Consider the following 114768-nt stretch of genomic DNA (forward strand, 5'->3'; position numbering starts at 1 on the left):
TTGAGGTATTTCACCCGGTTCACGTGGCCCTCGACCATGCCGCTAGAGTAGGGCTGGGTGAGGCCGTCGGTGACGGCGTCGAGGTCCTTGCTGAGGTTGCGGGCGAAACCGCACAGGGGTGGCAGCTCGCTGCCCTTGGCCGCCTTCATCCAGCGAGGCAGCAGACGGCCGTCGAGTTTCTTCATCATCGCGGCGAACGCCGCGATGTGCCGTATCGGGTGAACCGATCTGGCCCGGGAGGGCATCGCCGTGAGCAACGGTCAGGAACCCTGCTCGTCCCGGGCGGCCGGACTCGGATACTCCGGCGTCTCCACTCCGGTCCGGGCCCAGACCAGCAGGTTCCGGCCGCCGTCGGCATTACGGGCCAGGTGGGTCAGCACGTACGTTCACGGCCCGCCACCGCTCACCGCTCCCGCGCGGACTCTACGAGTCTGACGACCATGGTCAGGGCGGCGACGCTGGGCGACCGACTTCCCGGGCTCACGGACGTTCCGGACCGACCCGGCCCGGAACTCCGCGAAGCGAGCTGCAGATTCGGCTACGCCGAGAACACGGACGGCTGAGCCGGCTCGGGGAGCCGCTGTGCGAGCTGCTTGGCCGCATGGAGAACTGTGCGGTCGGCGAGATAGGGGCCGATGATCTGGACGGCGAGTGGGAGCCCGTCGCTGGTCGTGCCGGCGGGCAGGACGATGGCCGGCAGTCCGACCGGGCTGGCCAGGTTGAGCCAGCTGGTCTGGTCGAAGAACGGGCGCTTCGTGCCGTCAACCGTGATGTACCGCTGCGGGAGGGGAGTGCTGCTCTGGTCGGGGACGGCGGCAGTCGGCGTGGCGGGGGTGATCAGGATGTCGTGGTCCGTGAAGTAGGCGTCCCAGGCGCCGCGCAGCTTCTGCCGTGCTTCGTCGGCTACGCACCAGTCGCGGTGACGCATGGTGCGGGATCGGAGGAAGAACCCGCTGGGGTCGTCGGCGGTGATCTTCTCGGCAGCCGCGACGTCGGCTGCGAACGCGGTGTCGGTGGCGGTGGCCGAGCCGGTGGCGTACATGAGGCGCTGGAACAGCTTGTCGCTCTCGGCGAAGTCGACGGGCTTGGTGGAGTCGTCGACAGTGGCACCCAGTCCCCTGACGAGCTCGGCGACCTGGGCGAGGAGTGCGCGGCTGTCGGCGTCGATGCGGCAGTACGCGTCGTCCGCCCAGATGCCGACGCGGTAGTCGCCCAGCTCGGTCTTGGCCGGGGTCGGCAGGTCGATCTTCCATCCGCCGCGGTCGGCGGGTGCGGGCGCGGCGATGACGTCCAGGAGGAGACCGAGGTCCTCGACGGTCCGGGCGATCGGGCCGAGCGTGATCATGTCGCTGCTGGTGGCCCAGCCGGGCAGGCGGGGGATGTGACCGCGGGTGGGCACGATCGGGCTGGCTCCGCGCGAGGTCCGCAGCGCGTAGACACCGCAGTACGCGGCCGGCAGGCGCAGCGAGCCGGCGAGGTCGGAGCCGACCTCCAGGCTGGTGAAGCCCGCGGCGACCGCGGCGGCCGGGCCACCGGAGGAGCCGCCGGCGGTCTTCTCGGAGTCGAAGGGGTTCAGGGTCCTGCCGAAGATCGGGTTCGACGTCTGGATGTCCTGGCACATGTTCGGGACGTTGGTGTGGCCGATGATGACGGCGCCGGCGGCGCGCAGGAGGGCGACCGCGTCGGCGTCGCTGTCGGGGACATGGCCCGAGAGGCTGGGCGTCCCGCATGTGGTGCGCATGCCCTCGACCTCGAGGGCGTCCTTCACCGTCATCGGCAGGCCGTGGAGCGGGCCGAGTACGTTCCCGGTCTCGGCGAGGTGCCGGTCGGCCTTGTCGGCGGCCGCTCGGGCACCTTCCAGGTCGAGCGTGATGACGGCGTTCAGCTCGGGGTTCGCTCGCTCGATGTGTTCCAGGTGCTGTTCCAGCAGGTCACGACTTGTGATCTTGCCCTCGCGCAGGGCGGTGAGCTGGTCGCCGGCGGACGCGAGGCGCAGCGGGGCAGCGCGGCGCCGGCTCGTGCCGGTGTGGGGCCCCGCACTGGCGGAGGCGCTCAGGGCGGTGACGGTGGCGAGGGCAGGCGTGGTGGCGAGCACGGTGCGGCGGAGGATCACGAATGGGCTCCTGATGCGGTGCTGGGGAGATCGGTGGTGGGTGTCGCTGGGTCGGGCGGAGTGAAGAAGCGGGCGACGCGTTCGAGGTGAAGCTGTTCGTCCTCGGCTGTCGGCAGGGGCAGGTGGGCGTCCACGTACTCGACTGGCGCCTCGACGGGGGCGTCCGTGTGGAAACGGGTGAGGGCCGCATGGATCTGGTCGGCGGTCACGGCCGCGACCAGTTCGGCGCCGGTCAGCCCTTCGGCCGCGCGCCGTGCCTCGGCCTCGGTGCGTACAGCGGGGTCGAGGTAGCGACGCAGCAGCTTCTGGCCGTGGCGGATCTCCGTGCGGCGTCGCAGAAGGGGAAAGTGCGCGCTGCGGCCGTGAAGGATGGAACCGCGCTGCGGGTCCGGTCGGAGCAGGGTGATTCCGGGGTGTGCCTGGGCCAGGGCGGCCCACAGAGGCCGCAGGCGCCGGTAGCCGACGTGCGCGGATGCCCAGTTCCTGCCGTCTTCCACGCGGCGGACGAGTGTGGGGAGGAAGTAGCCGATCTGGGTGAGGGTGGCGCCCACATCGCCGCAGATCCACGCGTAGGGGTCGAGACCCTTGACGCTGAATCCGAAGACCGCGCCGAGGACGGCCCCGATGCGGATGGCGCTGTAGCCGAGGGTGATGGCCGCGCCGACGGCCACGAGGCGCAGGCCGACGGCGATCGACCGGTTGGCGGTCGCGAGGGCGTACTTCCAGCACGACCGGGCGAGGTAGATCTGGGCCGGCGTGTAGGCGCCGATGTAGAGCCACAGGTACGCCTGGAAGTACGGATTGCCTGCGTAGTAGAGCGAGAAATCGAAGGGCCGCTCGACGGTGGGGGCCAGGAGCGCGAAGAGCGAGGCCATGCCCGCGATGACGCAGCCGGCTGTGATGAGCAACTGGCGGCCGCGGCGCCGGGCCGCGTCGAGGGGCCTGGACCAGTAGGCCAGGACCGTGGCCTGGAGGGCGAAGACGAGGACGACGCAGCTCTGGGCCAGCGGCACAGCGATGTTTGGCACGCCGAGGATGCCGTCGATGCGCACCCACACCCAGGTGAGTGCGATGAAGTAGCTGAGCGCGGAGAACCCGAACGTGAAGGCGAGGACCACCAGGGCGGGGTCGCGTCTCCGCTTGCCCAGGTCGCGGAGCAGGAGGAGGAACCCTGTGCCGGCGATCGCAAGACACAGGGGGTGGAGTATGTCTTTCACGGTGGTCTGTTCCGGTCAGCGCAGCAGCGTGCGGGCTATGGGGTCGTCGGCCTGGGAGCCTCGGGCGGAGGCCGCCCGAGCCTTGGACACGTGCTCCTGCAGGAGGGAGCCGATCATCTCCGCTTCGAACTCGTCGGGTTCGTCGTACTGGGTCCGGCCGAGGACCAGCTGAGCGGTGGCAGGGTCGATGTCCGTGATGAGACCGCCGAGGCCGGCGACGTCCAAGGACTCCTTCTTGTGGCGGTGCTTGAGCATGTGGGCGAACTCGTGGCCGGCGACGATCTCGGTGTATGCCGCACTGACCCCTTCGTCGTAGAAGAGGTAGTCCGTGTCGACGGTGGCAAGCCACAGACCGCACGGCGTCGAGGGGTCCAAGGAGGCCGGGTCCGAGAGGTCCGGCATGAACGGCATCAAGCGGATCTCTCGGTTGAGCTTCCGCTCGATGAACGGACGCAACTCCAGGACGCTGTTGACGGCGGGAAGCTCAAGTTCCTCGACGAACGCTCTGCTGCGCCGCTCGACTTCTTCGGTTCGGTCGACGGGCCGGCGCGCACGGCGGCGGTGCCACATGCGTGTTCCTCTCAAGAGCCCCGTGGGAGTTGAGCGTAGTGGCTGGTCAGGAAAGGTCGTCTTCGGGGGAGGGGGGCAGGCCCTCCTTCTCCCGCACGGAATCAATCTTCTGCATGACCTCGTTGAGGCTGTGCGGGGACAGTCCGATGGCGCGAAGTGCGATCTGTTTCACACCCGCCTGGCTGAGCTTGCGCAGCAGCTCGAACTGTTCGGCGACCTTGCGGGTCACCTCGTCCTCGACGAAGAAGCCGGCCTCTACGCCGAAGAACCGGCCGAACAGCGGGACGAGTTTGACGGTGGGCGTCTTGCTGCCCTTGCGGAGCTGGCCGATGTACGCGCCGGTGATGCTCTCCTGGCCGTACGAGGAGATCGTCCGCGCCACGTGGGCGTTGCTGAACTCGTCCGCGCCTGGCGCCCGGACCCTGTCGAACAGGTAGTTCAGACGGTCGGCGAAGGACGCGCCGGGACCGGGTACGGGAACCGGGGGCGCCGGCAACGGCGTCTCACGGTCCGCTGTCTCGCCTGCATGGGGCACGATGCGCTGCTCTCTCTTGACGTGGCTAAACTATAGTTGACGCTGTGGCTGACGGGAAGCTACCTTCACCTGCGCAAGCAGCGGGATTCTTCCTGGGCCACAGGGGAGCCCAGGAAGATGACCGTCATCGGTGCACCTGCGACGAGTGAGTCGCTGGACGAGCGGGAACACCCGCCCCGGCTGCGTGTGGGCGGGACCAGTACCGGGGCGTCGGCCCCGGCTGGTCCTCCCGATTCGCGGGTTCAGGTACCTCGGGACTGCCGAGCCTCGCCAGGGCGACGTGTACACGGATGCCCCGTTCGCGCATGGGTGGCTGCTCATGACCCCACCAGGCTAAGCGGTCGGCTCCGGAAGACCTTCGGGGGGTTGGGATCTGCAGCTTCAAGGGGAGCCCGGCTGCGAGGAGGGTTTCGGCGACGGTGGTGCGGGCGCAGAGGACGGAGCGGCCGGCGCGGTGGGCACTCACCAGACCTGCGTTGCGTAGCGCGGTGAGGCGAGATCGTCAACTTGTTGGGGTTGGCGGGTTGTTGAGGGTGTAGCGGGTCGTGGTGAGACTGGACGGCGGCTCTGATCAACATTTCGGGATGACCGTACGTAACTGATCTCCAACCCCCTTGTTGACCAGGTGTGTTAGGAGATCACATAGCCAAGACGCTGCTGCCGCACCTGGCCAGCGTCGCGATCGAGGACCTGCGAGCTGATGGTGGACGTATCTGTATCACCGCCTCGGCGGCTGCTCGCTCAGGCCAGTGCCCAGGCTGCGGGACGCACTCACAGCGAGTCCACGACCGATATCGTCGGCGGCTCGCTGACGTCGCGATCGGTGGACAGGCGACGACGATACGTCTGACGGTTCGCCGGTTCCGGTGCGAGCAGTCGTCGTGCCCGCGCAGAACCTTCGTCGAGCGGGTCGACGGGCTCACCTTCCGCCACGGCCGCCACGGCCGCCGCAGCCAACTGCAGCAGGCGATGCTGATATCGATCGCACGCTGCCTGGCCGGTCGGGCCGGTGTCCGGCTCGCCGCTCTGCTGCACTGCACGATCAGCCCGAACACCCTGCTTAACCGTGTGCGGAGGCTGCCTGCCGAGCCGCCGAAGCAGAGCCCGCGGGTACTGGGCGTCGACGACTTCGCACTCAAGCGCGGTCACGTCTACGGCACGGTCCTCATCGACATCGAGACCGGCCGCGTCGTCGACGTCCTGCCCGACCACACCGCCGAGACCTTCACCGCCTGGCTCGAAGAACATCCCGGCGCCGAGATCGTGTGCCGTGACCGCGCGAGCGCGTACGCGGAGGCGATCCGCAGGCCGCGCCGGATGCGGTCCAGACCGCAGATCGCTTTCACCCCTGGCGGAACCTGTGCAAGGCGGTCGAGAAGTGCGTCGTCGCCCACCGCTCCTGCCTCACTCCGGCCGAGGAAGCGAACCAGGACGCCCTGGCGGGACGGCCTGCCGAGCCGCCGGCGATCGAGGGCAAGCGGGCCGCGAACACGCGCCGCAACTTCGCGGCGGTGCACGAGATGTACGACAAGGGCGTCGCCATCGAGGTGATCGCCAAGTCCCTGCGGATGGACCGCAAGACGGTCCGCAAGTACGCCCACGCGACAGTCGTCGCGGACCTGCTCTCGCCGCCGCGGCAGAGCCGACGGATGCTGCAGCCCTGGGCCGAGTACCTCAATATGCGCTGGCAGGAGGGGTGCACTGACAGCGGGCGCCTGTTCCGCGAGATTCAGGAACGCGGCTATCGCGGCAGCAGCCGCAGTGTCCGGCGCTGGCTCGAGCCGTTGCGCTCCGCCGAGTCGCCGACCCCGAAGAGGTCGGAGGCGCCCACGGTCCGGCAGGTGACCGGCTGGCTCACCCGTCACCCCGACAACCTCAGCTCCGGTCAGCAGCTCCGCCTCAAGCGCATCCTGGCCGATTGCCCTGAACTCGCCGATCTACGACGGCACATCGCGGCGTTCGCCGCGATGATGAAGAAACTCGACGGCCGTCTGCTGCCTCGCTGGATGAAGGCGGCCCAGGGCAGCGAGCTGCCACCCCTGCGCGGTTTCGCCCGCAACCTCAGCAAGGACCTCGACGCCGTCACCGACGGCCTCACCCAGCCCTACTCCAGCGGCATGGTCGAGGGCCACGTGAACCGGGTGAAATACCTCAAACGTCAAGGGTATGGACGGGCCAACTTCGATCTCCTGCGGCGCCGCATTCTGCTCACACCGTGAACCGATCACGCACGGTCATCCCGAAATGTTGATCAGAGCCCATCTCGATGGCCGCCAGCGGGGCGAACTCCTGGCCGCCTACGGGGAGAACGACATGGCCGTTGACACCCTCGCGCAGTACAGCAGTACAAGACCCGGGAAGGGAACCTGACGGTTCCCAGGGGCACGTAGAGACCGTTGTGGTCGACGGCCAGGAGCACTTTGTGAAGCTGGGGTCTTCTTATCGAACACCAAGACCAGGCGCGCCAAGCGGACCGCCGACAGACTTGCCGCACTCATGCCCGCAGCCGGGCGTAGGCCGGAGGAGGTCTACGCCCGGTACGAGGCACCGGCGTGGCCGCTGTACGCGGGGACCATGGCCGCGACGCCCTCAGCGGGGACACCGCCGAACCCGGGCCAAACCGGGGCCGAGCAGAGCTGCCGGACCGTCCGCCACAGCACGCGTGAACCGCTCGCCCGAAGCCGAGGCAGGCGGGCTATTCCCAGATCCACTCCAGCAGCCCGGCGTCACGGCGTATTCACGGCCCGGTCCCTGCGCCGCCATTCCCACCGGGCCATCAGGGAGAACGCGACCGTGGCACACAGCGCGAAGACGGCGATGAACGCCTCGAGCGCACCGCTGCCCTGGTCGGGGTCAACGCCGAGGAGCGCTTCGATCCAGCCGGGCCGCACCAGCAACAGGACGAAGGCCAAGGCACTGAGGAACGCCGCGGCCGTCTCCACCCTTCCCCGCACACCCATCACCGGCCTCGCCTCTCGGCCCTCCGCGGTGACCACACCCCCCTCTCCCTCTATCGACTGCGGGGCAGCCGCGGCGCCCCCTCCGCCGTGACGCAACCTGATCCGAGCCATGGGAATCCTCCTCCTGGATGTCCAGTACCGGCTGGTGGCTGACCAGTCAGCGGTTGACGACTGATTCGCAAGAGCATCGTTGCCTGCCGGCGCGAGTCCGGTCCGTGTGGCCGCCACAGCGCCCGGCCCCGCCCCGGTCCGGCCACCCACCACGTGACCGGTCGACAGGCAACCGGCCCCGGTCACCCACCACGGTGGCGCCGGCGTGAGACACCGAGACAGAGCGCGAGGAGGGGCGCTCGAAGCACTCGCCTGAAGCCCGCAACCCCACGCGAAAAAGCGGGTGCCGGTGAGACTTCCGAAGCGTTCGACCACTGCGTTTTCCGCAACGCCGTTCCGTGCCCCCGCCGCTGACAGCATGTCCACGCCCGGCACCGGTGCGAGCAGCACAGCACCGACCTCGACCGCTCGACACCCACCAGCGCCTGAAGGCCCCACACCGCTCCACAAGACTTCTCAACGGTGTCAAGGAATTTCAGATAGACCGAGGCGCTGCAGCCCAAGCCTCAACATTCCACGGCCAAAAATGCGCATACCGTAACATACGCAACTCACCAGACGGAATATCAATTATCACCGAAACAAGACCAATCTCACCCACCAACAGGGTTCCAAGCTGACCAACAAACAACCGACCTCATTCTTCCGTGTCTTGCTCAAGTGAACCCCGGCAATGCCTGCCCCAGGCAGCGGTGTGATGCCATGTCAGGTCTCAGGCCGACCAAGAGGGGCCAAAAGAAGGAGGTCTGGTTCGAATTCAGGACGGAATCGTTGTGTACCGGCAATGCGTGGGTAAACCGAGCATGGACGGCGGGCGCGGTGACAGGCACCATGCCTGACGCCAGGCGTGGGAGCGGAACCCGGAGTGCGGAGATGGTAGCAGCCCCTGACTGTCCGTCACGCCAGGCGCCCCGACGGAACCTTTCCTTGGTATGGCGGGAACACATCGCCATACTCGTCCCCTTTTCGCATGGACACGTCCGGTCCGTGCGGGGCAGGCGTCCCCATCTCCGTCATCCCTCCGGCCCCGGCCCGTCCAGTGGGCGGGGCGACCCCCAATGGAGGCTTCACATGGCGCAACGCCGAACAACTCTCACCACCCGTGCGCTCACCGGAGCGAGCGCCGTAGTCCTCACGGCCGGCGCGGCCCTGCTCCCCAGCGCCGGATCGGCCACGGCCGCACCCGCCACCACCGCACCCAAGCCGGACGCGACCCAGGCCGCATCCACCGCGGCCCTCGTCGCACGACTGGGCAACCGCGCCGCCGGCTCCTACTACGATGCCGCGGCCCACCGCTTCGTCGTGAACATCACCGACTCGTCCGCGGCCGACCAGGTTCGCGGCTCCGGCGCCGCCCCCAGAACCGTTCGCTACTCCACCACCCAACTTCGCGCCGCCCTGGGTACGTTGACCCAGCGAGCCCGGATCGCGGGCACCGCCTGGTCGATCGACCCCCGCCAGGACAAGGTGGTCGTGACCGTCGACCCGACGGTCACCGGAGCCAAGCGCACCCAACTCAACACCGTGGTCCACTCCCTCGGCGACAAGGTCGTCGTACGTCGGGCCGCCACCGCGTTCAAGCCGTACATCGCGGGCGGCGACGCCATCTGGGGCAGCAGCGTCCGCTGCTCCCTCGGCTTCAACGTGTCGGCGAACGGCACACCGGCCTTCCTGACTGCCGGACACTGCGGCAACGCTTCCTCGACCTGGTCCGACTCCCAGGGCGGCGGCGAGGTCGCCCAGACCGTCGACTCGCGCTTCCCCGGCACCGACTACGCCCTGGTCCGGTACGACGACGCGAACAGTGACCACGCCAGTGTCGTCGACCTCCACAATGGCAGCAGCCAGCAGATCACCCACGCCGCCGACGCCTACGTGGGTGAATCGGTCCAGCGCAGCGGCAGCACCTCCGGTCTCCACGGCGGGTCGGTCACCGGCCTCGACGCGACGGTGAACTATCAGGAGGGCTCGGTCTCCGGGCTCATCGACACCAATGTGTGCGCCGAACCCGGCGACAGCGGCGGCGCGCTCTTCGACGGCGACGCGGCCATCGGCCTGGCCTCGGGAGGCAGCGGCGACTGCACGTCCGGCGGCGAGACCTTCTTCCAGCCGGTGCCGGCGGCACTGAACGCGGAGGGAGCCACCCTGTCGTAACCGGAGGCCGGCCGGTCTTCCGCAACCGACACCGCATGCCAGGCCGAACAGGCCTCGGCGCCCTGCCGGGGCCGCCTGGCGCGGGTCGTACTGCTATCTGTTCGCGACCTCAAAATCGTGCCTACTGAGTTCTTCGGGTTGTTGTCGGGGATGATGTGTCGTGATCCCTGCGGTAGGCCGATGGCATGCGGTATGCGCAGGGTGGTGGGCTGACCGCGGAGCGGCGGCACTTTCGCGAGCGGATCCGGTACGAGGCCGGTGAGCGGTTCACGCACGGTGAGAGAACCGCAGTGATCGCGAAGGATCTGCGGGTCAGTGAGCGGTCGGTGGAACGCTGGCGCCGTGCCTGGCGGGAGGGCGGGATGGGCGCGCTCGCCTCCGCGGGGCCGCCGAAACTGCCCAAGCTGCCCGATAGCCAGTTCGCCGAGCTGGAGAAGGAGTTGGCGCGGGGGCGGCCGCGCACGGTCGGGAGGACCAGCGGTGGACCCTCGCCCGGAGCAGAACGTTGATCGCCTGGAAGTTCTCGCTGGATTGCTCGTCGGCGGCGGTGTGGCGGCTGCTGCACCGGCACGGCTGGTCCTGGCAGTGTCCCGCCCGCCGGGCGCTGGAGCGCTGCGAGCAGGCGGTGGGCCTGTGGAAGAAGAATGTGTGGCCGCAGGCGGAACGACCGCGGCGGCGCCGGGGGCGTACGTCGTCTTCGAGGACGAACCCGGGTTCTCGATGACGTCGCCGCGCGCCCGCACCTGGGCCTGGCGTGGGCACACGCCGGTGGTGCGGGTGCGGGGCCGTTCCTGACGCCGCTGGTCGATCGCGGCGATGTGCTGTTACAGGGCGGGCGAGACGTCCCGGCTGATCTACCGGCCGCGCCGCCACCGCAAGCATCGAGGCAAAGGACGCGACACCGTCGCGTGGAGTGATTACCGCGACCTGGTCGTGCGTGCCCACATCCAACTCCAGGCACCCATCGTGCTGATCTGGGATGATCTCAACACCCGCCGGGCTGCCGGGATGCGCGAGTACGCCGCCGCACACGACTGGCTCACCATCGTGCAACTGCCCTCTTATGCACCCGGCTTGAACCCGGTCGAGGGCATCTGGTCGCTGTTGCGGCGCGGCCCGCTGGCCAACACCGCCTTCACCGACGACAGCGAGTGATTAACGAAACTGGAGTCCTTTTAGGGGGTTTGAGGATGCGGATCCGAGGACCGTCCGTCCTGGAGGGCGCACGGCGCGGGTTGCGGGCGTCGGTGCTGCAAGCGGCTGGGGACGCCTTGACGGAGCATGGCTTTGCCCACCTGGACCTCGCCGACATCGCGCGCAGTGCCGAGGTGGGCAAGACCACCGTCTACCGCCGCTGTGGAACGGTGACCGGCCTGGTGCCCGATTTGCTGCTGGACGTGACTCCTCCCTCGGCTGAAGCCGGGGCTTCTCGCTAACCCTGGCGGGCGTCGCGACGGACCAGCCCGGCCCGTAGAACGTTGAGAGCGCCCACCGTGTCCGCGTGCGCGCTGTGGCCGCACGAGACGCAGTGGAACTTCTCCTGGGTGGGCCGGTTCTCCGCTGAGGCGTGCCCGCATTCGGGGCAGGTCCGGGAGGTGTTACGGGGGTCCACGGCGATCACGTCTCGTCCGGCGCTTTCAGCCTTGGCGTGCAGGACCGTCAGGAACACCCCCCATCCGGCATCCGAGATCGAGTGGTTGAGTCCGGCCTTCGCTGCCGCGCCGTTGGGCAGGAAGGTGCTCGGCTGGTCAGGGTCGGGCTTCGGTGCGGGGGTCTTGACCATGTTGCGGATCTTGAGGTCTTCGTGCGCGATGAAGTCGTGTTCGCGGACGAGGGCAAGGGCGGTCTTGTGGGCGTGGTCGAGGCGCCGACGCCTCACCTTGCGGTGGAGGTCGGCAACGCGCTGGACGGCCCGCTGGTGGTTCTTGGTGCGCTTGTCGCGCCGGACGCGGGGGAAGCGGGCGAGGGCCTGCTGTGCGGCTTCGAGCTTGGCGGCGGCCTTGCGGCCGTGGCGGGGGTTGGGTACGAACTCGCCGCCTGAGCCGGCGAGGAAGTTGGCTATGCCCATGTCGATGCCGACCACCGAGCCGGTGGCGGGCAGGGGTTCGGGCTCGGCCTGGTCGGTGGTCAGGATGACGTACCAGCGTTTGCCTTCACGCTTGACGCTGACGGTCTTGACCTTTCCGACCACCGGCCGGTGCAGGTTGACCTTGACGTGCCCCACGCCTTGCAGGCGGACGCGGGTGACGGGGTCGTGCGGGGTGGAGTCCCAACGGCAGCCGTCGCCGTCCTTGGGGAATTCCACGGTGTCGAACCACATCGCACCCCGGAAGCGGGGATAGCCCGGCTTGTCCCCGGCCTTCACGCGCCGGAAGAAGGCTTTAAACGCCTTGTCCAGGCGGCGCAAGGTGGCCTGCTGTGACGAGAACGACCAGCGGCCTTGCCGCTCAGGGTCGAAGGCGCGGATCTCCTTGAGCTGGGCGGACTGCTGCCCGTACTTGATCGAGGTCTTGGAGGCGTGCCGGTAGGCGTCACGACGCTCCTGCAATGCCCCGTTGTAGAGGGAGCAGTGATCACGCAGCATCTCGCCGAGCGCTGCCGTCTGGCCCACGGTGGGCCGCATGAGGAACTTGTACGCACGGATCATCCGGCCCACCCCCCTTCCCGGCCAGCTTGCAAGATCATACTAGCCTTGGTATATGTCACCACGCTGGGAACCAAACCCAGATATCCGCACCGGCCGTCACGTCGCCTACAACCTCCACGCTCACTTGGTGTTCGTCACGAAGTACCGCAAGGGCGTCTTCGATGACGCGATGCTGAAGCGATGCGAGGAGATCATGCGGGAAGTGTGCGGCAGCTTCGAGACGGNNTGGGCTCCGTCTTCTGGTCCCGCTCCTACTTCGCCGGATCGTGCAGCGGTGCACCGGTCAGCATCGTCCGTCAGTACATCGAGAGCCAGAAACGGCCTATCTGACCCTCACCCCAGACACGGAGCGAACTCCGGCGCTGCGCGCCCCCGGTCCGAGGATGCGTTTCCCTCCCCGGCTGAAGCCGGGGATACCCACACAAGATCTGGGATGGGCCGAGCAGTCACCGCCGCGCACCGAGACCGGCTCGCTGCTCGGTGACCTCAAAGCCAACGCCCGGCTCGTGCAGCGCACCTTGGCCGACCCGCGGCAAGGAGCGCTGTTCAAGGCAATGATCGCCGCCACCACCTGTGAGGCGAAGACCGCCGAGGCCCTGCACCGGTTCTACGACATCCGCATCAGGGAGTGGGCACCCTGCGTCCAGCAGGCCATCGACCAGGGCGAGGTGCCCGAGGGCACCGATGTCCACAAGGTGATCCGTGCTGTCTCCGCCCCCTCTACTACCGCCTGCTGACCAGCAACGACCGCCTCGACGAAGCCGCCGCAGACCAGGCCGCCGAGGCTGCAGCGCGTGCGGGAGCCTACCTGCGGGACGACGAAGCCCGTGTGTGACTCGCTCCCGCGGCCTGGTCGTCGGCGGGATCATGGCCTACCGCAACAACCGTGTGGCCCGCACGGTCTGCCGACATCGTCAGGCGGCCTGCATCCGCTGACTGTTGACCAGGTCGCGGTAGGGAGAGCAGCGGTCCATCAGCGTCTGGTGGGGCCCGGCGTCGGTGAGGGTGCCGTTGGTCAGCATCACCACGTGGTCGGCGTGCTGCACGGTGGACAGTCGGTGGGCCACGACGATGACGGATCGGGTGGTCGCCAGGTCGTCGACGACCCGCCGGAACCACTTCTCGTTGATGCGGTCCATCTGCGAGGTGGGCTCGTCCGGCAGCACGATGTCGGCGTCCGTGAGCAGGGCCCGTGCCAGAGCCAGGCGTTGGCGCTGCGCACCGGACAGAGCGTTGTCCCGTCCCAGCGTGGTGCCCAGCCCCTCGGGCAAGGAGGTGAGGTCCTTGCAGCAGCCCGACCGCTTCCAGGACGGTGGCCAGCTCCTCTTCGGAGGCCGGTTCGGCACAGCCGAGCTGCAGGTTGTCCCGGAACGGTCCCCTCCAGCAGGGTGCACTGCTGATCGACGCAGGCGACGCGGCTGCGGAGCTCGTCGAGCGGCTAGTGCGGCAGGCCAGTGCCACCGAGCCGGCCGACGAGGAGCCGCCGCCCATTGCCAGCCCGAGCCTGACCATCGACAGGCCGCCCGCCGACACCGTGCGTGCCACCGCCGGCCGCTTTGCTGAAGTTCTTGGGGGTGTAGAAGTCGCAGCGGGCGCAGGCCATCCCGTGCTGGCGCTGTTCGAAGAACGAGTAGGTGCACCAGCCGTGGCTCAGGTCGTAGTACTGCCAGGGTCGCCGGTGCCCGCCGCCCCGGAATCGATAGCGTCTCGGTCGACGAGGATCTCGATGGTGAGCACGTTCCGGGCGAAGTAGCCCGCTTCGCTGTACGCCTTGGCCAGCCTCTTGGGGGAGATCGCATAGAACTGGGTGGAGCTGGGAGACCGGTGTCCGAGCCATGCCTGCAGCTCTAACACGGCCCCGGACTGGATCTGCCCTTGGCGCCGGGGATGGACCGGGTGGCTCGCTGCTGTACGACGCGGCGGGCACCCGGAATGCGATCGCGGGGCGCCCGCCGCTGTGCAGGGCCCCTCTCCTACTCCGAGGCCGCCCATTCCACTCCGTGGCTGGCAGGCGCTGCAGATGCTCGGCGTTCAGTTTCGCCCTGTTGGACAGGCCACTACTGGGCACGGCGGCCCTGAGCCATTCCCAACTCGCTACACTGCGCGCCATCGTGTCGCGGCGTCTCGGAGCTGGTGGGGAGCGGCTGCGCTTGGTAGGGACTACGGGCGGAAGAGGAATACCATGCGGCGCGCTGTTGCTCTGACGCTCTGTTCAGGGATGTTGGCTGCCACTACGGCGTGCGCGGAGTCCTCGCTGGGGAACTCGGCGGCGCCGCAGACACCGTCTGCCAGCACTACGTCCGTGTCCTCGGCCGGCAGCAGGAGTCCGAGCGGCGGGGTGACCGCGACCGCCTCCTGTCCGGATGGCGTGCGGGGCCAGGGCGCGGCCTCACCCGCTGCGGGCAGTGGCACTTCCGACGACACCGGGCGGGCACAGGCACTTGCACAGGCTGTCGGCGACGAGGAGTTCAACGCCGCGTACTCGGATATTTTCGGCACGATGATCGACGGCTACACCCCGGGGCGGGTGGCGCTGTGTGTCACGGACGTGGCGCGCGGGAGGCTGCTGGCGCAGGCGGCCAAGCGTGCCCACCCGGCCGTCGACCTCAACCGGCTCGACATCCTTGCCTGCCGCTACTCCGAGCGGGCACTGCAGGCGGCCGTCCGTGGGCTCATGGCGCACAGGGCCCCGACGATTGCCGGGTTCCCCGTCTACCAGATCGGCCCGGCCACGGACCATTCCTGCATCGAACTGCAGACCAGCCAGGCAGGCAGCGCCTCAACGGCCTTGCGCCGCTACCTCACCTCGCAGCTGGGCGGTATCGCCTTCACCGTCGTCAAGGGTGAGCAGCCGGTCGGATGAGGCCGCCGTTCCGCCGCCCACCGACAGAGTCGTCCCATGCCTGCCATACGGTCCAAGGGGCCAGCGGGGCGAACCCGGCGGCGTCGTTGGAGAGCGGGCTCACCATCGCAGGGATTCCTCAAGGGGGTCGTAGACCGCGACCTGGGGTGGCCGGCCGCGAGCAGGCGCGCCGGTCCTCCAGTGCAGCGGGTGAGGAGCCACTCAGCTGTGCGTGTTTGGACGACCAGAAGTCCAAGGCGCGCGGACGGATCGGAGCCGCGACCAGCCGCACATGCGCGGCGGTCAGCTCACCACGTCCGTCCAGCTCCAGCGGGCGGTGTACCGCCGAGGCCCGCCCCTGTGCGTGCCGACAATCCCGTCATCCTATGAGACCTGTGCGTACTCGTGGATGAGGCCGCCAAGGCGATCGCGCCGGATGACACGCGATGGGACGCCGGCGGCGGGTGGTTCGGGCGCGTCGACACCATCGGGACATCGCTGTCCGAGTGACCGGTGACGCCGATGTTCGCTGTGTCGGCACCCACAAGGCCAGCGGAAGCCAACATGCCGGGGCCGATGAACGAAGTCACAGCCATCTGCGGCTGCCGCTTCGCAACCTTCCCCGAAAGACCGATCATCGTTTTGTCGGATGGACCCGTCATATAAGAACATGTCCGCGTCACCCTGGCTCCAGCAGAAAGACACCGGCATATGAGACACGCTGCAGGTCACAGATGGATGGCATTCATCCTGCCAGCCGCGGCCCTAGCCGCCGCGGTGCCGTTCGTCATCCCGCCTTTCGCGGGCGCCTCCTCCGCGCCGACCACACAGGCAGCCTCGCGGGCAGGCACACGGATCGACGAACGCCAGCAGGTCCTTGATGCCGTTGCCGGCAGGATCACTCAAGGGCTCTCCGAGGCCGACCGGGCGCGCATACCCGGCTTCGCTGAGGTCGAGGTCGACCCCAACCACAACCACCTGCGCCTGTACTGGAAAGGCGCCCCGCCCCAGCGGGTTGCGCACATCCTCGCCCATCTCCCCCACGGGGTGACCGCCGAGGTCGACCCCGCCCGCTATTCAAAGACCGAACTCCACGCAGCCCGCGCGAAGTTGCTGAGCAGCCTGGCCTCGATGAACCTACGGGTCGCGGGCACCGCGGCTACTGTCCGCATCACCAGCATCGGTCCGGCGGTTGACGGCAGCGGCCTGGAGGTCGGCTACGACAGCGCAACCCGTGCGGCCAGCGGCCTCCTGGCGGGCGGGCAGGGCAAGATGTCGCGGCAGGTAGCCGCGGCAGCCGGACAGCGGGCGGGCGTGCACGTCGCCGCGATCCACCGGCTGCGGAGCGTGGATCTGGCTTCCCGTCAGCATGACCGCTCCCCCTGGACCGGAGCCTCGGCGCTGAGCAACCCCACCGGCGGCATCTGCTCCGGCTCGTTCGGCGTGAAGAACGCCCAGGGCCAGTACATGCTGACGACGGCTTACCACTGCGGCCCGGCTGCCGTCGGCCGGTGGACCACCTGGTGGGGCGGCGACCTCGTCGGCACCACCGACGCCACCCAGCGCTCCGCACAGGATGACGTGGTCGGCATCAAGCTGCCCTCACAGCGGTTGCGCGGCTGGCTCTACGACGGCCCTGCAAGCCGCACCGACGGCTACGCCAAACCCCTCATAGGCTGGGGGCACAACAACGTCGGCGACTACGTGTGCACCGACGGCGCGAACGGCGGCGTGCACTGCGGTGTGCGGATAGCCCAGACCGACATCGGCGTCACCGGACCCAACCACATCTACCGCCCCGACGTCGACCTCGCCTACGCCACCTCCGCCACTCCCGGCGGTGTCGCAGCCATCAACGGCGACAGCGGCGGCCCGGTCTTCACCAGCGTCCGCAACCACACAGCTGATGAAGCACGGGGAATCATCACCGCCCTCGACCGGACCATCTCCTGCCCGCCCGCATACAATTCCGACACCGTCCTCGACGGTCATCGCAGGACGCCCTGGTGCCTAGCCGGCGTCTATTACGTACCGATCGGACAGACCCTCCACGACATGCACTGGACCCTGGTCACCGGATAACCGTTGAGCCGAGATGATCGATGGTGTGACGGATCTAGATGATCGATTCCAAGGGGTTCAGTGGTCGTAGATGGTCAGTGCGCGCATGACCGGCTGGCCGCGCATGAACCTGGCTCCACTCATCAGGCCCTTGGATCGATCATCTAGGCTGGCGGGGTGACTGATGAGCAGGAGCGGGTGCAGCCGTCGGGAGTGTGGGCCACGGCGGTGGGGGTGGCCAGGGTGCGGGCGCTGGAGACGGAGCGGGAGAACGCGCTGTTCCGCGACCCACTGGCACAGGCCTTCGCCGCCGCCGGCGGCCTGTGGCCCTCCTCGCCGCCGCCCGATGACGAGGCCGCGCGACGCCGTCGGCTGGCCGTGTCGTTCTCCATCGTCATCAGGACGAAGTTCCTCGACGACCTGTTGCAGCAGGCCTCCGCGTCCGGGATCCGGCAGGTCGTGCTGCTCGGCGCCGGCATGGACAGCCGGGCCTTCCGGATGGACTGGCCCGAGGGCACCCGGCTGTTCGAGGTCGACACCGCCGCGCCACTGGAGTTCAAGGCTTCGGTGCTGCGCCAGGAGCGGGCCGTCCCACGCTGCGAGCGGATCACCGTCGCGGTGGATCTGCGTGAGGACTGGCCGGGCGCGCTGGCCGCCGCAGGGCACGACCCGGCGGTGCCGACCGTGTGGATCGCCGAAGGACTGCTGATCTATCTGCCCGAGGACGCGGTGGAGTTGCTGCTGACCCGGATCAGTGCGCAGTCGGCGGCAGGCAGTCGGATGGGGCTGACGTTGGGCTCGCGCGGCGTGATCGAGCGCTTCGCCGCGGACGCCGTGCCGGGGTCGGCGGCGTCCATGTGGGTCTCGGAGATGCCCGACGACCCGGTGGACTGGCTGGCCGGACACGGCTGGGAGGCCAGCGGCCACACCCTGCGCGAGCGCGCCGCCGCCTACGGCCGCCCGATCAGCACCCCGCCGCAGCGCGAGGAGCAACCCGGCGGACTGATCTCAGCAGTCCGCCAGTAGAGCGCCTCCCGGCTGCCTAGACGATCGACCCTGCACGGAGGGGCCATCGGCCATGAACCTGAGAAACCGTCTTTGAACCTCCCGCAAGACGGTGTCGTCAGCGTCGGAGAACGCTGACGACACGGTCCCTGCCCAGGATTGATCTTGATCAGCCGACACACCGGGCACGGTCATCGCCGGGGTTCCCGGGAAGCTCGCCGCACGGGCGTCGGTGCTGTATCTGGGGGTTACTCAGCTGAACTCGTGGAGTCCGCCAGTTCGTTACGGTTCTTGATCGTTGCGGTACGACGTCGCCATGCGGTACGCGCATGGGGGCGGACTGACGCCCAGGGAGCAGGAGAAGCGGGAGCGGGTGCGCCTTCAGGCGGCTGAGCGGTTCGCTCGTGGGGAGAAGAGCGAAGCCGTCGCACGATATCTGCGGGTGACGGCACGGTCGGTGCGGCGCTGGCGGCGGGCGTGGGAGCAGGGGGGTGCGGACGCGTTGCGCTCGGCGGGGCCGGCGTCGCTGGAGCGGTTGAGCCGGGTGCAGTGGGAGCAGCTGGAGCGGGAGTGGAGGAGCTGGCAGACTTCGCCGAGGAGCACGAGGACTCGTTACGCATATTCCAGATGCCATCCTACGCCCGCGAGTTGAACCCGGCCGAGGGCATCTGGTCGCTCCTCAAGCGGCATCTGGCCGACTTCACCGCCGCCGATCTGGCCCTACCTGATCGACGGCTGCCTCCTGGCGACTGGCCTGATCATGGACGACAGCGTGCCCAGATCACTGGGCACCACCTGAGGTACGCCAACTCGGCAACCGATTGGTTGGCATTGTCCACAAGCCCCTCAAAATCCGAAGCCTTTGCGACGAATTGACCACTTGCTCGGACCCTCCTCGCCGGTCTGCCCCACGCTACGGTCACCGCGGAGCGGTCACCGATACCAAAGGCCTCGCGAAGGAAACCGCCGACCGTGTTATCGACCACCTCGCGCTTCAGCATCGCAGAAGGTTCCGCAAGGACGCCGTGCTGATCGTGGACGGCACCCTGGTCCCGACCCGCGACCACACGATTGCCGAACAGTCGAAGAACTACCGGTACTCCACCAACCACCAGGTCGTCATCGATGCCGACTCCCGACTCGTCGTCGCCGTCGCCCGGCCGCTGCCCGGCAACCGCAACGATTGCAAGGCCTGGGAACTTTCCGGTGCGAAGGCCGCCGTCGGCCGGGCCACGGTCATCGCGGACGGCGGCTATCGGGGCACCGGCCTGCTCATTCCGCACCGCCGTGAACGCGGCCACACCGAACTGCCAGCTTGGAAAGAGGGGCACAGCACCTCCCACCGCAAGGTCCGGGCCCGCGTCGAGCACGTCTTCGCGCGGATGAAGGCATGGAAGATCCTCCGCGACTGCCGTCTGAAAGGCGACGGCGTTCACATCGCCATGCTCGGCATCGCCCGGCTGCACAACCTCGCCCTCGCGGGGTAACTCACGCCCCGTACGAGACCAGAGAGGCCCAAGGGAGGTGGCTCCCCACCTCCCCGGCTCAAAGAATGTTCAGTCGATACAGAACTCGTTGCCCTCGATGTCCAGCATCGGGATGCACGACTCGTTTTCCTCATCGGCATACAGCGTTTGCACGTGGGTCGCACCGAGCGCGACCAGTCGTGCACACTCGGCTTCGAGCGCGGCGAGGCGCTCGTCCCCCACGAGCCCGGTACCGACCCGGACGTCGAGATGCACCCGATTCTTGACGATCTTGCCTTCAGGGACGCGCTGGAAGTACAGGCGCGGGCTCACGCCTGAGGGATCACTGCAGGCGAACCATGATCCCTGTTTCTCAGGAGGCAGGGTGCGGTTGAAATCGCCCCAGGTGGTGAACCCCTCAGGTGGCGGCGGTATGACGTACCCCAACACTTCACACCAGAAGCGAGCGAGGCGCTCAGGTTCTGCGCAGTCAAAGGTGACTTGGAACTTCTTGATCTCTGACATCGGCGCACCGTACCGCGTACCAGGGGGACCCTGCCGCTCATTTCCCCAGGCGTATCCGCCCGCCACCCGTCGCATCCTGGGCCGCCTTGGACACCAAGTGAACAAACCGGACAGTCCACGAGAACGACGTGACCGCGGCGGCGGAGCGCCCAGTGGTCCCCAGGAGCCAGTCCTGACCAACCACATTCAGGCCAAGATCAGTTGCGGGACAGCCCTTAGCTTGACTCTGTCGGGGATCTTGGTGTCGGCGGAGTCAACTACCCAGGGTTCGCCAGGACTTCCGGCGAGGGATCTCGCGCTGGTCGAGGTAGTTCTGGAAGGCAGTCGGCCGGCGGGGTGTGGGGGCTTCTTCAGCCGGTGACAGTCCGCCGAGGCGCTCGATGTTGACGGCGATGGCCGTCAACACGTGCTGGACGTGGACCTTTCCCTGTCCTCGGTAGCGGCAGCGCCGCATGCCGTGTCCGCGGGCGAACTCGTTGACCGTGCCTTCCACTCCGGAGCGAACCGCGTATCGGGCCTTCCACTCGGGCGTCTGCTGTTCGGCGCGGACGCGGAGTTGCAGGTCACGGAGCTCGCGCGGGGGAAAGCCCACGGTGCGGGCGCTGTCGGCGGTGCTGGTGCACTGCGTGCGTGCCGGGCAGGGACGGCACTGGCTCTTGGTGAACCGTGCCACGATCAGCGGGGCCGCGGTGGGCGAGGAGGTCGGGTAGGGGCCGTGCCAGCCCGCGCTGACCTGCCCCTGGGGACAGGTGACCTGCTGACGATCGAAGTCGATATGGAAGTCGTCCCGGGCGAAGCCCTCGTTTCGGCGATGCTGCTGCGTGGGGTTGCTCTTCAGCGGTCCGGAGACGGTGACCTGGTGTTCACGGGCAGCTTGTTCCAGGTGGGGCAGGGAGGTGTAGCCGGCGTCGACCAGGTGCTCGGCGGGCAGCAGCCCGCGACGAGCCAGGCGGGTGTGGATGCCGGGCAGGACCTGGCTGTCATGCGTGGTGGCCACGGTGGTGGCGACATCCGTGATCACGTTGGGGCCGTCGGCAGCACAGGTCTCGGTCAGATGAGCGGCGAACCCCTTCCAGCTGATGAGGTGCCCGTGCCGTGCATAGCGGGCCGAGGTGTCGTAGGGCGAGACGATCACCCAGGACCTGCTCGCCGAGCATGGCGACAGCGAAGACAGCCCGATCCGATCGAGACCTCCCGTGGCCTGCTCGTCGCGGTCCTGCGGACCGGCAAGCGGCAGGTCTTCGCCATCAACCCGATGGCCGCGGCCCGCTACCGCGACCGGCACTCCGTCTCCCGCAAGAAGTCCGACCCCGGCGACGCCCTGGTCCTGGCGAACATCCTGCGGACCGACATGCACGCCCCCGGCCGCTGCCCAACGACTCCGACCTGGCCCGCGCCATCGCCGTCCTGGCCCGAACACAGCAGGACGCGACCTGGAACCGGCAGCAGATGTCCAACCAGCTCAGGTCCCTGCTGCGCGAGTACTACCCCGTCGCTCTGGATGCCTTCGCCATGTGGACCAACGGCCTGTGCCGGCCCAAGGCCCGCGAGCTTCTCAGACTGGCGCCGACACCTGCCAAAGGCGCACGGCTGAGCCGAGCACAGATCAGTGCCGCCCTCAGGCGGTCCGGCCGCAAGCGCGGCATTGAAGCCGACACCGAGCGTCTCCGGGAAACGCTTCGAGGTGAGTGGGCCCGGCAGCTGCTGCTGGTCGAGGATGCACTTGGCAAGCAGATGCTGGCCCTCCTGGGCCAGCTGGAAGCTGCGTGCACCGCCGCCGACGACCTGGCCAAGGCGGTGGAAGAGGCGTTCCCTCAGCACCCGGACGTTGACATCCCCTCAGCTTGCCCGGACTCGGCGCCCGGGTGCTGGCCGAGATCGGGTACGACCACACGCGCTTCGTCGACGCCCGGGGCCTCAAGGCGTATGCGGGCGCCGCGCCGATCACCCGAGCCTCCGGCAAGAAGTCCAGCGTCACCTGCCGACGCGTGAAGAACGACCGGCTCAACCATGCCGGCTACCCGTGGGCCTTCGCCGCGCTGACCGCCTCACCCGGAGCAAGGGCCACTACCGCCGACGACGTGACAAGCACGGCGACTGGCACGCCTCCGCCCTGCGAAACCTGTTCAATCGCATGGTCGGCCAGCTCTACCACTGCCTGCAGCACGGCGATCGCTACGACGAAGCACAGGCCTTCCCGTCCCCGCCGAAATGCCTTGAGGCAATTGCCGCCGCATAAGTCCCCAGCTGTTACTCCGGGATGACCAAGCCGAACTCGCGCAGGCGGGGCAAGCAGACATCCAGGCAGGCCTCCACGGATACGGCGTCCGTGCGAACCAGGAGATCTTCGCGGAACGGAGCTCCGCTCGCCACGAATGTCCACGGCTTCACGCCCTCGCGCATGCGCTCGGCATCGGCCTTGAACAACACCGTGACACCCTGCTCGGCCAGCGCTTCCATGACCCTCACCACGTCCACCCGAGCCCCCTTGCGTCCCTAATCGCACAGGCAACAAAGCTACACGCCCATCCCAGCAACCGACTTGACGGTTTGGGGGCGTGAGGCGTCTAACCCCGGGCTCCCTCAGAGTGCGGCGTGCTGCGCAACACTCCCGTCACCCAACGGGCGGAACCGCACAACCCCGTCCGCCACGCGCACTGACCGCGCCCGAGAACCGAGGAACCCCCTAATGTCCCTGTCCGCACTCGTCCTTGCCCTCGTCACCATCATCGTCACAGCCCTGGTCGCAGCCGGCGCCTTCCTCCCCGTCCACTACCGCCCCACCCTCGCAGCCCCCGCACAAGCCGCCCTCACCACACGCGGCGTCATGACCGCCCTCACCACCGCCGCAGCAGCCCTCACCACCACCCGATGACCCCGCCCACCACCGGCCAAAACGCCGGCCCTCCCCCAGACGCAACACCCCCGCCCAGCCCCCAAACCCCCGCCACGGGAAATGACACCCAGCTGGCCATCTGCCAGCTGGGGAAGCCCCCTGACCGGGGCCTCCTACGGGGCTGTACCGGGCGCCCGTGACGGACCCCGGAGCGGCCGGGTGGCGGGCCCACGGGTGAGGTTGGGGGTGCTGTGCTGAGGCAGTGCTCATCCCCAGGTCTCACCAATGACCAGGTCCGGGCCGAAATGCCGGGTGGCGATGGACGCGAGGGGCGGAAGCGGGCCGTCCTCACTCGCGAGTTTGAAGGTGTACACCAGGCATGTGCGCACCGGGTGCACCGGACCATGGGGCTTCCAGCCGTCGTTCGTCGACACGGGCCGGTTCTGCGGACGGGCCAGAGAGAAGGCGACGAGCATCGTGCGTTTGTCCTCGAACCGGAAGTAGTCGGCGACCGCCCGGTTGGAGAAGTCCAGATGCTGGAAGACGACCGCCACGTCCTCCTCCCCGTACGGTGCCCGCCCAAGGGCCGGCACCACGTCGAGAACGGCGTCACCACGAGCCAGCAGACGGGCCCGCTCGTACGAGTCGCCCCACGGCGGCGGATCGTCGTCCCACAGGCCTTCGGGGTACTCCTCGGAACGCAGAACGGTACCGATCTCAGAGCCGTCCCAGCGGGCCTGCCCGCTGACACTCCCCCAGTTCAGACTCGCATTGACACACAACTCGCCCGCCAGCAGCAAGGTCGGCTCTGCCGGCGCGGTGAAGGCATCAGTCCATATCCCCATGCCACGTGGTCTACAGGCAAACCACCAGAAACCGCTAACCACATCAGCGCGGCCGGCCATCGCACGCCGCCCGCCGGGCAAAGCAGGAACACCACTCGAAGAGGCCCGCCACTGACCGACACCCCACACACCCCGCCCGAACCGGACGAGCCGTGACCGCCTTCGCCCCGAGCACCGGCACCAACAGGGCCGAACGGCTGCGGCAAGCCGCCGCGGCCTCCCTCCACCAGCCTCCAGCCAGGCCCGGCCCAAGCAGAGCGCGCCAACACGTCTGCAGAATCCTGATGCGGCGGAGTGCGACCCGTACAGCTCAGGAGCGGCCGGCCGGGCCGTGACCCTGGCGGGGTTTCCCAGTTGGATCGGGCATGAAGAAGCGCAGCATCCTCGCCCTCGCCTCCCTGGCCACCGGATTCGCCGTGGCCGCCGTCACCCCGGCTCACGCGCAGCACAACGACGGCGCGGTCGGCGATCACACCGTCAAGAACACCGTGGACGCGGTCGACCATCTGGTCCACCGGAACGGCATCGCCACCGAAAACGCCTTTGGACAGGACGGCTGAGCCGCCGTACGCGATCGGCGCGCTGCCGGGACTGCCCGCCGACACCGCCCAGCGCACCCTGAGCCGCCACACGTGGACACGGGCCGGGTGCCCGCTGCTCTTCGGGTCGGGGCCGGCCGTCTGGGCGAGCCGCTGCCAGGTGTCGGTGGTAACCCCAGCAAGGACGACGGTGGCGAACAGCTCGTGGCCTTGGCAGCCCGAGCGGAGCTTGAGATTCAACGTCGCTGGATGTGACGCGATACAGGTGGTCGGACGCAGCCAAGCCCGGGACCGCACATTGTCGTGTAGTCCCGACGGCTGACCTCACCACCTCGATCAGCCGTGGGCTTCCAACTGCTCTGCATTGGCTGCCAGGTCTTCTTCCGACACAACGCCGTTGCGGCAGGCGATCTCTGCGTCGATCGCCCCACGGGCAGAGTTTTCCGGGGCGACTGCGATCCAGATGTCCGAGCTGCCGGGTCCCCACCTGTCCGAAGCTAAAGCTGCTCAATCTGGCGCTGGAGGCGAGCGTGGGCGGCAACGGCATCTGCGTCGTCGGTCGCCGATGACGGCTGGTCCGGCACACGTAACTGCAACCACCATGTGGCGTTGGACAGATCACAAAGAAGATGACCGTCTCATCGAACAGGAGCATCACAGTGATCATGAAGGTTCTGGCCGGCGCGGCTTTCGCGATTGCCGCAACGACGGCCGTCGCCGTACCCGCATCGGCGACGGACTTCGCAACCCGCAGCGGCGACACCTCCCTCATGGGCGAGGTAGGCGGCATCCTCAACAACCATGGCGCTCCGCTCGGCAACATCGACGGCCGCTGCCTGGTGCCGCTACCGGAAGGTGAGGGCATCGGAGGGCACGGGCTCGGCTCCCTCATGAACGAGTGCAACATCGCGCCCGTCGACCAGTACCAGGCACCGCAGAAACTGCTCTGACAGCACCACCGAGGGGTAACGCTCCCACGCCGGCACCGCGGAACCGCCAAGGACGCACGCAGTTTGAGCAGGCCGCGACGGAGGTACGGACGGGACCGGGCCGGGCCCTGTAACCCGAACGGCGGAGCGCGCAGACGCGCCGGGTCGTTGCCGATGACACGTCCGTGCGCTCTCAAGATCCCCCCGGCGCGCCCTCATGATTCCGGGGCGGGGGCAGCGGGCGGGGCATGCTCTGTGCCGGATGGCCGGTCGTCGGCCGGTGTCCGCCGAGCAAAGGGATCCCATGCGTCTACGCCATACTCTCGGTGCCGCCCTCGGCGCCGTCGCTCTTGTTGCCACCTTGCCGGCCTCCGCGAACGCCGCCACCGGCGACTTCTCCTACAAGTACGTCGGCCTCGACGGCACGGTGCAGTCGGTCACCCTGCACGACCCACCGAGCCCCGGCTGCATCACCCTGCCGGAGGTCGCGGACCCGGGCTCCTCCGAGCCGGCGTTCGCCCCGCACAACGACACCGACACGTGGGTGATGGTGTTCACCGAGCCGGACTGCACGGGCAACTCCTGGACGTTGCGCCCCCATGGACAACCTGCCACGGACCGGCTCAAGTTGCGTTCGGTGTTCCTGACCGACCGCCACTGAAAACGCATGTCGCCCGTCCCCCTCCACGGAGGTGGCATCACTGGCGGTGATCGAACGCCGAAACAATAGCGCGCAGACCAACCCGGCAGGTCGCACTGGGGGCACTGGAAGGCTGTACGGGCTCGGGATGGATCTTGAGGGGCTGTAGCCGAGCTGTCGTACGTGGACGCTGTACACGAGCGACAACGGCGTCCGTAGCCGGACTGTGTGACGGCCGGGTTCGAGCATGTGGCGCCGATGCGGCCGTTTCGCTGCCCGCGGGCTGAAAGGCCCACCGGTCAGGCGACCTTCTGACGCTGTGGCGTCTTGCGCATCTTCACCCCGCCGACGATGAGCGCCAGCCCCACGGCCACGATGCCGAGGCAAGCGGTGCACGGAAGGTCGACCACTTTGTGCATCCAGCCCCACTCCGTACCGAAGAGGGTTTGCGAAGCGAAGCTGACAAGCCCCTGGGCTCCTACGACGTAGCCGATGCTTTCGGCGGTGTATCCGATGGTGGTTCGCACGGGTCAAGTCTTCCGCGGCGGTGCCGCAAGACCGTCCTCCACAGGGCCGAAAACGAAGTAGGCCAAAGGATGCAGTCGCGTGCGGTTCCAGTCCTCCTGGCCAAGTTCCAACTGCCGTGTCACGGCTCAACCAACCCAGCCCGCCCAGGTCACCGGCTTCCGGCCGACTACTTTCGCGGAAACAGGCCACCGGCCAATACCCATTGCTCCGGCCGGAGTTGGGAGAGGATGAAGGGCCATGGGACGAGCCTCTCGACGACGTACAGAACACCGCAACGCACCACGGCCGGCACCGGAACCCTACTCCGCCCCCGCCGGCGTGCCGCTGCAGCGATGGCTCGGTCTAGGGGGCAGAAAGTGCCGTCGGGCACAACCAGGCCCGGTCACACCCTCCAGGGGCGTCAGTCCTCGTCCGGCTGCGAAATCGTCATGACCGGCTCCTCGTTGTCTCCAGGCCCTATTCAGGCAACGAGCTGGACGCGGCGAGGCCGGCGGGCCTTGCCGCCCCGCGGGACCCGAGACAACTCGACCGTGACACTGCTACCCCCGCCCCGGCTGCGCCGGATGGCGAAGCGGGTCATGTTCAGGACGTCCCACAGACGGCCCCGCTGTCATGTGGTCGAGCCGGAGTGATGTGCCGGTGGGCCGGTGAAAAGGGGCATGCCCAGGTCGACCAGCTGGGGGCGGCCGTCGGAGGTCCGGTTGAGGCTGGTGAGCTTGGCCATGGCGGCGTTGAGGCTGACCTGGAGTCCTTCGACCTCGCCGAGCCAGCCGTTGGCACGGGCCTCGGTGATGCGCTCACGGAGGTTGCGAATGATCTCGATGAGGCGGGGCCGCTGCTGCGGATCGAGCTGGAGCACAGGACAACCGAGCCTTTCCCTGTCAAGTCCATGTGTTCAGCACTTGCGCTCCTCTGTGTGGTGGCGTGCAGTGGTAGCCGTCGAAGGAGTGAGACGGCCGCCCAACGGTTCGGGCGAGCCGCTCCCGTCAGGTAGACTGTGCCTCGTTCACCGGGGCGATGTAGGCCGCTTCGATGGAATTGATGAACCTGTGGTGGGCGACTCTCAGTTCTCCGCTGATTTCCCATCCACCCAGATTCTTGGAAGCGGCCCGCAGTTCTCGAATTCCTGGGGTGGTCGTTCTGTCAACGGAGCTCCAGGAGATGGCCGTAGAGACCTGCCGACTCGGCGAAGCGACCGTGCTGAAGGGATTCTTCGGCAGCAGGGCTTGTTCAAGTTCTTGAAGGATTCAAGTTGTAGGTGATGCCCAGGATTGGGATGGCTCGCGCGGGTTCAGCAGCGATTTCCCTGATGGTCTTGGCGATGTTCCGGTGCGGAGGGTTTTGAGGGCGCCGATGGCGAGGTTGCGGAGCGTGGCCATGGGACGCCGAGGACCGCGAGCATGCCGTGAAGGCGATCGCGGCGTTCGAGAAGACGTACGGCGCGAAGTTCCCCAAGGCCGTCAAGAAGATCACAGACGACGTGGACGAGCCGCTGGCCTTCTACGACTTCCCCGCCGAGCACTGGATCCACTTGCACACCACGAACCCGATTGAGTCGATTTTCGCCACTGTCCGGCTGCGGACCAAGGTCACCCGGGGCGCTGGCAGCGCGGCCACCGCCCTGGCCATGGTCTTCAAGCTCGTCGAGTCCGCCCAGCAGCGGTGGCGGGCCGTGAACGTACCCCACCTCGTCGCCCTGGTCCGTGCCGGAGCCCGCTTCGAGCGCGGCCACCTCGTCGAACGCTCCGAGGGCCACGCGGCCCGAACGACCGCAATTGATCCACGGGGCATGACTCCTGCCCCTCAGCCCGGCAGCAGGCCGGGCGCGTCGGGCCGATGAGTTTGCCGGTTACCTGAAGTCTTCCTCGTGATAAGCCCGCCCCGTCGGCGGATCAGGAAACGCCGGATCCCGGTGTCATGGAGGAGAGAGGGAGGACAGGATGAACAATCCGATTCGGCTGTACATGTCGATGTCACTCGACGGCTATATCGCCGGCCCGGACGATCGGCCGGGGCAGGAGCTCGGACGCGACGGTGGACGGCTCTTCAACTGGCTCGACGACCGGGAGTCCGACGGTCCGAGCGGCCAGGTCTACCGCGAAGCGCTGGCGACCGGCGCGGTGATCTCCGGCCGTCGGACCTTCGAACTCGCCGGGCGCTGGCAGGGCGATCACCACGACGGCGTGCCGATCTTCGTACTCACCCACCAGGTGGATGACGGGGACGTGCCACCCGGCCACGCGCGTTTCGTCACCGATGTCGAGGACTGCGCCCGTCAGGCTCGCTCAGCCGCAGGGGACCGGCCGGTCATGGTCCATGGGGCGGGGGCCGCCCAAGCACTTCTCCGCGCCGGGCAGATGGACGAGATGGAGATCCACCTGGTTCCGGTCCTCCTCGGGGACGGTCGACGGCTGTTCGAACACCTGGGTACCGATCACATCGAACTCGACCTCGTCCGACGCCTCGAGGATCGAGACGTTACGCATCTCCGCTACCGGGTGCATCGCCCCGAGGAGGCCGCGTGAAGACGCTCTTCGTCTCCTACCGCGTCACCGACCTGGACCGCTCGCTCGGTTTCTACACCGCCTTGGGCTACGTCGAACTGGGCAGGGTCGAGGGCGGCGACAGGGCTCGCCTCGTGATCCTCAAGTTCCCCGACGAACCGGCGGCCTCGCTCGAACTGGTCCACCGCCCCGGCGACGGACCGGTCGACGTGGGCAGCGGTTTCGACCACCTCGCGATCCAGGTGGAAACGCTGGCCACCACCCTGGCGACGCTGACCGAAGCCGGCCTGGAGCCGGAGCCTGTCCAGTATCCGGGCGGCCCTCACGGCCCGAAGACATCGTGGCTCACGGACCCGGATGGTTACCGGATCGAGTTGGTGGAGTGGCCGTCCGGACATCCCGACGGCATCACCGCAACAGACTTCTCCTGAGGGGGTCACGATGAGCGGAGTGACCAGGCCTCCCTCGGTGCGGCCGTGGCACAACGCGGGGCAGCATTGCCACCCCATCCACAGGTCTTGACGATTACTCCGTCTGTATCCACAACACGCCATCAACCGCACTCGAGGAGAGCACCATGACCGCTGTCTACACCTGGGACGTCTTTTCCACCCTCGACGGCTACGGCTCCTACGGCCCCGACGGCGACTGGGGCGGCTACTGGGGAAAACAGGGCCCTGAGTTCCTTGACAACCGCCTTGCCGTGATCAGCAAAGAGCAGCGGATGGTTCTCGGGGCAAACACCTTTCGGCAGTTCGTGGAGCTGCTAGGCCCGATCCCAGAGGCCGACCTCGACCCGGTGAACTCCCGGATGCGAAGCATGCCGACAACGGTGGTGTCGACGACGCTCGCAGGACCCTTCGCATGGCCGGACGTGACCGTCATGGCTGGCGACGCCGTCGACGTCGTCGCCCGGCTCAAGGAGGAGTCCGAGGTGCCGTTGCGCTCGCACGGCAGCCTGTCGTTGAACCGGGCGCTGATGGCCGCAGGGCTCGTCGACCGCGTTCAGGTGACGATCTTCCCTGTGATCAGCGGTCAGACTGGGACCGACCCGATCTTCGAGGGCGCGGCCGACTTCGACCTTGAGCTGATCGAGAGCCGGATGTTCGACGGCCACACCCAAGAGCTCATCTACCGGCCCACCCTGCACCGCTGAACACAGCTGTGCACTGCACCAGGTCCAGCAGCCGAACCTGACCTGGAGGCTCTCCCGCGGGCCGACATGCCGCACCTATCAGGAACTTGAACACGCCCTGGGCCGCCGGGGCCCCTCGCGGTGGCTGTCTGCCTGGACACGCACCTCGGAGTACTCGGCCGTGCTCCCACTCGGGACGCAACGACGCGGTCTTCTCCAGCAGCACAGCACGCAGGCCACGACGCGCCCCATCGCTGAACGGCCCGGCCGGCGCTGCTGGATAGGCTCGGGGCGTGGAGCCGATCAGCATGCAGCCGAACGACGCGTTCGCCGGAGAAGCCCGGGGCGGGCTGTCGCCCCGGGCGGCCCGGGCGTTGTGGTGGGGATCGGGCGGTCTGGTGCTCGGCGTGCTGGGCACCTCGGTGCTCGTCGCCGGTGCGGAGCACGGCCGACGCCTGCCGGTGACCGTGGTCCTGGTCCTTGCGCAGGCATGTGCCCTGCGGTGGCAGACGCGCGCACCCCTGGCCGTACTGGCCGTCAACGCGCTGACGGGCCTCGCGGTGTGGGCTCTGCTGCCCGCGGTGTCCTTGTCGGGGGCACTGCTCGCCGCGCAGGTCACGTTGTGCGTGCTGTCAGCCACCAGGTCGCGGCGCGTGTCGGCGTGGACGCTTGCGGCGATGTGTCTGCCGGCGCCGCTGGCGCTCGGGGCGGCCGGCGCCGCGGGGCCGTCGGTCTATCTGCTGGCGGTGGTCCTGGCGTGGACCGCGGGGCAGTGGCGCAGGGCACAGCAGGACCGGATACGGGCGGAGGCACGCCGGGCCGTGGTGGAGGAGCGGGCGCGGATCGCGCGCGAGGTGCACGACGTCGTGGCACACACCCTCTCAGTGATGGTCATTCAGGCGGGCGCCGCCGACGACGCGTTCGTCCAGCGGCCCGAACAGGCGCGTGAGGCGCTGCGGGCCATCGAAGCGGGTGCCCGCTCGGCCCTGGGCGAACTGCGCTTGCTGCTGCGGGCCTTCCATCCCGACGCGGGGGCGGGCGCGCCTGGGGATCAGTTGGAGCAGCAGCCCTCGCTCGCGCGTCTGCAGGAGCTGGCCGACAGCGTGCGCGCGACCGGTATCGCCGTTCACGTGCACTGCGAGGGCGCAACCGACACCCTGCCGGCCACGGTGGACCTGGCGGCATACCGGATCGTCCAGGAGGCCCTCACCAACACCGTGCGCCATGCGGCCGGTGCCGACGAAGTGAGCGTGCGAGTGACGGCCGGAGGGGAGTGCGTGAAGGTCACCGTGGTCGACAACGGCCTTACCCGGCAAGGTGGTCCGGCCACGGTGGGAGCGGGCCGCGGGCTGGTGGGGATGAAGGAGCGTGCCCGGCTCGTGGGCGGCAGCCTGCGTGCCGGGCCGTTGCCCAAAGGAGGCTTCGAGGTGACTGCGCAGTTGCCCGTGGGGGACGGGGCATGACGCTGCGCGTGGTGGTGGCCGACGACCAGGCGTTGGTCCGTACCGGGTTCCGTATGATCATCGATGCGCGGGACGACCTTGAGGTGGTCGGTGAGGCTTCCGACGGCCAGGAGGCGGTACGGCTGACCCGGGAACTGGCACCCGACGTGGTGCTGATGGACGTACGCATGCCCGTCGTGGACGGCATCGAGGCGACCCGGCAGATCGCGCTGTACGGCAGCCCGGCCAGGGTGCTCGTGCTGACCACGTGGGATGTGGACGCGCACGTCGTCGCCGCTCTGCGGGCCGGGGCGAGCGGCTTCCTGCTCAAGGACATCCGCCCCACCGAACTCGTCGATGCGATCCGCCTCACCGCGCGCGGCGACGCGCTGCTGGCGCCCACCGTGCTCAGCCGCGTCCTCGACCGGTTCCTGCGCACCACGCCCGACCCGGCACCGCCGCCCTCCCTGCAGGACCTCTCCGGTCGCGAACGGGAGGTGCTCACCCTGATCGGCCAGGCCCTGTCCAACGCCGAGATCGCCGAACGGCTGCACTTGTCGGAGGCCACGGTCAAGAACCACGTCACCGCGGTGCTGCGCAAACTGAGCCTGCGCGACCGCGTCCAGGCCGTCGTCGCCGCCTACGACCACGGCCTCGTGCAGCCGCGCCGCCCCTGACACCTGCCTCCTCCTCAAGGAGGAGGCAGGGCCACGATCCTCCTGTATTCCCAGTGCCGGACCGCTCCCACGGACGATCCAGGGGCGGAGTGGCCGGCCGTAGCGTCGACGTGTGATCGACGACCTGCCCTGCCTCATGTATCTGCTCGCCTACGACGACGCGGCCGAAGGCCCCTACGACCGCCCCCGGACCCAGCTGCTGCTTCGGGCCGCCGCCCTCGTCGACCTCGCCCTGCGCGGCCGGCTGCGGGAGGACGACGGCACGGTCACCGTCCTCGGCACCCAACCGACCGGCTCCCCCGCCCTGGACGGCATGCTGCACGACGCGGCCGGCGGCCACGGCTGGAAGCACCTCGCGCGCACCCACCGCAAGCGGACCTTGACGGAGGTGGAGGACCACCTCACCGCGGCCGGAGTCCTCACCGCGAAGGAACCCCGCACCCCCTTCGGCACCCGGCGGCTGACCCTGACCGACCGCGCCGTGCCCGCCGCCCTGCACGCCCGCATGTCCGCGGCTCTGCACGGGGACGAGCCCGTGCAGAGCCTCCCCGCCGCCGACACCGCGCTGCTGGCGCTGGCCGCGGCGGCCGGCGTCCACTCGGTCGTCTCCCGACAGGACCGCAAGATCTACCGGGCCCGTATCGACGCCTGCACGACAGCTTTCGCCGCCCTCGCGCCCGGCCTGGAGAAAGCGGTACGCGACCTGCCGACGACCATGATCGCCGCCCAGGGCGGCATGGGTGGCGGCTGACCGAACGAAACGGGGAGACGATGTTCATGCGCCGCGTCCTGACCACCCTGTGCTGCGCCCTGACCGCCGTCCTCGCGACGGCCTGGGACGCGCAACCGCCGACGCAGCCCGGCCGGCCCGATGCCGCCACGACGCTCCGCACCCACGACGGCCTCGTGCGGGGCGCCGCCCACGACGGCTACCGCACCTTCGAGGGCATCCCCTACGCCGCACCTCCGATCGGCAGGCTCCGCTGGGCGCCGCCCCAGCATGCCGCCCCCTGGCACGGGGTCCGGGACGCGACCCGTCCCTCGAACGCCTGCCCGCAGCCGGCCGGTGAGGTGCCCGGCGGCAGCACCGACGAGGACTGCCTCCGCCTGAACGTCACCACGCCCGACGGCGCGCGACCGGCACACTCCCGGCCGGTGATCGTGTGGCTGCACGGCGGCGGCTTCACCACCGGAGCGGGCTCCTCCTACGACGCCCACCGCATGGCCACCCGTGGCGACGTCGTGGTCGTCACCGTCAACTACCGCCTCGGAGCACTCGGTTTCCTCGCCCACAGTGCACTGCCCGGCTCCGGCACCTTCGGCCTGGCCGACCAGCAGGCGGCGCTGCGCTGGGTCCGCGCCGAGATCGGCGCCTTCGGCGGCGACGCGCACAACGTCACACTGGCCGGCGAGTCGGCCGGCGGCTACAGCGTCTGCGCCCAACTCGCCTCACCCGCCGCCGCGGGCCTCTTCGACCGGGCGATCATCGAGAGCGGCCCGTGCACCGGCCGCGCCGGCCGACCGTTCGCCCCGTCCTCCGTCCCGCTGTCCACGGCACGTACCGCGGGCGCGGACCTCACGGCGAAGGTCGGCTGCAACTCCGCACACGACGTCATGCGCTGCCTGCGGCGTGTGTCCGTCGCCCGCCTGCTCAAAGCCCAGGCCACCGACCAGCAGCCCGCGTACGCCACGCCTCTGCTGCCGCGTGACCCCGCGGCGGCCATCGCCGGCGGTCGCTTTCACCACGTGCCCGTACTCCTCGGCAACACCCACGACGAGGGCAACGGCTGGGCCGCCGGGATCATCCGGGCCGGCCACCCCGTCACCCCTGACACCTGGCCCGATGTCGCAGCCACCTTCTTCCCTGCCGCGGGGGAAGCGAAGGCGATCGTCCGCGCATACCCGGTGCACCCCACCGACGGCGGCCCGGTCTTCGGCGCGGTCATCGGCGACGCCGACTTCGCCTGCCCCACCGCGCGCACGGACACCCTCCTCGCCGCCCAAGTGCCCGTCTGGCGCTACGAGTTCGCCGACCGGCATGCCCCGCCGCTCACCCCCGGCACGCCACCGTTCCCGCTCGGCGCACCACACGCGAGCGAACTGCCCTACCTGTTCGACCTCGGCGGCCGCCCCCGCAGCCTGACAGCGGCACAGCACCGCCTGGCCAACACCATGATCGACTACTGGACCCGCTTCGCCGGGACCGCCGACCCCAACGGCCCGTCCTCACCGCACTGGTCCCGCCAGACGACACAGTCCCTGGCACCCGACCACATCGTCCCCACACACACGACCCAGACCCGCCACCACTGCACGTTCTGGAACGCCCTCGGTTGACCACCGGGACAACCACCGCCGAGGACCCCGCCCAACCGCACGACTGGTCCGCGGCCCACCACAAACCCGCCCCCGCCCGCCACCGCACCGGCGACCCCATCCCACTTCATCGACACGACCCGTAGCACCGGAACCACCGACTCACCGGTGCAACCTGCGCGACTGGACACTGCTCATGGCCACACCAGCGCGGCCATCGTCCCGTCCACTCACCCGTCCCGGTGCCGGCGGTCAGTGCTCGGCGGAGAAGATCTCCCGTACCTCGCGGAGTGCGTAGTAGACCAGCACGTACCCGGCGGCCGGGTCGGCCCACCACCAGCCGACGGTTGCATTGAGGACCAGGCCGAGAAGGACGGCGGCGGCCAGCAGAGTGTCGATCAAGGTGACGCGGCCCTCGGTCTTCAGCACGGGGTTGTCAAGCGCGGCGCCGGTGCGGGCCTTGCCCGCGGCGAGGGCGAACATCACGGCCGCGGTGATCGCCGTCCAGCCGATGCCGAGCGGCGAGTGGTGCGGGTGGTAGCCGGTGGCCAGCACCCACGTGGACTGCACCAGCACGTAGACGGCGAGCGCAGCGAAGCCGACCCCGATCAACTTGAGGGCGCGCCGCTGGCGCTCCTCGCCCGTGCCGGACAGTTCCCAGACCACCACGGTCGACGCGCCGATCCCGATCAGCGAGTCCAGGCCGAACCCTGCCAGCGCCACCGACTTCGCGGAGATCGCCGCGATGGCGAGCACCACGATGCCGACGACGTTCCAGGCTGTCGTCGCCGAGGCTGTAACAGCCGTGAAAGTAGCGGATGCCGTGGGTGCGGTGGTAGGTGGCGGGCAGCCGGTCGGGGTGCTTGGCCCTGGCCCCAGCAGGTGCCGTGGCAGGGCCGGATGGACAGCGGTCCGAACTGGTCGAAGGCGAAAGCACCGGTCAGCAAAGCGGCGGGTCACCCTCTCGGTGCGGTCCGGTTTGGCGTCGGCGTCCGGATCCCTTGTCTCCTTCCAGGTGCGGGTGCGCTGGAGGGAGATGTGGTGGCGGTGCAGCAGCGCCCGCAGCCGCTCGCGGCCTATGGTCACCCGGCGTATGCCGGCCGGCGGGTGGCTGAGGTGGTCGGCGAGCTTGCGCAGGCTCCAGTGGGTGAACGGCCTGTCTAACGCCCTGGGCCGGGTGCTCGCGACCTGGACGATGTACGCCTCGTCGTCGGCGGTGATCCGGCGCGGACGGCCGCCGGCCCACTTCGGGTCCAGGCAGCCGGGGCCGCGCTCGTCGAACGCATGGATCACATCCCGGACGGTGTCCGGGTCGGCGGCGACCAGCGCGGCGATCTCCTTGTTGGTGTTGCCCGACGCCGACGCCATGATGATCAACGCGCGGCGGACCTTGATCGTGCTGCGCCGGCCGCGCCGCGCGATGCGCTGCAGCGTACGTCCCTCCTCGTCCGTCAGCCTGCGGGCGCGTACCGGCTCGGCCATCGCAGGCTCCTCCTAGAAGCAGAAAGCAGAGATCTGCGCCTCACCGGAAACCGAGATCACCGCACCTCGGCCCGGTTGAGGCTCGCGGTCAACGCCGCAGCGGCCCCCTGATCTATCCACGAGCGTCGCTGGACTGTCTTGACAGTGTTATGAACGCACGCTCATTATGAAGTTATGGGCGTGCGCTCATAACACTCGCAGGGAGGATGCATGCGGTTGAGGCTGCGACGGGACCTGGTCATCGCGGGGTCCGCGATTGCGGTGGTCGTGCTCGTGCACGTCCTGCTGACCTTGGAAATCGTGCGGGTGGGCCAGCGGTGGCTCGGCGGCATCGCCATCGGGCTACTGGTCGCTGTCGTGGCCGCCCTGCACGCGGCCGCCTTCCGCCGGCTTACCGTGCGCCGTGGACGGAGGTCGCCGTGAGCAGACCACTGCCCGCCCGCATCCAGGCCGCAACGGGCGGCGACACCGAGGCCGTACGCGAGCACATTCTCACCGCCGCCTACCAGGTCGTCGCCCGGGACGGGCTCACCGCCGCCTCGACCCGGGCCATCGCCGAGGAAGCCGGCCTGGCCGGCGGCACACTGTACAACTACTTCGGCAACCGGGTCGGGCTCGTGGCCGCAGCGATCGTCCACCGTGCGCGCGCCCTTACCGACCCCGTCGCCGATCTGCCCGCCCGGGCCGGAACCGGCAGTCTCGCCGAGAACCTGGAGTACTTCGCCGACCAGGCGTCGGCGGTGCTCGGCGAGTTGGTGCCCCTCTTCGCCGCCGCGTTCTCGGACACCGCGCTGCTGGCGGAGGTCCGCCGCCGGATGGCGGAGGTCGGCATGCTGCGCGACCCGGCCACAGCCGTCGTGCACTACCTCGTCGCGGAGCGTCGTCTCGGCCGCATCGCCACCGACGCGGACTGTACGGCCGCCGCGTCGATCGTCGTGAGCATGTGCCACGACGACGCCTTTCAGAACTATCTGCACGGGGCCGGCGCACGGCGGCGGTCCCGGCGGCGGGAGATCGAGCTGGTCGTGCGCTCGCTGACCGGCCCTCAACCCCCAAGGAGTCGAAAATGATCTACCTTGCGATAGCTGTGGCCGCAGTCGCAGTGCTGGCGCTGCTCGTGCTCGCGGTCGTCTACCGCGTGCTGAAGGCCGCCCACAGCAGGCCGACCGGCGTCTCGCCGCACCAGCACAGCCGCTTCGACCGGGCGGTGCTCTCCCAGGTGACGCGCACCATCAGGCTCCTGGTCCGCTCCGGCGTCCGCCTCGGCCCGGTGATGATGCTGACCGTGCGCGGCCGCACAAGCGGACAGCCGCGCACCAACCCGGTGGATCTGTTCGAACGCGACGGACACCGGTGGCTCGTCGCTACCCACGACGCGGACGCGCAGTGGGTGCGCAACCTCCGCGCGGCCGGCGAGGGATCAGTCTCCCGCGGACGCCGAAACTACGCCTTCACCGCGGTGGAATTGCCGCAGGATGAAGCCGCGGCGGTACTGCGGAAGGTCCTGGGGCCCCGGCTGGCCCGGCCCATCGGCGGCTTCGTCCTGCGCCGGACACTCGCCCTGCCGCCCCACGCCACGCCCCAGGCGTTCACCGCGGCCGCCGCAGAGCACCCCGTGTTCGAACTCACCCTGCGCGGCGCGGGCGAGCAGCAGGAGCGGCCCCTCGCACGGCGGCCGGTCAACGTCCCCGCCCTCACCATCGGCGCCGGCACCCTGGTCACTCTCACCCACGTCGCCCTGGGGGCAAGCGGCGTGATGACCACCGGGCAGTGGGCGAGCGGAGTCGTCATCGGCCTGCTGGTGGCCGGACTCGGCAACCACCTGCGGATCTTCGGACACCGATCCTGAAGCCCCGGGGCACCGGCCCACGGAGGTATTCAGGCAGCACCGGTCGTTGACCCGCTCCTCGGCAGGATGAGTCGCCGCGAACGCCCGCATCCGATCCGAACGCCAGCACCCCTGGGGCCGACCCCGCCGCACAGCAGCATGATCAACCCACCCGGCACACATTCGCGGTCAACGCACTAGCGGCAGTACACGTCCCCGTCGGGTAGTTGACCGGTGGCCAGGAAGCCGGAGACGGTGCGGTCGCCGCAGGCGTTGCCGTTGGCGAGAGGTAGGCGTTGTGGCCGGTGGAGTCGACGGTGACCAAGACGGCGCGTGTGCCGAAGGCCCGGCGGAGTTCCAGGGCGCCGCTGAGCGGAGTGGCCACATCACGGGCGTTCTGCACGAGCAGGATGTCGGATGGGCCTTGGCCGGTGATCCGAGTGGGAGATCGTGGCGCGCTCAATTCTGGGGTGCGTCCTGGGAGTCCGGTTGCCGCCTCCTCCGGAGCCGTACCGGGTGACCGAGCTGTAGCGGGACATGCCGGAAGGGCCCGACCGCACTCGCGGTCGGGCCCTTGGTCATGCGGCTGGAGGTTCCTCCGTCTCCGGTGGTGCGGCTCGGTCGTCGATGACGATGCGGACGGGCGTTCCGTCGCCGCCGCGGCTGGGCTTGCTGATGATCTCCTGCAATGCTGCGGTGATCTTCTGCCGGATGTGGTCGGCGATGGCCCGGGTCACGGGGTTACCGGTCGTCTCTGCCACCTGGCCGAGGCTGGTGATGGCGGCTACGAGGCTGGGTCCGGAGAAGCGGACGCTGACGAATCCGTCGTGGTCTTCGACCTTGCCGGGGATGTGGAAGTGCTGTTCGTTTCCGGCGACTTGGATGAGGAAGGCCCAGGTGTCACGGTGGGCTTCGACAGTGGCGTGGGCGACGCCCGCGGCGGCGCGGAGGATGTCCGGATCGGGTTCGGCAGGGCCGGGGGCCTCAGCCTCCGAGTACAGTTCCAACGCCGCAGGCTCGGGTCGTGTCGGCGGTGAGGGATCCGCGGCAGGCTCGGGCTCGGGTGGGCTGTCGGTTTCCGGTACGGCCGGCGTGCTGGCGGCCTGCGCCCGGAGTTGGCTGTCGACTTGGGCGATGGTGCCGCGGATGGCGACGAGTTCGTTGCCGATGTGGGCGAGTGGCCCGGAGGTGATGTCGTTGGTGCGGGCCATGGCGTCGCGGGCGACGGCCCGGATTTCGGCGAGGCCGGTGGTGATGGCGGCGGTGGTGTCCTGCCGGATCTGGTCGATCGTGTGCTGCTGGTCAGAGACCTGCTGCTTGATTGCGGCGAGGTTGGCTGTGATCTGGGTGAGCTGGTGGCTGATCTGCCGGATGGACTCCCTGTCTGCGTTGCCGAATGGCACGTTCCCCCCTCATGGTCACTAGTGACCTGGAACAGGGTGGAGTCGGGCCAACCTGGCGACAAGGATGCGATTCGGACACATGGCGGGCCCCGCACGGGTGCGGTCGAGGCTGTTCAGTGCCGGGGCTGGATGTCGTAGATCCGGACGGTCTGCTTGTCCTCGTTGACGGCGAGGATTGCGATCACGAGGGGCCGGACGAGGATGCGGTGGCTTCCGTCGTCGATGCCGTAGGGCTCGGTTTCGATGAACGGCTCGTGGCAGACGTCGGACAGCGCCATGGTGAGCTGTGCGCTGGCGTCGTCGGGGAGAGAGTCCCACACCGCCAGGAGGGTCTCGTCGCAGAGGAGCCGGTACACAGCCCCCAGCTTGTCAGGTCAGGCAGCGCCCCGTGACCTGATTCGCGCAGCATCCCCGAGAACACGCTCGGTGACGTCAACCCACTGCCCCGGGGGTTCCTCGCCACGCGCCTCAGCGGCTGCGATCTCCCGGCCGCGCTCGACAGCAGCAACGACGCGCTCCGCCCGCTCCACCCACTCAGCGAACGTCTGCAGCAGCTCGCCCTCCGGCGCACGGTTGATCTCACCGAGAAACTTCTGGGCCAGGACAGGGTTGCCGAGGGCGTCACAGATCCGCTCGATGGTCCACGGCTGCTCGCTCATCCCGGCCTCCCAAACTTTAGCGGGCTTGAGTTTCAGGCTAGCGCGATCCCGGGACCACATACCAAGAATCCTGTGGGCGAATACTGTCCGAGTACTCCACGCGGAATTGCCAGCCGGGTTCCGTACCACGTTGTCGACCGTCCGGCGAGTGGCAGCCGCGCGTCGAGCAGGGTGCCCTTCCGGTCATGTGCGGCGTACCGTCGCATCCCCCGCGAAGGGGCACCTTGGGGCTGCCTGGCCCGCTGGCTGTAGGGGTACACGCCCGCGGGCCGCCGCATGTCTGATCGTCCCGGCGTTGGGTACACGCCCGGTCGTCACGGGCCCTACGGCTACCGCATCCCGTGGCTACGGCCGGGGGCACCACGCTGCGGGAGAGCGGCAGCACCTTCCGGGACCGTACGGCCAAGGGCACTCGAAGACCCCTCGCCGGGTGATCAGCGCCGGCTTAGCAACCTGCGGCCGCTCGTCAACCCGCCCGCCCGGGATCCACGGCGTCCCGTGCGGGCGGACGGGATCGGCCTTCAGGACCAGACGCGGGCCAACCGGATGACAGCGCAGGCTACGGCCGTGCCGCGCGCTTCATCGTGCCGTTGTCCCGGCATGGAGCCTGGAGACGAGGAACTGTCGGCGCTGCTGGACGAGCCCGGCGATCTGCTGCCCTTGCTGACGTTCGGTGAAGCGCGGGCGCTGCACTACGTCGCGCACCTGCTCGGGCTGGGAGACGCTTCTGGAGCGGACGCCGCACGCGAGATGGAGATGCGCTTGGAGCGCCGGCTGAAGGTGATGTTCCCGGGCCAGGACATCTTGCTGAAGTCCGTGCAATACGACTGGTAGCAGGGCGGCGGCCGGACGGGCGAGAGCACTGACCACGCCGTGCCGTGTTGTCCTATCCCGCGTTGTCGCGGCGTGAACACATTTCGCGAAGCGCACGAGAAGCTCCTCGAGGAAGAGGGCATGTACGAGTTGCTCCTCACTGCCGATCAGGCGCGGGCCACTCTGCGCGCGCTGGAGGCCGCTGGAGACGATGTTCATGCCGCTGCCGCCCGCGACCGTCTTCAACGGCAGATTGAACGGCGGCACCCTCGACGTCGGACCCAAGACGAGGACCGGGAGGCGAGGGAACGGCGGTTGCCTCCCTAGGATCTCCCGGACGCCGACGCGTTGCAGGCCCTGGCGGTGCCCAGCAAGCGCAGGCGCCCGCTCAACCAGGCGTAAACGCACGACCGCCCCGTCCTCAATCGTCGGAGGAACGGGGCGAAACAGGCAGGCCGCGCGGCCAAGACTCCGCGCTCGGTCACACGACCGTTGGGACCATCCCCGCAGCGGGACGGTCTGCCGCCACGCAGAAACGTCACCTGCCTGCCACTATCGACCGCCTCCGCGAGGCGACCACGAACGCCGTAACCGGGGTGAGTGAACGCAAGCCGTACCCGAGCGACTTATCGGATGGGCAGTGGTCGTTGATCGAGCCGTTAGTCATCGCGTGGAAGGACCGGCACCGTTCGGCCAGTGGCCACCAGGGCGCCTATGCGATGCGGGAGATCGTGAACGCGATCCTCTACCAGGGCCGGACCGGCTGCCAGTGAGCCTGTCTCCCGCACGATCTTCTCCAGAAGAGCGCGACGTACTACTACTTCGCCGCCTGGTGGGAAGACGGGACCGACCAGGTCATCCATGAACTCCTGCGCTGCCAGGTGCGGGAGAGGCCCCGCCGATCAGAGGACCCGACCCTGGTGGTGCTGGACACCCAGAGTGTCCACGCCGCGGCCGGGGTCCCCGCCACGACGACCGGCCGGGATCCGGCCAAGCGGGTGCCGGGCCGCAAACGGGGGCTGGCCGTGGACGTCCTCGGCCTGGTCATCGGGGTGGTCGTCCTCCCCGCGAGCGCGCACGACAACGCCGCGGGCATCGCCCTGCTGGACCAGGTCGCCGAGCACGCCGACGGCACCGTCGAGAAGGCGCTGGTCGACCAGGGCTTCAAGAACCAGGTCGTCGCCCACGGCGCCCACCTGGGCATCGACGTCGAGATCGTCGAACGCAACCCGCAGGACAAGGGGTTTGTCCCGCAGTCGAAGCGGTGGAGGGTCGAGCAGGTCTACGGGATCTTGATACTGCACCGGCGCCTGGTCCGCGACTACGAGCACCGCCCGGCCTCCTCCGCCCCCTGCGTCTACTGGGCGATGACACACGTCATGACCCGACGCCTCACCCACGCGAACACCCCTACCTGGCCCGAGGCGCAGGCGGTAGTCGCGTGAACCTCCGGCCGCTGCTCGACGCGCTGGACATCCAGGAGGATGCCGCCCGAGCCCTGACCGATGACCTGCGAGGACAGATCGGCGAACTACAGGGTCGGCTGCGGGAGGCCGAGACACACCTCGAGCATCTCGTGATCACCCGGAAAACCGTCACCGGCCTTGCCGACCGGCTCCCGGCCGGCGCACCGGACCTGCCCGAGCACCCGGACTACCCCACTACCCCCGCATCCTCGCCGTCTTCAACGAGGCCACCCGACCGCTGCGGGCCCGCGACGTCTGTGAAGCCCTCGGCCACGAACCGCTGCCGAAGAACATCGAGGGCACCCGGGCCAAGCTGAAACGCCTGGTCAAGCTCGGTATCTTCGCCGAAGCCGGCACAGGCAACTTCGCCAGGAAACAGCAGTCGGCGACGCGCTGACCCACTGTCCAGCTCACCCGGAAAGAGACACCGGCCCGCGAACCTCTGCTCACATCTCCAGCCTCTGCGGCGGAACCTCGCGGACCAAACTGGTCAGCGGGCTATGGGTGCGCCACCCCAGGAACTCGTAGAGCGCCCGCCCCTCGACCGTCGCGGCCAGCACAGCAGACGAGGAGCCCGCGGCAACAGCAGCGTTCTCAAGCGTCCGCATGACGAGGCTGCCAAGTCCCTTGCGACGGTGGGCTGGCGAAGTCTCGACCTGGTCGACGACGGCGGTGCGCCCGGGACCGGGCACGGCGACCTGACCACGGGCGGCGAACGCACCGTCCTCTGTTAGCACGAGCACCCGCGTGACGCCGCCCCGCGCCCAAGTACGCACCTGGTAGCCGTCGGGGGCCACTGCGGCGGTTGTGTGCAGCAGTGCCGACATCAGGAAACCGTCGTCATCAAGGCGCCAGCCAGGCGCTGCCCATGAGGCGACAGTCCGCGGCGGCAAGAAGAGCTTGAGCCAGGTGTCCGGGACGGTAAACGTCTCCGTCAGTTTGCGGACCAGCGACTCGTCAGCATCCGGCAGCACGTGCCGGGTGACCTGGCCGGTCAGCCCGACGTCGACGGTGAAGCCCCAGGGCTCGGACACCGGCGGCGCGGCTCCACGTGAGACAACCCAGCCCTCCACCCATGAACGTACGACTTCGGCGTCCATGCGGATCCCTCCGTAATAAGTGAAGAACACGACTGCACATTACATGAGCAGCCTTGCCAAGAAGTGGCAGCCAGCGGCGCCACGAATCAGCTCTCCTGCCCCACCCGCAATCGGAAAGGGGCATCTGCCCACGAACCGCCCTCTCAGAGCCTCGGAGGGGATGCGTGGCCAGTCGGCTGGGACGCGTGCCTGGACTACCAGAACCAGTACGCCGGTCTTCACGTCTACGGACCAGGTCGACAGGATGCCCATCTGCGCGCGGGCGTCCGATGCCCCGTCTTCCACCCAGTTGCAGAAGCCGCTCATGACGTTTCGGTGCATCTGTTGTGCGTCGATCAGTGCCTTGGCGGTGTAGGGGTGGCGTGCATCGAGGGTGAGAACGCTGTGCGAGGTGATGAACCGGGCGGTGCCGCGCATGGGGTCACGTCCCATGCGATGACGGTGGGCTCGGGCGTGATGCGGGTGCGGGTTTCCCATCGCGTGGCGTGCGCACGGTGGTCGGGGTGGAAGGTGACGGGCTGGTCGCTGATCGGGAACCAGCCCGCGCGCTGCGGCTGGACGATGCGCCACAGGTCCGAGCGGTTCGCATTGCTGTCGTGGGGGCGCTGGTGGAGGAAGGCGCTGAGGGCCTGGTCGAAGTTCAGGAAGGAGGGACCGCCCCCGACCAGCAAGCCGTGGCCGGGCCGGGGAGCGTTGGGGTCCCGGTTGATGATCCACTCGGTGCGCGGCCACGGCGTGGTCACCCGGTCCGACTCTTCCTGGCCGCGCAGCCGAGAAGTGGAGGCGCTGGAGGACGGCGGGCTGAGGGAGACGACACGGATGCCGTGGACGTCCTGGTCGTCCCCCCCGCAGCAGCGCGGCGACCGTCGGGCCGGGTAGGCACAGTTCCAGGAAGGTCGCCGTGCTGTAGCGCCAGCCTCGCTCCGTCAACGGGGTGTCGTCGTCCAACGTGACCTGACCATGGTGCAGCTGCCACTGTTGCGCGTCCGCGACGAGTACCAGCCGGACGTTCACGGCGGCGCGCTCGCCGAGCATCGCCACCAGCGTGGCCGTCTCCGTCTGCCCGCCGTTCACCATGACCGGCTCCGCTCTCCCAGTAGCGCGTGGAGCCGAACCAGGCGCATCGTCACGGCCCGTGCTCCCAAGCAGGCTACGTCGTCCGCCACAACGCCAGCGCACACCCACAATCAACGAATGTGACCTACATGCGCTGCAGATGACAAGAACTGATCAGCCAACCCGAGAACCGATAAACCCGCAGCTCATGGCGCCGACCACACGGAGGAGCCCGCCCTGTCTACCAACCCGGCACCCCAGACCATGAGCACCAAACTGATCGACCCTGCTCAACCCAGCCAGACCTGATCAGGAAGACTGCTCCTGTACACCGCACTCGCCGACCTCGGACTCGACTGGGCAGCAGCCTGACGCTGCACCGCGTTATCCGGGCAAGCGTGTAACGGCGCCCCGACCACCTGGCGCAGCCCCCGGCATCTACCGGACCGGCCCGCGGTCATGGCTTCGGAGGGTTCATGTCCATGCACTCAGGTCCGATGGTCCAGAACTGGGCGAGATCCGGGACGAAGTAGTCCAGCCATACGGGACGTTGGTGCCGTCGCCGTAGCGGAAGCTTTGGGGTGAAACCGCCAGTGTCGTTCTCGTGGACAAAGCCACGTTGGCGGTGCGGCTCGCGGCGGGGCTGAGGTAGTCGTGTGGGACACGACGTACGCGTGCCCGCTGCGATGCTCGCACTGCTACAACGAATCCGGTCGGCGCCCTGCGCGGCAGCTGAGCCCGGCCGACATGCTGCGAGTCGCCGGCGCGCTGATCGATTTCGGCCCGAGGGTGGTGGCGCTGTCCGGGGCTGATCCGCTTAGCGGCCAGGCACCGCCCACAGCCAGCAGCACGTAAAGGGCCGCCGAGTACGCGGCAGCGATGAAGCAGACCACAGCACAACCGAGGTCCCCGGAACGACGCGACGGCAACGGCGGCCTCTCAGAGGACTTCCACCTCGACTGGGACAACCCGGACGTTCACCTGCCCGCACGGCATCACCAGCCCGCCCTGGAAGCCCACCCTGGGCGACGGACATACCCGACTGTCCGTCCTCTTCCCCCGCAAGGCATGCCGGGCATGCGACGACCGCCTGAAGTGCACCGGCAACGTCGACGGCAAAGGACGCCACATAAGATCACCAACTACTGCTGAAACACATCAACAAACGCTGTCCCTGAAAGTGAACGAATCCGCGGCGCCGGTGGAGGTCGCGCGGATGGATCCGCGGGCCTGGCCCGATGTGCGTGACCCGGGCTCGGTGGAGGAGATCCGGGAGGCGTTCAGCCGACGGTACTGGATCCAGTACATGCCGCACGCCGGAGCGATCGAGGTCCGTGACATCGGGAGGGCGGGCTGACCTACTCCAGGTCAGAAGTCGGGTCGCCCGGGGCGTTCTCACCCCTGGGCGACCCGACTTCTCAGCAGTGGTTGATCACCTTGCTCCACGTGCTGAAGCCGCCCGAGGTGACGTACCAGTCGTTGACGAAGCCGATATTGCCGTTGTTGTCGTCCGCGTTGAACCAGTACGTGTCACCGTGGCCGTCCGCGTCCGCAGCCCCGGTCGTCCAGCAATACAGCTTGAGCCAGGTCCCGTCGGTGTAGTGACCCGAGCCGTCCACCACACCGCTCGTGTAGTCCGGCCCGTTGTGCAGCACGAGGGAGGAGCCCGCGTCGATGCCCGTCACCTGCGCACAGTACCCACCAGGGCGGTCGGGGAACACGTTCTGGCAAGAGACGGGGTCCGCACTCGCCGGACCCGCCGTCACCACCATCACTCCGGCCGCGAGTGCGAGGCCGCCCGCAATCGCCACGCCCCGCTTCGGCCACCGCTTGGCACCCATGAAGTTCTCCGTCCTCTCGCTCTCGCCAACAGCATTGAGCACACATGCCAGGCGGGAAACCTGAGAACTCACAGGGCGCCAGCAGCCGCCTCGACACTGAAACCGCGCTTCTACTGCGACTGGCACGACGACTTCGGCACCTACACCTGGCCGCCAGCGTGGTCACCCCGTCGGTCGAACCGCAGCGCGGCGGGCGCCCGGAGGATCGTCTCCCGGGCACCCCACAGCCTCGTACTCACGACGTCGATCGCGACAGCGCCGACCGACACCGAAGACGGCCGAGAGGTGACAGCAGTCCACCCCGGCGCATCACAGCCGGGACGGGCGGCGGAGCATGGGCTGATAGATACGGATCAGGCTGCTCGCCGCCCCTGGCAACAGAGTCGGGCCAACTGGCGAGCCCCCATGCGCGCACCGGGCAGGCTGACCGTGCGCGGTCGTCGGCGAGGACGGCTGGGAGCTTCAGTTCCGCCTGGGGGCATGGGTCAGCAACCAGCGCAGCAGGGCTGCCACGTTGTCACCGGAGCGGGTGGAGCAGCTGTTCGGGATCGGGATGTGGTGGGCCTAGCAGGAGGGGTTCGGATATCCGCGAGGCCACCCGGTTGGCAGAGCCATCCGGCTTTTCTGGGCGATCTCGCCCTTCGGTGGCCGGCCGTCTGCCTACGATGCCGTCCGCGGACTACGGGGAGGTCGGGGAATGCACGGGCTCGAAGCGGTGGTCGTCCGGCTGGCGTCCACGGTGGCTCAGACAGTCGCGAAGACGGTGCTGACGCCGAAGCCGGGGGCGGGTCTGGTGGCGGATCCGGTACGACCGCTACCGAAGCCGGCGGGGCCGGAGAAGCTGGCGCGGGTCCTCGCCGAGCGCATCACGGCCGCGTACGCTTCGGTGCCGGAGCACGAGCGGCTGGCCGCGGTGGCAGCGGTCCAGGACACGTTCGCCGCGGCGGACCCGATCGACGCGGACCGGTTGTTCGCCGCCGACCTCGATCCCGAGCGTCTGGCCGACGAGCTACGGTGGCCCGTGGCGGACCTGGCGGAACGCGCCCGCGACTTGTACGGGGAATTGCTTCGGCTGTGCTGCCTGCACCTGGTGGAACAGCTTACGGCCCAGCCGACGTTCACGGCGCGCGCGGCGGTGGAGCACACACGGCGGACCGGGGCGCTGTTACGGGAGCGGGCCGTTACGGGGCCGGCCGGGCATACCGCGCTCCACTTCGAGCAGCGGTATGCGGACTTCGTCGCTGAGGCGCACTCGCGCCTGGAGCTGTTCGGGGTCACTCTGGGCGGCCGGCATCGTGCTGAGTGGCCGCTGAATACCGCGTATATCAGCCTTACGGTGGATGATGAGCGTGCGTATGAGCCGCACCGTGAAGGGCTCGGTGTCCCGGGAGCTGCGCGGGCGTCGGTGAAGGCAGAACAGGCGCTTGCCGGCTGTGACCGGGTGGTGCTGCGGGGACCGGCCGGGTCGGGGAAGTCGACGCTGGTGCAGTGGCTGGCGCTGAACGCGGCACGGCAGAGCTTCGGCCCCGAGCTGGCGGACCTCAACCGCTGCGTGCCGTTCGTGCTGCGGCTGAGGTCCTTCAACACCCCTCAAGGCTTGCCCATGCCGGAGGACTTCCTGACCTCCACGGGCGTGCCGCTGCGCGCGCCGCAGGGCTGGGTGGAAGAACTCCTCGGCAGCGGGCGGGCGTTGGTTCTCGTGGACGGTGTCGATGAAGTGCCGCCGCGGCTGCGTAGCCGCACAGAACAGTGGCTGAAGTCGCTGATCACCGCTTTTCCGAGGTCGCGGTACGTGGTCACAACGCGTCCGTCCGCGGTGCCGGGGGACTGGCTGGCGGCGCAGGGCTTCACGGTGCACACGCTGCTGCCGATGGAGCGGGACGACATCCGAGCGTTCATCCGACACTGGCACGAGGCGGTCCGCCTGGAGTGCGCCGCGGACGCCGCGCGCGAGTCACTGGAGCGGTACCAGGCGAGCATGAACCATGCGGTGGCGTCGCGCCGCGACCTGGGACGGCTCGCGACCAACCCGCTGATGTGCGCCCTGCTGTGCGCGCTCAACCGCGACCGCCGCATGCACTTGCCCCGGGACCGCAAGGAACTGTATGACGCCGCGCTGGAGATGTTGCTGGTCCGCCGGGACACGGAGCGGGAGATCACCTCTGTCGAGGGGGTGGCCCTCTCCCGGGACGAGCAGACCGTGCTGCTCCAGCGGCTGGCGTACTGGCTGATCCGTAACGGCCAGGTGGAGGCGGCACGGGACGAGGCCGTCGCGATGCTGGACGAGTGGCTGACCGCCATGCCGCGGGTACGGGAACAGGGCGACGCCGGCCAGGTCTTCTCCCATCTGTTGATCCGCAGCGGCCTGCTGCGCGAACCGGTGCACGGCTACGTCGACTTTGTGCACCGCACCTTCCAGGACTACCTGGCCGCTAAAGCGGCCATCGAGGCCCGCGACTTCGGCGTCCTGGTCCGCAACGCCCACGACGACCAGTGGGACGACGTCGTGCGCATGGCGGTCGGGCACGCCCGCTTGGACGAACGAGGCCGGCTGCTGCGGCAGTTGTTGCGTCGGGCGGACAGAACACCGCGCCACCGGCAACGACTGGTACTCCTTGCTGCGGCAAGCCTCGAACATGCGCCCGAACTCGATCCGGCAGTGCGGCAGGAAGTGCAGGACCGCGCCGCCGAACTGGTCCCACCGCAATCCGCTGCCGAGGCTGAGCAGCTCGCCAAGGCAGGCGAGCTGGTACTGGAACTGCTCCCCGGCCCCGAAGGACTGGACAGCGCCACGGCGAGCGCCGTGGTGAAAACAGCAGGTCTGATTGGAGGAGACGCCGCTCTCGCGGTGATCACACGGTTCCGCGCGGACACCCGGTTCGCCGTGGCCGGTGAACTTGCCAGAGCATGGGCTTCGTTCAACGCCAGTGAGTACGCGGACCAGGTGCTCTGCGCCGTCACACCCGAGGTGTACGCCTCGGTGAGCACAGCCGCTCAGCTAGCCGAGCTGCCACGTCTGCCGCAGCTGAAACGCATCTGGTTGACAGGGTTCCAGGGGTTCCCACCCGAGATACTGCAGCATGCCGGGCTGGAATACCTGTGTCTCGACGGAGACCGTTCGCTGCACGACCTGTCTCCCTTGTCGCAGATACCCAGCCTCACCACCTTCGTGATCATGCGCTGCCCAGCGGTCCGGGATCTTGAGCCCCTACGCGGTCTGAGCCTGCAGAAGCTCTACCTCCACGACCTCGCACGCGGCATGTCTCTCGCGTCCCTGGCCGACATGCCCGCTCTCGACCATCTGACCCTCGGTTTCTCTCCTGACGTCACCCGCGCCCAAGACATCCCCGCCGGCCCTGGCCTCACCGCCCTCGTATTCACCGCAGGCAGCCAACACATCACCCTCGACGGCCTGGACCGCTGGCCGTCGCTGAGCTCACTCGTGATCACGGGCGACGCCCAGGGCGAACAGTTGAGCCGCCTGCGCCATCCGCTCCGCCTCGAAAGTCTCACCATCGAAGAGCAGTCCGCCCTCGACCTCAGCACCGTTCAGCGTCACCAGGAACTGACCAGCGTTGGCCTGCGCGACTGCACCATGGTTTCCAGCCTCAGCCCTCTCAGAGAACTCCCCCGCCTGACCCGCCTGACCCTGTCGGACTGCAAAGGAACAATCGACCTCACACCACTCGCCGACCTGAACAACCTCACCATCCACATCAACGACAACACCGACGCCACAGGCCGCGAACACCTCCCACCCGAACGACTCAACCCCCAAGAGTGACCAACCCACCACGTAGACAGGATGCAACATCGCGAAAGGGGCGAGCACGAACCGGTCGACTCTTCCGGGCAGGTCCACGATGACGATCCGTACCGCGTCGTGGTTGGCGGTGTCCCGTGTTTCCCCCCACCGCGAGCGCCTGTTCCGCCCTCACCGGGACGTTCTCTCTCAAAGCTTGGGAGGCCACCCAGGACCGTATCGAGCCGACGCTGTTCCCCGCCGAACGGCATCCGCTTGCCGGGAATCAGGGCCACGCCATGGTGCGCTGAGCCCTCTGCCCGGTCGTCGGAACGGGCGCGGACGAGTGGGCTCGCCTCCCGGTCGGCGCTCTGTCGGTACCTCAGCTGATCGCGGTCGGCTCAGGATCCGCCGCACCGCGTCCGCCCCCGCAACGTGGTGGAGGCCGACACCGTTCAGCCCCACAAGGAGATCGCCCCCCGCACACCTCCGACCACGGTCCTGCCCGACGCCGTCACTCGCGACCCGTGCCTCCTCGCCTCGCACCTGTGCGACCGCTGCGAGGGCATCACCGCCCTGACGCACGACTGCCTCACGACGCAGGGCCACACCGCGGCGCGGGCCCGGTGCGTCACTCGCGCGCCCTCCCGGCGATCGGCGTTCGCCCGCCATGCGCTTGGGACCCCGCTGGCGGGCCTCCTGCTGGCGGGCCGGCGCGCGTCGGCCGCTTCTCGCGGCGGGGTTGCCGATGGCCTCCCGCAGGGCCGCATGTGGCCGCACCCACTGATCAACAACCAGACCGCCAACACCACCAGCCGGGCCAGCAACCACTGGATCAGCGCTCCGATGCGGGGACAAGACGCAACCCTGGAGAGACTCCGCGTCGACCGGCAGCTCGAAGAAGCCATGGCCAAAGGCCTTGACCCACTCCATCTCGCGGAGGTCTTCGGGCTCGATGAGAAGACCGCGATGCGCTACGCAGACTCGGCACGGGCCCTGCTGCAACAGGCCGCCGAGCAACCCTCGCAATGAAATCCGCTCGACCTGGTACCTCCTTGAAGAGATCCGGAAGCACGGAAAGGGGTCGGACGGCCCGCCCCGACGGTCCGCCCGGCGGCACGGCTGAGCTGCTCAGGATACGTTGACCGCGTTCCCCGACGCCGCCTTGCCCTTACTGCGGTCGACCACGGCGATCACCTCGACCGGCGCGCTGTGCAGCGCGACCCAGCCGTCCTCGGGAGCATCGGACCCCTTGGTGAGGTACTTGGCCTTGATGCGGACGACCACGACACCTCGCGGTCCCTGCCGACTGAACTGCCGTGCCGTGTACCTCGCGGTCGTGAACTCCGGGTAGCGCCTGCCCTTGGTGACCTGCGCCTCGGCCTGTTCGACAGTGGGCGCGGGGGTGGCAGGGTCGGAGGCCACGCCGCCGGCCGAACCCTGCTGCTGCATCGCCCGAATCTTCGCCATATCGTCGCCCCGGCACAGCGTGACCACCGTCTCGCCGCCCGCCGCAACCGCGGCCTCCACGGCGCTCTCGGACGTGAGTGCCGGCAGTCGCTTCTCATGGGCGCTGAGGTCGTCCTCCGAGCTGTAGTCGGAGTCGCTCTCGGTGAGGGTCGTCGGGTTAGTGGCCAGTTCCATGCGCTGCACGGAGACCGCGCCCGCCGCCGCAACGCGCCCGGCCGTGGTCTCGCCCCGCATGACCCGCAGCGCGGGCACCGGGCCCGTCATCACCTGCCGGGCGGTGTCCTCCGCCTGGCGTTCGGCCCAGTCCGAGGGATCAGAGACACGCAGGCCCGAGCCATTGTCCGTACCCGGCACGACACCCCGGCTCTGCTGGATGACATGGGTCAGCTCATGGGCGAGGGTGTGCTTGTCCCGGCCGTCCCACACCACGTGAGAGCCGGAGGTGTACGCCTTCGCGCCGATCTCCGCCGCCGAGTCCATGGCCGCGGAGTCGGTGTGGACGCGTACCCCGCCGAAGTCGGCACCGCCGTGCCTAGCCTCCATCTCCTCGCGCACCGGCGTGTCCAGCGGCCGCCCCGACGAACGCAGCACTTCGTGCACGGCCGACCGGCGCTGCACGACCTGGTCGTGGCCGCAGCCCGCCGCGTGCACGTGCCGCTCCTCCTCCACGGCTCGGCACACAGCCGCGTTGCCCACCGAGCGCTGAAGTGCCAGCATCCGCTGAGTCGGGGTGATGGGCACGGCCGCACGGCGGTCCTTGTCGTGTTCAGCGGCCCGCTCGGCTGGTGTTCGGTGTGCACGCACGACGATCCCCTTCACGCTGGACGGCTGATCTTCCAGCCCTACCGGAACGCCCAGGGCGGCGGAAGGTCCGTGGGGGCAACCTCGGGGCAGGCGGTGAACTGCGAGGACGGCCGCGCCGGGCAGATAGTACGGGTCGCTCGGACATCAGGCTCGGTCTGATCGGCGAAGGTCGCGGTAGGGACCGGGCCATCGACACCGGACACCTGCACAGGGAGAAACAACACTCTTCCCCTACAGGGAAGGTGTCAGCGTCGTTCGCCGTGCTACCCAGGGCGTCTGACCTGCTGCGACAGCGATTACACGCCATCGGCGCCGGTACACAGGCCAGTACGTACGCTGGTACCTACGCCGGTACCTCTTCCCGCCTACCGGCAGTCGCCCGGGCCTTTCATGAAAGCCAGCCAGCTGCCCGGGCCGGCAGGCGCGTTCACAGGGACTCGGCATTGCGCCGCAGGTCAGGGTGATGCTGCGGTCGATCAAGAACCCCAGGACGGCTGCGAGCAGCCCGGGTGCCCAGCAGGAACTCCAGCAGACGGTCGCGGTGGTCTCTTCGAGTGGGTGGCCGGCGGGCAGCGAGCAGGAGCCGGGCACCGGGCGCTCCCTTGACCCAGGCCCCGCAGAGCTCCGGCGCGTCGTCATCCACCCAGGAGTACCGCATCCCGACGTTGTGGTGCGGTGAGTCGTGGCCGCGCTCCACATCGCACGACCACGGCTCCCAGCTGCCGTCCCTGTCGTGCACGACGAGCGGCTGCCGGCGGACCGCCGGCTGGCTGTCTCCCAGGATGCCGAGCGGGCCGCGGCGGCCGCCGGGTCGCGCAGCCGCTGCACGGCCCGCCCGGGACCGGCTACCACCGCCTGAGTGTGCGCGAGCATCGGTGGACCTTCGACGAGCTGATTGCCCCGACGTCACTGCGCAAGGCTGTCTTCCGCCCCGACCCGCTGGTCGGCTACCTGGTCGGTGAGCCCGGCGCACAGGAGCTGGAAACGAGGCGGATGCTGAGCCGGGCGCTGCGGCCAGGAGCGGTCCTGCTGGACCCCGATCTGCTGCGCGGCACGCACCCGGACCACTTCCAGCTGGTCAACGACACTCCCCGCACCGCCGACGAACTGGTCGGGCCCGACGCGCAGGACTGGCAGGCCGATGCGGAAGCGTACGTCCGCGGGCGGCGCGGCGACCTGCTGATCGCGGCCGACTACACCAGCGCCGCCGACTTCGCCCTCAGCGCGGGCCGGTTCGCCCGGGACGGCTACCGGATCCACGTGGTGGCCCCGGCCGGGCGCCGCCGCCGACAGCCGGCAGAACACCTTGGTCGGGCATGCCCAGGCGGCTCTGCAGCTCGACGTGGTTACCGCGCTCCCCACTCCGGCCGCGCACGCGCGGGCCTGCCGGGCCGCGGACGACATCGTGGCGGCCGCGGCCGCCGACCCAAGCGTCAGCACGGTGAGGGCGATCGACAGCGACTACCGGGAGCTCGGTCGCGACCGGCAGGCTGTCTTCGCCCATGCCGCCGCCCGGCGTCGTCCCCACACCGCCCAGGAAGCCGCCGCTTCCACGCCGTCCAGCGGGCCCTGCACCAGGCGCTGCCACGGCTAAGGGACGAAATCCGCGGCATCACGGCACAGGCGCAGCCGCTGATGCCCGCCCCATGGCAGGCCCGGCCGGTGAAACACCAGGCGGCGGCCCGGCTGCCACTGCCCGCAGCCGACTGGCTCAAGCGAAGCGCAGCTCGTGGACGATCTTCATGCCTTCATTTCTGACCCCGCCATCGACGCGGTGGTGTGCGCGGGCGGAGGGAAGAACGCCAACTGGCTGCTGCGCGGCCTGGATTACGGGCTGATCGCCGCGCGCCCCAAGCCGATCGTGGGCGTGAGCGATCCGAGCCTGCTGCTGAACGCGATCACCGCCCGCACCGGCATGCCGACCTTCCACGGCCCAGCCGTGCTGTGGGATTGGGGCTCCGGCGACTCCCCCGCCGCCACGGGCCCCCAGTTCACTGCAGTCCTCGCCGGGGACGGCATCGAGGCCATCGCCGGTCCCGCTCACTCGCCGTCGCCGCGGCCGACAACGCGCGGCTCGCCAGGCGCACCAACTGCCCCACCACCGTCTGGCGGTTCACCTCCGGCAATGCTGCCCACACCTCCCCGTCCCACGCCACCGGAATCGTGCTCTGGGGCCGACGTCACTGTCGTCGCGCATGACGACCAGTTCCCCTCGTCGCTCAGCCGACCCCGCAACCGTCGGGCCACAACGACCAACCGCTGCAAGCCTTCACGACCGGTTATCGGTGCCTGCTCACTGCTTTGACCATCCATAAGCGCAGTGTGGTTGGGCGACGGAGCGGTCCTACGGCTGACTCATGCTGCACCGCCGCCTGGTCCGCGACTACGAAACCCACCCGCACCGCTCCGAAGCCATGATCCACCTGGCCATGACCGACCTCATGGCCCGCCGCCTCACCGGGAGGCCGCCATCTCCTAATCCGCGACCCGCCATCACCGGATGAAATCCGCATCCCGGGATGAAACAACGGGGGAAAACGACCTCTCATCCAGTGATCGGCAGCGGATTCGTCACATCGGCGCCTTCACGCAGGCCGCGTAGTGGTCGTTCGGCGCGCCGGCGCCGAGGCAGCTGAGGTCGACGAGAGGTTTGCCGTTCGAGACGATCAGGCCCTGCTGAGGGGCGTTGACGGTAATCGTGGATGACGAGAAGCCGTCTCCGCCGGTGAGGACCGTGTTCGTGTCGGCGGAGGCGGGAGCCGCGAGCGCGAAGGCACCGAGGGTGAGCAGCACACTCGCGGTCGTACAGGCCATGGAGCGGCGTACGCAGTTCACATCTGACTCCTGACGATCAGAAAATATGACATAAGCGACACTAGGAGTGATGTGCCTGCGAAGAGGCCAGCGCCACGGGCCTTCCTCCGCCATATCGCTCGTCCGGATCAGGCAAGACAACGACGCCGGCCAGCAACAACGCGAACGCCTGACGGCCCTGGGGGTCTTCCACCTGCCGCCGGAGCAGACAGCCCCCGCGAAGCCCTCCAAGGCAGCTTCCGGAGCGTTCGAACGGGGTGCTGAGGCCCTGGCCCTGTATCGGCAGCGAACGGGCTCTGTCTCCGTCCCCCGGGACCCACATCGAAACGCTCCCTGACGGCAGCAAGATCCGCCTCGGAGTGTTCCTGTCCAACACCAAAACCCGGCGCGCGAAACTGAGCCAGCAGCAGCGGCCGCGGCGCACCAGGCCGGTGACCACCCCGCACACCAACAAGACCTCCTCCAAGCGTCACCTCGGCCGTAGCCGGGCTCGCGCTCCGTTCGAGCGAAGCTGTGAGTCCGACGGCCGCATGACGGCTGTGCTGGAGTGTGACCGGCCACTGAACGTCTCACGTTGCCGTTATGGCTGCCCCGAACGACCTCACTCCTCCGCCACAGCCGGAGACGCGCCTGGCACTGGTGATGAACGGCGGAGTGAGCCTCGCGGTGTGGATGGGCGGGGTCACCCATGAACTGGACCTCCTTTGCCGGGCATCCCTCTCCAGCGACATATCCGAGGAGTCCGCGCCCGACGCCGACAGGCCGGTGTTCCGGATCTGGCGGTCGATCACCCGATCCGCCGGCCGGAAAGTGCTCATCGACATCGTGGCGGGAACCTCGGCGGGCGGGCTCAACGGCCTGATCCTGGGTACCGCCCTCGCCCGCGGGGCAGGACTGCCCGATCTGCAGCCTCGTCATCGTCGAGTTCCTCGTGGTGACGCTGGTCCTCGCAGTCAGATGACCTCGCCGGCCCGCACCCACCCCAGCGCGGGCCGGCGGTCCGCGATGGGTGCCCCGGACCGACGGCTCCCAGCGGTACGGGGCCACCGCCGGGCCCACGGAAAGGCGGAAAGGGCGGGCCACTGCCACCGCACCCGGCCCGCCCGGGGCTGGCTTTGTTCGCGAGTTCGGGCAGCAGTTGGTGATCTTGAGGCTCATGGTTGTTCACGAGAAATAGCAGCAGCAGTACGGCGGCCTGCGTTCGTGAGGACGGGGGCATGGCGCTGACATGTTTGGATCAGTCGGTCTTGTCAGCGAGCCGGTGGGGTGAGGGTCGTGCGGTCGAACGGGCCACCATGTGAGGCGGCGTACGTGACGGCGTCGTTGACGGCGTTGAGGCCGAACGACCGGACCCGTTCGGGGGCGAGGTCCAGGGTGCCCGAGGCGAGGAGCCGGATGATGCCGACGTTCGCTGAACGCGGGTACATCCACTGGCCGCGCACGGTGATCGAGTTGCGCATGATCCATGGGTACGGGAGTGCGAGGTCGTCGCCACCGAGCATGCCGACGCCGCCCATAAGAACGACGCGGCCGTATTCGCGCACCGTCATGGCTGCCATGCGCGCTGCCGAGCTGGGTGCACTCGGCGGCAGCAGGTCGATCACCATGTCGATCGGGCCGTCGGCCGCCGCGGACATCGCCGCGCGGTCGCCGGCCTCGTCCCCGGTGAGCGGGACCGGGCGCACGAGCGGACCGAACCGGTCGGAGAGGAGGTCGAGCGCGGTCTGGTTGCGGCCTGGGGCGACCACCCGGCCCGCCCCCATGGCGAGCGCGACCGCGACCGCACTGCTGCCGAGGTTGCCGGTGGCCCCGCTGACGAGCAGCGTCTCACCGGCTGCGAGCCCGCCGGCCAGCAGCCCGCCGTAGGGTATGACGTGCACGCCGAGCGCGGCCCATCGGGCCGGGTCGTCCCCCGCCGCTGCGGGCAGCGGGAAAACGTTCTCCGTCGGGACCCGCATGAGCTCGGCGAACGATCCGTCGTGCAGGTACCGGGCGAGGCGTGCGCCGCCCTCACCGCGGGAGCTCCAGCCCTGGAGCGTGATGTCGGGCGTCAGGGCGTCGTCCCGCGAGCGCACCGTCGAGTCGCACCACACCAGGTCGCCGGGGCGCAGCCGGGTGGCGTCCGGACCCACGTGGACGACCCGTCCCACGCCGCCGATCCCGGGCACGACGGGAGGGACCAGGGGGTAGTTCCGCTCGCCGCTGAAGACCTCGGCCGCGTAGGGCGCCACGCTGGCGGCGAGGACCTCGACCACCACCTCACCGCCGCCGGCCTCGGGATCGGGAACCTCCCGCACCGTCAGCGGGGCACCGAACCGCGTCAGAACTGCTGCTCGCACGTGATGACCTCCGTGTTCGTCCTTGTCCGTCGCGATCGACACTAGGAACCCGGTGGGCATGCGGGAAGCGACGATCAAGCATGTGTGGTATGCGTACACCGCATGGACATCTCCAGCACAGGCCTACGGGTCCTGCGGCAGATCGCCGAGTCCGGCAGCTTCACCGCAGCAGCCACCCGGCTCGGCTACACCCAGTCGGCGGTCTCACGCCAGGCCGCCTCCCTCGAACGAAGCGCGGGCACCGCCCTGTTCGAACGCCGCCCCGACGGAGTGCGGCTCACCCCCGCGGGTCTGACCCTGCTGCGCCACGCTCGCACGATCCTGGACTGCCTGACGGCGGCCGAGCGCGATCTCACCGGCACCGTCCCGCGTACCGAACTGGTGCGGCTCGGGCTGTTCCTGAGCGCGGGCGCGGCCATCCTGCCTCACTCACTCACCCGCCTCGCGGCGACCGACCCGCAGATCACGGTCACCACCACCGAGGGCACCACGCCCTCCCTGATCCGGGCACTGCGCGCGGGCTCGATCGACCTCGCCGTGCTGACGTCCCGCCCGCCCCACCGGCCTTTGGACGGCGAGTCGCCGCGCCTGCACGTCGAGACCGTTGCGGACACCGAACTGGTCGTGGCGGTGCCTTCGACCGGAGAGTTCGCCGGCCGCACCGCGGCCCCCGTCGACGAACTGGTCGACGTCCCGTGGATCGCCGCCCCGGCATCGAACGCCGAGCCACTGCTCGGCGTCTGGCCCGGCCTGCCCGGACGGCCGCACATCGTCCACTGCGCGCGCGACTGGCTGACGAAGCTTCAGCTGGTCGCCGGTGGCTTCGGGGTGACAACGGTGCCCTCGCGGCTCTCGCCTGTGCTGCCGCCCGGGGTGAGCCTGCTGCACGTCGAAGGCGCACCTCCCGAGATCCGCCGGGTTCTCGTGGCGCGACTCCCCGGCCGCCCCACCCCGGCGATCACGGCCGTCACCCGAGCAATTGCCTCGACCACCTGATACGTGCCGCCGAGACCGTCAGATTCGGTGCCGTAGCCCGCCGAGGGCGCACACCATCACGTGTACCTCGGCCGCGACTGGATGGTGCAGAGCTTCCTGGACGGGACCCCGGCGCCGGACCGCCTCGGCGACTACCCCCGCACGCTGTGGCCGGTCTTCTTCCGACAGATGGGAGCGATCGCCAAGCCGGTTCACGCGACGCGTGGCCCTCGCTTCGGGCCGGTGGCAGGGTCCGCGTACGGCACGTGGAGCGAGGCTGTGCTCGCGTCGCTGGAGGAGATCGCTGCCGACCTGGACGGTGTCGGCCTGGACTCCGCTGATGTGCGCAAGGTCGCGGCCGTGGCCGCGCATGAGCGTGGCGTCCTCGACGAAGTCACCGGACCCCGCCTCCTGAGCGGGGACTTCTGAACCGTCAACGCCCTGAACGACCTGGGGGCCCCCGAGCCGGTGATCACGGGCGTGGTGGACTTCGACCGCATATGGTGGGGCGACCTCGCTGCTGACTGGACCAGCCGCATGGCAACGGCCAAGCCGGACGAGCGGGCCGCGTTCTGGGAGTCCTACGGCGCACTGGACCGCTCGCCCGCAGCGGTGTGGCGGGCGTGTGTCTACGAGGCTCGGCATCTGGGCGCGATCCGCCTGGAGCGCCACCGGCTGGCCAAGACGGACGCGATCCGCGAGAGCTACGGTGCGATGGCCGAGGTACTCGCCGGCCTGACCTGACCCGGCCCATTCTCCAGGATCGGTTCGACCTGGATGCGGACTTGCCACAGGAGTGCGTCGGCCCGCTCCTCGACCTCGGTGGCGTCCAAGCCGGTGACCACGAACGACCCCAGCCGGTGACCGTTGGCCTCGCGCAAGCCCTGCTCCGCAGGTACAGGTCCAGGCACGCCGCTCGCGCAGCGCGACGGCGAGGTCTTCCGGGTACGTGCCCACGCCGTCCCGCCCGCCGGACTGCGCGGCATCGCCACGGCGGCCACCTGTTTTCGGGGTTCTGCTCGGCAGGCTCAGGGGTAGAGGCCGGCCCGGAAGGTGAACGAGACGAGTTGCGCTCGATCACGTGCGCCGACCTTCGTCATGGCCCGCACCGCATGCGTCTTCACGGTGAACGGAGACACGGACATCTGGGCCGCGATCTCGTCGTTGCCGAGACCACTCGCGACGAGAACGACCACGTCCCGTTCCCTGGGTGTCAGAGCGTCGAAGCGTCGCAGCAGTTCCTGGTCGATCACCGGGGGCGGACTGTCGGTCATGTGACCGATGAGCGCGGCCGTTGCGGCGGCCGACAGCGCACCGCCACCACCAACGACCTCGGTGATTCCGGCGACGAGTTCAGCGGGGCTCACGGTCTTGCTCAGGAAACCGTTAGCGCCCGCGCGAAGGGCGGCGAGAACGATGTCGTCCTGGTCAAAAGTGGTCAGCACGATCACCCGCATCTTTTCGGGTGGGTATTCTTTGCGGATCCGGCGGGTGGCTTCGACACCGTCGATGCCTGGCATCCGGATGTCCATCAGAACCAGGTCGACGGGGTGGTCCCGGAGGAAGGGGACGACCTGGAGTCCATCGGAGAGATCACCCGCAACAACGAGACTGGGGTCGAGCCGGAGCATCGCTTTGATGCCGGCCCTTATCTCGTCCTGGTCGTCGACGATCAGAATCCGCGTCGTCATACGGCGGCTCCCAGGGGGCTGAACTCCGCATGGACCCGGAATCGGCTGTCGTCACTGTCGATCGTCAGCTGTCCGTTGGAGGACTCGACGCGTTCGCGCATCCCCACGAGTCCGAGTCCGCTGCCCGAGCCGGAGTCGCGCAGTGAGTGTCCGATTCGGTTCTCCACGGTGACGCAGATCCTGCCGTCGCGCTCGCGCACATCCACCGTTGCCGCCCCTTCTCCATGCCGGTAGGCATTGGTGAGTGCTTCCTGAAGGACGCGGTAGACCGTCACACCGACGCTGGGCTCCACGAAACCGGCGGGGATGTCGATGGAGGGCCGGACGTCGAGGCCGATGGCCTCGAAGGAGGCGACGAGGCCTTCCAGGCCGCTGAGCGCCGGGGTCGGCCGGAGAGCCTCGTCGTCGGAGATGTCGTCTCCGAGGCGTAGAAGCGCGAGGATCCGTTGCGTTTCGACGACGACGGTGCGGGCGCTGGACCTGGCCGATACGAGGGCCTGCCGGGAGGACTCGGCGTCTTCGGGCAGCCCGATCTCCACGGCACCGAGATGCATGCTGAGCATCGCGACCTGGTGGCCGATGACGTCGTGCAGGTCCCGGGCGATGCGGAGCCGTTCCTCGGTCACTCGTCGTGTGGCTTCGATCTCGCGGGTGGCGATGGCGCTCTCGGCCCGTTCCTCCAGGGTGAGCCAGTGCTCCCGGTGGATGCGCAGCGCGGCTCCTGCCGCACCTCCCGCAATGGCCGAGAAGAGTGCGGCGGATCCCACGATCGCGCCGCCCCGGAATCCTCCTAGTGTCATGAACGCGCCCAGGAAGAACGCCGCTACGACGCCGATTCCGGCAAGCGGCTGTTTCCCCCTGAGGGTGACCGAGAACAGTACGAGCACCGCCATCATCCACACCGACAGAGGGTCGTGGCCCACCGCTGTGACGGCGAAGGACGCCGCGCTCGCCCCGACCAGTCCTGCCCACGGCCTCCACCAGGAGAGGGCGACACCGCCACCGGCGAGGACTACGGACAGGGCCGTCGGCCCATCCGACCCTCGCAGGAGCACTGCCACGATCTGGCCGGTGAACACCAGCGCGGCCACCGCATAGGCGACCAGGTGCAGTGCCTCGGGGCGGCGGACCCACACGGGCGCTGCGGGCCCGTCCTGATTGTTCTGCGCCTTGACCATGGTCTGATTCTCGGCCACATGTGCAGCGGCCGTGTACTTCGAATGATGTAGACGGCAAGCCCGGTCCAGGCTGCGGGGACGGCAGAACCCGTTCGATTCGAATTGGACGGCAGAACTACTTCGTCTGAAGTACACGGCCCGTCCCGAGGCCGCTGAGACTCCTCATCGAGGCGACCGTCTCACACCATCACGATCACCTAACGGGACACCCGATGACTCAGACCACCGTGACTTCGCGCACGACCACGACCACGACGACGCCCTCCGGGCTCCGATCACTCCACCTGATCCGGGTCGCCTTCTCCCTGATCTGGGTGGCACTCGTCGTCACGACCTCCGCCTCGCTCGTGTCGACGGACCGGCCCACAGTGATCGCGGCCGTACTGCTCGTGATCTACCCCCTGTGGGACGCCATTGCCACGCTCCTCAAGCGTCGCATCGCCGGCACCGGCCCCATCGACCGCGTCGGTGCCACCAATGTGGCTCTCGGCCTGGCCACCGCAGCCGGGATGATCGCCGCTGCGTTCTTCACCATCGGGACGGCCCTGCTCGTGTTCGGGATCTGGGCCCTGCTTTCCGGAGCTATCCAACTCGTCGTGGCGATCCGGCGCCGACGCACTGTCGGCGCCCAGTGGCCCATGGTCATCAGCGGCGGACTGTCCGTCCTCGCCGGTGCGTCCTTCACTGCCATGTCCGCCTCGGCGACGAGCAGCCTGGCCTCGGTCGCCGGATACTCGGCCTTCGGTGCCTTCTGGTTCCTGCTCTCCGTGATGGCCCTGAGCATCCGCAGTCGACGCGAAAAGCGTTGACCACCGCCGTCGGAGCCACCGTCTCTCCCGGAGGCGCGGTGTCTTTCGACCCGCTGATACTGCACCGGCCCGCGCCGGACCGCTTCGAGAAGACCATCGCCCTGCTCCTGCTCGTCGTCCTCGGTCCAGGTGCCGAACGGCCCGGACTGCCCGGGCTCGGCGCCGAGCTGGCGCGCGACGCCCGTGCGGCGCCAGTCGGAGGGGATCACTGGTTGCCCCGGCGTCCTCCAGCGTTCCACCCTGGGCGGTGCCTTCGTGGACCTGGACGCGATGGGTGAAGACGAGCTCGTTGATCTGTGGTGCCGTCAGGCCGGTGACGGTGAGGGCTTCCTGGCCGTCTGGTAGCACCGAGGCGCCGGCGGTGCTCAGTACTTGGGTCAGCTCGGCCGAGCCGGGTGTGCGCACCGTGACGCGGGAGGTGGTCGCGCGGCGGCGAAGCCGGCGAGCGGCTCGTCGGCGATCACCTTGCCGCCACCGATGACGATGAGATGGCCGACGGTGTTCGCCATCTCGCTCATCAGGTGGCTGGAGAGGAAAACGGTGCGGCCTTCGGCGGCCAGGCGCCGGAAGAGCTCACGGGCCCAGCGGATGCCCACGGGGTCCAGGCCGTTGATCGGCTCGTCGAGGAGCAGAACGGGTGGATCCCCGAGCAGTGCTGCGGCGATCCCCAGGCGCTGGCGCATGCCGAGGGAAAAGCCTCCGATCCGTCGGTGGCCCGCCTTGCTCGGGCCGACTTCCTCCAGGACTTCCTGGACCCTGCGCTTGGGCGAACCGTTGCTGCGGGCGAGTGCGGCCAGGTCCGTGCAGGCGGTGCGTCCCTGTGGACATCGCTCCCGTCCGGCAGGGCGCCGACGTGGTGCAGTCCGGTGCGGAACTCGTGGAACGGGCGGCCGTCGATGGTGGCAGTGCCGCTGGTGGGGGTGTTCAGCCCCAGGAGCATGCGCGGTGTGGTGCTCTTGCCGGAGCCGTTGGGGCCGAAGAAGCCGGTCACCTGCCCGGGCCGGACCATGAATGTCAGGCCGTCGACGGCCAGGACTTTGCCGTATCGCTTGGTGAGTTGGTTGATTTCGATCATCAGGTAACGCTGCCGCAGGTTGGGCCGGCAGGGCGTCTGCCCGTCAGCGGACCTTGAGCAGGGGTGGTCCCCTTGCGGGCGTACGCCTGCAAGGGGACGTGGCCGCCGTGGTGAGGTGGCTACGATCGCCGGGTGGATCACGTCATACCGCGTCCTCCGTTGCTGGGGCGGTTTCCGTCGGCTGTGTGGTCGGCGTTGTGCTGGTGCGCCGCCGCTCTGTTCGCGCTGCTGTTGCTCGTTACGGCGACATACCGAATGGCACCGCTTCATCCCGCCGGGCCGCAGTCCGTCTTCCTGGGGATCGCCTTGCAGGCGGGACTGGCGGTCGTCCTGGCCATGGCGATCGGATGGGCCCGCCGCCGGCCGCTGGCGGTGTTCGCGATACTCCTGGCCGAGTCGGCGGCGGTATCGACGCTCGGGACGAGGACGTGGCCGATCTTCCTGGCCATGGACGGCTTGATCTGCTACGTCGCGGCCACCCGCCCGCGCCGAACCTCTGTGACAGCAGCCGTCGTCGAGCTGGCCGCTTGGCCTTGCGAATGGGCGGCGGTCAACCACGGCCAGGAGCAACTCAGCGATCTGCTGAGTACCTCGCTGGCGGTCACGGCGAGCACCGTCATCGCCTGGGCGATCGGCAACTCGATCCGCCAGCAACGCCTCTACGGCCAGGCCCTGCGCGCACACGCCGCCGCCCGGGCGGTCACAGCCGAAAGACTGCGGATCGCCCGTGAGCTGCACGACATGGTCGCCCACAGCGTGGCAATCATCGCGATCCAGGCCGGCGCGGCGAGCCTGGTCATCGACACGCAGCCGGCTGGAGCACGCAAGGCGTTGAATGCCATCGAGGCCACCAGCCGCGAGACACTGGCCGGACTGCGGCGCATGCTCGTTTCGCTCCGCCAGGCCGAAGCTGGGGAGGATGCGGCGAACGCCGATGCGGCGGCGGGTCTTGAGGCCGTCGAGAGGTTGGCCGAGATGACGGCGGACGCCGGTGTCCGGGTCGAGGTGGCTTGGCTGGGACAGCGGCGCCCGCTGCCGGCCGAGATCGACCTGGCCGCCTTCCGGATCATCCAGGAATCGGTCACCAACGCGGTGCGGCATTCCGGTGCCGGCCACTGCCGGGTGTCCGTGGGATTCGAGGACGAGGAACTGGCCATCGAGGTCGTCGACGACGGGCACGGCCCGGCGCATGGCAACGCGACGCGAGGAACCGGTTTCGGGATCTCCGGGATGCGTGAACGGGTCGCCCTGTTGAACGGTCGCTTCAGCGCGGGGCCGGGGCCGGAGGGCGGCTTCCGCGTGGCGGCGAGGCTGCCGGCATGACCATCCGCGTCGTACTCGCCGACGACCAGGAACTGGTGCGCGCTGGGCTGAGCATGGTCATCGCCGACATCCCCGACATGGAGGTCGTGGGCGAGGCAGGAACAGGTGCGCAGGCGGTCGAGCTGGCCACAGACCTGCGGCCCGACGTCGTCGTGATGGACATCCGCATGCCCATGATGGACGGCATCGAAGCCACCCGCGCGATCACCAAAGCCGCCCCGCAGCCGCGCGTGCTCATGCTCACCACCTTCGATGACGACGACAACGTCTACGCTTCACTGCGTGTCGGCGCGAGCGGATTCCTGGTCAAGGACATGGCCCTGGTGGACATCATCGCGGCAATCCGCGTCGTCGCCTCCGGCGACGCCCTGATCGCGCCGAGCGTCACCAGGCGCCTCATCGCAGACTTCGCCACCCGCCCTGATCCCTCCCCACCGAGACGGCAGATCACCGGTATTACCGAACGGGAACGCGAGGTGCTGACCCTGGTCGGGCGCGGCATGTCCAACAGCGAGATCGCCGCCCACCTCTTCATCGGCCCGGCCACCGCCAAAACCCACGTGGCCCGCCTGCTGACCAAGACCGGTGCCCGCGACCGCGTCCAACTCGTCATCGCAGCCTACGAGGCGGGCCTGGTATCACCGACCGGCTGAGCCCACGCCAGCGGGCGCGCCGGGACGGTGAATACCCCGAGAGGAACACCGGGCACAACGCTACGGCAGCTGGACGGCGACCTCCGGCTCGTCCGGGGAAGGCCCGTCCAGCAGCGGCTCCGGCACGCCCTTCAGCTGCAGGTCGAAGAAGTCCCCAAGGTACGTCCGGGTGATCGCCAGCCCGCGCAGCGGCTCGATCGCCCCCGGCCGGCTGGGCAGGCCCGCCGCCTGGGCGAGCAGCGGCAGGTCGCTGAAGGTGCCGTGTTCGGCGCCGGCGACAGTGAGCCGGCGCTTCCAGCCGTCCAGGTTCTTCCAGGCGTTGTCCCAGCTGGAATCCGTGCCGGGAGCCTCATCGGACCGGGCGCCGAACAGGAGGAAGGGCCGCCCGTCCAGACCCGTGGCCGGGACCGGCGCGTAGAAGGTGCCGTCCATGTTCGCCCCGGCCTGCACCCGGCGGTCGACGGCCATGGTCGAGGCGGTGGCGTCACCCCCGATGGAGTGCCCGGCCATGCCGATCCGCCTGCGGTCGATCAGGTGAGCGTAGTGCCAGGCCGGATGAGGGGACGTCACCTGGTCGATCACGAAGGAGACGTCCTTCGCCCGGCTCTCGGCGATGGCCGCAGGCCCGCCCGCCGGCGGGCGGTCGCAGATGGCGCAGGCGAGCGTCCGTCCGTCGGGGAACGTGACGCCGGGAGACTCGTAGGTGTGGTCGATCAAGGCGACGACGTACCCGCGGCTGGCCAGGCCCTCGGCGACACTGCTGAACAGCGCCCGCGGGAAACCGAGGCCGGGTGAGAGCAGCACCAGCGGGAACCGGCCGTGCACCGGGCGCGCGTCCGCCCGCGCCCAGGTACGGACCGCGCTCAGCGCCTCGGGCGGAATGCCCGAGCCCGGGGCCTTCTCCTGCAGGAACAGCCGGGCCTCCTCAGCGGTCATGTAGGGGGCGGGCACCCCGCTCCTGAGCCGGGCCGGGTAGTACATCGACACCATCAGCTGCCGCGGTCCCGCCGCCGGCACCCAGGGGTCCTGGCGGCTGTCGTCGACGAGGTGCAGCCTGTCGCGGCCAACTGCGTACGGGCCGGTCGGGCGGGGCAGTGCTGCCGTGAACCCGCTCGGCGTCGGATGGGCGGAGGCCGGGGCGCCGGACGGCGTGGTGGCGAAGGCCGGGGCCGCGACGGTGATCGGCAGCGGCAGGGCGAGTGCGAGCACGGCGGTCAGCGCCGCGCGGCGGATACTGGTCATGCGCCAGAAACTAGATCGCGGGCACACCTCCTGACGTCAGCTCAGGAGTGGACATGCGCCTCCGCTCCCGGGTGGATCCGCCGTCCCCTCGTAGGCGGACCAGAACGCGATGAGCCAGATTGCGAAACCGGTGAACGTTGCCCGTGAACCGCGTCCGCAGCGCCCCCTCGACATATCGACTCGCGGCCCTACCAGGTCACAAGGCACCCCCATCCCCAGCGGCCGGCGTGCTTCAACGAGCAGGTCCTCTCGTTGCAGGCGCGGCATGTCGGTGCGGGACATCCGCTGCCACCTGGCGGGAATGTACGACATCGAGGTCTCCGGTTTACCTGGCCGTCGGCGTCGACATGGACGGCCGCAAGGACGTCCTCGGCCTGTGGGTGCGTGACGAGGGCGAAGGAGCCACCACCTGGATGACAGCGAGCCGCGGGATGCGGTGCCTCCTGGAGTGTGGTCCGTTCACTGGCGCGTTCGGTGGTCGGCCGACCTGTCCGTCACCGCCGTCCGCCGAGAAAATCGAGGATGTGACCGAAGACGTCCAGGGCGGCGCCCCGGCCCAGGAACGTGTCCAGGTGGCCGTAACCGGGGATCTCGGTGTAGGACACGTCCAACTGGGGCTGCCGGTGGGCGAGTACGTCGTGGCAGAGCCGCTGGGAGTCCAGCCACAGCCCGTTCTCGCTGCCGGCGAGCAGCAGCACGGGGGTGTCGATACGGCCGGCCGCGTCCAGCGCATTGGGCGGCAGGGCACGGTAGCGGTGGTCGGTGTCATGCCAGCGGACCACGCTGCGGGCCAGCTCGATGCGACGCAGGTGGGGCAGGATCCACAGCGGCGCGGGGCCGAGGAGGTCCGCGAGGCGGTCGTGTGTGGCCTCGGGCAGGTTCTCGTGCACGAAGAGCGAGGCGCCCGTGCCCCAGGCAGAGTTGTGCAGGATCTGGCAGGTCGGATCCGGGCAGCTCGCCTTTCGTGACGCCAGTGCGAACAGCGGGGTGTACTTCGACCACAGGCCCACCTTGCGGAAGTCGACCGGGACGTGGTCGATCCGATGCTTCAGCAGCTCCCCCGCCAGCGACATCCGCAGCGATGTCCGGCCGGCGAGCTTAGGGGTCAGGAACACGCCCTGGGAGACCACGCCGGCGAGGCCCGGCACCAGTCCCGCCGCCATGCTCAGGGACAGCGTCAGCGAGCCGATGCAGTGGGCGACCACGAACAGCGGGCGGTCGCCTGTGCACTCGCGGACGTACGAGACGGCCGCGGGGATGTCGTACAGGGCCACGTCGTCGTACGTGTACCTCTGGCCGGTCTCGTTGTACGGCAGCCGGCAGCTGCCCCGCCAGTCCAGCAGCCAGGGCTCGTAGCCGTCGTCGAGAAGGACGTCGACCAGATTGCGGGTCTCCGGCAGCAGGAACATGTCGGCGGACGCGGTGTGTCCGTGCAGGAGCAGCACGGCGGGGCGGTCCGCGGCGCCGGTGTGTATCCGGGTCAGGCCGAGCCGGACGCCGTCGTCCGCCCGGAAGGGGATCTCCTCGACGGAGGCCGGGGCGAGGCGGTGGTGCAGCGGGCGCAGGGCCGCGGTGGTCCTGACTCTGGGCAGCGCCGGCCGGCCGGCGCGGGAGGTGGTCGTCCTGAAGATCATCGGTGGTGCTCCGTGAGGGTCGGGGTACGGCGCAGGTCGAGCAGGTCCGCGGCGGCGCGGGCGAAGGGGCCGAGCAGTCCACGGCCCATCTCCAGGCCGAACCAGGCGAGCCAGGTCAGCTTGGCGGCCCGCTTCTCCTGGCTCGTCAGACGCGGGTCGACCTCGATGCCGTCGATCTGGTCGCGGACGTAGGAGTCCGCAGGCACGACGACCTCGCCCGCCAAGCTCGCCGGTTCGCCCTCGCGGCCGATCCGCACGGTCAGCGCGCGGGTCTGCCGCCACAGGTCCCGGCGGGCCCGGGCGTACTTGTGGCCCTCCAGCCACCAGTGGCCGCCGTCGGCGTCGCGCAACCGCAGCCGGTAGCGCAGAAGCTGGTGCCTGAGCCCGTGCTGCTGCGGGATCCCCTCCTCAGGCCGGATCCAGAGGTCGCCGCGCTCGACGGCCAGCGGCTCGGGATGTACGGCGGTGCAGACGACCTCGCCGGTCACGTCCACCCGGCGCTCCTTCACCAGCTGGTACATGCTCGCGATGGAGAGGGTGAGCGCCATGGAGCAGGGGCTGTCGGCGGGGGCGCCGACCGGTCCCACGCTGCCCTCTGTCGTCTCCGAGAACCACAGGTAGGGCTGGTCGTCCTTGTGCGGCAGCCTGGCGAGGCCGTCCCGGGCGAGCCGCTCGAAGGTCCTGAGCTGGGCCTGCGCGTCGTAGCGGGCCGCGGGCGGCAGCCCGAGAGCGTCGACCAGGGCGGCGGTGCGTGTGCCTCCGGCCGCCGGGCCCCTCAGGGTCGCCTCGCACAGCTTGAGGGCGGTGGGGCTCTGCAACACCCTGCTCAGGAAGGCCAGTTCGGGGACCGGTTCGGCCTCCAGGCGGGCCAGGGCGTCGGTGCGCCACTCGTCCCAGTCCTGGACGCGCACGTGCATGCCTCCGAGCGCCATGTCACGGACGACGTCGTCGAGGGTGTTGGGCACACCGGTGAGGTTGTAGTCGTAGCCCCAGGCGTCGGGCTCGCAGATCGCGGCGACGGCGACGCGGCTCACCCAGTCCACCGGGGCCACGTTCAGGTAGCGGAAGGCGGGTACGGTGCGCAAGCGGCCGAAGGCCGAGATCAGGCCGCTGCTGAGGTCCTGCGGGTTGTAGGCGCCGGTCTTCGTGTGGCCGCCGATGCCGCCGGGGCGCAGGGCGGTGACGACCAGGCCGTGGTCGCGGGCACGGCGCAGGGCGACCTCGGCGGCCCACTTCGACTGGTCATAGCCCGAGATGAGCCGGTCGACGTGGGCGAGTGGGTCGTCCTCGCCCATGGAGGTGATGCCGACCTCGTTGAAGACGGCGATCGAGGAGATGTGGTGCAGCGGCTTGGGCCGGCCGGTGGCCGCGAGTTCGGCGAGGGTGAGCGCGCCGAGGACGTTGCCCGCCCGCAGCGACTGGTAGCCGCGCAGGAAGTCCACGGCCGCGGCGACGCCGACGACGCTGTCCAGTTCGTGGGCGAGCGTGTGCCACAGTTCGCCGGACAGGCCGAGCCGTGGCCGCCGGATGTCGCCGGGCAGCACGGTCACCCGGCGCCGCACCTCCGACGACCAGGGCAGCCGGTAACTCTTCAGCGCCGCGCCGAGCCTGGCGACGGCCGTCTCCTCGTCGGCCGCGCGCACCAGGCAATAGACGTGCGCGTCGCTGTGCCGGAGCAGGTCGAGCAGCATGTGACTGCCGAGGAAGCCGGTGGCGCCGGTCAGCAGGATCCGGCGGGGCGGCAGTGGCTCGGGCAGGTCGGCGAACGGGAGGCGGTCGGCGAGGGCCAGATCGGCGAGGACCTGGTCGAGGTCGTCGCGGCGGGCCCTGGCATACCGGTCCTCGCCACTGCTGACACCGGCGCGGAGCGCCGGTGGGGTGCGTGGAGTCGGGATCGGAAGGGTGCCCGGGGCGAGAGCCGGAAGAGCGCCCGCCGCGGAGAGCGGCAGCGTTCCAGGGACCGGAGCCGCAACATCACCCGCGCCGGAAACCGGAAGCGTGCCAGAGGCCGGAACCCGGACGGCATCCGCAGCGGGAAGCGCCGGCGTGCCGGGGGCCGAGGCCGGAACAGCGCGCGCAGCGGAAGGCGGCAATGTGCCAGGGACCGGAACCGCAGCAGCACCCGCACCGGGGGTTGGCAGCGTATCGGCGGCCGGAACCGGCGGAGCGCCCTGGGCGGTGGGCGCCGGGGTGTCTGGATGCTCGGGCGGCGGGGTGGCCTCGCTCGACGCTTCGCCTCCGGTCGTCTGCAGCCAGCGCCGGGCGAGACTGATCGGACGGGCGTCGGCGAACACCTCGTCCAGATCGAACTCGATGCCCAGCTCGCCCTCCAGCTCCGCGACGAGCTCCACGGCGTGCACGGACGTGCCCCCCGCGTCGAAGAAGTCGGCGTCGGGCGGCAGGTGTCCCGCGGGCAGGTAGCGGCCCGCCGCGGCGGCGATGGCCGTGGCCACGCCGTCCACGTCCCGGGGCGGGGCGGGGGCGGCACCGGAGTCCGCACCGGTGGCGGCCTGCATCACCCTGGCCAGCAGGTCGTCCACGCCGAGCCCGCCGCCACCGCGCTCGATCGCCTCGGCGGTCGCCCGCTGCCCGGATTCCTCGGTCATGTCACGCATGAGAGCCCTTCACGATGTGCGCGTCCTTTCCCTTGCTTCCGGCAAGGTCCTTGCTTCCGAAGGTCCTCGGTTCCGACGAAGTCCCTTGCTCCTGAGGAAGTCCTCGCGCGCTGCTGCGGGACGGCCTCACTGCTGTTCCCAGGACCGGAACGCCCTGAGGTGGTCTGGACTGACCACGGCCTCCTGGCGCTCGTCGTCCTGGTCGCCGCCGCCGAGCGCGGCCACCACACGCCGCGCCGGTACGTTGCGCTCCGTGCGCTCCGCCGTCAGCCGGATCTTCGCGCAACCAAGTTCCTCGGCGCGGTCGGCCAGCCACTGCAACAGGCGTTCCTCGACCCCTCGGCCGAGCGCCCGGCAGCTCATCAGCCAGCCCAGGACGTCGAGTTGGTCGCCGTCCGCGCGCAGGGCGAGCAGGCCGATCTGGCCGTAGTCGCCGAACCGGTCCCGGGCCGCCGCCGTCCACACCTCGCCCCGTTGCCGCCACCGGGTGACGTCCCCGCCGTCGGCCGACCGGGGGCGGAGGGTGAACTGGTTGGTGCGGCGGACGAGTTGCTCGGCCCGCTGCACGTCCGCCTCGGACAGCGCCCGGATGTCGACCTCCAGGTGCAGCTGCGTGAGGAACTCCTCGAACCCGGCGGTTTCGCGGACGGTCTCCCGCTCCCGCTCCTGTGCGTAGAACCGGGCCCGCAGCGTGTCCTCGGCGGTCGCCGCCGCGGGGACCAGCGGCCACAACCGGCCCATGAACTCCTCCAGTTCGTCCGCGGACGGGCAGGTCACCGACAGCACCTGCGGCAGCGTGGCGCGCACCTTGGCGATCTCGGCGGGGTTGTCGTCCAGGAACAGGAAGCTGTCCAGGCCGAGGTTGAGCGTGCGCGCGGCCTCGGCCAGGCGGTCCGGCTTCGGTCCCCAGGCGGCCGACAGCACGCTGAAGTGCTCCGCCTTCAGCAGGCTGTCCGGGCTGTCCAGGACGGCGCGGACCGTGGCCTCGTCGTTGTTGCTGACGAGCGCCAGCAGCGTGCCCGCCTCGCGCCACTGCAGCAGCCTGCGCGCGAGCAGGGCGCGCGGACCTGTCAGGTCGACAGCCTCGGGGCCGATCTCGCCGGCGACGCCGCCCCACAAGGTCTCGTCGCCGTCAACCGCGATCACCTTGGGCGCGGGGCGCAGTACCGCCCGTACGACCTCGGCGAGCCGCAGCGCCACGGCCGCCTGGAAGGGCGGGGTGAAGGGCAGGTGGGCCAGCCGTTCGGTCCGCTCGTCGAAGCGTTCCCCGACGGAGTGGTGCCGGGTCCAGTCGTCGGGGGCGAGCACCGCGATGCCGGGCAGGCCGGCCAGGTCGGCGGCGACCTCCCGCTCCCACCGGCTCAGGCGGTCCTCCGGGCGGGCGGCGGGCAGGAAGCCGACGATCAGCGGCTTGCGGGTGCGTTCGGACAGGGCCTTCAGCGCGGCCGGGTAGGCGGTGCGCAGCTCGGCGAGCAGCGCGTCGTCGACCGGGCCGAAGCGCTCCAGGTCCACGGCCCGCAGCAGCACCGCACCCACCGCCGTCGCGGGGTCGGTGAAGACGCCCGAGGGGTCCTGGAGACTCGCGAGCACCTGGTGGTACGGCGCCTCGCTGATCGCCCATCCGCTCCCCTTCTCGGCTCCGTCCTCGACGGCCGCCTCGCACATGAGCGGGAGGTTGCCGAGGGCGAAGGTGGCGGCGAGGGCCAGCGACCGGCGAGGTACGGGCGCCGCACCGGCGGGGGCTCGGGTTCCGGCGGGAGCCCGGGTGCCGGCGCGCGTCGGCAGCGCCGGGTCGCCGTCGGCCGTCTCGCCGAGCAACCGCAGGAACTCCTCCCCCAGTTCAGCGGTGGCCTCGGCGTCCAGGATGTCCAGGTTGTGGTCGAGCCGGATGCATGCCGCGTCCGGGGTCATGGTGATCATCAGGTCGAGGTCGGAGTAGCCGGTGCCGGCCGGCAGCACCTCCAGCCGGGTCAGGCGGCGCGAGGACCGTACGTAGTTGAAGTAGACCTCGACGAGCGGTGCGTTCTGCCGGTGCAGGCCCTGCCGGGCCAGGGTGGCCAGGACGTCGGAGAACATGGCGCCCTTGGTCAGGAGGCGCTGCAGGCGCGCGTCGGTGCGGCGCAGCACCTCGGCGACCGGTTCGCCCGCGCGGGCCTCGGCCGGGAACGGCACCGGCACGCCGAAGAAGCCCACCGCGTCGTACGCGTCGGCGTGCATGCGGGTGTCCACGGGCACGGCGAGCACGAACCGCTCCCGCTCCCGCTTCCTGGCCAGCAGCACCGTCAGGATGCCGAGGCAGAAGGCGGCGGGAGTGACGGCCAGCCTGCTCGCGGCTGCCGCGATCCGTTCCATCAGCCCGTCGGGAATCGTCACGGTCACGCTGCCGGCCCGGTACGACCTGGTCGCCGGGCGCGGACGGGCCAGCTCCAGGTCGAGCCGTTCGCTGCCGTGGAAGTACTCGCGCCACTCGGCGCCCGCGCCCGCACCGCCCTGCTGGGCCTCGATGAGCAGGGCGACGTCGCGGTTGGTGACGGCGCCCTCGAACAGGGTGCCGGACAGTTCCGCGTCGATCTCCCCGGCCACGAGCAGCAGCGACTGCAGGTCGCCGACCGTGTGGTGGGCGCCGAACACCAGGATCTGGCCGTGTGCACCGCCGTCCACCAGCTCGAACCGCCACAGCGGTGTCGTCGCGAGGTCGAACGGCGGCTCCAGCAGCGTGCGCAGCCGCTCGGCGGCGTCGGGCGGGCCTTCGACGGCCGTCCAGCGCAGCACCGGCTCCGCCGGCTCCCGGTCCACGCGCAGCTGCCGGACGCCTTCGGCGCCGGTGACGATCGCGGTGCGCAGAGCCGCGTGCCGTGCGACGAGCCGGGTGAGTATGCCGGTGAGCGTCTCGCGGGTGGTCGGCGCGGTCAGCCGGACGGCGAGACCGATGCCGTGTGCCGCATCCGGCATGCCCGGCCGGACGCTGCGCAGCAGTCGTACGACGTCGCGCGTCGCGGGCCGCAGTTCGGTCTCCGGGACCTCTCCCGCGAGGTCGCCGTGGCCGCCGGAGTCCTCCAGCGCCGCGGCCTCCCGCTCCGGGAGGACCTCGGCCAGGGCGCGGGCGAGGTCGCGGACGTCGGACGCCGCGAACACGTCCGCGGCCGGGATCTCCACGCCCAGTTCGCGGACGAAGGCGTTGCGCAGCCGCACCAGCATCAGGGAGTCCAGGCCCAGTTCCTTCAGGGCCGTGGTCACCGAGACGTCGACCACTCCCCCGGACACCTCGGCGACCCGGGCCCGGACGTACGCCTCCAGCCAGGTGGCGCGGTCCTGGTCGGTCGTCGCGGCGAACACCTTCTTGACGAGTTCGTCCGAGGCGGCCGTGCCTGTCGGTGCGGTGACCAGGTTGCCCAGGATCGGGCGGGTGCGCACGGCGTCGGGGACGAGCGTGAGTATCTCCCAGTCCAGGGCCATCGGCGCGAGCTGGCGGCGGGCACTGGCCAGTACCCGCTCGAACAGCTCGCCGCCCTCCTGCGGCGAGAAGGCGACCAGGCCTGAGCGGCTGGTCTCGGCGGCCCGGGTGCCGGACCCGGTGACCATGCCGACACCGGTCCAGGCACCCCAGTCCAGGCTCAGCGCACGGCGGTCAGCGCGGGAGAGGTGGTGTGCCCAGGCGTCGAGGAAGGCGTTCGCCGCCGAGTACGGGCTCTGCCCGGCCGACCCGAGGAGTCCGGCCGCGGAGGCGAACAGGACCAGGTTCCGGGCCTCCGGGATCAGCTCGGTGAGGAGGGCGGTGCCGAGGACCTTGGGGGCGAGGACGCGCAGGACGCGTTCGTCGGTCAGGTTCGCCACCGTGGCGTCGTCGAGCACGCCGGCCGCGTGCACGACCGTGGCGATCGGGCCGCAGGCGTGCCGTACGGCGTCCAGGGCGGCCGTGAGACTTGCCCGGTCGGCGACGTCGGCGCGGGCCAGGTGCACGGTGACGCCCCGTTCTTCGAGACCCCTGATCCAGTTCCCGGCCTCCGCACCGGGCGTGCCCCGGCTCATGAGGGCCAGCCGGCGGGCCCCGCGGCGGACCAGCCGCTCGGCGACCACGCGGCCGAGGCCGCCGAGACCGCCGGTGATCAGGTGCACGCCGTCCACGGAGGTCTCGCCGTGGCCGCCGTCGTCCGGGCGGGTGCGGGCCAGGCGCGGGACCAGGCGGCCGGTGCCGCGCACCGCAACGAGCCGTTCGTCGTCGGCGTGCCGGAGCTGGGTCCACAGGGCGTCGACGCCGTCGGTGGGAGGCAGGTCGATCAGCGTGGTCGACAGATCCGGGTACTCCTGCGCCACCGCGAGACCGAAGCCCCAGGCGAGCGCCTGCTGCGGATTGGTCACCCCGGTGCTGTCACCGGCGGCCTGGCTGCCGCGCACGACCACGAACAGGCGCGAACCCCGGCCCTGCGGACGGTCCGCGAGGGCACGCACCAGGTGCAGGGTGCTCAGGCAGCACAGCCGCGCCGCCTGCTCGGCCGATCCGGCGTCGCCGATCGCCGGGGCGTCGAGCGCGGCCATCTGGACCACCTGCTCGGGCGGCCCGTCCGCGAAGGCCTCCTGCAGCAGCCGGGCCAGGTGGTCGGGGTCGGCCGGATCGAGGACGTAGCGTCCCGGTCCCTCGACGGCGAAGGCGCTGCCCCTGCGGGCGACGACGTGCGGCACCGAGGAGCCGAGCCGCTCGCCGAGCGCCGCCGCCACCCCGGTGTCGTCGGCCAGGATCAGCCAGCTGCCCTGGACCGGCGGTTCCTGCGCCACCGGGCGCGGCTGCCAGCGGGTCTCGAAGAGGGCGCCGTCCAGCGGCGAGAGCGCGGCCAGCCGGAACTCCTCGATCTCCAGGATGAGTTGCTCGTCCTCGTCCCAGATCCTGAGGTCCAGGGTGGCGGTGTCGCCGGACGCGGTGCGCAGTTCGCAGCTGGTCCAGGCGGGCGTGGTGCGCAGGCCGGTGAACCGCAGCCGTCCCGCCCCTGCGGGCACGAACGCCCGGCCCTCGGGCGCCTCCTGGGGCAGGGCGGCCGTGTGGAAGGCGGCATCGAGGACGGCGGGGTGCAGCAGATGTCCCGCGGCGGGCCCGGCGGCGAGCCGGCCCAGGGCCGCCGAGGGCCCACGGCGGCCCTGCTCCAGGCCCCGGAAGGCGGGGCCGTAGTCGATGCCGAGGGCGGTCAGCCCGGCGTACACCGCCGGCAGGTCCACGTCCTGCGTGCACTGCTCACGCACGGCGGCGAGCCGCACGTCGTCGAAGCGCGTGTCGTCGGGTCGCACGTCGGCCGGGGGCTGCTCGCCGGTCATCGTAAGGCGTCCGCTGACGTGCCGCTCCCATCGCGGGCGCCGCTCACCGGCGGCCGCGGAGGCGATGGTGAAGGACCGGAAGCCGTCCCGGGCGGGCCGCAGCACCAGCTGCAGCCGTACGGGCCGTTCGGGGTCGAGCCGCAGCGGCTGCACGAATTCGACCTCGTTCAGGTGCACTTCGCGACCGTCCTGCACCACGCAGGCGGCCTCCAGCACCATGTCGAGGAAGGCGGCGCCGGGCAGCCAGACCTCGCCGCCCACCCGGTGGTCGTCCAGATAGGCGAAGCGGCCGTCCCGCAGGTCGATGTCGCTCTGGAAGAGGTGCCGGCCGGGCTCGTCGCTGGACTCGACGTGTGTGCCGAGCAGCGGGGAGGAGCCCGTGGCGGTGGCCGGGGCGGGCGTGAGCCAGTGGCGTTCGCGGGCGAAGGCGTACGTCGGCAGGTCGACGCGACGGCCATGCGGGAACAGTGCGTCCCAGTCGGGCGTGTGGCCCGCGACGTACAACTCGCCGATGCTGCGCAGCAGTAGGTCGGGGCCGTCCTGCTGACGGCGCAGCGAGCCGACACCGGCCACGTCGATCCCGGCTTCTGCCGCCACCGCCTGGATGGATGACAGCAGCGACGGGTGTGGGCTGAGCTCGACGAAGTAGCGGTAGCCGTCGTGCAGCATCCGTCGGACGGTGTCTGCGAAACGGACGGGCTGCCGGAGGTTGTCGTACCAGTAGTCGGCGTCCAGCCGGTCACCGGAGACGGGTTCGGCCAGCACCGTCGAGTACAGCGGGGTCGGCGCCTGTGCGCCCCGGGTGCCGGAGAAGCGGTCGAGCAGCTCCTCGCGCAGGGGTTCCATCAGCGGAGTGTGCGAGGCGAACGGCGTCGACAGCCGTCGTACGGCGATCCCCCGCTCATCGAGCCGTCGGCGCAGCTCGGCGAGCGCGTCGGCGGCGCCGGAGACAGCCGTGGAGCCTGCGCTGTTGACCGCGGCGACGAACAGCCGGTCCGCGTAGGGGGCGAGCAGTTCCTCGACCCGTGCCCGCGGCAGCTCCACCGCGACCATGCCGCCCTGCCCGACCAGCGGGACGACGGCCTGGGCCCGCCCGGCCACCACGGCCACGGCGTCGTCCAGGCCGAGGGCGCCCGCGCTGTAGGCGGCGGCGATCTCGCCCAGGCTGTGCCCGACCACGGCGTCCGGGGCGACCCCCAGCGACCGCCATGCGGCGGCCAGCGCCGCGTTGACGGCGAACAGCACCGGTTGCAGGTACTCGGTCCGGTCGAGCGGGGAGAACTCCTCCGGCGCCCGTAGCACGTTGAGCACCGACCAGCCGACGTGCCGCTGCACCGCCTCGTCGATCCGGGTCAGCTCCTCGCGGAACGCCTCGGACCCGGCCAGCAGCTCCAGGGCCATGCCGGGCCATTGGCCGCCGTGCCCGGGGAAGACGAAGGCCACCTTGCCCGTCTCCTCCTCGCGCGGCGGGGTCAGCTGCGCCCGTCCGCTGCCCACCGCGTCGAGCACGGCGCGCAGTTCGTCCCGGTCACCCGCCGTGACTGCCGCCCGCCAGGGGAAGTGGCTGCGGTGCCGGGCCAGGGTGTAACCGACGTCCGGCAGCGCGGTCTCCCCGGTCAGATGCCGTGCCAGCCGTGCGGCCTGTCCGCGCAGCGCGGCCTCGCTCCGCCCGGACAGCACGAACAGCCGCTTGTCTGGCGGTAGTTCACCTGCCGGCTCCGGCGCGGACGGCGGGGCCTCCTCGACGATCACATGGGCGTTGGTCCCGCTGATCCCGAAGGCGCTGACCCCGGCCCGCCGGACGCGCTCCCGCGCCGCCGGCCAGGGAGCGGCCTCCCGCAGCAGGTGCAGCCCACTGCCGTCCCACTCGACGTGCCGGCTGGGTGTGCCGACGTGCAGGGTGGCCGGCAGCATCCGGTGGCGCAGCGACTGCACCACCTTGATCAGCCCGGCGACGCCCGAGGCGGCCTGCGTGTGCCCGAGGTTGGACTTGAGCGAGCCCAGCTGGAGCGGGCGGTCCGGGGCGCGGGAGTCGCCGAAGACCCGCGCCAGGGCGTTAGCCTCGATCGGGTCGCCCAGGGTCGTGCCCGTGCCGTGCGCCTCCACGTAGTCGATGTCGGCGGGTTCCAGGCCGGACAGATCCAGGGCCCGCCGGATCACCTGCTCCTGCGCCGGGCCGTTGGGCGCGGACAGGCCCTGGCTGCGGCCGTCCTGGTTGACGGCCGTGCCGCGCAGCACCGCCAGCACCTCGTCGCCGTCCCGCTGCGCGTCGCTCAGCCGCTTCAGTACGAGCATCCCGGCGCCCTCGGCCCAGATGGCGCCGTCGGCGTCGTCGGAGAAGGAGCGGCAGCGGCCGGTCGGGGACAGGCCCCGCAGCCGGCTGAACTCCACGAAGGTCTGCGGGGTCACCATGAGCGTCACACCGCCGGCCAGCGCCAGGTCGCACTCGCCCGACCGCAGCGCCTGCGCCGCCAGGTGCACCGCGACGAGCGACGACGAGCACGCCGTGTCCACCGTCAGCGCCGGGCCGTGCAACCCGAGCGCGTACGCCAGCCGGCCCGAGGCCACGCTGAGCGCCGACCCGGTGCCGACGTACCCGTCCAACTGGTCGAGCCGGGAGCCCGACAGGTAGTCGCTGCCGAACATGCCGACGTACACGCCGGTGGTGCTGCCCGCCAGTTCGGCGGGGACGATCCCGGCGCGCTCCAGCGCCTCCCACGCGCTCTCCAGCAGCAGCCGCTGCTGCGGGTCCATGGCGGCGGCCTCCTTCGGGGTGATGCCGAAGAAGCCCGCGTCGAAGGACTCGATGTCGTCCAGGAAGCCGCCTTCCCGGGCGTACGACTTGCCCGGGGCCTCCGGGTCGGGGTCGTACAGCGACTCCACGTCCCAGCGCCCGGCCGGGAACGGGCCGACCGCGTCACGGCCCTCGGCGACCAGCCGCCACAGCTCCTCCGGGTCGCCCACGCCGCCCGGCAGGCGGCAGGCCATGGCCACCAGGGCGACCGGCTCGTCGGACACCGCGGTGCGGGTGTGCGGCGCGGCGGGCGCGGGACGGCGGGCGGTGGGCACGCTCGTCGCGATCACGGTGGCCAGCAGGTGCTCGGCGAGACGGGCCGGAGTGGGGTGGTCGAACAGCAGAGTTGCGGGGAGCCGAGCGCCGAGGCGGGCACCGATGCGGTTACGGAGCTCCACCGCCGTCACCGAGTCCATGCCGAGGTCGCGCAGCGGCTGGTCGGGGCGGACGGACTCCGCCGACCGCAGGCCCAGGGCGCGAGATGCCTCCTCGCGGACCAGAACAAGGACGCGGTCGGCGCGCTCGGCCTCCGGCAGCCTGGCCAGCCGGTCCGCCAGGCCGTCCGCGCCGTCCTGCCCGGTGTGGGGCGCGGGCAGCAGCGAGCGCCACAGCGCGGCGGCACCGCCGCCCGCACCGGCCGTGGTCTCGCGCAGGCGGGGCAGGTTCAGCGCCCAGGCGACCAGGTGCGGGGCGTCCCGGCGCAGCGCGAGTTCGACGAGGTCGCGGCCCTGTTCCGGGGTGAGGGCGCGGTGGCCGAGGCGGGCCATCCGCTCCAGGTCGGCGTGTTCGGCGGCGAGGCCCTCGCCCAGCCAGGCGCCGAAGGAGACCGACACGGCGGGCAGCCCCTGGGCGCGCCGGTGGTGGGCGAGCTGGTCGAGGAAGGCGTTGGCGGCCGCGTAGTTGGCCTGGCCGGCGTTGCCGACGACACCGGCGGCAGAGGAGACCAGCAGAAACAGGTCGAGCCGCGCGCCGGCGGTGAGCCGGTGCAGATGAGCGGCGCCGTCCACCTTGGGGCTCAGCACCCCCGCGAGGCGTTCGGGGGTCAGCTCGGCGACCACCCCGTCGTCCAGGACACCGGCGCAGTGCACGACACCGCGGAGTTCACCGGCGACGAGCTCGATGACATCGACCAGGGCCGCCGGGTCGGCGACGTCGCACGCCGCCACCTCGACCTCGGCGCCGAGCGCGGTCAGTTCCGCGGTGACCTCGGCGGTGCGCGGGTCGTCGGCTCCGCGCCGGGACGTCAGCAGCAGGCGGGGCGCGCCCCGTTCGGCGAGCAGCCGGGCGATGTGGCGTCCGACGGCGCCGAGGCCTCCGGTGATCAGTACGGTGCCGTCGACGGGAGTCCGCGCGCGGTCCGTGTCGGCAGCGCGGGCGCGCACCAGCCGGGGCACCAGCAAGGCGCCCGCGCGCCCGGCGAGTTCGGGCTCGTCCCCGTGAGCGGCGGCGAGCAAGGCGGCCGCGGGATCGGTGCCGTCGAGGTCGAGCAGCGTCAGTGCGAGGTCCGGATGCTCGGCACGGGCGCTGCGGCCCAGCCCCCACAGCACCGACTGGGCGAGGCCCGGCACGGTGTCCCGTTCGACGGCCGCGACCGCGCCGCGGGTCACCCAGACGGTCCGCGCGGGTGGCTCCTGCCGTGCGAGGAGTGCCTGCACTTCGGCCAGTGCGAGTTCCGCCAACTCCCCTGCGGCGGCGCCTGGTTCGGCCTCCTCAGCGGGTTGTGGCCAGAACCGTACGAGCACGTCGCCACCGTGGTCCCGGCACCGGATCCCCGCGGCTTCGAGGCCGCTCACGGCCGCGACGACATCCGGGGCGGACAGGTCGCCGACGACGGTCCACTCACCGGCCGATGCCTTGAGGGGCGGTTCGGGCACGGCCGTCCAGGCCACCTCGTACAGGTGCCGCCCGTTGCCCGAACCGGCGGCGAGGTCCGCCGGGCCCGCGGCTCGTAGCCGTACTCCCTCCAGCCGGCCCGCGGGGAAGCCGTCGGCGTCCCACAACGTCACGTCCAGCGTGATGTCGGTGCCGGCGGTGCCGGTGCGACGCACGGACACGGTGAGGTCGTCGGCGCCGCCGTGCGACAGCGAGGCGCGGCCCACGGAGACCGGAAGGACCACCCGGCCGTCGGAGGCGGTGCCCCCTTCGAGGGCCGCGGCCACGTGCAGCGCGGCGTCCAGCAGCGCCGGGTGGACGAGGTAGGGGTTGGCCAGGTCGCGGGCCACGGACGGCAGCGACAGCCGGGCCAGCAGCTCGCCGGCGCCGGTCACCACCGCCTCCCGTACGCCCTGGAAGGCCGGACCGTAGCCGAGGCCGAGCCCGGCCAGCCGCTCGTAGGTGTCAGGGCCCCACGCGGGCTCCGCCGCCTGCGGCCACACCGGCGGCTGCTCCGCCACGGGGGTCGCCCCGGCCGCCGAGGCGGTGGCGTGCAGGGTCCAACCGGTGGCCTCCTGGCCGCGCGGGCGGCTGTGCACGGTGATCTGCGGTTGCGGGCCGGCGGTGACCACCTCGACGGACACCTCGACCATGCCGGATGCGGGCAGCACGAGCGGTGCGAGCAGCAACAGGTCGGTGACGTCGGCCGGGTCGTCCGGGCGGGCCACGGCGAGGGCGGCCCGGCACAGCTCCAGCACGGTCGTGCCGGACACCACGGTCCGGCCGAACACGGTGTGGTCGGACAGCCAGTCGGCGGTGGCCGGGGACCACGCGTTGCGGAAGGTCCAGCGGGTCTCGTCGGCCGACTGCGACTGGACGCCGAGCAACGGGTGCTCGGCGCGGTCGAACAGGCCGGGGCCGCCCGAGGCGGACTCGGGTTCGATCCAGTGCCGCCGGGTGTCCCAGGCGTAGGCCGGCAGGTCCGCCCAGGTGGTGTCGGCGACCAGGCACCGCCAGTCGATCCGCCGTCCGTGTACGTGCAGTTCGGCGGCGGCGCGGTCCAGGCAGGCGGGTCCGTCCTCGTCGCGGCGCAGGGAGCCGACGGCGACCAGCTCGTGGCCCAGGTCCTCGCCGATCGTGTGGAGGGCGGTGAGCAGGGACGGATGCGGGCCGAGTTCGACGAAGTGGCGGTAGCCGTCGGCCGCCATGCGCTCCACGGTGGCCGCGAAGCGGACGGTTTCGCGCAGGTTGGTGTACCAGTAGTCGGCGTTCAGCTCCTCGGTGACCGGCTCACCGGTGACGGTGGAGTACCAGACGACCGGTGTGGGCTGGGTGGTCACGCCGTCGAGTTCGTCCAGGACGGTGGCGCGGACCGGCTCGACCTGGGCGCTGTGGGAGGCGTAGTCGACGTCAAGGCGGCGGACGAAGACCTGTTCCCGGTCGAGATCGGCGAGCAGGCCCTCCAGCGGCTCCACGTCACCGGCGATCACGGTCGCCCGGCCGCTGTTCACGGCGGCGACCGACACCCGGCCGCCGAGAGCGTCGAGGCGGGTGACGACCTCGGTGTGCGGCAGGCCGACGACGGCCATGGCGCCGGTGCCGGACAGCTCGGTCAGGGCCCGGCTGCGCAGGGCGACCACCGCGGCCGCGTCGTTGAGGCTGAGCGCGCCGGCCACGCAGGCCGCGGCCACCTCGCCCTGGCTGTGCCCGATCACGGCGTCCGGCCGGACGCCACGGGCCCGCCATACGGCGGCGAGGGACACCATCACCGCGAAGAGCACCGGCTGGACGACGTCCACGCGGTCCAGGGACGGGGCTCCCGCCTCTTCGCGCAGGACCGCCGCCGCGGACCAGTCGGTGAACGGGCGCAGGGCGGCGTCGCAGCGGTCGAGTTCGTCGGCGAACACGGCGTCGCGTGCGAGCAGGTCACGGGTCATGCCGGCCCACTGGGCGCCCTGGCCGGGGAAGACGAACGCCACCTTGCCTGCGGGCAGTGTCGGCAGCGGGCCGGCGGTGAGGTCGGTCTCGGGCCGGCCCTCCGCGAGGGCCCGCAGCCCGGTCAGCAGCTCCTCCCGGCCGGCCGCCCGAACGACGGCGCGGTGCTCGAAGTGGGTGCGGTGGTGGGCCAGCGTCGCGGCCACGGCAGGCAGCGGCACGTCCGGCTGCGCGACGAGCCGTGCCTGCAGCCGGTCGGCTTGTTTCTGGAGCGCGGGCAGCGTGCGGGCGGAGAGCGGGAAGAGCATCGGGCCGGACGGCTCCGCCTCCACCCCGGCCGGTGCGGCAACATCCTGCGGCGCCTCCTCCAGCACGACGTGCGCGTTGGTGCCGCTGATGCCGAACGCGCTCACCCCGGCCCGCCGCACGCGGTCGCCGCCGCGCGGCCACGCCCGGGCACTGCCGTGCACGGCCAGGCCGCTGCCCGCCCAGTCGACGTGCTCCGTGAGGGCCTCGGCGTGCAAGGACGGCGGTATGAGCTCGTGCTCGAGGGCGAGCACCGTCTTGATCACGCCGCCGATGCCGGCGGCGGCCTGGGTGTGACCGATGTTGGACTTCAGCGAGCCGAGGCCGAGAGGCCGGTCGGCGGGGCGGCCGGGTCCGAAGACAGCGGCCAGTGCGCGGCCCTCGATCGGGTCGCCGAGCCGGGTGCCGGTGCCGTGTGCCTCGACGTGGTCCACGTCATCCGGTGCGAGTCCGGCGGCGTCGAGGGCGGCGCGCAGCACCCGTTCCTGCGCCGGGCCGTTGGGGGCGCTCAGCCCCTGGCTGCGGCCGTCCTGGTTGACGGCCGAGCCCTTGACCACGGCAAGCACCCGGTCGCCGTCGCGGCGGGCGTCGGCAAGCCGCTTGAGCAGCACCACACCACAGCCCTCAGCCCACACCACACCGTCCGCATCGGCCGAGAAGGGGCTGCACCGCCCGGACGGCGACAGCCCACGCAGCCTGCTGAACTCCACGTGCCCGCGCGGCGTCACCAGCAGACTCGCGCCGCCCGCGAGGGCGAGGTCGCACTCGCCTGCCGCCAGCGCGCGGGCCGCCAGGTGCAGGGCGACAAGGGAGGAGGAGCAGGCGGTGTCAACGGTGACCGCCGGACCCTGCAGACCGAGGGTGTAGGCGATGCGCCCGGAAGCCACGCTGGTCGCCGAACCCGTGCCGACATGCCCGTCGAGCTGAGCCAGCGAGGCGGAGGCGAGGTATCCGCTGTCGTACAGGCCGACGTAGACGCCCGTGGAGCTGCCGTGCAGCGTCTCGGGGACGATCCCGGCCCGCTCGATCGCCTCCCAGCCGGTCTGCAGCAGCAGCCGCTGCTGCGGGTCCATGGCGTCGGCCTCGCGGGGCGAGATCCCGAAGAAGGCGGCGTCGAAGCGGTCGATGCCGTCGAGGAAGCCGCCGCGCAGCGTGTACGCCTTGCCGGTGGCCTCGGGGTCGGGGTCGTAGAGACCCTGGGTGTCCCAACGGCCTGCCGGTACCTCGGAGATGGCGTCCTCGCCGGCGGCGAGCAGCCGCCACAGCCCTTCCGGGTCGTCGGCGCCGCCGGGGAAGCGGCAGGCCATGGAGACGATGGCGATGTCGTCCTGCGCCGCCCGCGGCGCAGCCTCGGCACAGGCCGGGTCGGCAGCCGGGGCGGGCGGCTCGCCGAGGAACGCGTCGGCCAGCGCGGCAATCGTGGGGTGGTCGAAGACGAGCGATGGCTCCAGTGGCCGACCGGTCCGCTCGGAGAGTTCGGCGGCCAGCGTCACCAACTGGCGTGACCCCAGCCCGAATTCCGCGATCGGCCGGTCGGGGTCGACGGCCAGCGGGGCGAGCCCGGCCGCCTCGGCGACGGCCGACCCCAGCCAGGCCCGTACGTCCTCGGCTGTCGTGAGGGGCGTGATGGTGGACTGCTTCCGGGGCTCGTTCGCAGGCATCTGGGCAGGTGTCCTCAAGCAACGGTGATGCGGGCGGATTCCGCACGACCGCATGCGGCAGCGGCGTACGGCTGACATCGGGTGACGTACGCCCGGGGGCGGACGTACGGCTGGCGCGACGGGCGGGCCGCCGCTGGCGCGGGCGGGCGGACGCCTGCGGCCGTGAGGTCATCCCGTGACGGGCACGCCGACCACGGCGAGGGTGCCGTCGAGGTAGGCCGCCCGGGAGGCGCGGCGCTGGATCTTCCCGCTGGAGGTCTTCGGGATGGTGCCGGGGTGGACCAGCACCACGTCCCGCACCGACAGCCCATGGGCCTCGCCGATCGCGCTGCGCACCAGGTCGGTGATCTTCTCGGCCTCGCCGGCCGCCTCGGGCGCCACCTCGGCCACCATGACGACCTGTTCGCCCTCCACGCCGTCGGCGTCCACGGAGAACGCCGCGGTGCAGCCGGGCCGCAGTGCCGGGTGGGACAACTCCGCGGACAGCTCCAGGTCCTGCGGGTAGTGGTTGCGCCCGTCGATGACGACGAGGTCCTTGAGCCGGCCGGTGACGAACAGTTCGCCGTCACGCAGGAAGCCGAGGTCGCCCGTGCGCAGGAAGCGGCCCGGGCGGCCGGTCAGGGTGGCGCGGAAGGTCTCGCGGGTGGCGAGGGCGTTGCGCCAGTAGCCCTTGGCCACGCTCGCGCCGGCCACCCAGATCTCGCCGACCTCGCCCTCGGGCAGTTCAACCTGCCGTTCGGGGTCGGCGATCACCACGGTGATCCCGGTCCCGGGCCGGCCGCAGCCCACGGCGGCCGCGTCCGCCTCGCCGGCGTGCGGGCCGGTCTCGGCGGCGTCCAGCAGGATGGGCGGGGCGTCCACCGCACCGCCGGTGACTATCAAGGTGGCCTCGGCCAGGCCGTAGCACGGGTAGAACGCCTCCTGGCGGAAGCCTGCCGCGCGGAAGGTCTCGGTGAACCGTCGCACCGTGGCCGCGCGCACCGGTTCGGCGCCGTTGAAGGCGACCTTCCACGCGCTCAGGTCGAGGCTGTCCACCAGGTCGTCGGTGGCGTGCTTGAGGGCGAGCTCGTAGGCGAAGTTGGGGCCGCCGCTGGTGTGCGGCCGGTAACGGCTGATCGCGGTCAGCCAGCGGTCGGGGCGCTGCAGGAAGTGCAGCGGCGAGAAGAGCGTGGCCGTGGCGCCCAGGTACAGCGTGTTCAGCACCGGGCCCATGAGGCCCATGTCGTGGTAGACGGGGAGCCAGCTGAGGATCAGTTCCCGGCCGTGCTCCGCGAGGGCGTCCGAGGTGTGCCCCATCCGCTCGGTGATGATCCGCTCGTTGTCCAGCAGATTGCCGTGGGTGACCACCACACCGCGCGGGGTGGAGGTGGAACCGGAGGTGTACTGGAGGAAGGCCACCGAGTCGGCGGTGAGGTCGGGGGCGTGCCAGGAGCCGGCCGCGTCGTCGGGGATGTCCTCGGTGGCGACGCGGGGTATCGCGTCCAGTTCGGGCAGGTGCTCGGTCCATGTGCGCAAGGCGCCGATGACTTCGCGGCCGCCGAGGATCACCTTGGCGTCGGAGTCGGCCATCAGACGCTTCATCCGGATGAGAGCGCGGTGGTTCTGCGACCGTCCCTGCGGGGGCACGCCCGGCACGGCGACCACGCCGGCGGCGAGGCAGCCCAGAAAGGCGGAGACGAACTCCAGGCCGGGAGGATGAAGCAGAAGGGCACGCGAGCCGGCCAGCCCGCGGTCCTGGAGCCAGGCGGCGACGGCCCGGGAGCAGTGGGCCAGTCGTCCGTAGGAGATCTCCTGGATGTCCCCGTCGCAGTCACCGGTGAGGAGATACCGGTAGGCGGTACGGCCGGGCTGTTGCTGGGCATGCGCGGTCAGTAATTCCACCAGGGAACGAGCCATGTGACGAGTCCCACCTGTCCGGGTCAGCGGGTGAGGGAACTGGAGTTCGACGGCCGCGTGAAGCGCACGCGCAGAAGCCGTTGACCCGGCCCCCTTGCCGGGTCAACCGTCTCGCCACTCGCCCGGCGGCGAAATGGCCACAGGTCTCCCCGTGTCCCCCCACTCAGCTTGCTACCAATGAGTAACACCATAACAAGTCCCGCCGGTTGACGGGTCGAACGCATGTAAACACGATGTGTCCAAAAGGAGTTGGCCGTAAGCCGGCTACGCTGGCCCGGCTCGCCCGTCCACGCACCCGATGCCCGCCCGACAACCAGCCGGCCGAGTACGTCCGTCGTGTCGTCGGCCGGCTACAAGACGTTCTGCACCGTGGCGTGGACCACGCCGCACCTCCGCATCACGGCCCGACCGCCGGCCCGGCACGGAACTCCCGACGGATCGCTCCGTACAGATCGACCTTGGAATTCGGCCCCATCGGCACCACCTCACAGCGCGGGGTGCCGCACCGGAGAGGTCGATGACGCGTGGGCCGCCACACCGATCCCGTCATCGGGCCGCGCCGATTCGGCCGACCGGACACCGAGCCGGGCACCGCGCCCTCCCCTGAACGGCCCTAGTGTGTATGGAAGCTGCGCCGTCAGTCGTTCACGAAGTGCCGATGACCGAGTTCGCCGGAGTGGACGAAAATCGCCACGCGCCCGCCGCGAGGCGAGGCACGCCACCCACATCAACCACAAGATCTCCAAGGCTGTGGTCGATGTCGCCCAACGCACCGAACGCGGTATCGCCCTCGAAGAACTGGGCGGCATCCGCGAGCGGGTTACGGTTCCCCGCGACCAGCGAGCACGCCAGTCCGCCTGGCCGTTCCACCAGCTAGGCGCGTTCATCGCCTACAAGGCCAAACGCGTCGGCGTACCGTTCATCGAGGTGGACCCGGCCTACACCTCGCAGCGCTGCCCGCGCTGCGGCCACACCGAGCGTGCCAACCGGCACACCCGGGACCACTTCCACTGTCGTCGGTGCGGCCTCGCTGGGCCGGCCGACCATGGCGCCGGGGCCAACATCGCCACGCGAGGGGCCACGGCGTGGGCATTCGTCAACATGCCTGACCCGGTCCCCGCCTGAGCGGGGGACGGGGAGATGTGACCCGTGGCCGCCCTGCCGTAGGCGGCAGTCGGGAGCATAAACAAAGCCGTATCGAATCGAGTCAACGAGCTTGGTCGTTCACGGCCGAGTAGTTGACCAGTTGGTCTTCCGCCCAAGGGACGACGTGGCCACGCGCCATCCGGCACGTGCCGGTGTGACCGTGGCCGTCGTCATGCAGGCTGCCGTAATCCTGGTCACCGCGGCCACGGAGCCGGCCACCGTGCACATGGCCGCCACGGTCGTGATCTATGCCGTGGAGACCGACGGGCTTCGCGTCCTGCGAAGTGGCCGCAGTCGCGGAGCCGCCGGCGAGGAGAGCGCCTCCGGCGAGTGCCGCAGGTCATCGAGCCCAGTTCCCGCATGAGCAGGCGTTCCAGTTCCAGGTCGGCGGCGACGTCCCAACGCGCGAGCTGGGCGTGGATGCGCCGGTATCCCTGCGTGCTGTCGGAGTCGTCGAACACCTTCTTGATGAGCTGTTTCAGCTTCTCGCGCCGCTGGGCCGTCGTGGAATGGGGACGGCGCCGCCAGGCGTAGGAGCCGGACTTGGATACGCCGAGCCGTTCACGCATGAACTCGACGGGAAATGCGTACTCCGTCGTGTCGAGCCGGCCGACGCGGACGTAGCCGTCGCTGATTGCGTGCGTTGCCGTACTCCGGCAACAGACCTTTTCCTCCTTCAGGCGGCTGTCCCATGCGGGATTCGGGTGCGTCAGGGCCTCCGGGGGTTCCAGGTGTCAGGATGCGGACGTCGGTTTCTGCGGCGTCAGGGAGTTGCCCGCGGGTATGTGGCCGCAGTCGGACGGGGCCGTCCTGCCCGCGAACCGGTCACTCAGCCAGCCCATTGCGCCGGTCGCCCAGGCCACGGCTGTGGGGACGTGGCTGAGCAGGTTGTACTGCTGGTACTTGATCGACTCGTTGCCGGTGGCGCAGTACTGCCGGGCCAGCGCGCGGACGTCTCCGGCGACCATGACTCCGTCACCGGATCCGATGCCCGCAGGGTTGCTGAAGGTTCCTTCCGTGACGCCCTCGCCGCCCTGGGCGATGAACCCGGGCACGGTCGGGGTAGCGGCCGACCCGAGGTTCATCTTGTTCACCGCCTCGACGAAGGGGAGCACCGAGTTCGGGTCGGCGTACTGCGGCTTCATCATCTTCTTCCACGTCAGCCCGGGGTAGTGGCCCAGTGCGTCGAGGAGCGAACCGTGTTCCTCCAGCTTGTTGTACACCTCAAGGCCATAGCTGCTCAGGTACGGCTTGAGGTCGATGCCGTACGCCCGGTCGGCCCCGATGATCGCCATGGGGATGACGCCGGACCACAGGAGGGAGCCGTCGACGTACGTGAGATTGTGCGCCGGGTCGACGAGCAGGCCGCCTTCGGCGAAGCCCACCAGCCGCTCGTTCACATCGGGCGCGTAGCTCGGCGCGAGCGCGGCCGCCCAACCGGTCGCGATGGAACCGCCTGAGTAGCCGAGCAGGCCGACCCGGGTGTCGGCATTCATGCCGGTGTCCGCGGACGACCGGGTCGCGGCCCGGATCGAGTCCAGCGTGTTGGCCGCGTACTCCGGCCCGGCCGCGAAGTCGGCACTCTGCCCCTCGGTGTCGGGGATGACGACGTTGTAGCCCTGCAACAGCAGAGGCACCAGGAAGAGGTTCTCGGAGTCGGCCATGACACCGCCCAGACTCACGTCACCAGCGACGGCCCGGGACGGCCCGTCCGCAGGGCTGAGGGAGTCGTAGTACGACTGATAGGACACCGCCATGCTGCTTTCGCCGCGCAGACTGCGCACCACCGTAGTCACGTTGGCAGCGGGCCGGCCCTGCGCGTCGGCCGTGCGGTAGAGCAGTTGGACCGCCTTCACCGGAGTGGGGATGCCCACGATGTGGTACGTCAGCGTCCGCTTCTTCAGCACGGTGCCGGGTTCGTACGAGGACAGTGGCTTGTCGCCGTCGTAGGTGTAGAACGGGTCCTTCGCCACAACCTCCGACGGCGCCGAAGGGGCAGCCACGGCCGCGGCCGCCGGAGTGGCGGTAGCGGCCAGTGCGGCGACCACTGCGGTCGCCAGGTACCGAACGGTGCTCTCTCTCATGACTCCCCCGGGATCGTGAAACAGGCCACGCAGTTGATGCCGATTCAAGTTACCAACAGGTAACACCTCTGTATAGAGGCGCGCGGAAAGAGTCCCGGCGCTCACCCTTGCCCGCACCGTCCGTGTCCGTCATCCAGGAGGAGAAGGCGCTCCACACAGGCCAGACGGGTGATCCGGGGGCAGGCAAGTGAACCTCTTTCATCCTGTGTATTGGCAGGTCAAGAGGGTGTGCACGGCTGCCACGGTCCTGCCGATGCGACTGGTCGAGCAGCGTGCTCGCCGCAGCAGTCGCCAGGACTTGAGGCGGGCGAAGGCGCGTTCGCCGGGAGCACGGAGACGTGCGTGGTCGCGGTTGTACCGCTGGTAGTGCTCGGGCAGGTCACGATGGCCGTAGTAGGGAGTGCGGACGGTGGCGCCGGCACCCTGGTAGGCGCGGTCGGCCAGGACCAGGATCTGGCGGGTGAGGCAGGCCCGGACGATGCCGTGGGCGCGGGCCGCGGTCAGGTCATGGGTCCGTCCCGGCGTGGCCCGCGAGAACCAGAGCGGTGTGCCGTCCGGGCGTACGATGACCTGGACGTTCATGCCGTGCTTCTTGTGTTTTTGCGAGTAGTACGGCTCGTCCGCCCTGACGCGGTCGGTGGGGATCAGCGTCCCGTCGAGATGACGAAGTCACCTTCGCCCAGACCGAGCAGGGCCTCGTGCAGTGCTGGTGCCCACGAGGCGAGGATTTCGACGGTCTCGTGCACGTACCGCCACGACGTGGCCTCGGAGACTCCGAACCCGGCACCGACCTGCGTCAACGTCTCGTTCTTCCGCAGGTGTGCCAGGACCAGCGGGGACTGCTTGAAGCAGCCCAACTTCCGCACACCAACGACGAGGGGCTTCGCCATCTCACCCCACCTGACCAGCCCATTTCACGCCTGAGGCGCAGGATGAAAGAGGCTCACTCACGGGCACTTTGCAGTCCTCGGCGGAGCGGAGCGTAGAGACGGGATCGACGGTCGTAGAGCCCCGAGGCGACGTAGTAGACATTGGTGGTCACGATCAGCACCAGCGAGGTGCCTATGTACAGCGCGGTGCCGAGGGCGGGCACGGCGTTGACCGGCAGCGTGTAGGCCATGACGATGCGTAGCGCCGAGTCGGCGAGCAGCGCGACCCCCCACAGCGCGCTGCCGACCCGCCACAGGCGGCGGAAGCGCGGCAGCCGGGCCCAAAGGTCGTCCCAGTCGTAGGGGATGTTCCCGGCCCAGCTCCGCCGTTCCAGCAGAGGGCGGGTGTAGAGGTACGCCAGCGGCCGTGCGGTCCAGGCGGAGGCGAGAAACCAGACGCCGGTGGCACCGGTCAGCCAGGCCTCCCTGGCGAGCATGAAGCGCGGGCTGCCGGCGATGAGCGAGATCCCGGTGCTCAGCAGCATCATGGTCACGGTGTATACGGCGAGCCCGTCGACGCGACGCGAGCGGAACAGGCGTACCAGGGCGACCGTCGCCGGGAGCACGGCCGAGATCAGCAGGGTGAGGTAGAGCCCCAGGCCGGCGGCCCGCAGCGCGTAGTAGAGGCCGACCGGCACCAGGAAGTCGGCGGCGAAGCCGGCTGCCTTCCGCCGTACCGCCTGCCGGCGACCGGAGGCCGTCACGGCGCGTTCCTGGTCGCGAGGTCGAACATGGCGACCAGTTCCTCGGCGTACGCGGCCAGGTCGAGGTCCGGTGCGGTCTGAAGCAGGAACGGCAGCCCGTCGATGGCGCGCTGGATCGTCGAGGCGACGACGAAGACGTCGAAGTCCCGGAACTCGCCAGTCGCCTGACCGGCTCTGAGGATGTCCTGAAGCGGCGCCACCGCCTGCCGCTCGTCGTCGCCGCCGTAGCTGCGTCCGCCGTCCTCGGCCCGGTAGTCGAGGAAGACGGACATCAGCGCCCGCATTTGTATTGGGTGGTCAGCGATGAAGGCGACCAGGGCTCGGATGTAGGTCAGCAGCGCGTCTCGGGGGCCGCGGACGTCCTGCATCTGCTCTGCCATGTGGTCGGCCATTTCGGCGTAGACCTGGGCGAGGACCGCCTGGATCAGCTCGCTCTTTCCCGAGAAGTGGTACGAGATCAGGCGGGTGCTGCTGAGCCCGGCGCGTTCCGCGATGCGCGCGAACGACGCCTGGCCGTAGCCGAGTTCGGCGATGGTCTCGATCGTCGCCGCCACGATCTGGGCTCTGCGCGCGGTCTGTGCTGGCGACCGCCCTTCGCTCCCTTTTACTCGCATGAGTAAAAATTACGTCGCCCGAGTAAGTCCTGCAAGTCACATCGCCCCGCCAACCGGGAACCCCGGGCCCAGGGCCGCCCGCCGGACAAGGTGGGTGGGCGGACCTGGGCAGGCGTGCTCACGGCCGAGAAGGTCCCGTCGTACGCCGCGGACACCGGCCGGCACGACCGCGTGGAAAACCTCCCACATACGCCCGGCCGGCATCCCCGTCCACCTGCTCATCGACCGGGGCGCGTGCGAGACTCTCGTGCGCAACCCGGCGAGAGCGGCAACCCTGCCTGGTGACAGCCAACCTGCCCATGTGACGACTATCGTGCTTCGGCGCAGTGAAATGCCCGGGGCGTGCACATTGTCCCGATCGGTCAATTGAGCCACTTCGCAGATTTCGAGCAGCTGGCGACCTCGGTGCAGGGCGCTACAGGATGTCGCGGTGCACACCACCGAGGTTACGGCCCAGGTCGAAGTCGGAACCGAGACTGACATCCACGTCGACGGCCGGGGCGGCGGCGCAGGCACGCCCTCTTCGTATTCCCAGACGCACCGTCAGACATCGGACTTATTCATCTAGCTCTCACGCCATGGGCACGGATAGCGAAGCCCGGGACGTTCTCGCTGTTCTCTCCTACAAGTCGGTGACCGGCAACGACGCTGTGCGCAGAGTGCGCACCGGGGAGAGGAACGTCGGCAGGAAGCTCAGCGTCATGCCGACCGCGCCGATCCACAGCGTGGCCGCCGCCCCGAAGGCGGAGCCCGAGGCCGCGCCCAGGACTCCGCCGAGCGGCAGGCCGGCCCAGGACACGAAGCGGGCGGTCGCGCCCATCCTGCCCAGCAACCGGTCCGGGGTGAGGGCCTGCTGGACGCTGGACTGGGCCACGACCCGGACCACCCCGCCCAGTGAGAGCGCTGCGAGGCCGACCGCGGCCGCGCACGCACTCCAACCGGGTCGCGCAGCGGGCATCAGGGCGGTCAGCGGACAGGTGACGAGCGGTGCGAGCCAGATCGCAGAGCCCTGTCCGAGCCGCCTCGAGATACGGGCCGCCAGCAGGGCACCCAGCAGGGCACCGCATCCCATGCCCGAGAAGACGAGACCGACGGCGAACGGCCCGAGGCCCAACTCCCTTTCCAGGAAGACCAGCAGCATGGACTGATAGAGGACGAGGGAGAGGTTGAACAGCGCGTCGCCGCATATGGTCGCGCGCAGGACGGGATGGGTGAGGGCGAACTTCAGCCCGTCCCTGACCTCCTGACGCAGACGCGGATGTGATTCGGGCGCCTCGGGCCGCTGTTCGGCCGTGCGGATGCGGCTCGCGAGCAGCCCCGACAGGGCCATACCCACAGAACTCGCCACGAGCGTCACCGGGGCGCCGACCCAACCCACCAGAGGACCGGCCACGGCTGGCCCGCCGATACTCGTCACCGAACGGATCGCCGACAGCTTCGCGTTGCCCTCGACGAGATGCCCGCGCCCCACCAGGTGCGGCAGATAACTGAGGTACGCGACATCAAAGAAGACCGTCAGTGTCCCGTGGACGAGGGCGACGGCGTAGAGCCCCTGGATCTGCCGGCCACCCCCTGGCAAGCGCTGGCCGAGGGCGCCGGCCGGGACATCGAGCTCCTCGTCGGTCACACCTGTGACGAGCACCGGCTGTTCAGCCTGATCGACGGCGTGCTCGGTCAGGTGACACAGCAGGAGGCCGAAACGGCCCTGCGAGGAGAGCTCCCGGCAACTGTGGCAGAACCACACATTCCCAGAGCACCCGCTGGCTGAACCGCCCCCGGCCAGGTAGAGACCAAGACTCGGATTCAGCCTCCCGTAGTGTGTCGGCCCCGGCAGCCGCGTCGGACGAAGGGGCGGGTGCGGGGTACACGTGCCCGGCACCCACCACTACCCGAAGGCGAGCCATCCGTGACACATTGATTACCGTGTGTGTGAATGCGAGGCCGGGTGCAGAGACCCCGGCAAGGCCCAGCACTGGCCCCTCGACGGTTCCCTTTTCCGGGTCCCTGACCGTGGGGGTGGAGGAGGAGTTCCTCCTCGTCGATCCAGAGACCCGTTTTCTGGTCCCTCTCGCCGAATCCGTTATCGCCAAAGCCTCACCGGAGCTGGGCGACCGAGTCGGCCCGGAACTGACTCTCTACCAGGTGGAGACCCGCACCGACCCGCACACCCGGCTCACTGCTCTGGCCGACCAGCTGCACTCCACGCGCGTACAACTGGCGCGGGCTGCGAGCGCCGGCGGCGCCCGTCTGGTCTCCAGCGGTGCTCCCATCCTGCACCCGGGCGGGCCGCCGCCCATCACCCGCGGTGACCGGTACGCCCGCAGTGCCGCATGGTTCGCCGCCCTCGACGACGAGCAGGTCTCGTGTGCCTGCCACATCCACATCGGTTTCGACGACCGCGATCACGCTCTTCAGGTCAGCAACCACTTACGTGTCTGGCTACCCACCCTCATCGCCGTGGCCGCGAACTCACCTTTCTGGGCGGAACGCGATACCGGATACGCCAGTTGGCGCACCATGGCCTGGAGCCGGTGGCCCGTAGCCGGCCCCCCGCCGCACTTCGCCTCCACCGATCACTACGACGACCTGGTCGCCACACTGATCGGCACCGGCGCCGTCCTGGACCACTCCGGCATCTACTGGGACATCCGCCCCTCCCACCACCTGCCCACCCTGGAAATCCGCGTCGCCGACGCCGCCCTGACCGTCGACCACACCACCCTGCTCGCCGGCCTCGTGCGCGCCGCCGCGGCCACCGCCCTCGACGCCGTCCACCGCCACCAGCCCGCGCCCCAGCTCGACCCGCACCTTCTGCGCTCCGCCTACTGGCTCGCTGCCCGCGACGGTCTCACCGGCAACGCCCTCGACCTCACCCGCAGCCGCCTCCAGCCCGCCGCACGGCGGCTGCACACCTTTCTGACCTGGCTGGCCCCCGCTCTGCGCCGGCACGGCGACCACCAGCACATCGAAACCCTCACCACCCACCTGCGACCCCACGCAACCGGCACAGCCCGGCAGCACATCGCCTACCAGCAACGTCACCGCTTCACCGACGTCGTCGACACCCTCGTCACCCACACCCTCGTCCCGCCCAACAGCCACCAGTGACGCCCGCCAGAGCCCCCCACACGGATCTGCTTCCCGGTTGACGTGACTGGCGGATCGTGCCGGGACGCGAGGGTCGGCCCCTGTCCCTGACCCCGGCGCCAGACACGGACCGACGCCGCTCCACCGGGCCGACTGGGCTGCCACGATGCACTCGTCGCCGGTGGGCAAGACTTGCCCGGTGCGGGGACTGACCGCGAGCAGATCGGCAGTCCCCCGTTCCACGGCCAACAGACAGCCCACGCGGCGATCCGGGCCAGGCCTGCCTGCGCACCCGGTCACGCACACGAAAATACCGACGTCGCACACCTCGATCATCTCGCGGGCATGTCGTGGTCCCGGCCATGCTCTCTGACGCCATGGGCGGCGCCTGCGGTTGTCGGCCGCCGACAGCGACCGCCGGCGTCACGGATCGCGTCGATGACCGTGAAGGCCCATTCGGCGGGGTTCGGAAGGTCGAGCAGGCCCGCCAGGCGTGTGATGTGCGCGGCGCGTTCGTCAACCGTCATGGCCAGTGCCGCGCTCAGGGAGACGACGAGGTCGTGCGGAAGCAAGGGGTCCGTCAAGACGGCAGCTCTGCCCAGGTGCTGGGCGACACCTGTGTGGCGGGAGAGGACCAGAACACCTGGCTGGCCGGTGGCGTGGTGCGCGGTAACGTACTCCTGGGCGGTGAGGTTCATTCCATCTGCAAGCGAAGCCACCCAGAACACGTCGGCTGCCAGGTAATTGTCGACGATCTCGGGGAAGTCCAGGTTGCGGGGGATGTACTCGACCGGTTCCCAAGACTTCGTGCGCCATCGGCGGTTGATCCGGTTGATTGCGGTCTCGAGTTCCGCGCGGGTTGAGTCGTAGGCCCGGATGCCTGCCTCGGGCGGTGGGCAGACCAGACGGTAGCGCACCTGCTCCCGGTGCCGGGGTTCCTGGCCCAGAAGAGTGTCAAGGGCCCGGATCTTCTGCACCGGTGCCTTGGCATAGTCGAGCCGTTCCACGGACAGCACCAACTGGGTTCCGTCGCTGCCGCGGTGTCGCTGCGGACGGGTTCTGGCGAGACCTGCGACGGCGTCGCGGTCGATGCCGAGAGGATGCACGCCGACGCGCGGCGTAGGCCCTGCGATGCCTGCGAGGAGCCTACGGAAGTTGTCGGCGCAGTCGGCCGTATGGAATCCGGCCCAGTCCAGCTGTGCGAGCGAGTGGCACAGCTGCGCGGCTGCCGGGATGCGGCGAAATACGTCCGGGTGGGGGAACGGGGTGTGGTGGAACAGACCGATGGCCAGGTCGGGCCGGTGCGCCTTGAGGACGGCCGGCACGAGCCAGAGGTTGTAGTCGTGCAGCCAGACGGTTCCTGCCTGTGCGGCGAGGGAGCCGATGTGACAGGCGAACGCGGTGTTCACCGCCTCATAGTCGGCCCAGTGGGCGGGCCGGTCCCGGATGAGGTGGGGCTGGTTCACCAGAGCCGGCCAGAGGGTCTCCTTGCAGGCGCGGTGGAAGTAGCCTGCCCACCGGTCCGGGTGCAGCGGAAGAAGAGACAGCGCCAAGCCGTCGGCGATCGGCAACGGCTGTGCAGGCGGAAGCGTTTCGCCGGTGTGGGCTGCCGCCCACACCGCGTCCAGACGTCCGCCGGTGAGAGCGGCCTGCAGCGTCGGCAGGATGCCGTTGGGGCTGGACGGCGACCGCCATGCGCCGTCGTACCAGCGGACGGGCGAGCGGTGATAGCCGACGACCACCGAGCGGCGCACCAACCAGCCGAGCCGATCCATCCCCTCAAGGACGGCGCCAGCTCCTTCCCGGGAGGAGTGGTGGACCAGCTCGCTCGGGGGGACGCCGGCAGCCAGGGCGGGTTCCGCGTTGGCCACCATGACCGCGTGCGTGCCCTGGGAGAACAGCGAAAGGTCGTTGAGGGAGTCGCCGGCCACGAGCATCGCATGCCGGGGCCAGCCCAGGTGACAGGCCAGCAGCCGAAGTGCGCGTCCCTTGCTCGCCCTGGCCGGCAGGACATCGAAGTACCGGCCCGAAGCGTACGACCAGGAGCACCCCAGTGCCTTCACCGTGGAGGTGAGGTCCGCCGAGAGATCTTCGGGGTTCAGATAGAAGGAGCAACGGCCTTCCTGAGGCACGCCTTCCTGATACACGAGCTGCGGGAACTCTCTCAGCGCCGACCGCACACGATCGGAACCCGGCCATCCAGCGCGCAGCCGACCTTCCATGGCTTTCACATGGACCATCCGGGGAGCGTCGATGACACTGGCCCCGACATCGGCGATGATCCAGCGCGGGATCGGCATCAGGGGCTCATCCCGCAGGAGCGCCTGAACGGAGGCAAGGCCGCGTCCCGTCGCATAGACGACCGTGATGTCCGGGTTCCGCTTCAGAGCGTCACACAAACGCCGCCGATCCCGCTCCTCGCCTCCCAGCAGGGTGCCGTCCAGGTCGGACACGAGCACCTTGGACAAACCGGTGTTCCCGCCCACACGTGCTCCCTTCGGGCACTGACGACCCACAGCAGCGAAATAGACCGGCTTCCCGCCAAAGCCTGACGGTGCCTTACCAGGCAGGGTCGTGGGTCACCGGGTCGATGACCCTCCCCCCTTCGTCCACGCTCGTTTCCGCCGAGTGCACGTGCTCTCTGCGAATGTCCTCAAGCGCCTGCCCCAGCCTCATCTCACGAAGGTCACCACTTTCCAGCAGCCGAGCAATCAGCCCCGCAGGGGCATGACGCGCGGCCTCCACAAGTCGGTCGATGGCAGGATCGCCCAGCGACATGAGACCTCCAGAAACTCGGCGGGATCGGCCGCTACCGGAAGTTCTAGCCGGGTCCACTCCCGTCTCACTCGCCGAACCTGATTTTTCACCCCCGACGCGGGCGGGAGAGGGGTCCGGACTGATACCGCAGGCGCGGAGGGTGGTGTGCGGGGCGTTGAGGCTCAAGTTCGGTCCTGCGGCGACCCGACGCCGTACCAGGTCGCTCAGGTCCTGGAGAATTCTTCGAGCATCACCGAAGCTACGTGCTGCTTCCGCTGATGGTGCACCGACCAGCAGGGGAGGCCGCGTCGACGCCTCCCGTGTCCTGGTGTACGGACTGATCCCGGAGGTCAACCAGGGCGCTGTCGTTCGACCCCTGCCGACCGCGCCGCAGCCTGGCTCGTTCGGACGGGATGGGCCGGCAAGCGGTGCAGCGCCTAGTGCCGCATCAAGCAACGTTCGCCCTGTCGACGACGGCGCGTAGGCGCCGGTCGTCGGCGTGGCGGTTTCGCCAGACGAAAGGCCGGAGCCGGCCCGTGGGGACTCAGAGGACATCTCAGTGGGGCCTCTCTCACGCGAGGCCCCACGGCGGGATCAGACGGTGAGGACGAGCTTGCCCTGGAGATGACCGCCGTCGAGAAGCCGGGGCGCGTCGGCGACGCGCTCGAACGGGACGTCTCCTGCACGTGGACATCGAGCAACCTCACCAGATAGATCCGGGCAGGACCGTCAGCCAAGGGCTCACCTGTGGCGCCCAGAAACCCGAGCCACAGCAGCAGGCCTTGCGAATGCTCCTGGCGCACGGCGACCGCAGCCTGTGCCCCTCGGCTTGATCACGGTGCGCGAGAAAGAAGTCGACCACGTCCTGCAGGCGGAGAACTGCTCGGCCTTGGGTTCGCCGCCGTGCTCACTCTGGCAGTTCATCCAGGCGAGGTAGTAGCGGTCGAACGTGGTGAGCGCTGCTGGCTCCTCGGGTGCATCGCCTTCACCGCGCCCACTCGGGATGTTGCGGTGAAAGCGGGGCAACGCATGGAAACCTCCTGGGTGATCTTTGCCGTTGCATGCCCCGGTCCTCGGGCTGGTTTCCCTATCGGGTAAGCCCGGGCTCGTACGGCAGGAAGGCAACGTGAACCCAACGCCTCCGAGAAGAGCCACAGCGGGCAGTCTCACTGGACGCAGTAACCACCGGTGATTTCGTCCTCACCGACCCACACCTGGCCGTACATGTTGACGTTCGTCGTGTCTCCCCCGTCGCCTTGGGTGCCGCTGGCCCAGACCGGGTGGTTGCCCTGGTCGTAGACGACGAAGTTGTCGTCGCTCTGGTAGATGGCGTAGAAGCCTGTGGTCGTGTTGCTGTGCCAGCAGACGCGACCGTCCGAGGCTTGGAGCACCAGGTCCCCGTTGTCCTGCATGGTCAGGGTGGTCAGGCCGGAGGCGGTCTCGTTCGAGATGCTCTGGCCCGGGTACAGGGCCTCCCCCGCGTTGAGGTGGTCGCTGCCCGCCGCCGCGTGAGCGGATGTGGTCAGCGTCAGCGAGGCGAGCACGGCCGCCCCGACCATCAGTGTGCGCATCAGTTTGCCCTTCGGCTTCGAAGTCATCGAAGCTTCTCCCCCTTCGAACTCGGACGGTGTGCAGGGCCGGTAGGCCTGCCAGATCAATGTGGCGGACCATTGGCGTCCGCGTAACCTGAGCATTCTCAGGGTTGGCGGCGGGCACGAGACCATCGAGAAGTACGGCATGGACCGCTCCGCGGACCACGGCGTGAACCAGGCCGCGAGGCCGCAGGCGCCGGCGGCCGCCGCCAGTCCTTCGATCTAGGGGTCGCGAGCTGTTCGAACTGCTCGGCCAGTGACGGACGACCACAACCAGACCGGGAGCCGGTCGCCTCCGCCGGGCAGGCAGTCGACCTGGAGACGGATCAGCGTGCCTTCGGTGATGGGGAGTTCGCCGGTGGTCGATCCATGCGGAGCGGGTGGTCAGGCAGGGGTGGATGCGGCGGGTCACCGACTGGTACGAAACCGCCCGCGCGATGGCCTGGGACCGTGCTTCGGAGGCCGCCCGCCCTGCGGCGGGGAATCCACGCCACCGGGACCGGCTCGCGCATTACCCGGTCCGACCGCATCCGCCCAAGTCACCTCCACCGCCAGCCCGCGCGGACGACGGGCCATGCGCAGAACGTCGATGCCGGCCACCGTAGCCTCGTCCGGCTCGCCCCAGGTCTCCGGCCGGGCGTAGCGGCACAGGCGTCGAGGACGAGCAACCCCTGGGGTCACGGGGACGACTGGGCCACAGCCAGATGAGCTTCGCGGTGGCGAGAGCAACCCACACACGCGTCGGCCACGTGCTGCTTCCAGGTGGGGCAACATCTCGTGCCTGGCCGCCAGTCAGACTGTCTCCCGCCACGGCCGCTGACCGGCCGTCCACTACCTGCGGCAGGCACAGCGCCGACTGCGAGACGACTACATCGATGGCGCCATGCTCGAACCGCGCCGCACACCGGAGTACATCAAGGTCAACAGTGGCTGGTCATGCCCCGGCACCGAGCTGGCCCACGAACGCACCATGGAAGACGGTGCGTGGCATAGCCCGGGCGGATGGGCAGCACGGGCTTCGCCTCGGCACGGCCGACCACAGACAGCCGGGGGCCCGCGCAGCCTTGTCATGCTGCTGCGCGGGCCCCTGGAACCGTGTGGGTCAGCCGCCGTGTGCGGCGCTCACCAGGTCAGGCAGGAGCTTTGCCGCGTTCGGGGTGCCGAGGCCGGTGACCGGGTCCCAGCCCTTGGTCGCCGGGTAGCCGGGCACGGTCGGGTCGGCGGTGTTGTTGCCGGTCGTCGTGTCGTTGAAGTCGACGGTGTACTGGGGTGGATTGGCCCCGATCCGGTACAGCGCGGGGTTGATCAGACCGAGGCCGCCGCCGTTGATCTGGTCGGCGATGGATACCAGGCCAGCCCACTGCGGGCACGACAGCGAAGTGCCCCCGATGTCGTACCAGCCGGTGCTGCACGGTGAACTTCCGCATTTCAGGCCGCTGTTGCCGTCGGGCGGCAGCGATACGTAGACCAGTGCGCCGGTGCTGGGGGCCGCCTGCAGACTCACGTCCGGAACACCGCGTTTGGCCCCGATTGCGGTGCTGCCGTCGGGAAGAGCGCCCGCCTGGTAGTCCGGCCGGTCGAATATTTGACTGTAACCGCCGCCGGAGAAGGTCCAGCCCACCTCCGACTGACCGGAGTCGGTACCGCATACGGCTGGTTTGTCGGCGCTGTCGGTGACGCGTGCGCCCGTCGCGCCGGGGTCGGTGCACAGGTACGTGCCGCCGACACCGGTGACCAGCGGGTCGGAGGCGGGCCATTCGACAGACGGGTACGGGATCGGGGTGCCGCCCGACTTGACCGGGGTCTTGGTGGAGTCCGCGGTCCCGTTGTCACCCGAGGAACCCAGGACCGTGACGCCGTTCTGCGCAGCCGACTTGAAGGCGTACCGCAAGCCCTCCAGCGACTGGCTGCTGCCGAAGGCTCCCTCGGCGGAGGCGAAGGACTGCGATATCACCGTGGCCATGTGGTGGTCGATCACGTACTGTTCGGCGGCCATCATCTGCGGGAAACCCTGAACGCCGAGGGTCTCGGCGGTCGGTGTGGTGACGAGCAGGATGTTCGCGCCTGGGGCCATCGCGTGCGCCGTCTCGACGTCGAGGGCGACTTCGAGCGCCCAGGCACTCTTGTCCTCCTGACCTGTGCCCTTGCTGGTGGGCGGCGGTGCCACGGTGGCCGGGGAACCCTGAAGGTGCAGTTCGCCGAACTTCGGCATGCCGGCCTGGCAGGGCACGCCCTCTTCACCGCACATCGCAGCCACCCCGAAGGCCTGGTCGAAAACGTGCAGGTCGTGGGCCATGGTGTCACTGCCATACGAGTCGACGATCGCGATCGTCTGACCTCGGCCGTCATAACCGGCCGCGTGGAGCGGTGTGACGTTGTAAGCCGCGCGTATCGCCTGGGGGCTGAAGCACCGCCGCCCAGCAGAGGCGCACTGCGCCTGCGTGGGCGGCATCTGACTGGACGTCAACTGGAGATAGTCGGCGACAGTCGGATGCACACGCGGGTAGACGGCCGCCGAAGCTCCACTGGGAGCGGACAAGGTGCCTGTCACCGCGAGCGCGAGGCTGCTCACTGCGGTGAGCAGCCATGTTCTTGCGGGTACTGCCATCGAGAGTCCTCCTGGGGGTACCGAAGGGGACTTGCGCTGACCAGGACCGGGCGTGGTTCAGCACGGAGCGGTCCATTGGTACGTCCACCCAGGCAGGAGGGGGGTATGTGAAACAGCTGTGCGGACGGGCAGAGTGTACGGTCCTGTGGTTGCCCCTACAACGGGCTTGGGATCAAAAGTCTTCCGGGATGTGTTCCGCCTCATGGCAGCAGCGCGTCCGCCACCGAAAACGTCCCGAACACCACTCACCCGCTGCTCCGTCAGCTCGTCCGACCGGGGATGGATGCTCGCCGGCAAACCGGCTCCAACCGGACCCGCCCGCCGGGCAGCGAAGCCGCCCGTTCGCCGTCGACGCGATCGACGACCCGGCGCTGCCGGAACTGCTGGCCGAGTTGGCGGCAGCGCGGGCGGACGAGATGGACGCCGACACCGTCAACCGGGAGCTGTCCATCGCGCGCAAGGCGATCGGCTGATGGCAGCGCCAGGGCTGGATCGAAGGCGATCCGACCATCGGCATCGAGCGGCGTCCGGCACCGCCCGACCGCACCAAGGCCCTGTCCGAGAACCAGATCACCGCTCTGTGGCGCCTGGACGTCGCCCTGCGGGAGAAGACGTTCTGGAAGATGTCTATTCTCTGAGCTTCGCCATCGCGGCCTGGACGTGCCGTCTCATGAGGTTGGTGCCACGGCCTCGATCACTGCCTCTCCGGCCGGACTTCGGGGGCCGACCCGCTCGGCGATGAGCCGCCGGTAGTTCGGGCACTGGGTGACATCCTCGTACTCGCAGTTCAGGCCGCCCTTGATGAGCTCCAATGAGGCCTGGGCTGCTGCGATTCTCGACCGGAGCTCTTCGGCCGCAGGACGCAGGATCTCGTGCCGGGTGGCGCGATCGACGGTTGCAGACAGGCTCCTGATGGTGTTCAGGCCAAGGCCGGCCTCCTTCAAGATGAGGATCGTCGCCACGCGGGTGAGGTCGTCCGCACCGTAGCGACGGCGCCCGCCGGCGTCCCGACCGGGGTGCAACAGGCCCATCGCCTCCCAATGCCGCAGCACGTGCGTGGCCAGGCCGAACCGTGCCGCGAGGGCGCCGATGCTCAATGTGCCGGCGCCGCCGTCTTCGCTTGACTTCATGCCGACATTAAGTCGCAGCATGACGTCCATGTCCAAGAATCAGGAAGCGGTGGAAGAGCACCGCGACACCGAAGCCCTGCTGGCCGTCCTCGACGCTGCGGACCAGATGCCGAGCGCCACTCGGCTGCGGGCCCGCTCCTACGAACTGCTGTCTCTCGTCCCGGGCTCGACCGTCGTGGACGTCGGCTGCGGCGCCGGACGAGCCGTCGCCGAGCTGGCCGAACATGGCGTCCACGCGGTGGGCGTGGACCCCAGCCCGTGGATGCTGGCCGCGGCCCGGGAGCGGTGGTCGGAGGCCGAGTTCCAGGAGGCGGGGGCGGAGGATCTGCCGTTCGCCGACGGCAGCGTGCGCGGCTACCGTGCCGACAAGGTCTTCCACGTACTTCAGGAGCCGGGGTGCGCGGTGGCGGAGGCACGACGGGTCCTCTGTCCGGGCGGCAGGATCGTCCTGGTCGGTCAGGACTGGGACGCCATCATGATCGACTCGGATGACGCGGCGCTCACCCGCACGATCGTGCACGCCCGCGCCGACCTCCTGGGCACGCCCCGCGCCGGCCGCCAGTACCGCAGCCTGCTCCTGGCCGGCGGCTTCGACGATGTCACGGTCGAGGTGCACACCAGCGTGTTCACCGACCCCTCGATGCTGTCGCTGCTCGCGAGGCTCGCCGACCCGGCCTGCGCCAGCGGCGCCGTCGGCCGTGACCAGGCGGACGAGTGGCTCGCCGGACTGCGCCTACGCGCCGAGGCCGACCGCTTCCTCATCGCCATTCCGTTTTTCGTGGCCTCCGCTTCCGCCTAAGTGCTGTCCGACCACCTGCATCCGAAGCCGTTCGAGAACTTCGTGGAACCAACGTCCTGAGACACCACACCTAGACCAAGCGGTGTTGCGACGCTTCATGGGCCGCTGGGTGCGGGCCGGTCTCTCAGAGTCTTCGTGCTCCCGGTGTGAGTCACCGTGGGGATGCCGAGATCAACAACGCCGCGGTTGGCCGGACGCCGGTCGAGTTGTGCGAGCTTCTCCTCGGCACCGGCAAGGCTGATCTTCAGTCCCTCGACTTCGCCAAGCCATCCTTCGCGTTCGGCCTCGGCGATGCGGGCGTGAAGGTTGTCGCGGATCTCGACGAGCCGCATCCGCTGGTCAGGGTCGGGGCAGAGCATCGGACGTCTCACACAAGCTTCTCTGAACTATGGAGTGATCAGCTTTGCGTGCTGTTTGTCCAGGCTGACAACCTGCGATGAGTCAGATCGCGTTGATCGCCGTGGGCGCTCGTTCCACTCGGGTCAACGCTCTCAGCAACGCGGCTTGGCCGTGCCGCCGGGCTGCGAGCCGGGCCAATAGCACAAGCACCGGGTCGAAGGCGTCCTCCGGCAGCTGAGGGACGGCCAGCCCCACGCTGACGGCGAGATCGTCCGTGTGCACGGCGAGCTCCAACATCCGGGTGACCAGGAAGTCATCGAGACACAGCGCCCATCCCGTCTGCGGCATGAACACGGCCTGGTCGCCTGAACACTCCGCGAGCTTGGTCCGCTGCTCAACGAACGAGGTGCGGGCAAGCTTTGCCAACCACGATGCGCCCTGGGCCGCGATGCCTTCGCCCTTCGCCCGGATGCCGGCGTTGACCTCCCCGTCGAGCGGTGCATCGATCCAGGCAGCTCGGGCGTAATGTTCCAGCAGGGGAATCGGCGCCGCTTGGGGCGGGGACTCCTGCAGGGTGGAGTTGACACAGACTTGCAGGACAGGGCTGACACTTAAGATCTGATAGGCGAGGTGGCCGGCCAGGCCGCCGACCGTCATCTTGGCCAACACACTGGGCTGCTCCCACGCCGTGGCGACTTCCGGAGCCTCCAGCAGTGCTAATGCCTCTTCCGCGGCGCCCAGGTAGGCGTCCATAGCGCTCATCAAGCCCTCCGTGATCTGAAATCCCCGACATTATGGGCCCTGGGACGTGGCTGGGCAGCAGTTTCACGTTCGGCGGTGACTGTGACGGCCAGGGATGTCAGAGAAGGACGGTATGCCCAGGTCGACCTCGGTGCGGCGGGCGACGAGGTTGTCGCGGATCTCCTCCAACCGGCCGCGCTGGGCCGGGCCCGGCCGGAGGAGCGAGCAACGAACGCAAGCGTGTTCATGAACACAAGGCTTGAAATTGCGCGAGCGCAGGTGCCGATGGAGACCTTGTGCTTCTCGAAGTGCGCTAGGAATGCGTCCCATTACTCCTCGGTGGGGGTTCGATACTCATCGCTGGGCCGAGTGGCCCTGCGGCGGGCGATGAAGGCGCGATGTGCCTCGATGGTCTCGGCCGGGTAGATCGCCTTGTAGCCCATCGTCGTGTCAAGGCTCTTATGCCGCAGATCTCTTGGGCGATGTGCGGTGGCAAACCGTTCATGATGGCGTCGGTCACGAAGATCCTGCGGAAGTCGTGCGGGGAGAAGACGAGCGGTTCACCGTCGGCATCGGTCAGGCCCGTGGCGGCCAGCGCGTTGATCAGAAGCTTGCGCAGCGCGGTCGGGGTGAAAGCGCGGTGTTCGGTGCTGATATCGCGCTGGAACTGCAGCGGCATCGGCGGGTTCCAGAGCGCTCGTGGACGTCGTAGGAGGTCACCAGTGGGATCGCGCCACTACCTCCTCGCAGGCGGCGGATGATGCTGGAAAGGACGTCCGCCAGTTCCGGGCTGACCAGCAGGAGCCGTTCACTGTCGGTCTTGGACGGGGCGACCTGCAGCAGGGGCACGACTTCGCCGGTGCTGGGGAGCCGGTATTCGGTGATGCTGTGGTGGGTCAGTTCCAGGAGCTCCTCGTTGCGGATGCCGGTCAGGCGCAGGACCTCGATTGCGGCGAAGGCCGAGAAGGCTTCGGTCTCCTCGTAAGTCAGGTTCCGCCGCCGCCCGGTCGATGTCTCCTCGACCCAGGTCAGGTGCCCAGTGGCCTTGGGTGCGACGGCTCTGCGCAAGGTTCCGGCGGTGTCGGGGATCAGATCCCCGGGCCGGGTGTGCCCGGCAGCAGCCAGTAGTTCGGCTGCGGCGCGTCGCCTGCGGTCGACGGTGTCGGACAGCACCGGCAGGAGGGGAGGCCGTTCACGGGTGCGCTGGTCCATCCGGGCCTTGTGGTGTTTGCGGTCCTTGGCCTTGCTCATCTCCTCGTCGCTGATTGGGCAGGGCACCCACCCACGGCGCCCAGCGGGCTGCCTCTTCCGCAGCCCAGTGGGCGATGTCCAGATAGAAGGCGCGGACGCGGATGAGCTCGTCCTTGGCGTTCAGCCTGGGGCTGGCGACCTCGACGGCGGTGCCGTATGGACCGATCGTGGTGCGCTTCTTGGTGTCGATGTCTGTCTTCCGGGCTCGGGCCAGTGCTGGTGGCAGCCGCGGGGAGTCGATGCCTGGTGAGAGCGCTTGTCGGTGTACGAGCGCACGTGGCTCAGGTAAGTACGGATGGACGTGCTCAGTCGTCAGGCGACTCTGCTGTCCCGCTCGATGGTCATGGGGGCAGTTCTTCAGCCTGTGGCTGAAGCCGTTGGCGCAGATGCCGACGCCGTAGGAAGCGGGCCGAGCAGTGCGGCGGTGCACTCCTCGGCGAGGTCCTCGGCGTGGGCGGGGAGGGGATCGCCGGCCCGGAGGTGGCGGCGGACCAGTGAGAGGGGCAGGTCGACCACGGCGAGCGCGACTCGCTCGGTGGCCTGCTGACCTTCGGCGCCCAGGGCAGTGGCGAGGGAGGCGAGGGAGGCGCGCACACGCTGGTTGCCGCGGTCCGCCCGCTGGAGGTGTTCCTCGGGCCAGTCGGCGCGCCCGAAGTCCTCGGCGCCGTAGAGGAGGAGAGCGGCCTCCTCCGGGTGGGCGCGGCTCCAGGCGACGACATGCCGTGCCGCCGCACACCCCGACTGCCGCGCGTCGACGCCTGCTCCGAGGGCCTTGAAGTAGCCCTCCTGGAAGCTCTCTACCGTCCGCAGCCACACCTCGGCGAGCAGCGCGGCCCGTCCGGCGAACCGGTGGTACACCGAACCGCTCGGGGCGCCCACCTCCATGGCGACCGCGGACATCGTCACCGCGGCCGGGCCCCCTGCGGCAGCCAGTCGCACGGCGGCGTCGAGGAGCTGCTTCACATCGAAGCGGGGTGGTCTTGCCATGAACTAGAGAGTACTCTCCACAATATTAGAGATACGCCTCTAAAAAGAACCCGAGGAGGACGCATGGGCGTCTACAACGTGCACGAGCGCCTGCTGGCCGCGAAGCGAAGCGAGGTGGGAGCGCTGATAGACACCCTGGCGAGCAGTGACGACAAGCTATGGCCGCAGGGCAGCTGGCCGTCGATGGCGTTCGACCGCCCCCTGGCCGCCGGGGCGGCCGGCGGGCACGGTCCGGTCCGCTACACCGTCGCCGCACATGTCCCCTCGCAATGGGTGCGCTTCACCTTCAGCGGGCCGCGCGGCTTCCACGGATTCCACGAATACGCCGCCCTGGCCGTCGACGAGGAGCACACGCTACTGCGCCACACCCTCGCCATGGCCGCCCGCGGCCCGGCGCGCCTCACCTGGCCGCTCATCTTCCGCCCCCTCCATGACGCCTGCCTGGAGGACAGCCTGGACCTCGCCGAACTGGCCTGTTCGGGCACGGTGGCCCGCCCGGCTCACTGGAGCCGCTACGTACGGCTGCTGCGCGGCCTCATGCGCTGACCACCGGGCACGCGCGCTCACGTCCAGACCGTCCAGAACAGCCCGGCCAGCGTCCGCGACACCGCGTCCAGGCTGGTGTAGTCCAACGACGGCTGCCGTTCTCGCAGGTAGTCCACGATCAGGTCGCGGACTGGGCGACACCGGATCGGATGCGATCCACGAGTTCTTCGATGCTCAGCCGGCGGCGGCAAGCCCGAATGCCCGGATCGTGGCCGGGGCGTCCTCAGGGAAGACTCCCAAGGCCCGTAGACGAAGGTAGAGCCACTACCGCGACACCGGCCTCGACACGCTGCTCGCCTCGGCCCATGACCGCCGCAGCGTTCCACTCGACCGCTTCAAGTCTTTCCTCCAGGCCGAGTTCGCCTGTTCAACCGGGCCGGACTCCCGTTGCTCCGCAAGCGTGTCCTCCTCGTGGCTTCGTTCACTTCAGGCAATGACGTCAGCGCCGTGTCCACATGATGTCGGGAGGCTGCGGCGTGGTTCCGCGCGCTATGAGAGCGGGGATGGCTGCTCGTGGCCATCGGCGGCTGCGGCCAGGAGGCCGGCCAGGATCTGAAGGTGGGTGGCCGGACCACGGTAGGCGTACGTGGGTTTACCGAGACCCAGAAGGTCGTCCCTAGGCCGGTCGTCGTTGCACGGCATCGGCGATAACCGCTGTCACGAGCTTGTTGACGGCGGCCGTGGTCGGCGGTCCGGGGTCGCGGTCTGCGAACAGGAGATGCCCGCCACCGACCAGGGAGAGGGTGAGTGAGTCGATATCGGCGTCGGCCGCGATGCGGCCCAGGTCACGCTCGTCGGCCAGATAGACGGAGATCGCAGTCGTTGCCTGGGCGAGGATCGCGATACCGCCTCCTGGCCTGGCTTGCCGCAGCCGTGCGCGCAGCTCATCCCGGAAGGTGATGAGCGGGATGAGTGCCACCGGAATCGGTCCGAACAGGCTGGCCAGCGCGCTGGTGAGGTTGTCGGCCACCGTGCCAGTTCCGGCGGACTCACGCAGCACCCTCGCCTGCGTCTCAAGCTGTGCGGCCCGGTCGAGCACGAGGTCGGTGAGGAAGGCGTCGAAGTCGGCGAAGTGCCGATGCAAGACGCCTTTGGCACAGCCCGCCTCGTCGGTGACGGCCCGGCTGGTCAGCCCGTTCGGCCCGTCCCGCAGAAGCACGCGTTCAGCAGCGTCGAACAGTTGCTGCCGCGCGTCGCGGAGGTGCACCCCAGTTGGCACTCGCAGATCCTCTCGTGCGGTCAGCCCGATGGCATCCGTTGCCTAGTGGGCTTTCGCCCACTAAGGTGGGCGCATGCCCACCTTACCGCGAGAACAACCAGAACCATCCCCAGCAGAGCCGCATAAGGCCCGGCGGACGGCCGAGTCGTTCGGCGTGGATGCCCAACGCTACGACCAAGCCCGGCCCGCCTACCCCGATGCACTGGGGGCGCGGATCGTCGCAGGGAGCCCCGGGCCCGACGTGCTCGACATCGGCTGCGGCACCGGCATCGCAGCCCGTCAGTTCCAAGCCGCTGGGTGCACCGTGCTCGGCGTCGAGCCCGATGCGCGGATGGCCGATTTCGCACGAGCCCGTGGCCTGGAGGTCGAGGTGGCGGCCTTCGAAGCCTGGCAGCCCGCCGGCCGGACGTTCGACTCGGTCGTCGCCGCCCAGTCGTGGCACTGGGTGGATCCGGTCGTCGGCACCGTGAAGGCGGCACGTGTACTGCGTCCAGAGGGACGGCTGGCGATCTTCGGGCACGTGTACGAGCCGCCTGCCGAGGTGGCTGAACCGTTTGCCGCTGCCTTCCGGCGGGTGGCGCCCGACTCCCCGCTCAGCAGTCAACCTGCCCGACGCCCGCTCGACCTCTACCAGGCGGGATACGCGAAGTTCGCCGACAAGATCCGGGAGACCGAACAGTTCAACGACCCCGAACAGTGGCGATTCGACTGGCAGCAGTCCTACACGCGCGACCAATGGCTGGACCTGCTGCCCACCACCGGCGGCCTCACCCAACTCCGTCCCGATCAGCTGGCCGAAATACTGGACGCGGTCGGGGACGCCATCGACTCCATGGGCGGGCGCTTCACGATGAACTACACGACTCTGGCCGCGACCGCCGTGCGCGTCGACACCCCCTGAGTCCATCCGCCAAGTCGCAGCCGACTTAGGAATCCGCGCGGCCGTTCGATGCTCTGCCGGGCGCAGGCAGAGTGCGGCCAGCAGCGCGGGCGGCCATACCGGCGAGGGTTGTCGGCCGGGCGGGTGCCGGTGACGACGGGAATGCAGGCGGGACCGGGGTGCTTCATCGGCGCGGTGTGCGTAAGCAGGGCACCCTGGGTAGCAGTCATCCCCGCGTGATCCGGATGAGCAATTGTCAATAGCTGTGGCTCAGTTCACCCTTCTTCATCTCCGCTCGGGAGGCCGGCTTCCGGCTGCCTGCGTAGACGCCTGATCTCCGCGATGTGCCGGGGTACAGCTTCCCGGGCGGCGGCGTTGAACTGCACGTTCTCGTCCCAGCACTCGTCAGCGGTGTCGACGTGGCGGGGGCGCTGGATCAGAGTCGCGGCGACGGTCTCGCGATGGCCGAGCTTCCGGAGGGGCCGTGTGTCCGTCATGCCCCGCAGCGGGTCATCAGCACGTCGAGTGCCTCGTTGAGGTATGCGCGGAACTCCCCGCCCTCCAAGGGGCCTTACACCGTGTCCTACATGGTGTAAGCGCGCGCTGATCCTGATTCGGGGGGCGCAAGGGGCCGCCCCACCGCGCTGGTGCGGTGGGGCGGCTTCGGTCGGGGCTCCCCGGCAGGGATTAGACACTCATCACGCGGCATCTGCCAGACCTGCGCACCATGAGTCAGCACCCGTAGTCAAAGTGCGGGCTGTCGCCGATGTGCATCGTGGATCCCACGTAGTAGAAGGCGTGGGCATGCAGGCCCCGATAGCAGCGGATGATCTTCAGTCGAGCCGGTTGGCCTTGCACCGTGTACACGTAGGAGGAACTGCGGGCGGCGCAGGGATGCCCGTCGTCACGGGGAGCCTCGAGACCTGCGTCACTCCAGATCTCGATGTACATCCTGCAGTTGGAGGGCTGCGGGCCGGGGACGACGTTGAGATACACATCCGCAGTCACGGCGGAGGTGTTGCGGTCGCTGATGCACACGCCGACATCCCAGCCGTTGACCTTGATGTGCGGATCGCAGCCGCCGGTCGCGGCTGATGCGGAAGTGGCAGGGAGGAACACTGCCATGAACAACAGCAGCAGAGTTCCCGCGGTCGCGGCGATGGGGTGGCGCGTGAACCTCGGCCCACCGACTGCTCGTTGCCGTATCACTTCGTGTACCCGGTGCAGGCACCGTTGTCGCTGTTGACGTCGTTGGCGCATGCCTGCGCCGGCCCCGGCGCGTACACCATGTCCGTGTAGTGCTGGCCCCCCGCGGCGATCTCGACGGCCTCGCCCACCTGGAGATGCGGGCTCTGACGCTCCACGTTGACGGCCCACGTGCTCTCGTAAGCGGCAGTGAAGCGAGTCCAGTTGGTCTTGCAGTGGTTCGACCAGCGCAGTTCGATCTTCCCCCACGGCCTCGTGACGGTGAACCCCGCCACGGTGACCGCGTCCGCGTTGCAGCCCTGCTTGATCGGGTCCTGCCTGTCGCAGTTCTTCTGGCTCGGGCTGGTGTAACAGGGGCCGGTCGACGCGGGCTGGGCGGTTGCCGCGTGGGCACTCGTGGCGGGAAGAAGGAGCAGCCCCGCAGTGGCTACGGACGCGGCCAGAACGCGCAACGTCGTTGCGCGTATCCGGGAATGTGGCAGCACAGAACGCATGGTGAACCTCCGGGAGAGCAGCGGCCCGCTACGACTGCGCGGGATCCTGCCCCACAGGACAGCCACCCGTACGGTGTTCGGCAAGGGGAAAACAACAGAAGTTGTTCGCTTCTGTTCGGACACCGCTGAACAGGGAAAACACTGGCCGTCAGCAACTGTTCAACGGTCGTGCTGGGACCGGACGAAGGACGACCGACAACGGCGTCCGGGTGCTCTGATTCCTGCGGGCCAGCATCCGATACCTCACCCGGCTTTCGCCGCCCGGTCAGTTCTTGTGGGGGCGGACCCAGACAACAGCGTCGAAGGTCACCTGGTCCGGAGTGCCGACCGCATCGTGCTGTACGTCGGTCACGCGAAGCAGGGCGACCCTGTTGTCGCTGGTGATATCGCACAGCAACCGTCCGGGCCGGATGTCGTGGGCGGCAAGAGCGACCCCGTAATTCTGCTCAAGCGCGCACTCGCTGAAGGTGCCCGTGCTACCGGGAGGGAGGACGGCCATGTCGGCGTTGCGGAGTCCGGTCAGCGCGTGATCAGAGAAATCGAACTCGACGTCGGTGCTGGTGGGGCCGGGAGCGGCTTGCTCGGCCCAGTCCGGGGCAAGCGAGTCCAGGTCCACGGCACGACCCGGGATCATGATCAGCGGGCCGTGCCTCCGCTCGGGCTCAGGCGTTGGCGCGGTTGCGGTGGTCGGGCTCGCTGACGACACGGTAATCCGCGGTGAACCGTGGGAAGCGATGTGCGCGCGGGGACTGTGATCGCCGTTCGCGCCGACGAGCCCTGTTGCTGTGACGACCGAGGCAGCCGCAGCGCATACGATCAGCACGCCCATCCTTCTGCTGTATCGCCTTTCGGACTTGATCAGTCCGGAGGCGACGCCGCCGCTCGCAATGTTCTCCTGCGCGGTTGGCTTGTCCGGAAGGGTGTGGTCTCCGGCCATACCGCGGTCCGCGCTCAGCCCGGCCATCTCACCGCTGGGTTGCCGATTCAGTTCGGTGCGGACTTGCTCCCAACGCCGAGTCCACTCGGCCTGCGCTTCCAGGCCTCCCCCACACGCACGCACGAAGGCCAGCGTGGTCTCCAAAGTGGGAAGCCGCTTCCCGGCCGCGGCGGTGGACAACGTACTGGGCGCGCAGCCGACTCGACGTGCCATCGACCGGTAGTCCAATGCCCCTGATTTTTCTCGCAGTACCTGCAGGTCGTAGGCGAAACGCTCTAACGGTCCGGCGTCCGGGTCCGGCCGGTTCCGTGCACGTGCCATCGCGCACCCCAAGATCGTCCGAAAAGGCCCCCGATATCGGAGACAGTCAATCATCGATACGCCGAAGCACGGAGGCAAGGATGCCAGCACAACCGCCGACAAGGACGTAGATGACCGCAGCGAACAGCGCCTCATCAGGCGTTTCCTGCGTCGCCCGCCCTGCGGCCCAACCCTCGACTGCGGGATCAGCTGCTCCGCGATCTCCCACAGCCCGTCCGGAACAATCCCACTCCAGGTATCCCACCCCATGGCCAGACCAGCGAGCCCTCACGACAAAGGACACGGTGTTGGTCCGAGGGAACTTGAGCGCTCACCCGCACACGCCGTGAATGTGACCGTCACCCGATCGTGCTCCAACTGCGCATGCCACGCCAAGCCGCCCACCGGCCGCAGGGTCTGGTGCCTGCTGGGGTCAAGCCCACCGCACGGGCAGGGTCGAGACGGTGTAGACCAGCACCGCTTCGCGGTCGCTCACGCTCAGGGGCCGGTGGCCTTGAAGGTGGACGCCACGGCTGCCTCGTCCACCACGTGCGCGCAGGTCAACGACCTGCCAGGGCGCCGAGCCGTCCGGGGCGACGCCCGGGTACCTGGCCGAGGCCCTCTCTAGGCGCCTGGGCCGCCGGATCAACCATGAAGACCTGGGACTTGGTTCCCGGCCCGAGGGTGAAGATGAAAGCATCTGGCTGACGCTGGGCTTCGATCCGATCGAGAGAACCGCCCATCGAGCGCAGGTAGAAGGCGTAGGCCACCGACTCGAATGATGGTCTGCGTAATACCGGCCCGGGCTTTCGTCACTGGTGACACGCATCGCCAGCAGAGAGCGCCACCCCCTACCTGCTCACGCCGGTCTTTCCGCTGACTCCACCACGACGATCAGTCACTGACAGCCACATGCAAACCACCAACAGGACGGGGTAGGTGAGGTTCCCTGAAGCCGAACAGAGCGAGCGGCTGGGGCTACTGGCCGGTGCTGAGGTGTGTTGCCGGACGCGAGCGCCCGTGCGCCCTGCACGCCCTCTGCCCGACTGCCCCTCGCACGCCGCACGGTCAACCGCATGGGGGACAACTGGGAACAGCAATGCGCGGGACGCGGCGACGACAGCGGCTGTCCGCACGGAGCCGTACTGACCATCAACGCGGGCATCCTGGAGCACCGGTGCGACGAGTGCCGGCACTACTGGGAGCTGGACGAGACGGAACCGGGACGCCGGGCGGCCGAGGATGACGAGCTGACCCGGCCGCTGGGGGATCCGAGGGAGGCGGGACCGGGAACAGCGCCGTAGGCGGCTCCCCCGTCGGCCAGGTCGATGCCCCAGGCCACCTCTTCGCCCAGGGACAGGACGTCGGCGATGAGTTCGAGAAGCTCGGGCTCGTCGTTGGCGACGCGTTGCGACAGCAGCCGACGGCCGCTTTCGTCGATCGCGGCGCAGTGGTGATGGGTCTTACCTGCGTCGATGCCGGCCCAGATCGCGGCCCTGTGGTGCCTCCGTGCGGTGTGCTGCTGGTGCCTCCCGACGGACGACCTCGCTGTCGATTCCCTACGAATCGATCATTCGCAATTCGCAATTGGCAGCCGAGTCGTCGTGGGGTGCCGAGCGACCAATCGTTGTAAGCCACTGATGGCAAAAGTTGGTTAGCCACACCCGGCACCCCTGGGGGGCCAACCATACGAAGGTATCGCCCAGTCCCGAAGAAGAACGTGGGGAAGTCAGTCGGGGGCAGCGCCTCCGACCTGGGCCGACTGGATTGGCCGTCAGACAGTGCCTCTCGGTAAGTGCACGGTGAGGCAGCCCGGTGATCGTCTGACGCCAGTTACGAGGTAGTGACAATCGGGGGCCAACTACTGGGCAAGCCAACCACTCTTCTCCGATGGAAGTGCGTCAATCAAGCAGCTATGAAGCCTAGTTGACGCAAAGGGGACGGAGATATCCAAGGAGATCCGAGTATGAAGCTTGGCATGAAGCGGCTCGCGATGGTCACCGCGCTGGGTGTGACCTCGGCAGCACTGGCGGCATCCCCG

General features: G+C 69.6%; 95 protein-coding genes and 24 pseudogenes (1 of these 119 only partly in view). 60 read left to right on the forward strand and 59 right to left on the reverse strand.

All coding sequences use genetic code 11. The annotated features are described in order from the left end of the window. The 5 genes and pseudogenes from AV521_RS35840 to AV521_RS35860 form a co-directional block, all read right to left on the reverse strand. Positions 1–188, reverse strand: a pseudogene (locus AV521_RS35840) (ISL3 family transposase); the annotation flags it as partial. A 350-nt stretch (positions 189–538) separates the two neighbouring features. After that, positions 539–2113: an amidase family protein gene (locus AV521_RS35845; RefSeq protein WP_076094638.1), complete on the reverse strand. Its 1575-nt coding sequence runs from the start codon at positions 2111–2113 to the stop codon at positions 539–541. Then, entirely contained in the window at positions 2110–3330 is a 1221-nt protein-coding gene (locus AV521_RS35850) for an MAB_1171c family putative transporter (protein ID WP_076094639.1), read from the reverse strand. The genes AV521_RS35845 and AV521_RS35850 overlap by 4 nt, the downstream gene beginning before the upstream one ends. A 15-nt stretch (positions 3331–3345) precedes the next feature. Continuing rightward, complete coding sequence (locus AV521_RS35855; RefSeq protein WP_256725802.1) at positions 3346–3900, reverse strand: hypothetical protein; 555 nt, start codon at positions 3898–3900, stop codon at positions 3346–3348. Positions 3901–3946: 46 nt separating this feature from the next. Further along, entirely contained in the window at positions 3947–4435 is a 489-nt protein-coding gene (locus AV521_RS35860; protein WP_079173681.1) for a hypothetical protein, read from the reverse strand. Between the two features lie 627 nt (positions 4436–5062). On the opposite strand from AV521_RS35860, the gene AV521_RS52925 reads away from it, so the two are divergent. Next, entirely contained in the window at positions 5063–5986 is a 924-nt protein-coding gene (locus AV521_RS52925; RefSeq protein ID WP_079249561.1) for a transposase family protein, read from the forward strand. Then, complete coding sequence (locus AV521_RS46985) at positions 5956–6654, forward strand: transposase (protein WP_079249562.1); 699 nt, start codon at positions 5956–5958, stop codon at positions 6652–6654. Before AV521_RS52925 ends, AV521_RS46985 begins: the two co-directional genes overlap by 31 nt. A 507-nt stretch (positions 6655–7161) precedes the next feature. Here the strand turns inward: AV521_RS46985 and AV521_RS35875 are convergent. Continuing rightward, entirely contained in the window at positions 7162–7431 is a 270-nt protein-coding gene (locus AV521_RS35875) for an ABC transporter permease (RefSeq protein WP_256725804.1), read from the reverse strand. Between the two features lie 1146 nt (positions 7432–8577). Here AV521_RS35875 and AV521_RS35880 point away from each other — a divergent pair. From AV521_RS35880 to AV521_RS46995, 6 genes and pseudogenes are all read left to right on the forward strand, one after another. Beyond that, a complete protein-coding gene (locus AV521_RS35880) occupies positions 8578–9660 on the forward strand; it encodes a S1 family peptidase (protein WP_076094642.1) in 1083 nt (360 codons plus the stop codon). A gap of 185 nt (positions 9661–9845) precedes the next feature. Next, positions 9846–10169: a helix-turn-helix domain-containing protein gene (locus tag AV521_RS52365; RefSeq protein ID WP_305965208.1), complete on the forward strand. Its 324-nt coding sequence runs from the start codon at positions 9846–9848 to the stop codon at positions 10167–10169. Beyond that, positions 10166–10246: pseudogene (locus AV521_RS52370) on the forward strand (winged helix-turn-helix domain-containing protein); the annotation flags it as partial. The gene AV521_RS52365 and the pseudogene AV521_RS52370, both read left to right, overlap by 4 nt. Before the next feature lie 62 nt (positions 10247–10308). After that, on the forward strand, positions 10309–10455 hold the full coding sequence (locus AV521_RS52375; RefSeq protein ID WP_305965209.1) for a hypothetical protein: 147 nt from the start codon (positions 10309–10311) through the stop codon (positions 10453–10455). A 12-nt stretch (positions 10456–10467) separates the two neighbouring features. After that, positions 10468–10803: pseudogene (locus AV521_RS35890) on the forward strand (transposase); the annotation flags it as partial. Positions 10804–10849: 46 nt separating this feature from the next. Then, positions 10850–11087, forward strand: a pseudogene (locus tag AV521_RS46995) (TetR/AcrR family transcriptional regulator); the annotation flags it as partial. A 5-nt stretch (positions 11088–11092) separates the two neighbouring features. Here AV521_RS46995 and AV521_RS35895 read toward each other — a convergent pair. Next, on the reverse strand, positions 11093–12307 hold the full coding sequence (locus tag AV521_RS35895; protein ID WP_076094789.1) for an RNA-guided endonuclease TnpB family protein: 1215 nt from the start codon (positions 12305–12307) through the stop codon (positions 11093–11095). A gap of 52 nt (positions 12308–12359) precedes the next feature. Here AV521_RS35895 and AV521_RS52930 point away from each other — a divergent pair. The 3 pseudogenes from AV521_RS52930 to AV521_RS35905 all read left to right on the forward strand — a co-directional run. Beyond that, a pseudogene (locus AV521_RS52930) lies at positions 12360–12515 on the forward strand (transposase); the annotation flags it as partial. Positions 12516–12541: 26 nt separating this feature from the next. Continuing rightward, positions 12542–12637 (forward strand): annotated as a pseudogene (locus AV521_RS52935) (transposase); the annotation flags it as partial. 107 nt (positions 12638–12744) lie between these two features. Then, positions 12745–13142, forward strand: a pseudogene (locus tag AV521_RS35905) (TetR-like C-terminal domain-containing protein); the annotation flags it as partial. A 79-nt stretch (positions 13143–13221) separates the two neighbouring features. Here the strand turns inward: AV521_RS35905 and AV521_RS51480 are convergent. Both AV521_RS51480 and AV521_RS35915 read right to left on the reverse strand, forming a co-directional pair. Next, positions 13222–13578: an ATP-binding cassette domain-containing protein gene (locus AV521_RS51480; protein WP_076094644.1), complete on the reverse strand. Its 357-nt coding sequence runs from the start codon at positions 13576–13578 to the stop codon at positions 13222–13224. A gap of 379 nt (positions 13579–13957) precedes the next feature. Next, the gene (locus AV521_RS35915) at positions 13958–14161 is read right to left on the reverse strand and encodes a hypothetical protein (RefSeq protein ID WP_256725805.1); all 204 of its coding nucleotides are present in this window, start codon (positions 14159–14161) and stop codon (positions 13958–13960) included. 484 nt (positions 14162–14645) lie between these two features. On the opposite strand from AV521_RS35915, the gene AV521_RS35920 reads away from it, so the two are divergent. From AV521_RS35920 to AV521_RS35950, 6 genes and pseudogenes are all read left to right on the forward strand, one after another. Next, positions 14646–15170, forward strand: a complete 525-nt coding sequence (locus AV521_RS35920; RefSeq protein ID WP_076094646.1) for a hypothetical protein — start codon at positions 14646–14648, stop codon at positions 15168–15170. Between the two features lie 717 nt (positions 15171–15887). Beyond that, on the forward strand, positions 15888–17231 hold the full coding sequence (locus tag AV521_RS35930; RefSeq protein ID WP_079249564.1) for a hypothetical protein: 1344 nt from the start codon (positions 15888–15890) through the stop codon (positions 17229–17231). 192 nt (positions 17232–17423) lie between these two features. After that, positions 17424–18236: a class I SAM-dependent methyltransferase gene (locus AV521_RS35935; RefSeq protein ID WP_076094648.1), complete on the forward strand. Its 813-nt coding sequence runs from the start codon at positions 17424–17426 to the stop codon at positions 18234–18236. Between the two features lie 295 nt (positions 18237–18531). Further along, entirely contained in the window at positions 18532–18867 is a 336-nt protein-coding gene (locus AV521_RS35940) for a helix-turn-helix domain-containing protein (protein ID WP_143658706.1), read from the forward strand. Then, entirely contained in the window at positions 18786–19091 is a 306-nt protein-coding gene (locus AV521_RS35945) for a transposase (protein ID WP_076094652.1), read from the forward strand. Before AV521_RS35940 ends, AV521_RS35945 begins: the two co-directional genes overlap by 82 nt. A 71-nt stretch (positions 19092–19162) precedes the next feature. Continuing rightward, positions 19163–19702: pseudogene (locus tag AV521_RS35950) on the forward strand (transposase); the annotation flags it as partial. A gap of 69 nt (positions 19703–19771) precedes the next feature. On the opposite strand, the gene AV521_RS35955 reads toward AV521_RS35950, so the two are convergent. Then, positions 19772–20206 carry a VOC family protein gene (locus AV521_RS35955; protein ID WP_076094653.1) on the reverse strand — a complete coding sequence of 145 codons (435 nt, stop codon included), beginning with the start codon at positions 20204–20206 and terminating at the stop codon, positions 19772–19774. 253 nt (positions 20207–20459) lie between these two features. Continuing rightward, complete coding sequence (locus AV521_RS35960; protein ID WP_256725806.1) at positions 20460–21341, reverse strand: transposase; 882 nt, start codon at positions 21339–21341, stop codon at positions 20460–20462. 4 nt (positions 21342–21345) lie between these two features. On the opposite strand from AV521_RS35960, the pseudogene AV521_RS47000 reads away from it, so the two are divergent. Beyond that, positions 21346–22445: pseudogene (locus AV521_RS47000) on the forward strand (transposase); the annotation flags it as partial. Positions 22446–22456: 11 nt separating this feature from the next. Here the strand turns inward: AV521_RS47000 and AV521_RS35975 are convergent. Then, positions 22457–22666 (reverse strand): hypothetical protein, encoded by a 210-nt coding sequence (locus AV521_RS35975; RefSeq protein WP_079249576.1) that lies wholly within the window; start codon positions 22664–22666, stop codon positions 22457–22459. Positions 22667–22895: 229 nt separating this feature from the next. On the opposite strand from AV521_RS35975, the gene AV521_RS49640 reads away from it, so the two are divergent. Then, positions 22896–23081, forward strand: coding sequence for a hypothetical protein (locus tag AV521_RS49640; protein WP_076094657.1), 186 nt, complete (start codon positions 22896–22898; stop codon positions 23079–23081). Between the two features lie 227 nt (positions 23082–23308). On the opposite strand, the gene AV521_RS35985 is transcribed toward AV521_RS49640, so the two are convergent. After that, positions 23309–23887 (reverse strand): hypothetical protein, encoded by a 579-nt coding sequence (locus AV521_RS35985; protein WP_143658707.1) that lies wholly within the window; start codon positions 23885–23887, stop codon positions 23309–23311. 365 nt (positions 23888–24252) lie between these two features. Between AV521_RS35985 and AV521_RS35990 the strand changes: the two genes are divergently transcribed. The 3 genes from AV521_RS35990 to AV521_RS36000 all read left to right on the forward strand — a co-directional run bounded on the left by AV521_RS35990 (position 24253) and on the right by AV521_RS36000 (position 26016). Beyond that, complete coding sequence (locus AV521_RS35990; RefSeq protein WP_076094661.1) at positions 24253–24447, forward strand: hypothetical protein; 195 nt, start codon at positions 24253–24255, stop codon at positions 24445–24447. 644 nt (positions 24448–25091) lie between these two features. Continuing rightward, entirely contained in the window at positions 25092–25376 is a 285-nt protein-coding gene (locus AV521_RS35995) for a hypothetical protein (protein ID WP_256725807.1), read from the forward strand. Positions 25377–25659: 283 nt separating this feature from the next. Then, complete coding sequence (locus tag AV521_RS36000; protein ID WP_076094664.1) at positions 25660–26016, forward strand: hypothetical protein; 357 nt, start codon at positions 25660–25662, stop codon at positions 26014–26016. Between the two features lie 278 nt (positions 26017–26294). On the opposite strand, the gene AV521_RS36005 is transcribed toward AV521_RS36000, so the two are convergent. After that, a complete protein-coding gene (locus AV521_RS36005; protein ID WP_076094666.1) occupies positions 26295–26522 on the reverse strand; it encodes a hypothetical protein in 228 nt (75 codons plus the stop codon). A 611-nt stretch (positions 26523–27133) separates the two neighbouring features. After that, entirely contained in the window at positions 27134–27382 is a 249-nt protein-coding gene (locus tag AV521_RS36010) for a hypothetical protein (protein ID WP_076094668.1), read from the reverse strand. Positions 27383–27901: 519 nt separating this feature from the next. On the opposite strand from AV521_RS36010, the pseudogene AV521_RS36015 reads away from it, so the two are divergent. The 8 genes and pseudogenes from AV521_RS36015 to AV521_RS36050 all read left to right on the forward strand — a co-directional run. Continuing rightward, positions 27902–28363 (forward strand): annotated as a pseudogene (locus AV521_RS36015) (transposase); the annotation flags it as partial. 100 nt (positions 28364–28463) lie between these two features. Next, on the forward strand, positions 28464–29048 hold the full coding sequence (locus AV521_RS36020; protein WP_076094670.1) for a dihydrofolate reductase family protein: 585 nt from the start codon (positions 28464–28466) through the stop codon (positions 29046–29048). After that, positions 29045–29458 (forward strand): VOC family protein, encoded by a 414-nt coding sequence (locus AV521_RS36025; RefSeq protein ID WP_076094672.1) that lies wholly within the window; start codon positions 29045–29047, stop codon positions 29456–29458. The genes AV521_RS36020 and AV521_RS36025 overlap by 4 nt, the downstream gene beginning before the upstream one ends. A 146-nt stretch (positions 29459–29604) precedes the next feature. Next, the gene (locus AV521_RS36030) at positions 29605–30183 is read left to right on the forward strand and encodes a dihydrofolate reductase family protein (protein ID WP_079249565.1); all 579 of its coding nucleotides are present in this window, start codon (positions 29605–29607) and stop codon (positions 30181–30183) included. Between the two features lie 272 nt (positions 30184–30455). Next, on the forward strand, positions 30456–31625 hold the full coding sequence (locus tag AV521_RS36035) for a sensor histidine kinase (protein ID WP_256725808.1): 1170 nt from the start codon (positions 30456–30458) through the stop codon (positions 31623–31625). Continuing rightward, entirely contained in the window at positions 31622–32281 is a 660-nt protein-coding gene (locus tag AV521_RS36040) for a response regulator transcription factor (protein WP_076094675.1), read from the forward strand. Before AV521_RS36035 ends, AV521_RS36040 begins: the two co-directional genes overlap by 4 nt. A 112-nt stretch (positions 32282–32393) precedes the next feature. Next, entirely contained in the window at positions 32394–33032 is a 639-nt protein-coding gene (locus AV521_RS36045; RefSeq protein ID WP_076094677.1) for a GPP34 family phosphoprotein, read from the forward strand. A gap of 26 nt (positions 33033–33058) precedes the next feature. Continuing rightward, on the forward strand, positions 33059–34618 hold the full coding sequence (locus AV521_RS36050) for a carboxylesterase/lipase family protein (protein ID WP_256725809.1): 1560 nt from the start codon (positions 33059–33061) through the stop codon (positions 34616–34618). A gap of 231 nt (positions 34619–34849) precedes the next feature. Here AV521_RS36050 and AV521_RS52940 read toward each other — a convergent pair whose 3' ends face one another. Beyond that, complete coding sequence (locus AV521_RS52940) at positions 34850–35356, reverse strand: cation transporter (RefSeq protein WP_256725810.1); 507 nt, start codon at positions 35354–35356, stop codon at positions 34850–34852. Then, positions 35349–36079, reverse strand: a pseudogene (locus tag AV521_RS52945) (helix-turn-helix domain-containing protein); the annotation flags it as partial. The pseudogene AV521_RS52945 and the gene AV521_RS52940, both read right to left, overlap by 8 nt. 210 nt (positions 36080–36289) lie before the next feature. Here AV521_RS52945 and AV521_RS49650 point away from each other — a divergent pair. From AV521_RS49650 to AV521_RS36075, 3 genes are read left to right on the forward strand one after another with little or no spacing between them, the layout of a single operon-like run. Next, positions 36290–36502, forward strand: a complete 213-nt coding sequence (locus AV521_RS49650; RefSeq protein ID WP_076094681.1) for a hypothetical protein — start codon at positions 36290–36292, stop codon at positions 36500–36502. After that, the gene (locus AV521_RS36070) at positions 36499–37149 is read left to right on the forward strand and encodes a TetR/AcrR family transcriptional regulator (RefSeq protein WP_076094683.1); all 651 of its coding nucleotides are present in this window, start codon (positions 36499–36501) and stop codon (positions 37147–37149) included. The genes AV521_RS49650 and AV521_RS36070 overlap by 4 nt, the downstream gene beginning before the upstream one ends. Continuing rightward, positions 37146–37928: a nitroreductase family deazaflavin-dependent oxidoreductase gene (locus AV521_RS36075; protein WP_076094684.1), complete on the forward strand. Its 783-nt coding sequence runs from the start codon at positions 37146–37148 to the stop codon at positions 37926–37928. The genes AV521_RS36070 and AV521_RS36075 overlap by 4 nt, the downstream gene beginning before the upstream one ends. A 142-nt stretch (positions 37929–38070) precedes the next feature. On the opposite strand, the gene AV521_RS36080 is transcribed toward AV521_RS36075, so the two are convergent. The 4 genes from AV521_RS36080 to AV521_RS36095 form a co-directional block, all read right to left on the reverse strand. Beyond that, entirely contained in the window at positions 38071–38310 is a 240-nt protein-coding gene (locus AV521_RS36080; RefSeq protein ID WP_371917094.1) for an alpha/beta hydrolase, read from the reverse strand. Between the two features lie 175 nt (positions 38311–38485). Continuing rightward, positions 38486–39310 carry a hypothetical protein gene (locus AV521_RS36085; RefSeq protein ID WP_076094686.1) on the reverse strand — a complete coding sequence of 275 codons (825 nt, stop codon included), beginning with the start codon at positions 39308–39310 and terminating at the stop codon, positions 38486–38488. Between the two features lie 113 nt (positions 39311–39423). Further along, positions 39424–39666 carry a hypothetical protein gene (locus tag AV521_RS36090; protein ID WP_076094688.1) on the reverse strand — a complete coding sequence of 81 codons (243 nt, stop codon included), beginning with the start codon at positions 39664–39666 and terminating at the stop codon, positions 39424–39426. An 18-nt stretch (positions 39667–39684) separates the two neighbouring features. Continuing rightward, positions 39685–39969: a hypothetical protein gene (locus tag AV521_RS36095; RefSeq protein WP_076094793.1), complete on the reverse strand. Its 285-nt coding sequence runs from the start codon at positions 39967–39969 to the stop codon at positions 39685–39687. Positions 39970–40569: 600 nt separating this feature from the next. On the opposite strand from AV521_RS36095, the gene AV521_RS36100 reads away from it, so the two are divergent. Together AV521_RS36100 and AV521_RS36105 are read left to right on the forward strand one after the other, a co-directional pair. Next, on the forward strand, positions 40570–40803 hold the full coding sequence (locus tag AV521_RS36100; RefSeq protein WP_143658708.1) for a hypothetical protein: 234 nt from the start codon (positions 40570–40572) through the stop codon (positions 40801–40803). A 575-nt stretch (positions 40804–41378) separates the two neighbouring features. Beyond that, a pseudogene (locus tag AV521_RS36105) lies at positions 41379–42227 on the forward strand (IS5 family transposase). A gap of 467 nt (positions 42228–42694) precedes the next feature. Here the strand turns inward: AV521_RS36105 and AV521_RS36115 are convergent. Both AV521_RS36115 and AV521_RS51495 read right to left on the reverse strand, forming a co-directional pair. Continuing rightward, positions 42695–43348, reverse strand: coding sequence for a GNAT family N-acetyltransferase (locus AV521_RS36115; RefSeq protein WP_076094794.1), 654 nt, complete (start codon positions 43346–43348; stop codon positions 42695–42697). Between the two features lie 335 nt (positions 43349–43683). Next, complete coding sequence (locus tag AV521_RS51495) at positions 43684–44091, reverse strand: hypothetical protein (protein WP_256725811.1); 408 nt, start codon at positions 44089–44091, stop codon at positions 43684–43686. 967 nt (positions 44092–45058) lie between these two features. On the opposite strand from AV521_RS51495, the gene AV521_RS52950 reads away from it, so the two are divergent. From AV521_RS52950 to AV521_RS36140, 3 genes and pseudogenes are all read left to right on the forward strand, one after another. Then, complete coding sequence (locus AV521_RS52950) at positions 45059–45259, forward strand: radical SAM protein (protein ID WP_076094692.1); 201 nt, start codon at positions 45059–45061, stop codon at positions 45257–45259. Between the two features lie 136 nt (positions 45260–45395). Then, positions 45396–45560, forward strand: a pseudogene (locus AV521_RS52955) (hypothetical protein); the annotation flags it as partial. A 24-nt stretch (positions 45561–45584) separates the two neighbouring features. After that, a complete protein-coding gene (locus AV521_RS36140; RefSeq protein ID WP_256725812.1) occupies positions 45585–45761 on the forward strand; it encodes a hypothetical protein in 177 nt (58 codons plus the stop codon). 61 nt (positions 45762–45822) lie between these two features. Here AV521_RS36140 and AV521_RS36145 read toward each other — a convergent pair whose 3' ends face one another. Continuing rightward, entirely contained in the window at positions 45823–46245 is a 423-nt protein-coding gene (locus tag AV521_RS36145) for a hypothetical protein (protein ID WP_076094696.1), read from the reverse strand. A gap of 439 nt (positions 46246–46684) precedes the next feature. On the opposite strand from AV521_RS36145, the pseudogene AV521_RS36150 reads away from it, so the two are divergent. From AV521_RS36150 to AV521_RS51500, 3 genes and pseudogenes are all read left to right on the forward strand, one after another. After that, a pseudogene (locus tag AV521_RS36150) lies at positions 46685–46813 on the forward strand (helicase associated domain-containing protein); the annotation flags it as partial. 129 nt (positions 46814–46942) lie between these two features. After that, positions 46943–50029 (forward strand): NACHT domain-containing NTPase, encoded by a 3087-nt coding sequence (locus AV521_RS36155; protein ID WP_076094697.1) that lies wholly within the window; start codon positions 46943–46945, stop codon positions 50027–50029. A gap of 393 nt (positions 50030–50422) precedes the next feature. Then, positions 50423–51019: a hypothetical protein gene (locus AV521_RS51500; RefSeq protein WP_256725813.1), complete on the forward strand. Its 597-nt coding sequence runs from the start codon at positions 50423–50425 to the stop codon at positions 51017–51019. 99 nt (positions 51020–51118) lie between these two features. On the opposite strand, the gene AV521_RS36165 is transcribed toward AV521_RS51500, so the two are convergent. Further along, the gene (locus tag AV521_RS36165) at positions 51119–52261 is read right to left on the reverse strand and encodes a DUF4157 domain-containing protein (RefSeq protein ID WP_143658709.1); all 1143 of its coding nucleotides are present in this window, start codon (positions 52259–52261) and stop codon (positions 51119–51121) included. 861 nt (positions 52262–53122) lie between these two features. On the opposite strand from AV521_RS36165, the pseudogene AV521_RS52960 reads away from it, so the two are divergent. The 4 genes and pseudogenes from AV521_RS52960 to AV521_RS36180 all read left to right on the forward strand — a co-directional run. Further along, positions 53123–53470 (forward strand): annotated as a pseudogene (locus tag AV521_RS52960) (zeta toxin family protein); the annotation flags it as partial. A 97-nt stretch (positions 53471–53567) separates the two neighbouring features. Next, a complete protein-coding gene (locus AV521_RS51510) occupies positions 53568–53855 on the forward strand; it encodes a hypothetical protein (RefSeq protein ID WP_256725815.1) in 288 nt (95 codons plus the stop codon). Positions 53856–53984: 129 nt separating this feature from the next. Next, positions 53985–54566, forward strand: a pseudogene (locus tag AV521_RS36175) (LD-carboxypeptidase); the annotation flags it as partial. Between the two features lie 22 nt (positions 54567–54588). Next, positions 54589–54765, forward strand: a pseudogene (locus tag AV521_RS36180) (IS5/IS1182 family transposase); the annotation flags it as partial. 67 nt (positions 54766–54832) lie between these two features. Here the strand turns inward: AV521_RS36180 and AV521_RS36185 are convergent. Together AV521_RS36185 and AV521_RS36195 are read right to left on the reverse strand one after the other, a co-directional pair. Continuing rightward, positions 54833–55096, reverse strand: coding sequence for a hypothetical protein (locus AV521_RS36185; RefSeq protein WP_143658710.1), 264 nt, complete (start codon positions 55094–55096; stop codon positions 54833–54835). Between the two features lie 1229 nt (positions 55097–56325). Beyond that, positions 56326–57414, reverse strand: a complete 1089-nt coding sequence (locus AV521_RS36195; protein ID WP_079249579.1) for an alcohol dehydrogenase catalytic domain-containing protein — start codon at positions 57412–57414, stop codon at positions 56326–56328. A gap of 102 nt (positions 57415–57516) precedes the next feature. Here AV521_RS36195 and AV521_RS36200 point away from each other — a divergent pair, with 102 nt between their 5' ends. From AV521_RS36200 to AV521_RS49665, 3 genes are read left to right on the forward strand one after another with little or no spacing between them, the layout of a single operon-like run. Beyond that, a complete protein-coding gene (locus tag AV521_RS36200) occupies positions 57517–58410 on the forward strand; it encodes a LysR family transcriptional regulator (protein ID WP_076094709.1) in 894 nt (297 codons plus the stop codon). Between the two features lie 60 nt (positions 58411–58470). After that, the gene (locus AV521_RS49660) at positions 58471–58818 is read left to right on the forward strand and encodes a hypothetical protein (RefSeq protein ID WP_179023643.1); all 348 of its coding nucleotides are present in this window, start codon (positions 58471–58473) and stop codon (positions 58816–58818) included. 51 nt (positions 58819–58869) lie between these two features. Next, the gene (locus AV521_RS49665; protein ID WP_179023645.1) at positions 58870–59133 is read left to right on the forward strand and encodes a hypothetical protein; all 264 of its coding nucleotides are present in this window, start codon (positions 58870–58872) and stop codon (positions 59131–59133) included. Positions 59134–59417: 284 nt separating this feature from the next. On the opposite strand, the gene AV521_RS36210 is transcribed toward AV521_RS49665, so the two are convergent. After that, positions 59418–60080 carry a response regulator transcription factor gene (locus AV521_RS36210; RefSeq protein WP_076094711.1) on the reverse strand — a complete coding sequence of 221 codons (663 nt, stop codon included), beginning with the start codon at positions 60078–60080 and terminating at the stop codon, positions 59418–59420. Beyond that, a complete protein-coding gene (locus tag AV521_RS36215) occupies positions 60077–61258 on the reverse strand; it encodes a sensor histidine kinase (protein ID WP_076094713.1) in 1182 nt (393 codons plus the stop codon). Before AV521_RS36215 ends, AV521_RS36210 begins: the two co-directional genes overlap by 4 nt. Positions 61259–61470: 212 nt before the next feature. Here AV521_RS36215 and AV521_RS36220 point away from each other — a divergent pair, with 212 nt between their 5' ends. Next, a complete protein-coding gene (locus tag AV521_RS36220) occupies positions 61471–62067 on the forward strand; it encodes a DUF308 domain-containing protein (protein WP_076094715.1) in 597 nt (198 codons plus the stop codon). A 219-nt stretch (positions 62068–62286) separates the two neighbouring features. Here AV521_RS36220 and AV521_RS47010 read toward each other — a convergent pair. Continuing rightward, positions 62287–63142, reverse strand: a pseudogene (locus AV521_RS47010) (ATP-binding cassette domain-containing protein); the annotation flags it as partial. A gap of 306 nt (positions 63143–63448) precedes the next feature. Between AV521_RS47010 and AV521_RS36235 the strand changes: the two are divergent. Both AV521_RS36235 and AV521_RS36240 read left to right on the forward strand, forming a co-directional pair. Next, positions 63449–64465: a sensor histidine kinase gene (locus AV521_RS36235; RefSeq protein WP_256725816.1), complete on the forward strand. Its 1017-nt coding sequence runs from the start codon at positions 63449–63451 to the stop codon at positions 64463–64465. Further along, the gene (locus AV521_RS36240; protein ID WP_076094722.1) at positions 64462–65118 is read left to right on the forward strand and encodes a response regulator transcription factor; all 657 of its coding nucleotides are present in this window, start codon (positions 64462–64464) and stop codon (positions 65116–65118) included. The genes AV521_RS36235 and AV521_RS36240 overlap by 4 nt, the downstream gene beginning before the upstream one ends. Before the next feature lie 60 nt (positions 65119–65178). Here the strand turns inward: AV521_RS36240 and AV521_RS36245 are convergent, their stop codons facing one another. The 5 genes from AV521_RS36245 to AV521_RS36270 all read right to left on the reverse strand — a co-directional run bounded on the left by AV521_RS36245 (position 65179) and on the right by AV521_RS36270 (position 86377). Then, the gene (locus AV521_RS36245) at positions 65179–66360 is read right to left on the reverse strand and encodes an alpha/beta hydrolase (protein WP_076094725.1); all 1182 of its coding nucleotides are present in this window, start codon (positions 66358–66360) and stop codon (positions 65179–65181) included. A gap of 494 nt (positions 66361–66854) precedes the next feature. Next, complete coding sequence (locus tag AV521_RS36255) at positions 66855–67994, reverse strand: alpha/beta hydrolase (RefSeq protein ID WP_076094728.1); 1140 nt, start codon at positions 67992–67994, stop codon at positions 66855–66857. After that, on the reverse strand, positions 67991–70600 hold the full coding sequence (locus tag AV521_RS36260; protein ID WP_256725817.1) for a thioester reductase domain-containing protein: 2610 nt from the start codon (positions 70598–70600) through the stop codon (positions 67991–67993). The genes AV521_RS36255 and AV521_RS36260 overlap by 4 nt, the downstream gene beginning before the upstream one ends. A gap of 135 nt (positions 70601–70735) precedes the next feature. Beyond that, positions 70736–84481: a type I polyketide synthase gene (locus tag AV521_RS36265; protein WP_076094732.1), complete on the reverse strand. Its 13746-nt coding sequence runs from the start codon at positions 84479–84481 to the stop codon at positions 70736–70738. Between the two features lie 168 nt (positions 84482–84649). Further along, on the reverse strand, positions 84650–86377 hold the full coding sequence (locus AV521_RS36270) for a fatty acyl-AMP ligase (protein WP_076094734.1): 1728 nt from the start codon (positions 86375–86377) through the stop codon (positions 84650–84652). Positions 86378–86995: 618 nt separating this feature from the next. Between AV521_RS36270 and AV521_RS36275 the strand changes: the two genes are divergently transcribed. Together AV521_RS36275 and AV521_RS36280 are read left to right on the forward strand one after the other, a co-directional pair. Then, a complete protein-coding gene (locus AV521_RS36275) occupies positions 86996–87502 on the forward strand; it encodes an RNA-guided endonuclease TnpB family protein (RefSeq protein WP_256725818.1) in 507 nt (168 codons plus the stop codon). Between the two features lie 193 nt (positions 87503–87695). Next, positions 87696–87887: a hypothetical protein gene (locus AV521_RS36280; protein WP_179023647.1), complete on the forward strand. Its 192-nt coding sequence runs from the start codon at positions 87696–87698 to the stop codon at positions 87885–87887. Positions 87888–88257: 370 nt separating this feature from the next. Here AV521_RS36280 and AV521_RS36285 read toward each other — a convergent pair whose 3' ends face one another. From AV521_RS36285 to AV521_RS36305, 5 genes and pseudogenes are all read right to left on the reverse strand, one after another. Next, a complete protein-coding gene (locus AV521_RS36285) occupies positions 88258–89607 on the reverse strand; it encodes a lipase family protein (protein ID WP_076094738.1) in 1350 nt (449 codons plus the stop codon). A 198-nt stretch (positions 89608–89805) separates the two neighbouring features. Then, positions 89806–90515 (reverse strand): annotated as a pseudogene (locus AV521_RS36290) (transposase family protein). 35 nt (positions 90516–90550) lie between these two features. Further along, positions 90551–91240: a VC0807 family protein gene (locus AV521_RS36295; protein WP_076094740.1), complete on the reverse strand. Its 690-nt coding sequence runs from the start codon at positions 91238–91240 to the stop codon at positions 90551–90553. Beyond that, positions 91237–91794 (reverse strand): TetR/AcrR family transcriptional regulator, encoded by a 558-nt coding sequence (locus tag AV521_RS36300; protein ID WP_079249569.1) that lies wholly within the window; start codon positions 91792–91794, stop codon positions 91237–91239. Before AV521_RS36300 ends, AV521_RS36295 begins: the two co-directional genes overlap by 4 nt. A gap of 682 nt (positions 91795–92476) precedes the next feature. Next, positions 92477–93481 carry an MFS transporter gene (locus AV521_RS36305; protein WP_256725819.1) on the reverse strand — a complete coding sequence of 335 codons (1005 nt, stop codon included), beginning with the start codon at positions 93479–93481 and terminating at the stop codon, positions 92477–92479. A 383-nt stretch (positions 93482–93864) separates the two neighbouring features. On the opposite strand from AV521_RS36305, the gene AV521_RS36310 reads away from it, so the two are divergent. Beyond that, complete coding sequence (locus tag AV521_RS36310; RefSeq protein WP_256725820.1) at positions 93865–94962, forward strand: glutamate--cysteine ligase; 1098 nt, start codon at positions 93865–93867, stop codon at positions 94960–94962. A gap of 311 nt (positions 94963–95273) precedes the next feature. Here AV521_RS36310 and AV521_RS36315 read toward each other — a convergent pair whose 3' ends face one another. The 6 genes and pseudogenes from AV521_RS36315 to AV521_RS36330 form a co-directional block, all read right to left on the reverse strand. Beyond that, positions 95274–97427, reverse strand: coding sequence for a trehalose-6-phosphate synthase (locus AV521_RS36315; RefSeq protein ID WP_076094743.1), 2154 nt, complete (start codon positions 97425–97427; stop codon positions 95274–95276). 865 nt (positions 97428–98292) lie between these two features. After that, a pseudogene (locus tag AV521_RS51530) lies at positions 98293–98390 on the reverse strand (NADP-dependent oxidoreductase); the annotation flags it as partial. A 474-nt stretch (positions 98391–98864) separates the two neighbouring features. Further along, positions 98865–99296, reverse strand: coding sequence for a hypothetical protein (locus AV521_RS36325; RefSeq protein ID WP_076094746.1), 432 nt, complete (start codon positions 99294–99296; stop codon positions 98865–98867). Positions 99297–99542: 246 nt separating this feature from the next. Then, positions 99543–99693 (reverse strand): annotated as a pseudogene (locus tag AV521_RS52965) (transposase); the annotation flags it as partial. A 47-nt stretch (positions 99694–99740) separates the two neighbouring features. Further along, positions 99741–99887, reverse strand: a pseudogene (locus AV521_RS52970) (transposase); the annotation flags it as partial. Between the two features lie 505 nt (positions 99888–100392). After that, positions 100393–101898, reverse strand: coding sequence for a S53 family peptidase (locus tag AV521_RS36330; RefSeq protein WP_076094748.1), 1506 nt, complete (start codon positions 101896–101898; stop codon positions 100393–100395). Between the two features lie 188 nt (positions 101899–102086). On the opposite strand from AV521_RS36330, the gene AV521_RS51535 reads away from it, so the two are divergent. Next, positions 102087–102371: a hypothetical protein gene (locus AV521_RS51535; RefSeq protein ID WP_256725821.1), complete on the forward strand. Its 285-nt coding sequence runs from the start codon at positions 102087–102089 to the stop codon at positions 102369–102371. 195 nt (positions 102372–102566) lie between these two features. Here the strand turns inward: AV521_RS51535 and AV521_RS36340 are convergent, their stop codons facing one another. After that, positions 102567–103028 (reverse strand): MerR family transcriptional regulator, encoded by a 462-nt coding sequence (locus tag AV521_RS36340; RefSeq protein WP_076094802.1) that lies wholly within the window; start codon positions 103026–103028, stop codon positions 102567–102569. Between the two features lie 28 nt (positions 103029–103056). Between AV521_RS36340 and AV521_RS36345 the strand changes: the two genes are divergently transcribed. Then, positions 103057–103827: a methyltransferase domain-containing protein gene (locus AV521_RS36345; RefSeq protein ID WP_076094750.1), complete on the forward strand. Its 771-nt coding sequence runs from the start codon at positions 103057–103059 to the stop codon at positions 103825–103827. 95 nt (positions 103828–103922) lie between these two features. On the opposite strand, the gene AV521_RS47020 is transcribed toward AV521_RS36345, so the two are convergent. The 4 genes from AV521_RS47020 to AV521_RS36370 all read right to left on the reverse strand — a co-directional run bounded on the left by AV521_RS47020 (position 103923) and on the right by AV521_RS36370 (position 107145). Then, positions 103923–104159 (reverse strand): hypothetical protein, encoded by a 237-nt coding sequence (locus AV521_RS47020; protein ID WP_256725822.1) that lies wholly within the window; start codon positions 104157–104159, stop codon positions 103923–103925. A gap of 109 nt (positions 104160–104268) precedes the next feature. After that, positions 104269–104928: a maleylpyruvate isomerase N-terminal domain-containing protein gene (locus AV521_RS36355; protein ID WP_076094751.1), complete on the reverse strand. Its 660-nt coding sequence runs from the start codon at positions 104926–104928 to the stop codon at positions 104269–104271. 582 nt (positions 104929–105510) lie between these two features. After that, the gene (locus AV521_RS36365) at positions 105511–106119 is read right to left on the reverse strand and encodes a hypothetical protein (protein ID WP_143658712.1); all 609 of its coding nucleotides are present in this window, start codon (positions 106117–106119) and stop codon (positions 105511–105513) included. A gap of 396 nt (positions 106120–106515) precedes the next feature. Then, a complete protein-coding gene (locus tag AV521_RS36370; RefSeq protein WP_076094755.1) occupies positions 106516–107145 on the reverse strand; it encodes a TetR/AcrR family transcriptional regulator in 630 nt (209 codons plus the stop codon). A gap of 63 nt (positions 107146–107208) precedes the next feature. Between AV521_RS36370 and AV521_RS36375 the strand changes: the two genes are divergently transcribed. Next, the gene (locus AV521_RS36375; RefSeq protein ID WP_076094757.1) at positions 107209–107691 is read left to right on the forward strand and encodes a hypothetical protein; all 483 of its coding nucleotides are present in this window, start codon (positions 107209–107211) and stop codon (positions 107689–107691) included. Between the two features lie 616 nt (positions 107692–108307). Here the strand turns inward: AV521_RS36375 and AV521_RS36380 are convergent. Beyond that, positions 108308–108910 (reverse strand): TetR/AcrR family transcriptional regulator, encoded by a 603-nt coding sequence (locus tag AV521_RS36380; protein WP_076094758.1) that lies wholly within the window; start codon positions 108908–108910, stop codon positions 108308–108310. Between the two features lie 73 nt (positions 108911–108983). Here AV521_RS36380 and AV521_RS36385 point away from each other — a divergent pair, with 73 nt between their 5' ends. After that, positions 108984–109811: a class I SAM-dependent methyltransferase gene (locus AV521_RS36385; RefSeq protein WP_076094760.1), complete on the forward strand. Its 828-nt coding sequence runs from the start codon at positions 108984–108986 to the stop codon at positions 109809–109811. Between the two features lie 254 nt (positions 109812–110065). On the opposite strand, the gene AV521_RS36390 is transcribed toward AV521_RS36385, so the two are convergent. The 6 genes and pseudogenes from AV521_RS36390 to AV521_RS48840 all read right to left on the reverse strand — a co-directional run bounded on the left by AV521_RS36390 (position 110066) and on the right by AV521_RS48840 (position 113497). Beyond that, complete coding sequence (locus AV521_RS36390; protein WP_179023649.1) at positions 110066–110287, reverse strand: hypothetical protein; 222 nt, start codon at positions 110285–110287, stop codon at positions 110066–110068. Positions 110288–110522: 235 nt separating this feature from the next. Next, on the reverse strand, positions 110523–110915 hold the full coding sequence (locus tag AV521_RS36395) for a hypothetical protein (RefSeq protein WP_076094762.1): 393 nt from the start codon (positions 110913–110915) through the stop codon (positions 110523–110525). A gap of 80 nt (positions 110916–110995) precedes the next feature. Then, complete coding sequence (locus AV521_RS36400; protein WP_179023651.1) at positions 110996–111481, reverse strand: DUF2690 domain-containing protein; 486 nt, start codon at positions 111479–111481, stop codon at positions 110996–110998. Positions 111482–111755: 274 nt separating this feature from the next. Then, positions 111756–112748, reverse strand: a complete 993-nt coding sequence (locus AV521_RS49670) for a helix-turn-helix transcriptional regulator (protein ID WP_179023641.1) — start codon at positions 112746–112748, stop codon at positions 111756–111758. Positions 112749–112802: 54 nt separating this feature from the next. Beyond that, positions 112803–112997 (reverse strand): annotated as a pseudogene (locus tag AV521_RS49675) (transposase); the annotation flags it as partial. A 290-nt stretch (positions 112998–113287) separates the two neighbouring features. Beyond that, complete coding sequence (locus AV521_RS48840) at positions 113288–113497, reverse strand: hypothetical protein (protein ID WP_143658713.1); 210 nt, start codon at positions 113495–113497, stop codon at positions 113288–113290. 306 nt (positions 113498–113803) lie between these two features. Here AV521_RS48840 and AV521_RS36410 point away from each other — a divergent pair, with 306 nt between their 5' ends. Further along, on the forward strand, positions 113804–114031 hold the full coding sequence (locus tag AV521_RS36410; RefSeq protein ID WP_076094765.1) for a hypothetical protein: 228 nt from the start codon (positions 113804–113806) through the stop codon (positions 114029–114031). On the opposite strand, the pseudogene AV521_RS36415 reads toward AV521_RS36410, so the two are convergent. Further along, a pseudogene (locus AV521_RS36415) lies at positions 114031–114216 on the reverse strand (transposase); the annotation flags it as partial. The gene AV521_RS36410 and the pseudogene AV521_RS36415 sit on opposite strands and share 1 nt — an antisense overlap. 489 nt (positions 114217–114705) lie before the next feature. Between AV521_RS36415 and AV521_RS36420 the strand changes: the two are divergent. Continuing rightward, positions 114706–114768 carry the start of a hypothetical protein gene (locus AV521_RS36420; RefSeq protein WP_143658714.1) on the forward strand. It continues 324 nt past the right edge of the window, so 63 of the gene's 387 nt are visible here — the first part of the coding sequence; its start codon is at positions 114706–114708; the stop codon falls past the right edge of the window.

This window comes from Streptomyces sp. IMTB 2501 (genome assembly GCF_001953885.1).
Lineage (GTDB): Bacteria > Actinomycetota > Actinomycetes > Streptomycetales > Streptomycetaceae > Streptomyces.

Excerpts from the sequence above, each read along its gene's own strand:
- AV521_RS35855 (WP_256725802.1), bottom strand. The coding sequence starts at position 3,900 with ATGTGGCACCGCCGCCGTGCGCGCCGGCCCGTCGACCGAACCGAAGAA.
- AV521_RS46985 (WP_079249562.1), top strand. The coding sequence starts at position 5,956 with ATGTACGACAAGGGCGTCGCCATCGAGGTGATCGCCAAGTCCCTGCGG.
- AV521_RS35880 (WP_076094642.1), top strand. The coding sequence starts at position 8,578 with ATGGCGCAACGCCGAACAACTCTCACCACCCGTGCGCTCACCGGAGCG.
- AV521_RS52365 (WP_305965208.1), top strand. The coding sequence starts at position 9,846 with ATGCGGTATGCGCAGGGTGGTGGGCTGACCGCGGAGCGGCGGCACTTT.
- AV521_RS35895 (WP_076094789.1), bottom strand. The coding sequence starts at position 12,307 with ATGATCCGTGCGTACAAGTTCCTCATGCGGCCCACCGTGGGCCAGACG.
- AV521_RS35930 (WP_079249564.1), top strand. The coding sequence starts at position 15,888 with ATGGCATTCATCCTGCCAGCCGCGGCCCTAGCCGCCGCGGTGCCGTTC.
- AV521_RS35940 (WP_143658706.1), top strand. The coding sequence starts at position 18,532 with ATGCGGTACGCGCATGGGGGCGGACTGACGCCCAGGGAGCAGGAGAAG.
- AV521_RS35955 (WP_076094653.1), bottom strand. The coding sequence starts at position 20,206 with ATGTCAGAGATCAAGAAGTTCCAAGTCACCTTTGACTGCGCAGAACCT.
- AV521_RS35975 (WP_079249576.1), bottom strand. The coding sequence starts at position 22,666 with ATGGAAGCGCTGGCCGAGCAGGGTGTCACGGTGTTGTTCAAGGCCGAT.
- AV521_RS49640 (WP_076094657.1), top strand. The coding sequence starts at position 22,896 with ATGTCCCTGTCCGCACTCGTCCTTGCCCTCGTCACCATCATCGTCACA.
- AV521_RS35985 (WP_143658707.1), bottom strand. The coding sequence starts at position 23,887 with ATGGGGATATGGACTGATGCCTTCACCGCGCCGGCAGAGCCGACCTTG.
- AV521_RS35990 (WP_076094661.1), top strand. The coding sequence starts at position 24,253 with ATGAAGAAGCGCAGCATCCTCGCCCTCGCCTCCCTGGCCACCGGATTC.
- AV521_RS35995 (WP_256725807.1), top strand. The coding sequence starts at position 25,092 with ATGAAGGTTCTGGCCGGCGCGGCTTTCGCGATTGCCGCAACGACGGCC.
- AV521_RS36000 (WP_076094664.1), top strand. The coding sequence starts at position 25,660 with ATGCGTCTACGCCATACTCTCGGTGCCGCCCTCGGCGCCGTCGCTCTT.
- AV521_RS36020 (WP_076094670.1), top strand. The coding sequence starts at position 28,464 with ATGAACAATCCGATTCGGCTGTACATGTCGATGTCACTCGACGGCTAT.
- AV521_RS36030 (WP_079249565.1), top strand. The coding sequence starts at position 29,605 with ATGACCGCTGTCTACACCTGGGACGTCTTTTCCACCCTCGACGGCTAC.
- AV521_RS36040 (WP_076094675.1), top strand. The coding sequence starts at position 31,622 with ATGACGCTGCGCGTGGTGGTGGCCGACGACCAGGCGTTGGTCCGTACC.
- AV521_RS36050 (WP_256725809.1), top strand. The coding sequence starts at position 33,059 with ATGCGCCGCGTCCTGACCACCCTGTGCTGCGCCCTGACCGCCGTCCTC.
- AV521_RS49650 (WP_076094681.1), top strand. The coding sequence starts at position 36,290 with ATGCGGTTGAGGCTGCGACGGGACCTGGTCATCGCGGGGTCCGCGATT.
- AV521_RS36075 (WP_076094684.1), top strand. The coding sequence starts at position 37,146 with ATGATCTACCTTGCGATAGCTGTGGCCGCAGTCGCAGTGCTGGCGCTG.
- AV521_RS36095 (WP_076094793.1), bottom strand. The coding sequence starts at position 39,969 with ATGAGCGAGCAGCCGTGGACCATCGAGCGGATCTGTGACGCCCTCGGC.
- AV521_RS36100 (WP_143658708.1), top strand. The coding sequence starts at position 40,570 with ATGGAGCCTGGAGACGAGGAACTGTCGGCGCTGCTGGACGAGCCCGGC.
- AV521_RS36115 (WP_076094794.1), bottom strand. The coding sequence starts at position 43,348 with ATGGACGCCGAAGTCGTACGTTCATGGGTGGAGGGCTGGGTTGTCTCA.
- AV521_RS36145 (WP_076094696.1), bottom strand. The coding sequence starts at position 46,245 with ATGGGTGCCAAGCGGTGGCCGAAGCGGGGCGTGGCGATTGCGGGCGGC.
- AV521_RS36155 (WP_076094697.1), top strand. The coding sequence starts at position 46,943 with ATGCACGGGCTCGAAGCGGTGGTCGTCCGGCTGGCGTCCACGGTGGCT.
- AV521_RS36200 (WP_076094709.1), top strand. The coding sequence starts at position 57,517 with ATGGACATCTCCAGCACAGGCCTACGGGTCCTGCGGCAGATCGCCGAG.
- AV521_RS36210 (WP_076094711.1), bottom strand. The coding sequence starts at position 60,080 with ATGACGACGCGGATTCTGATCGTCGACGACCAGGACGAGATAAGGGCC.
- AV521_RS36215 (WP_076094713.1), bottom strand. The coding sequence starts at position 61,258 with ATGGTCAAGGCGCAGAACAATCAGGACGGGCCCGCAGCGCCCGTGTGG.
- AV521_RS36220 (WP_076094715.1), top strand. The coding sequence starts at position 61,471 with ATGACTCAGACCACCGTGACTTCGCGCACGACCACGACCACGACGACG.
- AV521_RS36240 (WP_076094722.1), top strand. The coding sequence starts at position 64,462 with ATGACCATCCGCGTCGTACTCGCCGACGACCAGGAACTGGTGCGCGCT.
- AV521_RS36245 (WP_076094725.1), bottom strand. The coding sequence starts at position 66,360 with ATGACCAGTATCCGCCGCGCGGCGCTGACCGCCGTGCTCGCACTCGCC.
- AV521_RS36255 (WP_076094728.1), bottom strand. The coding sequence starts at position 67,994 with ATGATCTTCAGGACGACCACCTCCCGCGCCGGCCGGCCGGCGCTGCCC.
- AV521_RS36260 (WP_256725817.1), bottom strand. The coding sequence starts at position 70,600 with ATGACCGAGGAATCCGGGCAGCGGGCGACCGCCGAGGCGATCGAGCGC.
- AV521_RS36265 (WP_076094732.1), bottom strand. The coding sequence starts at position 84,481 with ATGCCTGCGAACGAGCCCCGGAAGCAGTCCACCATCACGCCCCTCACG.
- AV521_RS36270 (WP_076094734.1), bottom strand. The coding sequence starts at position 86,377 with ATGGCTCGTTCCCTGGTGGAATTACTGACCGCGCATGCCCAGCAACAG.
- AV521_RS36280 (WP_179023647.1), top strand. The coding sequence starts at position 87,696 with ATGCAGGCTGCCGTAATCCTGGTCACCGCGGCCACGGAGCCGGCCACC.
- AV521_RS36285 (WP_076094738.1), bottom strand. The coding sequence starts at position 89,607 with ATGAGAGAGAGCACCGTTCGGTACCTGGCGACCGCAGTGGTCGCCGCA.
- AV521_RS36325 (WP_076094746.1), bottom strand. The coding sequence starts at position 99,296 with ATGACTTCGAAGCCGAAGGGCAAACTGATGCGCACACTGATGGTCGGG.
- AV521_RS36330 (WP_076094748.1), bottom strand. The coding sequence starts at position 101,898 with ATGGCAGTACCCGCAAGAACATGGCTGCTCACCGCAGTGAGCAGCCTC.
- AV521_RS51535 (WP_256725821.1), top strand. The coding sequence starts at position 102,087 with ATGTGTTCCGCCTCATGGCAGCAGCGCGTCCGCCACCGAAAACGTCCC.
- AV521_RS36340 (WP_076094802.1), bottom strand. The coding sequence starts at position 103,028 with ATGAAGTCAAGCGAAGACGGCGGCGCCGGCACATTGAGCATCGGCGCC.
- AV521_RS36345 (WP_076094750.1), top strand. The coding sequence starts at position 103,057 with ATGTCCAAGAATCAGGAAGCGGTGGAAGAGCACCGCGACACCGAAGCC.
- AV521_RS47020 (WP_256725822.1), bottom strand. The coding sequence starts at position 104,159 with ATGCGGCTCGTCGAGATCCGCGACAACCTTCACGCCCGCATCGCCGAG.
- AV521_RS36355 (WP_076094751.1), bottom strand. The coding sequence starts at position 104,928 with ATGAGCGCTATGGACGCCTACCTGGGCGCCGCGGAAGAGGCATTAGCA.
- AV521_RS36365 (WP_143658712.1), bottom strand. The coding sequence starts at position 106,119 with ATGGACCAGCGCACCCGTGAACGGCCTCCCCTCCTGCCGGTGCTGTCC.
- AV521_RS36370 (WP_076094755.1), bottom strand. The coding sequence starts at position 107,145 with ATGGCAAGACCACCCCGCTTCGATGTGAAGCAGCTCCTCGACGCCGCC.
- AV521_RS36375 (WP_076094757.1), top strand. The coding sequence starts at position 107,209 with ATGGGCGTCTACAACGTGCACGAGCGCCTGCTGGCCGCGAAGCGAAGC.
- AV521_RS36385 (WP_076094760.1), top strand. The coding sequence starts at position 108,984 with ATGCCCACCTTACCGCGAGAACAACCAGAACCATCCCCAGCAGAGCCG.
- AV521_RS36390 (WP_179023649.1), bottom strand. The coding sequence starts at position 110,287 with ATGACGGACACACGGCCCCTCCGGAAGCTCGGCCATCGCGAGACCGTC.
- AV521_RS36395 (WP_076094762.1), bottom strand. The coding sequence starts at position 110,915 with ATGGCAGTGTTCCTCCCTGCCACTTCCGCATCAGCCGCGACCGGCGGC.
- AV521_RS49670 (WP_179023641.1), bottom strand. The coding sequence starts at position 112,748 with ATGGCACGTGCACGGAACCGGCCGGACCCGGACGCCGGACCGTTAGAG.
- AV521_RS36410 (WP_076094765.1), top strand. The coding sequence starts at position 113,804 with ATGGGGGACAACTGGGAACAGCAATGCGCGGGACGCGGCGACGACAGC.